Here is a 112780-nt window from a genome sequence, read left to right as displayed (position 1 = left end):
CCTCGGGCGCGGCATCCAGTACCGATTCCGCCTCGACGATGGCAGTCAGCCCCGGCAGCGCGCCGAAGACGTTGTCGCCAGCGCACAGGCGCAGCCCCTGCCCGAGGAAGTGGCGGTCCGTGACCGTGTAGTAGGGCCGCGCCGACAGCTGCAGGAACACCCTGATCCTGGCGGCATGCGAGGCGCGGCTGGCGAGCGCATCGAGTCGCGCCTGGAAGGCGCCGGCCGCGGCATCCGCGACCGCCTGCGTGCCGGCCAGCGCGCCGACGGTGGCCAGCTGCCGACCGATGTCGGCGAGATCGGTGGGCTCCAGCGCCACGACGCGAAAGCCGAGCTCGCGCAGCCTGGCCAGCGTCTCGGGTGGATTGCCCGAGGTCCAGCCGAGGATCAGGTCGGGATCCAGCGCCGCGACGGCCTCGTAGTCGACGCGGAACGCATCGCCAACCCGCGGAACCTGGCGGGCCGCCGGCGGATAGTCGCTGAACGCCACCGCGCCGACCACGCGATCGCCAGCCCCGGCCGCGAAGGCCAGCTCGGTGAGATGGGGTGACAGGGTGATGATGCGCCGTGCAGCCGCGGGCGCCACGGCGCGGGCGGCGGGGGGATCGGCCGGGCTGCAGGCACAGAGCAGTGTCACGCAGCCGAGCCAGGCCAGGAAGAACCTGCGCAGCATGGCCAGCGGATCAGGCCCGGCCGGGCCCGCGCTCGAGCAGGCCGGCCAGCCGGCCCCAGTCGAAGGCAGGCCCCGGGTCGGTCTTGCGCCCCGGGGCGATGTCGCTGTGGCCGACCACCGCGGCCCGCCGCAGCGAGGGCCAGGCCCGGCGCAGCGCCCGCACGATGCGTGCCAGCGCCTCGTATTGCGCCGCCTCGTAGGGCAGCTCATCGGTGCCTTCCAGCTCGATGCCGATGGAGAAATCGTTGCAGCGCTCGCGACCGCAGTAGCGCGACTCGCCGGCATGCCAGGCGCGGCGGTTCAGCGGCACGTACTGCACCAGTGTGCCGTCGCGCCGCACCAGCAGGTGCGAGGAGACCCGCAGGCCGGCGATGGCCTCGAACGAAGGATGGGCCGCGGGGTCGAGGCGGTTGGTGAACAGTGCATCGATCCAGGGGCCACCGAACTCGCCCGCCGGCAGCGATATGCCATGCACCACGATGAGTTCGGGCAGGCAGTCCGGTGGACGCTCGTCGTGGTTGGGCGACGGCACCTGGCGCGCACCGTCCACCAGCCCCGTGTCCGCATCGACCACGATATCCGCCGCCATGCGCGGGATTCTACACATCGCACCGCTGCCGGGCTGCGCCGCGCCTGGCGTCGCGGCCCTGCGCGGCGGTTGAGTACACTGTCCGCGGATTGTGCCGTGGAGCCACCGATGAGCCTGCGCCGGATCTACTCCGACCAACGCCTGACCCCCGGTGCCACGGCGAGTCTCCGTGGCGACGCCGCCAACCACGTGCTGCGGGTACTGCGGCTGCGCCGGGGCGACCGGCTGCTGGTGTTCGATGGCTCGGGCACGGATTTCGAGGCCGAGGTCACCGAGCTGCGCCGCGACCAGGTGCAGTTGCAGCTCGGCAGCGGCCACGCGGTCGATGTCGAATCGCCGCTGGCTGTCACGTTGTTCCAGGGCGTCTCCCGCGGTCCGCGCATGGACACCGTGATCCAGAAGGCCACGGAACTCGGCGTCGCGCGCATCCAGCCGGTGCTGGCGGCCCGCAGCGTCGTGCGCCTCGACGAGGCCGGCGCCGGCCGCAAGCGCGAGCACTGGCAGCGCGTCGCCGTCGCCGCGGCCGAGCAGAGCGGCCGCAGCCGCGTTCCCATGGTCGCCGAACCCGGCCCACTGGAGATCCTGGTCCCGGCCAGCGTCGACCATGCCACACGATTGCAACTGGACCCCACCGGGGAGTCCATCAACGCACTCGGGCCCGTCACCGGGCCGGTGGCGCTGCTGATCGGCCCGGAGGGCGGCCTCACCGAGGCCGAGGTGCGTCTCGCTGCCGACTTCGGCTATCGCCGTCTGCGCCTGGGGCCACGCATCCTGCGCACCGAAACCGCGCCACTCGCGGCGCTGGCGGTGCTGCAGTTCGTGGCGGGCGACCTCGGCTGAGCGAGGGGTAGCCAGCCATCAGGGACGGCGTTGCGCCTGGACCCGTACCGTCACGGGGATCGCGGCTGAAACGTAGGCGGCTTCCGGATCGGATTCCATGCCGAGGTCCGCATCGCGCCGCCGGATGGTGACGTGCCCGTCGATGGTCAGTCGCGGGCCGTCCACGGTGAGTGTCAGCGGCTCAAGCACCAGCTCCCGCCCCTTGATGGTGAGCGTGCCGGCGACATCGAACTGCCCGTCACCGCGTGCCTGGATGGCGGTGCTGCGAAACGTCGCCAGCGGATGCCGGGCGGTGTCGAACCACTCTGGCTGTGGCAGCGTTTCCTCGTGCAGGGCATTGCCATCGCGTGCCGACGCGGTGTCGATCTCGGCCGTCACGCTGGCGTTGCCCGGGTCCGCGGGATCGAAGCGGATGCCGGCACGCCAGCGCGTGAAGCGGCCCTCGAACGGCAGGCCGGCATGGGCTCCCGAGAACAGGATCCCGCTGCCCGGGTCGACGGACCAGTTGCCACCCGGCAGGTCGCCGATGGCGCTCTCCGCCACCGGCACAGCCGCCGGTGGCTTCACCACCGCCCAGGCGGCCGCGACAGCCGCCATGACGATGGCCGCGCTGCCGCACCAGAGCACGAGGCTTCGCGGCCACTCGCGCGGCGTCGGCTGGCCGCCCGGGACACCGGCCAGCGGCAGCATGCGCGAGAGCACGACATCGCGGTCGCCGAACTGGTGCTTGAGCGCGGCGCCCACGTGCAGCGCCAGCAGCGCCATGGTGCCCCAGGCGAGCCAGGCATGCACATCCAGCGTCGCAGCCGCCACCGCGGCGCGTGTCGCCTGCGACGCCTGGTCGAGCCCGAACAGATGCGGCACCGCGAACAGGCCGAACCAGAGGGTCGGCACGTTGAGCGGTGCCGCCCCGCGCCATTGCGCCGAGGCATACAGCCAGCCGCTGAACGGCAGCACCAGCATGAGGACATAGAACGCCCCATGCGTCAGGCGTGCCGCAGTCCGCTCCCAGGCCGGTGCGGCCGCCGGCAGGGGTGGCGGCGCGTGCAGCAGGCGCCAGGCCAGCCGCAGCAGGCTCAGTGCCAGCACCGCCAGGCCCAGCGACTTGTGGACCTGGAACACGGCGATGGCGCGGGCCGCCGCTTCGGGGACATCGATGGCGGAGTGCATCCACCAGCCGAGCGCGACGTTGCCGACGATGGCGCCGGCGATCGCCCAGTGCAGCAGGATCGCGATGGCGGAATAGCGCGCCCCGCGGGCGTTCATTGGCCTTGCGCTGCGTCCTGGTGGAACTCGCCATCGAAGCGGATCGCCACCGCATCGCTGACCAGCGCCGGCTTCAGCAGCTCGGTCATGCCGAAGGCCGAGCGATCGAACGTCCCGGTCGCCGAGAAACCGATCGCCCCGCGCCCGAGGAACGGATGTGCGGCAACGGATCCGACCACCGCCACATCAAGCGTGACCGGCAGCGTCTTGCCGAGCAGGCTGAGATCACCGGTCACGCGCAACTGGCCCGGTGCCGTCTCCTCCACCCTGGACGAGCGGAAGCCGATCTGCGGGTGCTGGCCGGCGTCGAAGAACTTGGGGCTCTGCGCGAGGGCTTCATCGAAGCTCGCGTAGGGCGTGCCGGGTACCGCGGCCTTGTAGTCGCCGGCGTAGTCGGTGCGAATCGAGGTCGGGTCGACCGTCACCTCGATGGACGAGGCCGCCAGGCTGGCTGGATCGAGCTGCAGGCTGGCCTTGAAGCGGGTGAAACGGGCCACGTAGTTGGCGAGGCCCATATGGCCGACGCGGAACTCCAGCGTGGCGTGATCGGGATCGAGCGTATAGCGGCCCGCTGGGGCGGCAATCGGCGCTGCGGCCGCCGGGGCCGGGGCGGCGGCACCGGTCGTCTGCTGCGGCGCGGGTGGCGCGCAGGCCCCGAGCGCGACCGCCGCGAGGGCGGCCATCATCAGGCCCTGACGGCGCCGGTTCAGGAAGCCAGGCAATACCGTGGACGGGTTCATGGAAGGCTCCTTGTTGTACAGCAAGCTCAGATGATGAAACGTCCCAGCCACCAGGCCAGGGCTGCCACCAGCGCCGAGGCCGGGATCGTCAGTACCCAGGCGACGACGATGTTGCCGGCCACGCCCCAGCGCACGGCGGAGAAACCGCGCTGCGCCGAACCGACACCGATGATGGCCCCGGTGATGGTGTGCGTGGTGGATACCGGGATGCCGAAGGCGGAGGCGAGGAACAGCGCCATGGCGCCACCGGTCTCGGCGGAGAAGCCGCCCACCGGCTTGATCTTGGTGATGCGCTGACCCATGGTCTTGACGATGCGCCAGCCGCCGAAGAGCGTGCCGGTACCGATGGTCAGGTAGCAGCTGACGATCACCCACAACGGCAGGTGGTCGCGGGTGGCATCGCCCGAGGCGATGAGCAGCAGCCAGATGATGCCCATGGTCTTCTGGGCATCGTTGCTGCCATGACCGAGGCTGTAGAGGGCCGAGGACACCAGCTGCAGGCGGCGGAAGATGCGGTCCACGCGGTGCGGCGCCGAGCGGAAGCACAGCCAGGAGACCGCGGTGATCAGCAGTGCGCTCCATGCAAAGCCGATGAGTGGCGCGGCGAGGATGAAGATGCCGATCTTGAGGATGCCTGGCAGCAGCAGCGCCTCGACGCCGGCCTTGCTGACCACCGCGCCGATCATGCCGCCGATCAGCGCGTGGGAGGAGCTGGAGGGGATGCCGTAGTACCAGGTGATGACGCTCCAGCTGATCGCGCCCACCAGCGCGCCGAAGATCACGTGGTAGTCGACGAAGTCCGGCTCGACGATGCCCTTGCCAACCATGGCCGCCACCTTCAGCTCGAAGATGGCGATGGCGAGGAAGTTGAACAGCGCTGCCCAGGCGACTGCCTGGTGCGGCTTCAGCACGCCGGTGGAAACCACCGTGGCGATGGAGTTGGCGGCATCGTGGAAGCCGTTCATGAAGTCGAATACCAAAGCGATGACGACCAGCACCGCCAGGGTATTGAACGTGATCTGGACCTCCACGGTCAGCCGTTCTCCAGCACCACGCCCTCGATGATGTCGGCGACATCCTGACAGCGGTCCGTCGCGGTCTCCAGCAGTTCGTAGACCGCCTGCAGCTTGATGACCTGGCGCACGTCGGGCTCCTCGCGGAACAGCCTGGAGATGGCGCCGCGCATGACCCGGTCGGCATCGGACTCCAGCCCGTCGATCTCCTGGCAGAGCATGAGGATCGACGGTGCATTCTCCATGGACGACATCAGGCCCACCGCGGCCTGGACGCGCTCGCAGCAGATCTTCACCAGGTCCGCCAGGTGCGCGGCCTCGGGTGGCAACTGCTTGACGTCGTAGAGCATGAGCGACTCGGACGCGTCCTGGATCAGGTCGAGAATGTCATCCATGCGCGAGATCAGCCGGTGGATGTCGTCGCGGTCGAAAGGCGTGACGAAGGTCTTGTGCAGCAGGGCGGTGGTCTCGCGGGTCACGCGGTCGGCCGCGTGTTCGATCTCGCCGATGCGCGTGATGCGCCCGTTGCAGCCCTGCGCGTCGCTGAAGCCCTGGAGCAGCTCGGATACCGCCGCCCCACCCTCGGCCACGAGGGCGGCATGCTGGTTGAACAGGTCGAAGAAGCGGCCCTCACGGGGCATGAGGCGCGAGAAGATCTGCATGGGTCGCCCGGGACTGTGGCCGTCTGGTTAGCGCGCAGCCTACCAGAAAGCACCGCGCCAGCGGGCGCGGAATCAGGACAGGCGGCGGGCCGAACGGTCCAGGCAGGCGTGCAGCATCTCCTCGACGCGCTCCAGGTCGGGGATCAGCGGGTACTCGTTGATCATGCGGATCTGGCAGACCACGGGCCCCTCGGCGGGCCAGGCCTGGCGGTCGTCGGGCTGCATGACTTCGCGATTGACGCGCACCAGCTGCGGAAAGCCCTCGGTGAGGATGCCGTAGTAGCCGGTGTCGAGGCGGCCCGACATGGCATTGACGATGGCGATGCGGGTGCGGCCACCCGGCTCGCCGGCCTCGCGCCCGCAGAGTTCCTCGAACGAGACCACCGGCACCCGCAGCGTCGTCCAGGGGACCAGTCCGCGGAACCAGCCGGGCGCGGGACCCTGGCGCATCGGCGGTGCGTAGCGGATGACCTCGGCGATGCAGCTGCGGGGCACGATGAGGCGCAGCTGACGCAGCGGGATCAGCTGGCAATAGATCTCGTCGATGGCGCTGCGGGCTGCCGTCTGGCTGTTCATGTCAGGACCGCTGCAACTGGTGGCGCACCGCTTCCAGCAGCGCGCGCTCCTGGTAAGGCTTGCCGAGGTAGTCGTTGACGCCCACCTCGATGGCACGCGCCTTGTGCTTGTCGCTCACCCGCGAGGTGATCATGACGATGGGCACGGTAGCAGTGTCGGCATTGTTGCGCACGTGCTTGGCGAACTCGTAGCCGTCCATGCGCGGCATCTCCACGTCGAGCAGGATGATGTCGGGCCGGTGGTCCTGCAGCACGCCGATGGCCTCGAGGCCATCCTTGGCGGTAACCACGCGGAAGCCGTTGCGCTCCAGCAGCCGCTGGGTCACGCGGCGCATGGTGATGGAGTCGTCCACCACCAGTGCCAGCGGCCCCCTGGCGGGAGGCTCGACCACCGGCGCGCGTACCGTGGCCCCCGCGCGCAGCGTGCGCACCAGGATACCCATGTCGAGGATCACGGCGATGCGGCCGTCGCCGAGGATGGTGGCACCGGCGATGCCGCGGATGGTGGCCAGCTGCGGCCCGACCGGCTTGACGACGATCTCGCGGCTGTCGAGCATCTCGTCGGCGATGAGCGCGGTGGAATGTTCCGCCGCCCGCACCAGGATCACGGACACCCGGCTCTGCTCCTCCGGGACGCGCGCCGGGCCGAGGCCCAGGTACTCCCCGAGGTGGCGGAACTGGTAGGACTGGTCGCCGTAGTCGATGACCGGCTGCGGCGTGGCCAGGCGTGCCAGCAACTCGCTGCGCGACAGGCGGATGACGCCCTCGACGGTGGGCAAGGGCATCGCATAGAGCTCGGCGCCACAGCGCACGATCAGCGCCTGCGTGACGGCGAGCGTGAACGGCAGGCGGATGGTGAAGGTGGTGCCACGGCCCGCCACCGAGCCGATGCGCAGCGAGCCGCCGAGTTTCGCCACCTCGCTGGTGACCACGTCCATGCCGATGCCGCGGCCGGCGGCCTGGGTCAGCCGGTCCGCCGTGCTGAAGCCGGGCCGCAGGATGAACTGCATGGCCTCCTCGTCGCTGACCGCGGTGCCCTGCTCGATGAATCCCAGGTCCGCGGCCTTGCGGCGCACGGCGGCAACGTCGATGCCGCGGCCATCGTCGGCGATCTCCACCACCGCCTCGGAACCATCGCGGCGCAGGTTGATGAAGATGCTGCCGGTGGCCGGCTTGCCCGCGGCCTCGCGTTCCGCGGGCAGCTCGATGCCGTGCACGACCGCATTGCGCAGCATGTGCTCGAAGGGCCCGAGCATGCGCTCCAGGACCTGGCGGTCCAGCTCGCCTCCGCCCTGCATCTGCAGCTCGGCGCGCTTGCCGGCCTCCAGGGCGGTCTGGCGCACCAGCCGCGCCAGGCGCGGGCCGTGCTGGTGGAAGGGCACCATGCGGGTGCGCATCAGGCCGTCCTGCAGCTCGGTGGCCGTGCGCGCCTGCTGGACCAGCAGCGCCTCGGTATCCCGCGCCATGTTCTGCAGCAGGTCCTTGAGGCTGTTCACGTCGGTGGTGGATTCCGCCAGGCTGCGCGAGAGCTGCTGGATGGTCGAGTAGCGGTCCAGTTCCAGCGGATCGAAATCGCCGCGGCCGCCGCCATCGTCCTGGTGGCGGAAGAGGATCTGCGCCTCGGTCTCCAGCTCCAGCTTGCGCAGCTGCTCGCGCAGCCGCACCACGGTCGCACCGAGTTCCTCGAGGTTGAACTGGATCAGGTTGACCTGCTGGCTGAGCCGCGACTGGAAGATGCTGATCTCGCCGGCATTGTTGAGCAGCTGGTCGAGCAGCAGCGAGTCCACGCGCGCGGTCTCGCGGCGCTCCGCGGCGGGCTGGCGCGCCGCGGTGGCCGCCGGTTCCGCAGCTCCGGCGGCAGCGACGGCCGCGACGCCGGACGTGGCCGCCGGCTGCTCGAGCTCCCGGGCCAGCTCGCCGATGCGATCGAGGGCGGGAAGACTGATCTCCGGCAACGCGGGTTCGAATTCCACCACCACCGGTGCCGCGGGCTCGGCGGGCTCGGCCGGCTCGATGGGGCCGATGGGCTCGACCGGCTCGAGGTGCAACGGCCCCGGCGCGGCGGGCAGGGACTCCTCGTGCGCAGGGGCCTCGGCCACGACCGGCACGGGCGGGGCCTCCTGTGCTGCGACCACCGTGGCCGCGGGGACCTCCGCTGGCGGCAGCGGCGCGGGCGGCGCGGAAACCGGCAGTGCGGGCTGGGGTTCCTCGGCAGACAGGGCCGCACGCACCCGGGCGGCGAGCTGCGGTGCCAGCCGCTGCTGCTCGCCGGTCATGACGTCCTCGCGCAGGCGGTGCAGCTCGTCGAGGCTGGCCTGCAACAGCTCGCCAAAGGCCGGACTGCGCGGGATCAGCCCCTCGCTGACCCGGATGAGCAGCGTTTCCAGGTCATGGCTGAATGCACCCATGACGCCGAGGCCGGCCATGCGGGCACCACCCTTGAGCGTATGCAGGTAGCGTTGCAGGTCGGCCATGGCCTGCTCGTCGCTGGCGCCTCCATGGCCGTCGGCGAGGCGGGCCACAGCGGCGTCGGCCGACTCCAGCAGCTCGGCGGCTTCCTCCGCGAAGATTGCCGCGATCTCGGGGTCGTAGGGCAGCGCGGCCGTGGCGGTTGCCGGCGTCGGCGGCGGAGCGGCCGCACGGGAGATGGCCGATTCGACTGGTTGCGCCGGTTGCGCCGGTTGCGCCGGCTCCACCGGCCCGGCCGGTTCAGCCAGGCCAGCAAGCTCTGCCAGCTCGCTGGCCGCGGGCAGATCGGCCGTGAGTTCGATGACCTCAGGCAGCGGCAGCTCCTCGACGATGATGGAATCATCGGCCGGCGGTGCCTCGGGCTCGGGAACTGGCTCAGGCTCAGGCTCAGGCTCAGGCTCTGACTCTGGCACTGGGTCTGGCTCGGCGAGCAGCCCGGTCAGTTCGCCGGTGCGCTCCAGCGGTTGCACGGGCGGATGTTCGAGCGCCTCGGTGTGGTCCCGCAGCCGCTGTTCGAGGTCCGCGGTTTCCGGAGCCGGTCGCCAGGGCTCCGCGAGGTAGGCCAGCAGCGCTTCGATGCGTGAAGCGGTATCGCGCAGCGTCGCCACGGCCCCCGCCGGCAGGCGCGCCGGACGGCCGTAAGCGAGGCTCACCAGCGCATTCAGCGCCTCGGTGAGCGGCAGTCCCAGCTCCACGCGCGCCATGGCAAAGCTGCCATCCAGCGTATGGCAGGCGCGGTGCAGTTCCTCGGTCACTGCGTACGGTGGCGCGGCCTCGTCGCAGTGGGCGACGAACCTGCGCAGGTTTGCCAGGTGGCCGCTCACCTCCCGGGTGAAGATGTCCAGCAGCACGGGGTCCATGGTGGCTGCCGCGGGCGCCGGTTCCGGAGCGGCTGCCGGTGCAGGCTCCGGCCGCGTGATCGCAGGCGGCTCGGGCTTCGCGCCACCGGTCCCTGCCACCGCGACCAGGCGTGGCGCCTGCCCGGGCGGCGGGGCAGCCGGGGCGGTAGTCACGCCCTCCTCCGGCTCGCTGGTGGTCGCCGCCTGCGGCTCGGCCAGGGCATGGAGACGGGCCAGCAGGGACTTGAGTTCCCCGGCCGGTGCAGCCCCGACTTCCAGCTGCTCTAGCAGGGAAGGCAGCACGGTGACGCAGTCCTGCAGGGTGGCCATCAATCGCGGGCTGCGCAGAACCGTGCCATTGATGACGCGGTTGAGGAGCACCTCGACCTTCCAGCAGAACTCGCCGATGGCGTCGGCGCCGACCATGCGGCCGCTGCCCTTCAGGGTATGGAAAGCCCGGCGCAGGGCCGCCAGCGAATTGCCGTCGGCATCATCGCGCTCCCAGGCAGCGAACGCGCGGCCGATGCCGGTGATCTCCTCGCGCGCCTCCTCGATGAACAGTTCCAGCAGCTCCGGGTCGAGCCGCTCCGGGCCACCGCTGTATACCCGCGTCGGCGACACCGTGACCGGCACCAGCGGCGGCACGGATGGCGCCGTGATCACCTGCGTGGCCTCGTGCTCCGCCGGCAGGGCCGCCACCGTCTCGGCTGCATCCAGGCCCGCCGCGTGCTCCAGCGCCGCTTCGGCACCGTCGACGGGTGCGGTCTGCGCCAGGCCCGCCAGGCAGCGCTCGGCATTGTCGAGCATGTAAACGGGCTCGCTGCGCCCGGCCTGCAGCGTCTCCAGGTAGTACTCCAGCGCCACCGTCGCATCGGCCAGCCGGTCGAGGCGTCCGCGCTCGGCGCCCCCCCGGCCCTGGCCGAGCAGGCTGCGGATGGCACGCTGCAGGTCGCCCACGATGCCGGCAGCACGCTCCTTGCCGAGCATCAGCAACCCGGCGGTGATGCCCTGCAACTGCTCGGGCACGGCATCCATCGCGGCACCGTCACCGCCCCGGTCGGTGATCTGGGTCACCGCCTCCTTCACGCGAGCGAGGTTCACCAGGCACTCGCGCATGACAGCCGGTGTCACCTGCCCCAGGCCCGAAGCGCCTTCCTGCGAGGCCTCGCCACTGGCTGGCTCGTCGGCCCGCGGGGCGATCATGCCGATGAGATCGCCCTCCAGCCGGTCCTCGACGCCGAGCAGCGCGGCGGCGATGCCCACCAGGGCGGATTCCGCGGGGCGGCGCCCATGGCCGATCAGTTCCTGCAGCTCCTCGCGCCGGGTCTGCACCGCTTCGCGCAGATCACCGAGGCCGAGCACACCCAGGGTGTCGCCGATCTTCTTCAGCAACTCCAGTTGCGGCGCCAGCTCCTCGACACGCTCCATGCCGGTGCGAACGAAGATGTCCAGCACATCCTTCACGCGGCCAAGGTCCTCGCGGATCGCCTGCGCAACGGTCTGCATCAGCTTGACGCTGGGCGCCGAGAGGCTCTGGCGCGCCTGCTCGACCTGGGCATCGCCGGGCACCAGCTCGGAGAGGTTGAAGGCCGCGCGGATCGCCGTGGCTCGCGGACCGCCGGTGCGGGCCCGCGCCACGTAATAGAGCAGGTTGTTGACGAGCTCCGTCGGCGGCACCTTGGCAAACTGGGCTTCGCCCAGCGTGCGCAGGCGCTTCATCTCGCGGTCCACCTGGCCCATCAGGCGCTTGAGCGAGACGCTGGTTTCCAGGCCATGGTCCAGCAGGGCCTCGATGATGCCGGCCGCCACCCACCAGAGGTGATGGACCTGTTCGGCGGCAGCCGCTTTCTCCAGCCGCTCCACCACGCCGGCCATCTGCCGCAGGTTGGCCTCCGGCTCGTCACCACGGATCCAGCCAAGCAATGCCAGCTGGAAGCGCGGGCGCAGTTCGCCCGCGAGGCGCATGAGATCCTCACCGCTGGGATTCGCCCGGGGCAGCTGGCCGACCGCGCGCGGGTCGCCACCGACATTGAGGAGCAGCAGCGTGCTCTCCGACAACAGCGGCCGGCCCCGGGCCGCACGCAGGTCGTTGAGCAGGGGCAGCAGAACCAGCGGGATATCGCGCCCGCCATTGAGTACCCGCTCCACGTAGGCCGGCAACTGCACGGCGGAACGCATCAGCGCCTCGAGCGGTTCCTCGGCACCACCGTCGCGCCGCTTCAGCCTGGCCAGATGGGCGCAGGTCTGCTCCATTTCCTCGGCCAGCAGGCTGGCGCCGTGGGTCTCCGTCATGCGCAGCACGCCGCGCGCGGTGTGCAGCAGTGCAGCCACGCGTTCCAGTGCCTGCGAGCCGCCATCGCCCTCGGCGAACTGCTCCAGCACCACGCGCGCATCGTTGAGCGTGACCGCCAGCTCGTCGCTGACGATCTGCAGCGATGCCTGTGGAATCGCGGTGTTCATGTCTGGACGGGCCGCAGGGGATCCGCCGTCAGGCCGTCCGCTTGCCGATCACGCGCAACCCCCGTTCGCCGTAGCCGCCGGCCTCGGTGCCGGGGGACTGCGCCTGCCGCGGCTCCGGCCCGCGTCCGGGGCGCACATCCACCACCCCGGGCGGCAGGCGGAAGCCCGCCACCGAGCGGCGCAGCTGTGCGGCCAGCTCGGCCAGCTTGCTGATGGATTCGCGGGTGTTGCTGGTGCCGGATGCGGTCTGCGAATTGATCTGCTGCAGGAGCTCGACGATGCGGATCACGGCTGCCGCCGCACCCGCCTGCTCGCGCGCCGAGTTGGAGATGTTCTGCACCAGGCTGGCGATCTGGCTGGACACCTGCTCGATCTCCTCGAGTGCGGCGCCGGCATTCTCCGCCAGCAGTGCGCCTCCCACCACGTCGGTGGTGCTGCGTTCCATGGAGACGATCGCCTCGTTGGTGTCGGCCTGGATGGTGCGCACCAGCACCTCGATCTGCTTGGTGGCATTGGCCGAGCGTTCCGCCAGGCGCTGCACCTCGTCGGCCACCACCGCGAAGCCGCGGCCAGCCTCGCCGGCCATCGAAGCCTGGATGGAGGCATTCAGCGCCAGGATGTTGGTCTGGTCGGCGATGTCGTTGATGAGCTCGACGATGTTGCCGATCTCCTGCGAGCTCTCGCCGAGTCGCTTGATGCGCTTGGAGGTGTCCTGGATGGTCTCACGGATGGCATTCATGCCCTCGATGGTGCGGCGCACCGCCTCGCCACCCTTGTGTGCCACATCCACCGAATGGCGCGCCACATCGGAAGAACGCTCGGCATCGCCGGAGACCTCCTCGATAGAGCCGACCATCCGGCCGATCGCCTGCGAAGCGGACTCCACCTGCTTGGACTGCGCCTCGCTGGCCTGGCCTAGCTGCGCGGCGGTGGTTTCCGCGCTGCGTGCCGCGCCATCGAGCAGAATGGCACTCTCGTTGATGGTGGTCACCAGCTCGCGCAGCGCCTCCACCGCATAGTTGATCGAGTCGGCGATGGCCCCGGTGATGTCCTCGGTCACCGTGGCCTGCACGGTCAGGTCGCCATCGGCGAGGCTCGACAGCTCGTCGAGCAGGCGCAGGATCGCCTGCTGGTTGCGGTCCGCCTGGTCCGTCGCCGGCTGCACCGGCCCGGCCGGCGGTGCCTGGAAGTAGACCCAGGTCATGGCCGCAAGGATCACCGCGGCAAGCACCAGCAGGCCGATCACCAGGACCTCGCGGGCCGGGGCTCCGCTGGAACCCGTGGCGGCGGCCGGTGCGCTCACCACGCGCAGGGCCACCTGGTCGAGCTGGCGAGAGGCCTGGGAGATGAGATCAAGCCGGTCACCCAGCGCACGGGCATCGCGCACCCGGGTGAATACCTTGTCGCGCGCGGCAGCGAGCCGGCCCAGCGTTTCGGTGGCCCGCGCCCCGCTCACCGCCTTGAGGTTGAGATCCGGGTCACCGCTCTGCAGGCCGAGGATGATCTGCGCCACGTCGATCTCGGTCTGGCCGAGCGCATTGGCAACATCCGTGGGCTTGGCGGGCCCGCTGACCAGCGCCCGGACCTGCGGCACGATGCCCTGCATGATGGTGCCTAGCCGCTGCAGCTGGGCGCCGGTGGCCGCCTGGCCGCCCGCGGCGAACTGCAGTTCCTCGGCTTCGCGGCGCACCGGCGGGATGAGCTTCTCCAGGTCCGCGACCACGGCATACGCCCCGAGTATTTCCGGCCGCCCCTTGCTGATGATGGCGGCACTGGCTCGCACCTGCCCCGCCAGCGGATCGGCATCGCCGCTGCCCGGGGCATCCATCCGTGCCACGGTACGCGCCAGCGCGTCGAAAGCCTGCGGCGAACCCCGCAAGGCCTCGCGCGCCTGCACCAGCGCTGCCTGGATGTCGGCATCGGCCCTTGCCCCGGCGCCCGAAGCGCCCGGTCCCTTGAACACCAGCGCCATGGTGCCCACCAGCGACAGGAACATGCACAGGGCGAGGATGACCAGATTCCGCGACCGGTTGCTGCTGTTGAACATGAGTTCTGCGTCCTCCAAACGGGGCGCGGCCAGCGCGCCACTCCTGTCGTCTTGTTATGCGTCGCCGGGCGCGACTGCCGCCCCGGCTAGTCCTCTGCAGCCCGCTGGAACTCGCGGCTTGCCAGCAGCTTCTCCACCCTCAGCACCGGCCAGACCTCGAGCCCGCGGCGAAAGGCGCCGTCCAGGTAACGGTCCGCCCGGATCGTCGTCTGCGGGAACTCGCCGACGCGCTCACGCTGCAGGAACCTGCGGAAACCGTACACCTCGTCCACCACCAGGCCCACCGGGAACTCGTTGCTGTTGGCCACCAGCACCCGCGCCGCACGCTCGCCCGTCACCGCGCCGGAACCGAGAAAGCCGCGCAGGTCGGCGATCGGCAGCAGGTGGCCGCGGACGTTCGCCAGGCCGCGAATCCAGGGCCGGGCCCCGGGCACACGGGTGAGCGCCGGCGGCAGCATCAGCACCTCGCGTACTTCCTCCCGCGCCACGACGAAGCGCTCGTTGCCGAGCCGCAGACCGATCCCCACCCACTCCTCGCCGCTGACATCATCGCCGGGACCGCCGGTGAGGGCCACCCGCGAACGCCGCTCGATCTCGCGCAGCAGCTCGAACGGATGTTCCCTCAGGGTCCGCAGCCCGGTGCCCGCCGACGTCGTCACGATGGCCGGATCACGACTTGATGTTGGCCCTTACCGCCGCCACCAGTTCGTCGTCCCCCACGGGTTTGGTGATGTAACTGACCGCGCCCTGGCGCAGTCCCCAGATCCGGTCCGTCTCCTGGTGCTTGGAGGTCACGATCACCACCGGGATGGAGGCCGTGGCCGGGTTCTTCGTCAGGTGCCGCGTGGCCTGGAAGCCGTTCATGCCGGGCATGACGATGTCCATCAGGATCACGTCCGGGTGCTCGCGCTCGGCCAGCGAGATCGCCTCCTCGCCTTCGCTGGCCACCAGCGTGTCGAAGCCATGGCGCTGCAGCGCCTGGGAGATCACGTGCTGATCGGTCGGCGAGTCATCAACGATGAGTACCAGCGTCATGGCTACGTCCTCCGGTGGGGCGCCTCAGCGCGACACATGGCCCCTGATGGCCCCCAGCAGCTCGTCCTTGGTGAATGGCTTCGTCAGGTAGTGCTCCGAGCCGACGATCCGGCCACGGGCCCGGTCGAACAGGCCATCCTTCGAGGACAGCATGATCACCGGCGTGTCCTTGAAGGTACGGTTGTGCTTGATCAGTGCGCAGGTCTGGTAGCCGTCGAGCCGGGGCATCATGATGTCCACGAAGATGATGTCGGGGCGGTGGTCGGCGATCTTGGCCAGCGCATCGAAGCCGTCCACCGCCGTGTATACCTGGCAGCCTTCCTTGGAGAGCAAGGTCTCGGCCGTGCGGCGGATGGTCTTGCTGTCGTCGATGACCAGGATCTTCAGCCCGTTGAGGTCGCCGGAACCTTCTGCAGCCACCGAGCCCTCCACGCGGGGAATCTGCTTTTGCCCTTTTAACATAACGGTTTAGGCTCATCCACGCTTGAAGCCGGCGCGATTCACGATCGCAGGCCGGCAGGCAGATACGACACATCCGGACGGGCATCCTGGACCTGTGCAACAGCGGCCCGATCCATGGCCGCAGGAACCCCGCGCACGCACCGTCCGGATCATAACGCCGCGCTGGTGATATTTCAGCAACCGTAGGGGAGAATTGCGTTTTTGCCGCCTGCGTCACAATTCGGGGCGAGGAGCTACTGCATTGGCCAGCACCGTTCGACTCGGGATCGTGATGGATCCCATCAGCGCCATCCATCCGGCCAAGGACAGCAGTCTCGCCATGCTGCTGGAGGCCCAGGCGCGCGGCATGGACCTGTTCTACTTTGAACAGAATGACCTGCGCATCCGCAACGGCAGCGCCCACGGCCGCGCCCGCCGCCTGCGGGTCCACGACCACAGGGAGCACTGGTTCGATTTCACGGGCCAGGAGGACGTCGCGCTGGGCAGCCTGGACGTCATCCTGATGCGCAAGGATCCGCCCTTCGACACCGAATACATCTACACCACCTACGTCCTGGAGCGCGCCGCGCAGCAGGGCGCCCTGGTGCTCAACCGTCCGGCGGCCCTGCGCGACATCAACGAGAAGGCCTTCACCGCCTGGTTTCCGCAGTGCTGCCCCGACACGCTGATCACCCGCTCCATGACCGAGATGCGCGCCTTCATGGCCGAGCACGAGGCGATCGTCGTCAAGCCGCTCCACGGCATGGGCGGACGCTCCATCTTCGTGGTGCGCCGGGGCGACCTCAACGCCAACGTCATCTTCGAGACCCTGACCGCGTACGAAACCCGCCACGCCATGGCCCAGCGCTACATCCCCGAGATCCGCCAGGGCGACAAGCGCATCCTGCTGGTCGACGGCGAGGCGCCGGCGCAGGTCCTGGCACGGGTGCCGGCCGCGGACGACAACCGCGGCAACCTGGTCATGGGCGCAGCCCCCGAGGTGCGGCCGCTGACCGAGAGGGACCGCTGGATCGTCGGTCAGGTGGGCCCGGTGCTGCGCGAGCGCGGCGTGCTCTTCGCCGGCATCGATGTCATCGGCGACTTCCTCACGGAGGTCAACGTCACGAGTCCCACGGGCATCCGTGAGCTGAAGAAGTACGGCCACGAGGATCTGGCCGCCAGGTTCCTCGATGTGGTGGAGGGACGGCTCGCTGCGCGCTGAAACCGCCGCCGCGGCCATCGCCCTGTTCTGCCTCGGCGGCTGCGGGGGCGAACCCCCGGTCGTGGAGCGGGTCATGCCCGTCTTCGGTACGGTGGTGAGGGTGGAGGTCGCGGACGCGGATGCGGCCACCAGCGACGCCGCCCTCGACCAGCTGCAGGCGCTGTACCGGCGCATCGACGTGGACTGGCGCGCCTTCGGCCCGGGCGAACTCGGCCGCGCCAACACGCGGCTGGCGGCCGGCGAAACGGTGTCGCTGTCGCCGGAACTGGCCCGCCTCGTCGCCCGCGGCCTCGACATCCGCGTGCGCTCCGGCGGCCTGTTCGACCCGCGGGTCGGCCCGCTGGTGCGGCTCTGGGGTTTCGACGATCTCGCGCACCGGACGCCCACCGCCGTGCCGGATGACGCCGCCATCGACACCACACGAGCCGTCGCACTTGGCGCGGCAGCATTGCACCTCGATGGCCTGCGGCTGAGCACCGCGGCACCGGTGACGCTCGATCTCGCCGGGGTCGCCAAGGGCAGCGCACTGGCGGCAGGCGCAGCGGTCCTGCGCGCGGCCGGCGTGGACCATGCGCTGATCGTCGCCGGCGGCGACGTGCTGGCGCTCGGCAGCCGCGGCCGCCGGCCGTGGCGCGTCGGGGTACGCGATCCGCTCGGCCCGGGAATCCTCGGCTACCTCGACCTGTCGGACGGCGAGGCGGCGGTGTCCTCGGGGACCTACGAGCGCTACCTCGAAGTCGATGGCCAGCGCTACCACCACATCATCGACCCGCGCACCGGGCGGCCGGCCCGGGGCGCCGCGGGCAGCACCGTCGTCGGCCGCGATCCGGAGCTGGCGAATGCTGCGGCGACCACGCTGCTGGTGGGCGGGCCCGACGCCTTCGATGACCTGACCCGGCGCCTGGACCTGGACTGTGCGCTGCTGGTCGCCGCGGACGGCCGCCGCCTGATGACACCCTGCATGCGGCGCCGCCTGCGGCCCTGAACCGGCAGCCACGCCCGAATCCGTGACGTAATGCCAACCGCCGCGGGCGACCCACGTATAATCAGGCCGTGCGCCGCGCGGGGCGCCCTGCCCCCTGCGGGAATCCCCTGGCTGTCGATCCACGGGTGCAACGGACGGTGATGCGAAGGCCCTCGAGCAGACCGCATGCGATCGCGCTGGACCCGGTCGGCGGGCCGTGGTCGCCCGCTGCCACCCGCGACCGCCTCTCCTCGACGCTGTTCCTGGCCGCCCTGCTGCACGGCGTGATCATCCTCGGCGTGACCTTCACCGCCGCCACGCCGGAGCGCAATCCCGCCGCGACCTCCCTCGACGTCGTCATCGTCACCCGCGACTACGCCAGGGCCGCGGCGCCGCGCAACCCATCCGCGCTGCTGGCCCAGCAGAACCTCGCAGGCCGGGGCAACGCGCCTCTCGATGCGCGCCTGCGGACCGCGGTCATGACCGATACCGGCGCGGCAGCGCCAGGACCTGACCAGGACGGCGAGATCGACGGCTCGCAGCGCAGCGGCAGCGAAGTCCCTGCCGAGCCGCGCATCGCGGCCACCCCGCGCGACCGGCCGTCGGTGCGCCCGGGCGAGACCGGCAGCTCGCGCCCGGCCCTGCAGCGCCAGTTGCAGTCGCCGGCCAGCGATGCCACCGACATCCTCGCCGAGCCGGACAGCGTGACGCGGATTCCCGACGCCAATCCCCGCGAGCTGCTGGTCAGCGCCAGCACCCGCGAAGCGCGCATCGCCAGCTACCTGAACAGCTGGAAGAACAAGGTGGAGCGCATCGGCACACTGAACTTCCCCGGCGCCTCCGAGCTCGCCCTGATCCGCAGCTACCCGGTGCTCGAGGTGGCCATCTCGGCCAACGGCGATCTCAAGGAGATCGTGGTGCGCAATTCCTCGGGCTATCCCAACCTCGACCAGGCAGCCATGCAGATCCTGCGCATCGCCGCGCCCTTCGAACCGTTCCCCAAGGTGCTGCGCGACGACTACGACGTGCTGCGCTTCGCCTACGAGTGGCATTTCGGCACGGATGCCGGCACCGGGCGCATCCGCGCCGTCCACGGAGGCTGAATGCCAGCCCCCGCAGGCAACGGACCCATGGGCGGGATCAGCTGGCTCACCGGCCACCTGCTCATCGCCATGCCGGCGATGGCCGACCCGAACTTCGTGCGCAGCGTCACCTACATCTGCGAGCACAACGACCAGGGTGCGCTCGGCATCGTCATCAACCGGCCGCTCGAGCTGGAGCTGGGGGAAGTCTTCCAGCAGCTCGCCCTGGACGGTGCGCCGGCGGCCGTGGCCGGCCAGCCGGTGCTGCGCGGTGGCCCGATGCAGGGCGAGCGCGGTTTCGTCCTGCACGAGCCGGCCGGGAAGTGGGACGCCACAGTGCAGGTGAGCGGGTTTGCCCACCTGACGACATCACAGGACATCCTCGCGGCCCTGGCCCGTGGCACCGGCCCGAAGCGGGCCATGATGGCGCTCGGCTACGCCGGCTGGGGAGCCGGGCAGCTCGAGATGGAGCTCGGCGCCAATGCCTGGCTGAGCGTGCCTGCCACCGCCACGCTGCTCTACGACACGCCCTTCGAGGCGCGCTGGGCGGCTGCTGCCGCCCTGCTCGGCATCAACCTCGCGACCATGAGCCCCGAGGCCGGCCACGCCTGATGCCGCCGCGCTCGCTTGCGCGCCGCCGGCAGGCTAGGCTCGCGCGATGGCAGACCGCGCGCTCGTCTTCGACTTCGGCACCCGCAGGATCGGCATCGCCTCGGCCAGCCGCCTGTCCGGGACGGTGACCGCGCTGGCCACCCTGCCTGCCCACGACGGCGTGCCGGAGTGGCAGGCGGTAGCTGCCCTGATCCGCGACTGGCAGCCGGAAATCCTCGTGGTGGGACTGCCCCGCAACACGGACGGCACGGATTCGGCCATGACGCAACGCTCGCGCGCCTTCGGCCAATGGCTTGCCGGGCGCAGCGGGCTGCAGGTCGAGGAGATCGACGAGCGCTACACCTCGACCGAAGCGGAAGCGGTGCTGCGCGAACAGCGCCGTGACGGCAGCCGCAAGCGCCGGGTACAGCCCGGCGACATCGACCTCATGGCCGCAAGGCTGATGGCCGAAACCTGGCTGCGCTCCTGAGGCCAGCAAACGGGGCGACAGGGCTGGCCCGCTCTGCGAAAATGCCGCCCGCATCCCGCCGCGCCGGACCCGCAGGAGCCATGGACCGCCCGCACCGCAACACGATCTTCCTGGAGGAAGCGCGCGTCCTCGCGCTGCAGGCCTTCCCGGCGCAGCAGTTCGTCCTGCGGCTGGAGGCCCCGCAGTGCGCGGCACGCGCCATGCCCGGCGCCTTCGTCCACCTGCAATGTGCCGCCGACATCCCCATGCGCCGGCCGCTGTCGATCCGGCGCAGCGATCCGCAGGCGGGCTGGATCGAGATCCTGTTCAAGGTCGTCGGCCCGGGCCTGCAGGCGCTCGCCGCCGCCGAACCCGGGGATCGCATCAGCACGCTCGGCCCCATCGGCCAGGGCTTTGCCCCGGATCGCCAGCGGCCGCTGGCGCTGCTGGTGGGTGGCGGCGTCGGCATACCGCCCCTGGAATTCCTGGCGATACGCCTCGCGGCCGGCTCCGGGCCGGCCTGGCGGCCGGTGGCCTTCTTCGGCTCCGAGGTGCCGTTCCCGTTCAAGGCCGGGCATGCGACCACGCCACTGCATGGCCTCGACCATCGTATCGACGCCTGCCAGCCCGATCTCGAAGCCCTCGGCGTGCCGTCACGCCTGGCCTCGCTGGCGGGATTCGCTGGCTGCTACCCGGGCTACGTCACGGCGCTGGCGGGTGAATGGCTTGCCAGCCTGCACGACGATGACCACGATCGCGTGGCGCTGTACGCCTGCGGGCCACAGCCGATGCTGCGGGCGGTGGCTGGCCTCGCCCGCGACTTCGGCCTGCCGGCCCAGCTCTGCCTGGAGGAGTACATGGCCTGCGGCGTCGGCGGCTGCGCCGGCTGCGCCGTGCCGGTGCAGACCGACACCGGGCCCGCGATGAAGCGGGTGTGCGTCGATGGTCCGGTTTTCGAGGCCTGCGCCGTCTACCCGGAACTGTTCCGCGGCGGTTGAACGGGCGCCGGCACGCAACACGCAACGTCTGGCCCGCGTTGCGCGGACCGTGCCGCCGGCTTCCTGCTTCAGCCGAAGTGGATCTTCGCCTCGAGGTTGGTGCGTGAATCGGCGCTGGCCAGCGCCTCCTCCATCGGCACCTTGCCTTCCTTGTAGAGCTTCAGCAGGGCGTCGTCGAAGGTCTGCATGCCCTGCTCGGACGAGCTCTGGAACGCCTCCTTCACCTTGGCGATATCGCCCACCTGGATCAGCTCGGCGATCCGCGGCGTGTTGAGCATCACTTCCACGGCGGCAACCCGCTCGCCCTTCGTGCCCCGCACCAGGCGCTGGGAGATGATGCCGCGCAGGTACTGCGAGAGGTCCATGAACACCTGGCCGTGCTGGTCCTCGGGGAACAGGTTGATGACGCGGTCGAGCGTCTCCGGGGCGTTGTTCGAGTGCAGCGTGGCAATGGCCAGGTGGCCGGTGCCGGCCAGGTCGATGGCGGCCTGCATGGTCTCGCGGTCGCGGATCTCGCCGATCAGCACCACGTCCGGTGCCTCGCGCATGGCGCTCTTCAGCGCCCTGCCATAGGACCTGGTGTCGGTGCCGATCTCGCGCTGGTTGACGATGGACTTCTTGTTCGCATGCAGGAACTCGATGGGGTCCTCGATGGTGATGATGTGCGAGGAGGTCTTCTCGTTGCGGTGGTCGATCATTGCCGCCAGCGTCGTCGACTTGCCGCAGCCGGTGGCTCCCACCATGAGCAGCAGGCCACGGCGGAACATCACCAGATCCTTGAGGATCGACGGCATGCAGAGCTGGTCCAGGTTGGGTATCGTCGAGGTGATGTAGCGCATCACCATGGCGACGTTGCCGCGCTGGTGGAAGACGTTGACGCGGAACCGGCCAAGCCCGGGCTTCGAGACTGCGAAGTCGATCTCCAGCTCGCGGGTGAACTCCTCGAGCTGCTGCTCGCTCATCAGCTCGATGGCCGCCTGACGGATCATCTTCGGCGTCAGCTCGAGCTTGTTCACCGGCATGATCTTGCCGTCGATCTTGATCTTCACCGGCGCATGGGGCGTGAGGAACAGGTCGGAGGCACGCTTCTCAACCATCAGGTTGAAAAGCGGCTGCACGTTCATGGTCGCCAGTTCGGTGATGTTGTCCGCCAAGATTGCTCTCCCGCCACGCGCCTACATGCGGACGATGCCGCGGTCGCTGCCCTCGTCCTCGGCCAGCGCCAGTCCTTCCGTATCGATGCCCTTGCGCTCGCGCTTGCTCTCCAGCTTGACGCGGAGGCGCAGCTCGTTCTTCGAGTCGGCGTTGCGCATGGCCTCCTCGTAGGAAATGACCCCGCGCTCGTAGAGGGCAAACAGATCCTGGTCGAAGGTCTGCATGCCCAGCCGGGTGGACTTGGCCATGATTTCCTTGATGCGTGCCACCTCGCCCTTGAAGATCAGGTCGGCGATCAGCGGCGAGTGCAGCATGATCTCCATGGCAGCGATGCGTCCCTTGCCGCTTTCCCGCGGGATCAGCCGCTGGGAAACCATGGCGCGGATGTTCAGCGACAGGTCCATGAGCAGCTGACCGCGCTTGTCCTCGGGGAAGAAGTTGATGATGCGGTCCAGCGCCTGGTTGGCGCTGTTGGCATGCAGGGTCGCCAGGCAGAGGTGGCCTGTCTCGGCGAACTGGATGGCGTACTCCATGGTATCCCGGTCGCGGATCTCGCCGATGAGGATCACGTCCGGGGCCTGCCGCAGCGTGTTCTTCAGTGCGGCGCCCCAGCTCTCGGTGTCGACGCCCACCTCGCGCTGAGTGACCACGCAGCGGCGATGCGGGTGCACGAATTCCACCGGATCCTCGATGGTGATGATGTGGCCGCGGGAGTTCTCGTTGCGGTGCCCGACCATGGCCGCCAGCGAAGTCGACTTGCCCGAGCCGGTTGCGCCGACGACGATGACCAGCCCGCGCTTGGTCATGACGATGTCCTTGAGCACCGGCGGCAGCTCCAGCTCCTCCAGCGTCGGGATCTTGCTGATGATGGTGCGCAGCACCGCGCCCACCTGGCCCTGCTGCACGAAGGCACTGACGCGGAAACGGCCGATGCCCTGCGGGCTGATGGCGAAATTGCACTCGCGGGTGGCGTCGAACTCCTTCGCCTGGCGGTCGTTCATGATGGAGCGCACGATGATGGCGCTGTCGTCGGCGGACAGCAGCTGGTCGCCGGCGCGGTGCACCTCGCCGTTGACCTTGATGGCCGGCGGAAATCCCGCGGTGATGAACAGGTCGGAGCCCTTGGCATCCACCAGCTTTCGCAGCAGCCCCTGCATCAGCTTCGTTGCCTGATCGCGTTCCATGTCGTTCTCCCGAGACGGCGCCCAGGGCGTCGCCTAGAACTGGTCCTTGTTCGCGGCCTTGAAGCGGGCCTCTTCCTTGCTGACGACGCCCTTCGCCAGCAGCTCCTGCAGGTTCTGGTCCAGCGTCTGCATGCCGGAGGCCTGGCCGGTCTGGATGGCGGAGTACATCTGGGCGATCTTGCCTTCGCGGATCAGGTTCCTGATCGCAGGCGTGCCGATCATGATCTCGTGGGCGGCGATGCGGCCGCCGCCGATCTTCTTCAGCAGCGACTGCGAGATGACCGCCCGCAGGGACTCGGACAGCATGGTGCGGATCATCTCCTTCTCGGTCGCGGGAAAGACGTCGACGATGCGGTCCACGGTCTTGGCCGCGGAGCTGGTATGCAGCGTGCCGAACACCAGGTGGCCGGTCTCCGAGGCGGTCATCGCCAGGCGGATGGTTTCCAGGTCGCGCATCTCGCCCACCAGGATCACGTCCGGGTCCTCGCGCAGCGCCGAGCGCAGCGCCTCGGAGAAGCCCAGCGTGTCCTTGTGCACCTCGCGCTGGTTGATCAGCGACTTCTTGCTCTCGTGCACGAACTCGATGGGGTCCTCGATGGTGATGATGTGATCGGGCTTGTTGGTGTTGACGTAGTCGATCATCGCCGCCAGCGTCGTCGACTTGCCGGAGCCTGTCGGTCCGGTGACCAGCACCAGGCCGCGGGGATACATGGCGATGTCGCGGAAGATCGCCGGCGCCTTCAGGTCCTCCAGCGTGCGGATCTGCGACGGGATGGTGCGGAACACCGCGCCCGCGCCACGGGTCTGGTTGAAGGCGTTGACACGGAAGCGGGCGAGCTTGGGCACTTCGAAGGAGAAGTCGGTCTCGAGGAACTCCTCGTAGTCCTTGCGCTGCTTGTCGCTCATGATGTCGTATATCATGCTGTGCACTTCCTTGTGCGACAGCGGCGGCATGTTGATCCGCTTGACGTCGCCATCGACGCGGATCATCGGTGGCACGCCTGCCGACAGGTGCAGGTCGGACGCGTTGTTTTTTACAGAGAAAGCGAGCAACTGCGCGATGTCGACAGCCATTTTCGTCCCCAGCTCAATCCCTTGCCCCGATCCGCGTCGGAATCCGGACTTGCCATAAGTCCGGCGCGCCAGTGTCGCAGAGTATAGGCAGCGACCCAATGGCGGCCGTGACGGCAATCACGGAAAGACTCGTGGCCCTGCGCGCCCGCGTGACGCAGTCCTGCCTGCGTGCCGGACGTGACCCGGCAGGCATCCGCATCGTCGCGGTCTGCAAGACGCACCCGCCCGCCGCCATCCGCGCCGCCCAGGCTGCAGGTCTGACGGATTTTGGCGAGAACTACGTGCAGGAAGCCATGGCCAAGATCACGCAATTGCCAACTGGCCTGCGCTGGCACTTCATCGGCGCGTTGCAGGCCAACAAGACACGGGCCGTGGCCGGGCACTTCGACTGGGTACAGACGCTGGCGAGTGCCCAGGTGGCACAGCGACTCTCCGACCAGCGCCCGCTCCATGGCGGGGCGCTGCAGGTCTGCCTGCAGGTCCAGCCGGTGCCGGCCGGCACCCGGGGCGGGGTGCCAGCCGGCCAGCTGCAGGCCCTTGCCGCACAGGTCGCCGGCCTGCCCCGCCTGAAGCTGCGCGGCCTCATGTTCATGCCGCAGGCCGGGCTGGACGAGCCGGGGCTGCGCGCCGAGTTCCGGCGCGTGCGCGGGCTGTTCGAGGCGCTGCGTGCCGCCGGCCACGACCTCGACACGCTGTCGATGGGGATGTCGGATGACCTCGAAATGGCCATCGCCGAAGGCAGTACGATGTTGCGGGTGGGGACGGCGCTGTTCGGCGCCCGTCCGGCCGCCGCGCCCCGCGCGCGGTGTTCCGACGATTCCGGCAGGGGTGGCAGCAGTGACGATCCGGGACCTTGATATCGGCTTCATCGGCGGCGGCAACATGGCGCAGGCCATCATCGGCGGCCTGCTGCGCGCCGGGCAGCCGGCCACGGCACTCGCGGTGGCCGAGCCCGACGCTGCGCGGCGCAGCCAGCTGGCGCGGCTGACCACGGGCATGAAGGTGGGCACGGCAAACGCCGCGGTGGCAGCCACGGCCAGTGTGCTGGTGCTGGCGGTCAAGCCGCAGGTCATGCCGGCCGTGCTGGCGGACCTCGCCGGCCAGCGGCGGGCGCCAGGCCAGCTGGTGCTGTCGGTGGCCGCGGGCGTGCCGATCGCCACCCTCGCCGGCGCCCTGGGCGCGGACACGCCGATCGTGCGGATCATGCCCAACCAACCGGCGCTGGTCGGTGCGGGCATGTCGGTGCTGGTGGCCGGGGCAGCGGCCACGGCCAGCCATCGGGCGCTGGCGCTGGAACTGGCACAGACCACGGGACGCGCGCTGTGGCTGGAGGACGAATCGCTGATGGATGCGGTCACGGCCGTGTCCGGCAGTGGCCCGGCCTACTTCTATCTGCTCATGGAACTGATGGAGGACGGAGCCATCCGCCTCGGCCTGCCACCGGACATCGCACGGACCCTGGTGCGCCAGACCGCCCTGGGCGCCGCGCGCAGCGCCGCCGACGAGTCGCAGCACCTGGCCGGCCTGCGCGCGGCCGTCACCTCGCCCGGCGGCACCACGGCAGCGGCCCTGGCCGTCATGGAACAGGCCGGTCTTGGCGATACGGTGCGCCGGGCGCTGGCCGCGGCCCGCGACCGCGGCGCCGAACTCGGACGTGGCGCCCGCTGAGGGCTGGCGGCAGCAACGGAGAATCCCTCATGCAGGATGCCTTCACCTTCGTCATCTCGGCCCTCCTCGACCTGTACGTGATCGCACTGGTGCTGCGGCTGGTCCTCGGGCTGCAGCGTGCGGATGCGCGCAACCCGCTGGCGCAGGCGATCCTCCGGGTCACCGACCCGCTGGTCCTGCCCGCGCGCCGCTTCATCCCCGCGGCCGGCCGGCTCGACACCGCGACACTGGTGGCCGTGCTGCTGGTGCAAGTGCTGGGGACCGGGCTGCTCGCATCCATCGCCTGCGTCGGCCACAACAGCCCCGGGCAGATCATGGCACTCGGGCTGCTGCGGCTGGTGCACCTGGTGCTGCGCACCTACAGCCTGCTCACCCTGGTGTACGTGATCACCAGCTGGATCAGCCAGGGCGGCTACAACCCGGCCATGGCCATGCTCGCGGCCATAGTCGAGCCGGTGCTGGCGCCCTTCCGCCGCTTCATTCCGTCGCTGGGCGGACTCGACCTGTCGCCGATATTCGCGCTGCTTGCCATCGAATTCGTCAACCGCCTGGTGCCAAGCGGCTTCGGTGCGGCAGGCATGGTGTGCATGCCGTTCTGAAGGGCATGCCGTGGGCGAAAATTTTGCTGTCCGGCCGTTTTGCCGGTGGTTTATGATCGTTGCAGGCCAGCTGCAGGTACCGCCATGTCCACGAGCATCCGCACCGTCTGCATGACCCTTGCTGTCCTGGGCCTGATGTCCGGCTGCGGCGGGCCCGGTCCCGGCAGTGCACCACCGGCGGGTTCTCCGCCAACCGCGGCAGAGCCGGCCGGCGCGGCATCGAAGGACTTCGGTGACTACGTCGTGCACTTCTCGGCGCTGTCCACCGACCAGCTCACCCCGGAGGTCGCCAGAACCTACGGCATCACCCGCAGCAGGAATCGCGCACTGCTGAACGTCTCGGTGCTGAAGAAGGCCGAGGGCACGCTCGGCAAGCCGGTCGCAGCCAGGGTCACGGCACTGGTTGCCAACGACACTGGCCAGGTGAAGGACTCGGCGGTACGCGAGATCCGCGAAGGCGAGGCGGTGTACTACATCGCCGACTATGCGGTGAGCAACGGCGAGACCCTGGTGTTCAACGTCGAGGTGGTCCCCGAGGGCGCGACCGCCGCGCTGCCACTGCGCTTCACGCAGACCTTCTACGGCGAGTGAGGCCCCGGGCCCGCGCTCAGTCGCCGCCGCCAGCGGCCGGCTGCAGCTGCTGCGCCTCGTGCTTCAGCCGCAGCACATCGCCTCGCGACACATAGAGCAGTTCCGCCAGCTTGCCGATGAGGTAGTCCTCGTACTTGTCCAGGCGCTGGTCCGCCAGCGCCACCAGCCAGAGCATGCGGATCACGTCGCACTTGGCGCGGTAGTCCAGCGCCTCATGCAGCGGTCGCGTGAACTCGTAGAGCGAGACTGACGCCTCGACGGCGCTGCGTGCCCGCTGCACCAGGGCATGGGCGGCGTCAGGATCCAGATCCAGATGCTTCGCCAGCAGTGCGCCGAGCCGCTCGAGTTCGGCGGGCTTCACCTCGTTGTCGGCCCGCGCCGCCTCCACCAGCAATGCCGCCATGGCGAGCGGTACCTGGTCCGGGTCGGCTGCGGGGCCAGGTGTCTGTGACAGTTGGCGCAGCAGCGCTTTCAGGCTGGCGATCACGCCGGCTGCACCTGCAGGTGGTCGGTGAGCACCCGGCGCAGCTCCGTCAGGTGGCCATGAAAGAAGTGGTCCACACCCGGGAGCACGACCAGCGCCGGCGCCGGCACCAGCGAGTCGACCCAGGCGACCACCTCGCCACAGGGCACCACACCGTCGGCCTCTCCCTGCACCACCAGCCAGGGGACCGAGGGATGCCGGCCAGCCAGCAGCCGGCGCGTGCGCTCCACGGGTGGCGCGATGGTCACCAGCCGTGCGGGCCGCGCCTGCACGGCGGCGGCGCAGGCCACCATGGCGCCGAAGGAAAAGCCCGCCAGCAGCAACTCGCTGCCGGCGAAGCGCTCGCGCATCCAGGCGCAGGCGGCGAGCGCATCGTCCACCTCTCCGCTGCCGTCAGCATGGCGGCCCTCGCTGGCACCCACACCACGGAAGTTGAAGCGCAGCGCCGGCACGCCCAGATCGAGCATCGCCCGCGAGACGGTGTGGACCACCTTGTTCAGCATCGTCCCCTGGTGCAACGGGTGCGGATGGCAGATGACGGCCACGCGCCCTGCCGGCGCGATGTCCGGCTGTTCCAGCAACGCCTCGAGGCTGCCGGCGGGGCCGGGGATCGTCAGCGCATCCCGGGACGGCGCGTGGTGGTGAACCATCCGCGGATTATAGGGGCCGCCGCCGGCGATCAGCGCACGCTGGCGACCGCATCCAGCTGCACCTGCGGTGTGATGTAGCCGTCCTGGGGCGGCTCGGCCGCAGCAAGGGCCGTGGACAAATACTTCTTGTTGGAGTCCGGCAGGATCGTCACCACGACGGCATCGGGCCCCATCTCCTCCACCAGCTTGATGGCGCCGATGAGGTTGGCGCCCGAGGAAATGCCGAGGCCGAGGCCGAGCCGGTGGCAGGTGGCCTGCGACATGAGGATGGCATCGCCATCCCAGACGTCCACCACGGGGTCGAGCTCCGCGAGGTTGACGATCGAGGGGATGAACTCGTCACTGATGCCCTGGATGCGGTGCGAGCCGACCTTCTTGCCCGTGCGCAGCGTCGGCGAATTGGCGGGTTCCAGGGCATGCACGCGCACCGGACGCCCCTTGCGGCGCAGGTAGCGGCCCACCCCCATGACGGTGCCTCCGGTGCCGACGCCCGCGACGAAGGCGTCGGCCTGCACGCCGAACCGGGCGAGCTGCGCCTCGATCTCGGGGCCGGTCATGACCTCGTGGGCCTCCACGTTGTCGGGGTTGTCGAACTGGCGCGGCAGGAAGGAATTCGGGTTCTCTGCGGCGAACTCGCGCGTCAGCTGCACGGAGCCGAGGAAGCCACCCTGCGCCTTCGATACCGGCACCACCTCGGCGCCGAGGTTATGCATCAGCAGCACGCGCTCGTGGCTCATCCAGTCAGGCATGTAGATGCGCACGCGATGGCCCAGGGCACGGCCGATGGCCGAGAACGAGATGCCGGTGTTGCCGCTGGTGGCCTCGACGATGACGTCACCCGGCTTGAGCTCGCCGCGCTCGGCGGCACGGCCGAGGATGTGCAGCGCCATGCGGTCCTTGACGCTGCCGGTCATGTTCATGCTCTCGTATTTCGCGAACACGCGGCGTCGCTGGCCATTGAAGCGATAGCTGATCTGCAGCAGCGGCGTCTGGCCCACCAGCGCCGCGAGTGATTCGACGTAATGCATGCGTCCTGGAACCGGTTGTCGTTGCGGGTAAACGCCGGGCAGTTTAACCGCGTCCGGCCGGGCCGGCATTGCGGGATTCCCGGACGGCACCGCCGTCCGGGGCTGCAGCGGCATCAGGCAACCCGCTCCGCGGCAGGTGTCGCCGACGCCAGGGCGGCGAGCGCCTCGCGGCGGGCAGACTCGCCGAGGCGCGCCAGGACCCTGTCGAGGCCGGCTACCAGGGCGCGAACCGAGGCGGTGACGATGTTCGCATCGATGCCCGCGCCGAAGGTGCTGCCGGCAACGCCCTGCAGCGCCAGCTCGACGATCGCCAGGGCCCGGGAATCGGCACCCTGGTTCAGCGAGCGTTCCTCGTAGGCCTGCACCTTGACCGGCACGCCGAGCGCGGCGATGACGGCGTCGATCGGGCCATTGCCCGTCCCCTCCAGCACCCGCTGCACGCCGTCCACGGCCACCGTGAGGCGTACGCCCTGGCGGTTGCCGCGCTCGAACAGGTGATGCTCGACGTAGCGTACCGACTGCATGCACTCGAGGTACTCGGCGGAGAACAGGCGCCAGATCTCCTCCGCGGAAACCTCGGAGCCGGTCTTCTCGGCGAGCTTCTGCACGGCACCGCTGAACTCCACCTGCATCCGCCGCGGCATGACCACCCCGCGCGAGGCCTCGAGCAGGTAGGCAACGCCGCCCTTGCCCGACTGGCTGTTGACCCGCACCAGCGAGTCATAGGTGCGCCCGAGATCCGCCGGGTCGATGGGCAGGTAGGGCACGTCCCAGGCGGCATCGGCGCGCTGCGCGGCCATGCCCTTGCGGATGGCGTCCTGGTGGGAACCGGAGAAGGCGGTGAATACCAGGTCACCCACGTAGGGATGGCGCGGATGCACCGGCAGCTGCGTGCAGGCCTCGTAGGTGCGCGCGATGCCGTTGATGTCGGACAGGTCCAGGCCCGGATCGACGCCCTGCGTCAGCAGGTTGAGCGCCAGCGTCACGAGGTCCACGTTGCCGGTGCGCTCGCCATTGCCGAAGAGGCAGCCCTCCACCCGCTCGGCTCCCGCCATGACGGCGAGTTCCGCGGCCGCCACCGCGCAGCCGCGGTCGTTGTGCGGATGCACGCTGATGACCACGGCCTCGCGCCGCGCGACGTTGCGGTGCATCCATTCCACCTGGTCGGCGTAGACATTGGGCGTGGCCACCTCCACGGTGGCCGGCAGGTTGAGGATCACCTTGCGCTGCGCCGTCGCGCCCCAGGCGTCGACCACGGCATCGCAGATGTCGCGCGAGAATTCCAGCTCGGTGGCCGAGAAGGTCTCGGGACTGTACTCGAGGACCCATTCCGTCCCGGGCTGCTCCGCGCAAAGCTCGCGGATGAGCCGCACGCTGGACACGGCCATATCCACCACCTCCGCCCGGCTCATGCCGAAGACGGTCTCGCGGAACAGCGGCGAGGTCGCGGTGTAGACGTGGACGATGGCGCGGCGCGCACCGCGCAGCGATTCGATGCTGCGGCGGATGAGCGGCTCACGGGCCTGGGTCAGCACGCCGATGCTGACGTCGGCGGGTATGTGGCCGCCCTCGATCAGGGTGCGGACGAAATCGAACTCGGTCTGCGAGGCCGACGGGAAGCCGACCTCGATTTCCCTGAAGCCGATGTCGCAGAGCATGCGGAACATGCGCAGCTTGCGCTCCGCGCCCATGGGCTCGAACAGCGCCTGGTTGCCGTCGCGCAGGTCGGTGCTGAGCCAGGCCGGCGCATGCCGGATGACCTGGCCCGGCCAGCGGCGGTCCGGGAGGTCGACGGGAGGGAACGGGCGGTAGCGGCTGGCGGCAGGCATGGCTGGTACTCCCCGGGCATCCCCGGATGACGGATGCCGATACCTTAGCCGCGCACCAGGGGCGCCGGATTGCAAAATCAGGGCCTGGAACCGGGTGTTTTGGCAGTGAATTGCGCTATTATCGCCATGGACGGCATATTCCACCAATCTGCCCGAAACCGGAGGCTGCCCCATGCAACTCGACCGCTACGACCGGCAGATCCTGGAGGCGCTCCAGCAGAATTCCGCCCTGAGCAACCAGGAACTGGCAGACCGCATCGGCCTGTCGCCATCGCCCTGCCTGCGCCGGGTACGTGCCCTGGAGGCCAGCGGCATCATCACCGGCTACCGCGCGCTGCTCGACGCCCGCAGCCTCGGGCTCGCCCTGACCGCCCTGGTGCACATCGCCATGGACCGCCACACCCCGGACCGCTTCACGCACTTCGAGAAGCAGGTGTCGCGACTCCCCGAAGTCCTCGAGTGCCTGCTGATCACCGGCCAGGACGCCGACTACCAGCTCAAGGTGCTGGTCACCGACATGGATGCCTACCAGTCCCTGCTGCTCGACAAGATCACCCGGATCGAAGGCGTCACCGGCGTGCATTCGAGCTTCGTGCTGCGCACGGTCCTGGACCGGACTGCCCTGCCCTTGCCGGCCGCGCGGCCGTGATACCCTCGCCGGCATGAGGACGCAAGCGCCATGAGCGATCACGCGCATCACCCGGCCGCCGATGTGCGGCACGGCCACGGACATGACCATGACCATGACCATGACCATGACCATGCTCATGCTCATGATCATGAGCATGAGCATGAGCACGGGCACGGCCATCACCACCACCCGCCTCCGGAGCAGATGACCCGCGCCTTCGCCATCGGCATCGCGCTCAACATCCTTTTCGTGGTGGTGGAGTTTGTCTTCGGTCTGGTGGCCGACTCCCTGGCCCTGATCGCCGATGCCGGCCACAACCTGAGCGATGTCCTCAGCCTGGTGCTGGCCTGGGGTGCGATGCGGCTGGCCAGGCGCGATGCAACCCCGCGTCACACCTATGGCTTCCGCCGCGGCACCATCCTTTCCTCGCTGGTGAGTTCGATCCTGCTGCTGGTGGCCATGGGGGCGATCGGCTGGGAGGCCTTGCTGCGACTGCAGGCGCCGGCGCCAGTGGCAGGCAACATCATGATCGCGGTGGCCGCGGCGGGCGTGGTCATCAATGGCGTGACCGCCTGGCTGTTCGCCGCCGGACGCCATCACGACATCAACATCCGCGCGGCCTTCCTGCACATGGCGGGCGATGCCGGGGTATCGCTGGGCGTGGCGCTGGGCGGTGTCGGCGTGCTGCTGGCCGGCTGGCAGTGGCTCGACCCGGTCATCAGCCTGCTCATCGTCGGCATCATCGTCTGGAGCACCTGGGGGGTGCTCACCGAGGCATTGGAAATGGCCTTCGATGCCGTGCCGCGCAGTGTCGACCCCCACGAGGTCCGCAGCTACCTCGAGGGCCTGCCGGGCGTCACCAGCATCCACGACCTGCACATCTGGGCCATGAGCACCACGGAGACGGCGCTGACGGCGCACCTGGTGATGCCCCGCGGCCCGGAGGACGACCACTTCCTCCGTGATATCGCCGGCACCCTCGCGCAGCGCTTCCACATCGCCCACACCACGCTGCAGGTGGAGCACGGCAGCGGGCCAGCCTGCGACCAGAGTTGCTAGCCGCGCTCCGGCTCAGGCCGTGAGCAGGCGGTTGAGCCGCCGCAGGAAGTCACCCGGATCAGCCAGCGCCCGGCCCTCGGCCAGCGTGGCCTGGTCGAGCAGCACGCGGGCGATATCGGCGAACCGCCCGGCATCCTGCTCGGCGGCCAGGCGCAACACCAGCGGATGGCCGGGATTGACCTCCAGCACCGGCCGGGACTGCGGCACGCTCTGGCCCGATGCCTCGAGGATGCGCCGCATCTGCGGGCTCATGTCCCGGTCGCCCATGGCGAGACAGGCCGGGGAATCGGTGAGCCGGTCGCTGACGCGCACGCCAGCCAGCTCGTCGCCGAACAACTCCTTCAGACGTTCGACCAGGGCGGCGTGCTCACCGACGGCCTGCGCCTGCTTGTCGCCGCCGCCGACGTCCTCGAGGTCGAGTTCGCCGCGGCGCACGTCGCGGAACTCCATGCCTTCGAACTCGCCGAGGTGCCCGGTCACCCACTCGTCGATGGGATCGGCCAGCAGCAGCACCTCGATGCCCTTCTTGCGGAAGATCTCCAGCTGCGGGCTGCTGCGCGCCGCGGCCAGGCTGTCCGCGGTCACGTACCAGACGTGCTTCTGGCCGTCGAGCTTGCCGGCCACGTAGTCGCCGAGGCTGCGATCGGGTTCGTCGCCGGCGCTGCGCGTGCTGGTGAAGCGCAGCAGCCCGGCGATGCGCCCGGCGTTGCCCGGATCCTCCGCCGGGCCTTCCTTGAGCACCCGGCCGAATTCCTTCCAGAAGCCCCGGTACTTTTCCGGCTCCTCGGTCGCCAGCTTGTCGAGCATGTCCAGCACGCGACGTGTCAGCCCGCTGCGGATCGCCTCGACCTCCGGGTCCTGCTGCAGCATCTCGCGTGACACGTTCAGGGACAGCCCGTCGGCGTCCACCACGCCGCGCATGAAACGCAGGTACACCGGCAGGAACTGCGCGGCATCGTCGAGGATGAACACGCGCCGCACGTAGAGCTTCAGGCCGCGGGGCTTCTCGCGGTTCCACAGGTCGAAGGGCGCCCGGGCCGGAACATAGAGCAGGCTGGTGTAGACCCGCTTGCCTTCCACGCGGTTGTGGCTCCAGGCGAGCGGCGCCGTGAAATCGTGGGCAATATGCCGGTAGAACTCCTGGTACTCGTCGTCGGTGATCCCGCCCTTTGGCCGGGTCCACAGTGCCTTGGCGGCGTTGACAGCCTCCTCCGTGGCCTCCTCGCCCGAAGCGCCGGCCTTGTGCATCAGCACCGGGAAGGCGATATGGTCCGAATACTTGCGGATCAGTGCACGCAGCCGGAACTCGTCGGCGAACTCCCGGGCGTCCTCGCGCAGGTGAAGTGTCACGCGGGTGCCGCGGGGCGCATCGGCCACCGGCTCGATGCTGAACTCGCCATCCCCCGAGGATTCCCAGCGCACGCCCGCATCGGCGGGCAGGCCGGCACGGCGGCTGATTACCTCGACCCGGTCCGCCACGGTGAAGGCGGAGTAGAAGCCGACACCGAACTGGCCGATGAGGTTCATGTCCTGGCGCTCGTCGCCGCTGAGGCGGCCGATGAATTCGGCGGTGCCGGACCTGGCGATGGTGCCGAGCTGCTCGATGACGTCCTCGCGGGACATGCCGATGCCGTTGTCGGTGATGGACAGGGTGCCAGCCTCCGCGTCACAGGCGATGTGGATACCGAGCACCGCATCCTCCGCCAGATACCCGGGATGGGCGATGGCCTCGAACCGCAGCTTGTCGGCCGCATCGGAGGCATTGGAGATCAGCTCGCGGAGGAAGATCTCGCGATTGCTGTAGAGGGAGTGGATCATCAGGTGAAGCAGCTGCTTCACCTCGGCCTGGAAGCCATGGGTCTCGCGTGCGGTCATCGGTTGTCCTTCGTGGCGGCAGGCTGCGGCGTTCGCCGCGACGCTGGCCCTGCCTAGGTGAGGGTCACGGTGCCGGATTTCAAGGCGCTGCCGGCAGCCTAGACGTAGTCGAGCGGCAGTTCGGTGGTGGACTTGATGCACTCCAGGGCAAAGCTCGCACTGACGTCGCTCAGGCCACCGACGCCGATCAGCTGCTTGTAAACGCGGTCGTAGGCACCGATGTCCGGTATCGCCAGCCGCAGCAGGTAGTCCACGTCACCGCTCATGCGGTGGAACTCCACCACTTCCGGGATGGCGCGCACCCGCGTGGCGAACAGCTCGAACCACTCGGCATCGTGGCGGCTGGTCTTCAGGGTCACGAACACCGTGGTGCCGACGTTGAGCTTCGCGGGGTCGAGGATGGCCACCCGGCGGCGGATGAAACCCGCCACCTCCAGGGCGCGGATCCGGCGCCAGCAGGGACCGGGGGAGAGGTGCACCTGCTCGGCGATGGCGGCCACGGCGAGCCCGGCGTCACGCTGCAGGAGGGCAAGGATTTCCCGGTCTTTCTTGTCCATAAATTCTTTTCCCCAGTTTGGGCAAGATTGCGCAATATCATTTCTCTGAGTGGGGATTGCAATCGAAATTTTGAGCGGAAAATGCCCGATAGCTCGGGATACCGTTCCCCTCCATGAGAACACTGCGCGCCCTGTTCACCGACCACCCGGCCTCCGTGGGCGAGACCTACCTCCAGCATCTGCTCCAGGCGCTGGGCTTCGCGCTGCGCATGCTCGCCGGCGGCCTGGCCTGTCTGATCCACGCCTTCCTGCCCTTCCTGTTCGTCCGGACCGGCAGCCAGACCATCACCGGGCTGCACCAGCGCATGGTCCTCAACCGCGACCGCCGCCTGGCCGTCCCGGCGGCCCATGGCCCGGAACGCCCGCTCGGCAGCCTCTCGCCGCCGGTCAACCCCGCCAGCTGAACATGCCTGGCATCGTCACCCGGGGCTCGCGTGCCGCGGCCGTGCCCGGCCTTGCCGGTGCCTTTGCCCTGGCGATCCTCGCCCACTACGCCTCGGGATGGCTCGGCACGGCGCTGTTCCAGCTCGGCAAGAGTCCGGTCAGCCCGGTAATGCTTGCCGTCCTCACCGGCGTCTGCGTGCGCTCGTTCATCGGCGTGGCGCCGCGCATGGAACACGGCGTGGCGGTGGCATCCAGCGCCATCCTGCGCATCGGCCTGGCCCTGGTGGGCCTGCGCCTGACGCTGGCCGGCATCGGTGAACTCGGCCTGCGCGCCCTGCCGGTCGTGGCCGGCTGCCTGGCCACGGCCTGGCTGCTGATTCCCCGCCTCGCCAGGGCCTGGGGGCTGCGGGGACCGCTGGTGACCCTGCTGACCGTGGGCACCAGCATCTGCGGCTGCACGGCGGTGATGGCCGTCGCACCGTCCATCCGCGCCCGCGCGGAAGACACCGGCTACGCGGTCACGATCATCGTCATCGTCGGGCTGGTCGGCATGCTGGCCTACCCGGCGCTCGGCCACTGGCTGTTCGGCGCCAACCCGGAGGTGGCCGGCATCTTCCTCGGCTCCTCCATCCATGACACCTCGCAGGTCATCGGCGCGGCCCTGCTCTACAGCGGCCAGTACTCCGCACCGGTTGCCCTCGATGCCGCGACGGTCACCAAGCTGCTGCGCAACCTGACGCTGGTGGTCGTGGTGCCGGCGCTGGCGACGATGGCCGCCACGGCGGACGGGAGCCGACCCGCGGGCGGGCTGGCCGGCATCCGCCGCCTGGTGCCCGGTTTCGTGCTGGCCTTCGTGGCTTTCGCCGCCTTGCGTACCCTGGGCGACGCCTTCGCCGGCCTGCGGCCGGGATTCGCCGCGGGCATCTGGACCCCCGCGCTGGCGCTGGCCAACCAGGCCTCCGAGCTGCTGCTGACGGTGGGCATGGCCGCCGTCGGGCTGACCGTGGACGTGGGCCAGTTGCGCAGCGTCGGCTGGCGACCGCTGGCGGCCGGAGTGACCGCAGCCGTGATGATGGTCGCCGTCAGTGCCGGCCTGACGGCAGCGCTGCTGACGTAAAAGCAGGCGCCAGTTCGCCTGCTGCCGGGAACCCCCGTCCGTTCAGAACGGCACGAGGCGCCAGGCGATGGCACCGAGCACGAGGCAGGATGCCAGCGAGGCAGCCCGCAACCAGGTGCCCCAGTGGCCCGCCCAGGCCAGGCGCAGCACGCCGCCCAGGCAATCCAGCTGGTCAAGCAGGCGCAGCGCCCGCTCCGGGTGCCATGCCATCGTGGCCAGCTTCAGCGCTTGCGGGCCGAAGGCACGACCGACAGCCGCGGCTTCGGCGGCGTCCCGGGCGAATCGCCGGGCCCGGGCTGCAGCTCACCGCTGGCCAGCCGCTCGCGCACGCCCTGCAGGGCGCGCTCCACCCAGGCCCGGCGGCTGCGGGTCTCGGGGTTCCTGATGCTGAAGTCCCTGGTCTGTTCCCTGTCCGACATGTACTTGGTCTGTGATCAGCAGGCTGCCTGGCCGGCTTCTTGTTTCGTTGGGCGACGGGGCTGGCGCGGCCTCGCTGCTGTCGAGGAGACGGCTGCCTACTCGTCCTGCTTCCAGTCCCGGCGGACCTTCTCCGACCAGTTCCGATAGCCCTTCCACGTGTACAGCGCCGGGTCCACCACGGAACGGCGCTTGTCCGGCGCCTGCACGCGGTTGAGCCAGCGGCGATAGGAATCCCAGCCACCCATGTCCTTGCCCTCCTGGCTGACGAGGCTGCGGACGCGGCCGCTGCGCAGGGTCGATTCGTAGCCGGGCTTGCTGGCACCGCTGTCGGCGATCTCAGGGTCGGCGCCGGGGGAGAGACTGTTGTTCTTGTAATGACTCATGGCGGTTGTCCCCGTTCCTCCACAGTGCAGCCAGCTTATGGAGCGGCCCCGTCGCTCACGAGGAACTGAGTCACAGGCATCCTGATTTAACAGCGCCGTTATGCGAGGCGCTGCCGCCCTGGCGGAAAAATGACCAGCGCCGCGGACGCGGCGTCAGACCACGAGGCGATAGCAGGGCTGGTAGGCGCGACCCGGCAGTTTCATGCGGTTCTGGGCAACGAAGGCGCCGAGAAGCCGATCGAGCCGCGCCATGAGCTCGCGATCTCCGGAGAGCTCGAACGGGCCACGGCTCTCGATTGCACGGATGCCTTCGTCCTTGACGTTGCCCGCCACCATGCCGGAGAAGGCCTTGCGCAGGCTGGCCGCGAGCCGTGCCGGCTCCTGGCCACGATGCAGGACCAGCCCGGCCATGGTCTCATGGGTCGCGTGGAACGGCTGCTGGAAGTCCATGTCGAGGTGCAGCCGCCAGTTGAAGTAGTAGGCATCGTTCTTCGAGTGGCGGAAATCACGCACCTGGCGCATGCCTTCGCGCAGCGTCGCCGCCACCGTGGCCGGGTTGCCGATGCAGATGCGATAGCGCTGCTGCGCCTCGCGGCCGAGCGTGGCGCCGATGAACTCGTGGATCTGCGAGAAGTACGGCTCGCTCGACGCCGGGCCGGTCAGCACCACCGGGAGCGGCACCTCGCGGTTGCGCTCGTGCAGCAGTATCCCCAGCAGGAACAGGAACTCCTCGGCCGTGCCCACCCCGCCCGGGAAGATGACGATGGCGTGCGCAATGCGCACGAACGCCTCCAGCCGCTTCTCCATGTCGGGCATGATGACCAGCTGGTTGACGATGGGATTGGGCGATTCGGCGGCGATGATGCCGGGTTCGGTGACACCGATGTAGCGGCCGTCATCGACGCGCTGCTTGGCATGACCCACCGCCGCGCCCTTCATCGGGCCCTTCATGGCGCCACCGCCGCAACCGGTGCAGACGTTCATCTCCCGCAGGCCGATCTCGTAGCCGACTTTCTTGGAGTAGTCGTACTCCTCGCGGCTGATGGCGTGCCCGCCCCAGCAGACCACCAGGTCGGGCTCGCCGGCACGCAGCGTCCCCGAGTTGCGCAGGATGTGGAACACCGCGTTGGTGATGCCATCACTGCGCGTGAGGTCGAACTGGCTGCCGCCCGCCACTTCGTTGTTGATGAACACCACGTCGCGCAGCACCGCGAACAGCAGCTCGCGGATGCCGCGGATCATCTTGCCGTCGACGAAGGCCTCGGGCGGCGCGTTGCGCAGCGCCAGTTTCACGCCGCGGTCCTGCTGCACGATGAACACCTCGAAGTCGTGGTACTTCTCCAGCACTTCGCGCGTGTCATCGGTCTGGCCGCCGACGTTGAGCACCGCCAGCGCGCAGCGTCTGAGCACTTCGTGCTGGCCGCCCTCGCCGGTGCTGCGCAGGCGGTTGACCTCGTGCTGGGAGAGCAGCTCCAGGCTGCCCTCCGGCATGACCTCGACGAGCGTCTCGCCGCCGTGGCGGGCAGGGCTGGCAGGGTTCATGGCAGGATGTCGATGGGCGTGTTGCGAGCCGTCATCAGCCAGATGTCGATCATGTCGGCATTGGACACGGCGATGCAGCCGTTGGTCCAGTCCATGGTCCGGTAGTACTCGGCCGAGTAGCGCGGCTGGTTGGGCATGCCGTGGATCATGATCAGCCCGCCCGGGGCATGGCCCCTGGCACGCGCCGCACGCTGGTGGCGCTCGTCCGGGTAGGAAATGCGGATGGAGAGGAAGTAATCGCTGTCCGGGTTGCGGTCCAGCAGCAGGTAGCGTCCCTCGGGCGTGCGGAAATCACCCTCGCGCAGCTTGTCCCCATCGGGCGCCAGCCCGAGCGCGACGCGGAAGCTGCGCAGCACCCGGCCGTTCTTCAGCAGGTCGAGGCGGCGCTCGGCCTTGCGCACCACCACCTTGTCGGCCTGCTCGAAGCCGGTCGCCTGGACCGCGGGCGCCAGCCCCAGCAGGGCGAGCGCCACGATGCAGGCCGCGGTTGCGGCAGCCGGCGCGGACCTCATGCGACCCTCGCCGTGGCCGGCTGCGCGGGAACCAGCGCGACACGCTCCAGCTTCGGGAACACCACGCGGGTGCCGGGGCGCACGTGATCGAGGTCGAGTGTGGGGTTGTACTGGCGCAGCAGCCACACCGGTACCTTGTACTTCTGCGACGCCAGGATCCACACCGACTCGCCGCGGCGCAGCCGGTGTTCGGTGGTGTCGGTGATCCTGTAGCGGTTGAAGAAATCCTCCTGCAGGTCGTGGTGATAAGCCACGCGCCGTGCCAGGAAGATCTCCCTGCTGACATGACTGAAGTCCAGGCGTACCGACTCGCCGATCACCAGCGCCCGCTTGCTCTGCCAGCCGTTGGCCTTGCGCAGGTCCTCGGGAGTCACCTCGAGCCAGCCGGCGTAGTGGCTGAGGGTTTCCGCGGCCTGCACCTCCACCTTGTCGTTGTCCGTCACCAGGTAGTTGCTCGGATCGGCGAGCGAGGCGGAGATGCCGCCGGCATCACCCGTGGGCTGCTTCGCCTGGGCGGGGGACTCCAGCGCCGGCAGGTCCGGGGCCACGGTCGCCGGCCTGCCGGCTGCCACGGCCGGGGGGCGCGAGGATGCGACCGTGGCGGTGGCCGCAGGCTCCGGGGCAGCGCCCGCTGGCGGCACCAGACGCAGGCGGCTGCCGCTGCGCACGTGGTTGGCGTCGGCCAGGCCGTTGAAGGCCAGCAGGTCGCGCTGGCTCACGCCGGTGCGCCGGGCAATGACCGCGAGCGAGTCACCGGGCTGCACCAGGTAGCTGTCGGCCGCGGGCGCCGGCTGCCGCGTATCGGGCAACGCCGGTGGCGCACGGGTGCTCGCCACCGCCACAGCGCGGCCCGGCAGCTTCAGCGACTGCCCGACACGGATCCGCGCCCCCGGCGTCAGGCCGTTGGCCTGCGCGAGCTTGCCGACCGTGGTGCCGTAATGCGCGGCGATGCGGCTCAGCGTGTCGCCGCGCTTCACCTTGTGCATCTTGTCCGGCACCTGGTTGTCGAAACGCTGGCCGGAGGGAATCGAAGCCAGCAGCTGCTGTGGCGATGCGTCGATCACCTGGCCGGCAGGCAGCCGCAGGCGGAAGCCCCGTGGCACGTACTTGGCGCCGTCCCAGACCGGGGGCAAGAGCGCCGGGTTGTAGGCCTGCAACGTCGAGCGCGGCACGCCGAATGCCTTCTCCAGCGCATCGATGCGCATGAAGTCCGGCACTTCGACCACCAGTTCCTGGCGCGGCGGCTGGCGCTGCACCGGCCCGAAGAAGCGCTCCGGGTCCTGCTCGATCGCCAGCGCCGCCAGGAACGACACATAGAAATTGCGCGACGCGAAGCCGAAGGCGGGGCCATCGTAGCGGCGGATGATCGCCTCGATGTCGGTGGTGCCGACGCTGTCCACCGCCCGGCGCATCCCGGCGGCACCGTGGTTGTACGCGGTGATGGCCAGCGGCCAGGTGCCCAGCAGGTCGTGGTTGTAGCGCAGCAGGCGGGCCGCGGCCTCGCTGGACTCATAGGGGTCGCGACGCTCGTCGACCGCCTGGTCGATGCGCATGAAGCGCTTGCCGGTGTCGCCGGTGAACTGCCAGAGGCCGGCGGCGCCGACGAAGGAGCGTGCGTTGGGATCGAACGAGGACTCCACGTGGGGCAGCGCGGCCACGCCCTCCGGCACGCCATGCTCGCGCAGGCTCTCGCGGATATGGTCACGCCACTGGCCGGAGCGCACCAGCCCGGCATGGAAGCGCTCGGCCAGCCCCTGCTGGAAGCGCACGCGGTCGGCCGCGGCACGCAACTCGGCATTGCTGACATTGGCCGGCCACAGGGCCAGCACGCGAGCCGACTCGGCATCGAGACCGCTCCGCTCGCCGCTGGCCAGCGTGCGCAGGATGCGTTCGTACCGGGCGCGGGCCGTGTCCGCGAGGCGCTGCAGCCGCGCCTGGCTGCCCTCGCCCGTGGCATCGATCTTCTCGTAGACCACGCCCAGGTGGCGGTTGTCGTGGATCAGGCCCTGCTGCGAGGTGCACTCGGCGAAGATGCGTTGCCAGAAGGCGACTTCCGCTGCCAGGCCCGGCGGGCGCGGCAAGGCCTCGTCGGCCGCCGGCGCCGCAGCGGAAAACAGCAACAGCGCGGCCGCGAGAGCCGGCAGCACCCTGGTCACGACGGACATTGACAACCCAAACCGTGTTACGGGGCGATACTTAGCCAACCAGCCCCTGAAAGCAAGCCGCCCGCCCGCGGCCACGATGCGCCCGCGCGGGAACCAGCGCCACGTCCGGGAGGGTAGCCCCGGCCTGCGGAGACCGGGGACGAACCCATTCACATAATTGGCAGCCGCTGTCCGCCGGCGCCGTGCTCAGCCGAATTTCGGCTGGCCGGCGCCGCGCAGTGCGGCGATGCGCTCGTCGAGCGGCGGATGCGACATGAACAGCCGCGAGATGCCGCCACCGCCGGAGATGCCGAAGGCCTTCATGGAATCCGGCAACGCAGCCGGCCCATGCGCCGTCTTCAGGCGCTCCAGCGCCGCGATCATGCCCTCGCGCCCGGCCAGGCCGGCACCACCGGCGTCGGCGCGGAATTCGCGCTGGCGGGAGAACCAGGCGACGATCATGCTGGCGAGGATGCCGAGCAGCACCTGGGCAACCAGGCTGGTGAGGAAGAAGCCCGGGCCATTGTCCCGCTCGGAGCGGAACACCACCTTGTCGACGGCATAGCCGATCACCCGCGACAGGAACAGGACGAAGGTGTTCACGACACCCTGGATCAGGGTCAGGGTCACCATGTCGCCATTGGCCACGTGGGTGATCTCGTGGCCCAGCACCGCCTCGACCTCGGTGCGGTTCATGCGCTGGAGCAGGCCGGTACTGACTGCCACCAGGGCGCTGTCACGCCGGGCACCGGTGGCGAAGGCGTTCATGTCGGGCGAGTCGTAGACCGCCACCTCCGGCATGCCGATGCCGGCCTGGCGCGCCTGGCGTTGCACGGTCTCGTACAGCCAGGTTTCGGTGGCATCGCGCGGCTGGGTGATGACCCGCGCCCCGGTGCTGCGCTTGGCCACCCACTTCGACATCGCCAGCGAAATCAGTGCGCCGCCAAAGCCGAACAGCGCGCAGAAGGCCAGCAGGCCGGTGAAATTCATGCCGCCCTGCTGGTCGAAGATGCGGTCCAGCCCCAGGATTCGCGCGACCACCGACAGGACCACCAGCACGGCGACGTTGGTGGCGAGGAACAGGAAGATGCGCTTCATCACGACTTGGACTCTCCGGTGTCCGGGATGGAGCGGTATTTAGTGGTGTCCCGCGGCCACAATTCAAGCCCCCGCCGGGATACCGCCCGGCCCGGCCCGGGGCGGGACTTTCCCGGGCGGGCGCCGGCACCTAGCATGGGCGCCCTGGCCTCATGAAACCCGATCCCGCCATCGCCCCACCCTCGCTGCTGCGCTTCTGGCAACCGCGCCACTGGCCAACCTGGCTCGGCTTCGGCCTGCTGTGGCTGCTGGTGTTGCTGCCCTTCCGCGCGCAGCGGGCGGTCGGTTCCGCCCTGGGATGGCTGGGACTGGCGCTGGCCCGCCGCAGGCGCAGCATCGCCGCCACCAACCTGCGGCTGTGTTTTCCGCATCTCGGGGACGCCGCGCGCCGGGATCTGCTGCGTCGCCATTTCGCCTCGCTGGGACTGCAGGTCATCGAAGTCGGCATGTCGGCCTGGGCCAGCGACGCCCGGATCCGCCGGCTCTGGCGGGTCGAGGGACTGGAGCACCTGCAGGGCGCCCTCGCCGCGGGGCGCGGCGCCATCATCGTCAGCGGGCACTTCGCGGCGGTGGAGTTCTCCGGCAGGCGGCTGTGCATGGACACGCCCGACATGGCTGCCATCTACCGCCCGAACCGCAATCCGCTGGTGGATGCCTTCCTGGCGCGGGTCCGGCGCCGCAGTGCCGGGCACCTCATTCCCAAGGACAGCATCCGCCGCTTCATCCGCCGGCTCGCCGAAGGGGATGCCGTCTGGTACGCCCCGGACCAGAGCTTCCGTCGCAAGGGCAGCGTGCTGGTGCCGTTCCTCGGCGTACCGGCGATGACGAACACCGCCCTGTCCGCATTGGCACGGGTCAGCAAGGCGCCCGTGGTGCCGTACTTCGCCGCCCGACGCGCCGATGGCAAGGGCTACGAACTGCGCATCGAACCGCCACTGGAGAACTTCCCGGGCGATGACCCGGCCGCCGACGCGATGAGGATCAATGCCATCATCGAGCGCCACGTGCACCAGGCTCCGGAGCAGTACTTCTGGGTGCACCGGCGCTTCAAGGGGCGGCCGGCGCCACTTGCCGATCCCTACACCAGGCCCGGCGAGGATCCACGGCCACCGGCGACGGCCGAGTAGCCGGCGAGCAGGTCATCCCAGGCAGCGGTGCTGAAGCCGCCGGTGCCGCCAGCCGTGATCTTGGTGAACGAGCGGTGCAGCCGCTCGAGGTTGCGCCGTTGCCAGGCGCCCGGCCCGGGCATGATGCGCCCGCGATCGAAGTCCAGCAGGAAGATGCCGTCGGCGGTATCGATCTGCAGGTTGTGCGCGGTCAGGTCCGCATGGAAGACACCGGCTGCGTGGAAGCGGCCGATGCACTCGCCGACACGCCGCCACACCGCTGCCGGCAACGGTCCCGCGGCCATGCGCGTCGACAATGGCACCACCCCGGGCAGGCGCACGGTGATGATGTCGGCGCGGTAGCGGATGCCGGAGCGCCGGTAACGAGCGGCCACCGGTCGCGGGGCAGGCAGGCCGGCGTCCTGCAGCCGTGCCAGCAGGCGCCATTCGAGAAAGGAGCGGACGCGCTGCTCGCCGGTCCAGAAAAAGCTGTCACCGGCGATCCGGGCGATGCGGCCACCGCGATGGTAGTGGCGCAGCACCCAGTCCTGCGCCTCGCAGCGGATGAACAGCGTGGCGCCGCGACCTCCCGCGTAGCCCGGCGCACGCGGCGCATCGGGCCAGCTGGCCGGGTCGAACCACGCCTCGCGCATGTGGTTGGCGAGGGAGGCATCGTATAGGATGACGCTCTCGCCGATTCGCTCTACCCGCTCCACCGAAAGCATGCCACCTTCATCCGGTCGACCACCAGGGAATGGGCCGGAATCGCTGTGCCTCGTGCGGCTCTCGGCCATCGGCGACTGCTGCCACACGCTCCCCGTCGTCAGGACCCTCCAGGCTGCCTGGCCACGCACGCAGCTGACCTGGGTGATCGGCAGGACCGAGCACGGGCTCTTGAAAGGCGTAGACGGCGTCGAGTTTATCATCTTCGACAAGACCCGGCCGTGGGCCAGCCTCGCCGACATCCGCCGGCAGCTGCGCGGGCGGCACTTCCCGGTGCTGCTCCACATGCACGCCTCGATGCGCGCCAACCTCGCGAGCCGCATGGTCGATGCAGGCCGCCGCATCGGTTTCGATCGCCGCCGCGCCCGCGACTGGCAATGGCTGTTCACCAACGAACGCATCGCGGCGCGGCCGGAGCAGCACGTGATGGACGGCCTGTTCGGCTTCCTCGAGCACCTCGGCATCGAGCAGCGCGTGCTGCGCTGGGACATCCCGCTTGGCGATGCCGACCGCGCATTCGCCGCCGCCCTTGCGCCCGGCACGGGCCCGATGGTGGTCATCAGCCCCTGCAGCAGCCAGCGTTTCCGCAACTACCGCAACTGGCGCCTGGAGAACTACGTCGAGGTGCTGGCCCACCTGCAAGGCGCCCACGGTGCGCGGATCATCCTCACCGGCGCCGGGACGGCGATCGAGGGCGAGTACGCCGCGGCGCTCGCCGCGGCGGCGACCGCTCCCGTCGAGAACCTGGTCGGCCGCACCAGCCTGAAGCAGCTGCTGGCGGTCATCGACCGCGCCGACCTCGTCATCTGCCCCGATTCGGGTCCGGCGCACATGGCCACGGCCGTGAGCACGCCGGTGATCGGCCTCTACGCCACCTCCAACCGCCTGCGCACCGGCCCGTACTTCAGCCAGGACCTGGTCGTGGACCGCTACCCGGATGCCGTGCAACGCGAATTCGGCGTGCCGCCTGCGCAACTGCGCTGGGGCCAGCGGGTGCGCGATCCGGCAGCCATGGACCTGATCACGCCGGCCGAGGTGATCGCCCGGGTCGACGAGGTTCTGGGAAAATGATCCCAACCCCTCGGTTGAGGACAATGCGGGAGTGACCGCCATGATGGAAACCTTCGATGAACCCCGACTCGCCGCGGCCGGCCCGCGTGACCTGAGCGATATCCTCGAACGCGGTGGCATCGTCTACCTGCCACGGTGCCCGGTACCGCTCCCCGCTGCGGCGGACCTCGATGTCCTGCGCAACGAGTTGCCGGCCCACATGAAGCGCAAGAACGTCAGCTACCATCCCGAGGGCGACCGCGTCAGCGGACTGGCCACCACGGCGCCGGTCTACGCCACCACGCACCGGGTCCTCACGCGGCTGCGCAAGGACATCGCGGCCTGGACGCGGCAGGTCATGCCCGGGCTGATGCAGGGCGCGGACATCGGCACCTGCAGCTTCCGTCCCATGGAGGAGGCAGGGCGGGCCATCGATGCGCACAAGGCCAGCGAGCTCATCCACATCGATGCCGGGGCCTATGGCGCCACCAACGGCAACCGCATCCTGCGCTTCCTCGTCAACGCCAACCCGACGCGGGACCGGGTCTGGGCCAGCAAGGGCGATTTCGCCAGTGTCTTCGCCCGCCACGCCGAGCGCGCCGGCTTCACCGGGCCAGGGGGCCATGTCGGGCGGCTCGAGAAGAACCTCTTCGACCGCCTGTTTTCAGTCCTGGTGCGCAGCCTGGCTGCCGCGGTGCCGATGGCCAAGGTGCTCGACAGCAGCCCCTACGACCGCGCCATGAAGCGCTTCCACGACTACCTCAAGGACAATCCCGGGTTCCAGGCCGAGGTCGAGACCCACGTGGAGATGCGCTTCGCACCGGGTTCGGCATGGCTGGTGTTCGCCGATGGCGTCAGCCACGGATGCCTCTCCGGGCAGTACTGTTTCATCTGGACGGCGCTGACGCCGCTCGCGAACATGCGCCACCCGGAATACGCGCCCATCAACGTGCTGCGCGCCGCCGCCTGAAGAACCGGGCTTTCCCGGCAGCTATCAGGCCGCCCCGGGCCGGACGCCGTGGAGCTTGCAGTCCGCCTCGATCATCAGCGTGGCGAGTTCCGCCAGCGTGGTCCGCGCCTCCCAGCCGAGCACGCGGCGCGCCTTGCTGGCGTCGCCGAGCAGCAGGTCCACTTCGGCCGGCCGGTAGTAGTGGGGATCGACGGCGACCACGGTCTTGCCGCTGCGCCGGTCGACGTAGCGCTCGGCGGCCCCCTCGCCCTCGCGCTCGAAGCGGATGCCGACGCGCTCCAGGCAGAGCTCGAGGAACTCGCGCACCGAGGCGGTGCGGCCGGTGGCGAGGACGTAGTCGTCCGCCTGCGGCTGCTGCAGCATCCGCCACATCCCCTCGACGTACTCCCTGGCATAGCCCCAGTCGCGCCGTGCCTCGAAATTGCCGAGGTAGAGGCAGTCCTGCAGGCCGGCAAGGATGCGCGCCAGGCCGAAGCTGATCTTGCGGGTGACGAAATTCTCGCCCCGCCGCGGTGACTCGTGGTTGAAGAGGATGCCGTTGACCGCGTACATGCCGTAGGCCTCGCGGTAGTTGCGCGTCAGGTAGAAGCTGTAGGCCTTGGCGCAGGCATAGGGACTGCGCGGATGGAACGGTGTGGTCTCCGATTGCGGCGTCTCCACCACCTTGCCGTAGAGTTCGCTGCTGCTCGCCTGGTAGAAGCGCGCCGGCAGGCCACTGGCGCGCAGCGCCTCCAGCAGGCGAGCGGCGCCGATCCCGGTGATGTCGCCGGTGTACTCCGGCAGGTCGAAGCTGACGGCCACGTGGCTCTGTGCCGCGAGGTTGTAGACCTCGTCGGGCCGCACCTTGAGCAGGATGCGCAGCAGCGAACTGGAATCCCCGAGGTCGCCGTAGTGCAGGATCAGCGGCAGCTCGCGCTCGTGGGGGTCCTTCATCAGGTGCTCGATGCGGCTCCAGTTGAAGGTGGAGGCGCGCCGGACGATGCCGTGCACCTCGTAGCCCTTTTCCAGCAGGAGTTCGGCGAGGTAGGAGCCATCCTGGCCGGTGATGCCGGTGATCAGTGCCTTCTTCATGTCTCGATCCGCTGGGGCCGGGCGGGGACTGCCACGGCCGGTGGCTGATTCGGTTCCGCCGGCAGTATAGCGGGCGCCAGCACGGACGCCGCCACGGCCTGCGGGGTGATCTCCCGCAGGCAGCGCAGGTGTCCGAGCGGGCACTCGCGCTGGAAGCAGGGGCTGCAGTCGAGCTCCAGGTAGTGGATGTGGCAGCGCCTGGTCAGCGGCGGCGTGAAGCGCGGCGAGGTCGAGCCGAAGATCGCCACCACGCGGGTGCCGGCGGCTGCGGCCACATGCATCAGGCCCGAGTCGTTGGTCACCGCCGTGTGCGCCGTCGCCAGCAGGTCGACGCTGTCCTCGAGCCGCGTCTGCCCGCAGAGGTCGTGCACCCCGGTCCCCGCCGCAGCGCGGATCTGCTCGCCCAGCGGGCGTTCGCCGGCGGAGCCCAGCACCCAGACCTCGTGGCCCTGCGCCACGAGCAGCCGTGCCAGTTCGGCGAAGTGGCCGACCGGCCACTGCTTCGCGGGCCCGAAGGCCGCACCCGGCATCAGCGCCACCGCCGGCGCCTGCCCCAGCCCGAAGCGCCGCAGGAGGGCGTCGCGGTTCGCCGCATCGATGCGCAGCGACGGCGGGAGCGGTTCGGGGAGCGGTGCCCCGAGAGGCAGGCCGAGCGCAAGAAAACGCTTGACCGTCTGGTCGAGCAGCTGCCGGTCGAGCCGGCGCGGGTCGGTGAGCAGCCAGCTGCGCCCCTCGGCGGCGAACCCGGTGCGCACCGGGATGCGCGCGAACCAGGGCAGCAGCGCCGCCTTCAGCGAGCGCGGCAGCACGATGGCGCGCTCATGGCCCTCGTCACGCAGCGTCACGCCAAGCCGGCGACGGCGCGCCAGCGCCAGCTCGCCATGCGCCACGCCGAGCGCGATGCCCCGGCGGATCTCGGGCATGCGCGCGGCGAGCGGCACCGACCAGGGCGGCCCCACCACGTCGATGACGGCGTCGGGGTCGAGCACGCGCAGCAGGCGGAACAGCGACTGCGCCATGACCATGTCCCCGACCCAGGCGGGGCCGACGACCAGGATGCGCTCGCCGCCCGCCATCAGCCCCGGCCGTTCACGGCGCCGCGGCGGCCAGCGTATCGAGGTAGGCGCGCACGCCGTCCTCCAGGCCGATGAACTCGTGCTGGTAACCGGCCAGGCGCAGGGTCGACAGGTCCGCCTCGGTGAAGCTCTGGTATCCGGCCATGAGGCCCGGGGGAAACGGCACGTAGCGGATGCTGCCGCGGCCGTGCCAGGCAATCACCGCCCGGGCCACGTCGTTGAAGCTGCGTGCCCGGCCGGTGCCGAGGTTGAAGATGCCGCGGGTGCCGCCGTGCTCGAGGAACCAGAGGTTGGCGCGGGCGATATCATCGACATGGATGAAGTCGCGCAACTGCTCGCCCGGGCCGTAGCCATGGCTGCCCTCGAACAGGCGCACTTCCGCGCCCTGCTGCAGCTGGTTGTGGAAGTGCCAGACGACGCTGGCCATGCCGGCCTTGTGGGCCTCTCCCGGCCCGTAGACATTGAAATAGCGCAGGCCCACCACCTGCGAGCGGGCGGCGGCGATGCACCGCCGCGCATGCTGGTCGAACACCAGCTTGGACCAGGCGTAGACGTTGATGGGCCGCTCGCACTCGGGCGCGACGCGGAACTCGCGGCCGGCGCCGTAGACCGAGGCGGACGAGGCGTAGACCAGCGGCACCTTCCCGGCCAGGCACCAGTGCAGCAGCTCGCGCGAGAACTCGTGGTTGCGCCGCATCATCAGGCGGCCATCCCACTCGGTGGTGACGGTGCAGGCTCCCTGGTGCAGCACGCCGAGGACCCTGGCGCCGAATTCCCGGCGCGCCTGCATGCGGGCGAGGAACTCCTCGTGGTCCATGTAATCGGCGATGCGCGCAGCGGACAGGTTCATGGCCTTGTGCCCGTCGCTGAGGTCATCCACCACGAGGATCTCGGTGATGCCGGCCTCGTTCAGCCGCCGCACGATGTTCGAGCCGATGAAGCCGGCGCCGCCGGTGACGATGATCATGCGTGGCTTGCCGCTGCCCCGGGGAGCAGGCTCCGGTAGAGGTCGATGTAACGGTTGGTCATGGTCTCGGGAGAGAAGCCGCGGGCACGCTCGCGGTTGGCCGCCGCCATGCGCTCGCGCAACGCGGGATCGGCATGCAGGGTCAGTACCGCGGCAGTGAGTCCGGCCACGTCGTCCACCTCGCAAAGCAGGCCACCGCTGCCATGGACCACCACTTCCGGTATGCCGCCGACGCGCGTGGCGACCACCGGCAGGCCGAAGGCCATGGCGTCGAGCAGGATGGAGCCGAGGCCCTCGTGCCGCGAAGGATAGAGAAAGACGTCCATGGCGGCCAGATGGTTGCCGACATCGCGGACCTCCCCGGCGAAGTGCAGGTTGGGCAGCCCGGTGGCCTCGGCGCGCAGCGCCGCCTCGTCGCGCCCGGAGCCGACCAGCACGTAGGAAATGCCGGGAGCGCTGCGCGCGGTCTCGCGGGCCATCTCCACGATCTGCCGCTGGCCCTTGTGGGAGTCCACCAGCGCGCCGACATGGCCGACGATGAAATCACCGCCGAAGCGCCGGCGCAGCTCGGCCACCCGGCCTGGCGTGGCACTGAGCCCCGCGCTGGCGCTCGGGATCACCTCGCAGGCGAGCGCGGGCTCCAGCGCCGCCAGCGATGCGGCGATGGCCCGGGACAGCACGGCAACGCGCGCGGCGCGGCGGTACATGGCGCGGTTGAGTGCATGGTGCGAGGGGCCCTGCTGCACGCGCCGCGTCACCAGGTAGGGAGCCCCGCCCGCCAGGCTGCCGAGCCATGCCGCCTGCAGCGCGCGCGCCTCGTGGACGTGGACCAGGTCGGCCCCGCGCAGCGCCAGTGCCGCCGCCAGCACATTGCCCGGCACCTGCCGCAGCTCCGCACCGGGAATGCCGGCCAGCCGCAGTGCCAGGGGCTCACCGCGGCGCACCACCAGCCGCTGCCGCCAGCCGGCCGCGGCCAGGCCATGCACCAGCAACTCGGTCTGCCGCTCGCCGCCGCGGAAGCCCCGCGCCAGGTTGATGTGGGCGATGAGCGGTTCGGCCACGATGGAGCGCGTCAGCGCACCAGCCGGTAGTCGGCACTGCAGTAGGGGCACTTGGCGCTGCCGCTGGCCTCGATGGCCAGGTAGACGCGCGGGTGCGAGTTCCACAGGTACATGCCCGGCATGGGACAGGACAGCGGCAGGTCGGCGCGGGTGACCTGGTAGAGGTTCTCGGCATTGGGCTGGATCAGCTTCTCGCTGCGTGCCTGTGACTTGCGCACGGTGCTCTCCGGTGGATCGATGGCCAGGCAGGATTATAAGCGTTGCGCCGAGCCGGCCTGCGGCAGGGTCAGGGCCCGAGGACCTCGTCCCAGATGGCACGGATGCTCCCGGCGACGGCGGCTGCCTCCTCGCGCGGCATGAAGCCCGGCTGCCCGGCCAGCGCGAGGTGGTGCAGGCGCTCGCGGTAGCCGCGGTAGGCATCGGTCAGGTCGCTGGCGACACTGGCGCTGATCACGCCGCTGGCGGCCAGGCCCTCGAGCTGGCGGATGTTGTCGGACCAGCGCACCAGCTCCGGGTGCTGGCAGGCCTCGCGCAGCACCAGGTACTGGACGATGAACTCGATGTCGGTGATGCCACCGCGGTCATGCTTGATGTGGAAGCTGTCGTCGGTGCCCTGGGCCAGTTCCGCCCGCATGCGCTCGCGCATGTCCAGGACGTCCGCCCGCAGCTTGTCCCGCTGCACCGGGGCCGTGAGGATCCGGCGGCGTATGGCCTCGAAGGCGGCGAGCACGCCCGCGTCCCCGGCAATGCCGCGGCTGCGCAGCAGCGCCTGGTGCTCCCAGGTCCAGGCGCTCTCGCGCTGGTAGGCCTCGAAGGCCGCCAGGCTCGATACCAGCAGGCCCTTGCGGCCTTCCGGCTGCAGCCGCGTGTCCACCTCGTAGAGGTGGCCGGCAGGGGTCAGCATGGTGGCGAAATTGATGATGCGCTTGGCCAGGCGCACGAAGAACACGCCGTTCTCCAGCGGGCGCTCGCCATCGGTCTGCTGGGCGTCGCCGGCCGAATCGTGCAGGAACACCAGGTCGAGGTCCGAGGCGTAGCCGAGCTCCAGCCCGCCGAGCTTGCCGTAGGCGATGATGCCGAAGGACGCGGCCTGGCCCACGCCATCGACCACGCAGCGCGGATGACCGTGGCGGATGGTGAGCTCCCGCCACGCCTGGTCGCAGGATGCCTGCAGCACCAGCTCCGCGGTCTCCGTCAGCCGATCGCTCACCTTCATCAGCGGCAGGACGCCGGAGAGGTCGGCCACCGCCACGCGGAACACGGCGGCGCGCTGGAAGTTGCGCAGCGCCTCCAGCCAGCGCTCCGGATCGTCGCTGCCGGCTGCCTCCAGACGCCGCGCCAGCTCCCCGGCCAGTTCGTCGCGCGTCGGTGGTTGCGCGAACAGCCGCGGGTCGAGCAGTTCGTCGAGCAGGATGGGATGGTCCGCCACCTGGCGCGCGAGGAAGTCGCTCAGGCCGCACATGCCGACCAGCCGGTCACGCGCCGCGGGGTTCTCATTGAGCAGGGCGAAGTAGGCGGAGCGACGGCCGATGGCCTCGATGATGCCGGCTACTCCGTCCACGGCCAGCAGGGAATTGCGCTCGCGGCCCGCCGCCTCGAGCACGGCCGGCATCAGCGCATCGAGACGCTCGCGGCCCGGCGCGTCCAGCCGCTGCAGGCTCGATGCGGCACGCAGCCGCCGCAGCCGCTCGAGCACCGCCGGCGGATCGGCAAAGCCCGCTTCGCCGAGCAGGCCGGCGGCGGCCTCCGGCGAGGCCTCCTCGCGCCACACCTGGCGCAGCTGGCCGCCGCGGGGCGCGGCGCCGGCCGCCTCGCCACGGAATACCACATCGCGGAAATGGCGGCTGACGGTGTCCCGGTGCCTGGCCAGCTGCGCCTCGACCTCATCCCAGCCAGCGGCTCCCAGCGCCAGCGCCAGGCGCGCGCGATCCGTCTCATCAGCGGGGACCCGGTGGGTCTGCTGGTCGCGCAGCGCCTGGATCGCGTTCTCCAGCCGGCGGAGGAACAGGTAGGCGGCGGTGAGGTCCTCGACAGCGGCCGGCTGCAGGCAGCCATGGCGGGCCAGTGCCGGCAGCAGCCGGAGGATTTCCCGGCCACGCAGCCCGGCCACGCTGCCGCCGCGCACCAGCTGGAATGACTGCACGATGAACTCGATTTCGCGGATCCCGCCCGGGCCGAGCTTGATGTCGGCCTGGAACTCCTTGCGCTGCACCTCCGCCTCGATCATCGCCTTCATTTCGCGCAGCGAGGCAAACACGCCGTAGTCGAGGTAGCGGCGATAGACGAAGGGCCGCACCACGTCATCGTAGAAGTAGCCGGCATCGCCCCAGTCGTTGACCACCCGCGCCTTGACGTAGGCGTAGCGCTCCCAGTCCCGCCCGTTCTGCATCAGGTAGGTTTCCAGCGCCGGCAGCGAGACGGCCAGCGGGCCGCTGTTGCCGAACGGACGCAGCCGCACGTCCACGCGATAGACGAAGCCATCGGCGGTGGTCTGGCCGAGCAGGCTGACGAGCCGCTGGCCCAGCAGCCGGAAGTACTCCTCGTTGCCGAGCGGTTTCGCGCCGTCGGTTTCCCCGACATCGGAGAAGACGAAGATCAGGTCGACATCGGAGGAGAAGTTGAGCTCATGGCCGCCGAGCTTGCCCATGCCGAGGATGCCGAGGCCGCAGGTTTCGCCATCGGCGAGGCGCGGGCTGCCATGGCGCGGCCGCAGTGATTCGCGCGCCCAGGCCAGAGCGGCGCCGATGCAGGCATCGGCGAGGTCGGAGAGGTCGCGCAGCGTCTCCGGCACCGTCGACCGGGCCTCGACCTCGCGCCACAGGATCCGCAGCAGCTCGCGGTGCCGCAGCCGCCGCAGCCGTGCCATGAACTCCGGCTCCGCCAGCGCCGGCGTGGCCGTGGCCGCCACGGCGGCCGGCAATTCCCCGGGCCCGCTCGGGCGGCCGACGCGGTCACCCTCGAGCAGTTCCGCGAGCAGCTCCGGATGGCGCTGGACGATGCCGGCGGCGAAGGGGCTGGCCGCGAACACGCGGGTCAGCCGGTCCGCAAGGCCCGTGTCAGCCGGCATTCCCCCGGGCAAGGCAGCCAGCGATTGCCGGGCCTCGGCCAGCAGCGACTCGGGGACGGGAGGCAGGTTGGCACTCATGGGCGCGCATGCTAGCAGCCTGCCGGCAGGGACGATGGGCCGGAGGCCCGGCGGCGCGGTGGCGGCAGGGCACCCGGCACGCCGGGGGCATCGCCGTGCCTTCCAGCTGGCGCCGTCGCCGCGCGCACGAAGGCCTCCACCCACCAGAAGACGTCGTGGCGGCGCACGCCGCGGCGCAGGCGGCGCATGCGCGCGCGCCGCTCGACTGGCGGCATGGCGCAGGCGGCGGCGACGGCGTCGGCCACGGCAACGATGTCGTAGGGGTTCACCAGCAACGCCGCGCCGGCCATCCCGGCGGCGGCCCCGGCGAACTCCGAGAGCACCAGCACACAGTCCTCGTCGGGACTCGCCGCACAGTATTCCTTGGCGACCAGGTTCATGCCGTCCTTCAGCGGCGTGATCAGCGCGATCTGGGCGGCACGATAGTAGGACAGCAACTCGTCCGCCGACAGGCTGCGGAACACGTAGTGGATCGGCACCCAGCCACCCGGTCGGGTGAAACGTCCGTTGATGGCGCCCACCAGGTTTTCGATGCGGGCCTTCAGCTCGCGGTAGCGCGGGATGTCCTCGCGACTCGGCACCACCACCTGGACCAGCGTGACCTTCTCCCGCAGCTCCGCGTGGCGCTCCAGGGCGAGGCCGAAGGCCTCCAGGCGCTCGGGGATGCCCTTGGTGTAGTCCAGCCGGTCGACCCCGAGGATGAGCTGGCGGTCGTGCAGCTGCCGGCGCATGGCAGCCGCCTGCTGCACCACCGCGGGCGAGGCCGCGCGACGGTAGAAGTCGTTGTAGTCGATGCCGATCGGGAAACGCCCTGCCCGCAACTCGCGTCCATCGGTGCGCAGCCGCACATAGGCTTCACCACGGCCGCTGATCCTCACCTGCGGCAGGAGGTCACGGACACAATCGGCGAAGTTGCGCCGGTCACGCGGCGCCTGGAAGCCCAGCAGGTCGTAGGCCAGCAGCGCACCGAGAAGCTCGCGACGCCAGGGCAGCTTCATGAAGATGTCCGGCGGCGGAAACGGGATGTGCAGGAAGAACGCCAGCGGCCCGCTGCTGCCCAGGGCCCGCAACCCGACACCCACCTGCATCAGCTGGTAATCGTGGACCCAGACCAGCTCCCCCGGGCTGGCGGCGCGCGCCGCGGCCTCGGCATAGCGGCGGTTCACCGTGCAATAGGCCTGCCAGTACGCGGGATCGAAACGGCAGAGGGAAGGCAGGTCGTGGAACAGCGGCCACAGCACTTCGTTGGAGAAGCCGTGGTAGAAGCCGCGCCGCTCCTGCTCGTCGAGAAACAGGGGCCGCAGCTCGTAGCCGGCGTGCCGCCCGGCCGCGCACAGGCCGGCGGCCAGCCGCACGTCCGTTGCGGCGAAGTCCGCCCCGCCGATCCAGGTGCCGCCGCGGGCCGCCAGCACCGGCGCCATCGCCGAGACCAGCCCGCCGGATCCCGGCACGAGGCGCAGCCCCCCCGTGCCGTCGCGGTGCGCCGTCCAGGGCAGGCGGTTGGAGACGACGATCATGCGCTGCCCCGGGGTGGGCTCACCAGGTGGACGGTGCGGGTCGGATAGGCAAAGCCGACGCCCGCCTCGCGCAGCGCCGCCATGGTGCCGAGGATCACCCGCTGCTGGATGTCCATGTACCGGTTGAAATCCGGGTCCAGGACGAAGTACACGGCCTCGAACTCGATGGCCGAGGCGCCGAGGGCCGACAGGTGCGCACGTTCGAAACGCACCGGCTCCTCGCGACTGATGACCGCACGCAACATCGCCGGGATCGCCGCCAGTTGCTGCGGCCCGGTCTCGTAGGCGACGCCGAAACCGAACACCACGCGGCGCTCGAACATGCGCTTGTAGTTGCGGATGCGGCTGCCCATCAGGTCGGTGTTGGCCAGCACCACGAGCTCGCCCGAGAGGCTGCGCAGGCGGGTGGTCTTCAGGCCCACCCGCTCCACCGTGCCCATGGTGTCGCCCATGACGATGAAGTCGCCGATGGCGACAGGCTGGTCCAGCGCGATCGCCAGCGAGGCAAACATGTCGCCGAGGATGTTCTGCGCCGCCAGTGCCACGGCCACCCCGCCGATGCCGAGGCTTGCCACCAGCGCCGTCACGTCCACGCCGGCATTGGCGAAGAGCATCAGCACCACCACCGACCAGAGCAGCAGCCGCGCGACGAAGGCCAGCACCGTGGTGGTGGTCGCCTCCCCCGCGCGTGCCGGATCGCGGTGGCGTTTCATGTAGCCCTGCAGCCAGCCACCGATCCCGGCATGGAGCCACAGCCCGGCCTGCAGGAGAACCGCCACCACCAGCAGGCGGCCCGCGACCCGGGCGACACCGGCGGGCAGGGTCAGCGTCAGCGCCCCCACCAGCACACCGCTGGCGAGGACGAACCACCAGCGGGTGGCGCGCAGCGCCGCCGCCAGCCCATCGTCCAGCGCCGCATCGGTTGCCCTTGCCCAGCCCTCGACCCGGGTGCGCACCAGGCGCAGCAGCAGCGCCAGCGCCAGCACCGCCAGCACTGCAACCAGCACGGCCACGACCCAGCGGCCCGGCGGGTTGCCCAGGATGTCGGCTGGCAGCCCGCCGTTCATGCGCTGGCCCGCCGCCAGGCGTGCAGGAAGGTCAGCAGTTCGCCGGGCGGCCTGAGCCAGATGTCGGCGGAAGTCGGGCGGAAGTGCGGACGCACCAGGATCGCGAGGCCACGCCGGCGCAGGGCGATGAACGCATCCTCGTCGGTGATGTCATCGCCAAGATAGGCCACCGGCAGCCCCTCGGGCGCCTCCGCCAGCAGCGCCTCCACCACCGCTGCCTTGCTGGTCCCGGGGGCGCGCAACTCGATGCCGCCGTCGAAGTTGCACCACTCCAGCACATCCTCCAGCGCTTCCTCGTGGAAGCGGTGTGCCAGGAGGCCACGGATGCGCACCACCTGGCTCGGCCCGGCGCCGCGCCAGTGGAAAGCGATGCAGCCAGGCTTGACCTCGCAGCGCCCGCCCGCCGCCTCCACGTCGGCCGCCCACTCATCGGCCAGCGCCAGGGCCCGCGCGGCAAACTCGTCGATGCCGGAGACGAAGTACCGGCCATCGGCAAGCAGCCGCTCACGCCCGTGGGAGCCCCAGGCTTCCGGCTGGCGCCGCGTACCCAGCCAGGGCGGCGCACCGCGCAGCGCACGGCCGGTCACGATCACCACGCGCGTGCCCTCGGCCGCCATCAAGGAGTCGAGCGCTTCGCTCACGCCCGGATAGGGCCGCACCGCCTGCGGATCCGGGGTGAACGGTGCCAGGGTGCCGTCGTAATCGAGCAGGAGCATGCCCTGTCGGCACTGGCCCAGCCTGGCCATGAACAGGCCGAGTCGCAGGCTGGGCTGGAGCTTTTCCACGTCGCCTGCCATCCAGCTCAGGCAAGCTCGATGTGGTCCGGGGCACCACGCACCAGCGCATGGATCACCGTCAGGTACTCCCGCAGCTGGCGCGTGATGAGGAAATTCTGCTGCACGTGGCGATGGCCCGTCTCACCCATGCGCTGGCGCTCGTCCCCGTAGTGCAGCAGGTAGCGCAGGCGCAGCGCTGCGCCCTCGGGGCTGCTCACCAGGAAGCCGGTCTGGTGGTCCACCACCTGCAGGCGGATCCCGCCGGTATCACCGCCGATCACCGGCCGGCCTTTCCACAGCGATTCGGTCACGGTGAGGCCGAAGCCCTCGCGGATCGACTTCTGCAGCACCACGTCGGCGGCCCGCTGCAGCGCGTTCACGGTGCGGTGCGCCTCGTCGGGCAGCAGCAGCACGTGCACGTCCTCGAGCTTGCGTGCCGCGGCCTGCACCGCCGACAGCACCAGCTCGCCCTCGGGATCATCGGCCGCTCCGCCACCCGCGAGAACCAGCTGCAAGCCCGGCACGAAGGCGCGCGCCATGGTGAAGGCGCGGATGACGCCCAGCGGGTCCTTGAAACGGTCGAAGCGCGACACCTGCAGCGCCAGTGGCCGCCCGCGGTCGATGCCGTAACGCTCGCAGCAGGCGGCAACCTCTTCCGGCGGCAAGTCGATGTTTTTCTCCGCCAGCGGGTCGATGCTCGGTGGTATCAGGAACATCGGGTGCGGCAGCTGCTGGGCGAAATCGGCCAGCGAGAAGATGCTGGCGTCGAAGCCCGCCACCAGCGGCCGCAGGTAGCGCCATACCGGCCGGAACGGGCGGCTGACATCGATATGGCAGCGCCAGATCCACTTGCCCCGCCGGCGCCGCATGTGGCCGAGCAGCGCAGCCGGCTGCGGGTCGTGCACAAAGACGACATCGGCGGCCTCCAGCTCGCGGCGCAGGCGCGCGGCGTTGTCGGCATTCACCTGCTCGTAGGCGGCTACCTCCTCGCCCAGCGTGACCGCCTGACCCTGGAGCGCGTTGTGGAACTGCTTGGTGCAGCGGTAGAAGAGCGGCGTACCCTCCATGACCTCCCAGCTGGCCTCGAGGCCGAGCTCGCCCATCAGCGGCACCAGCTGCTCGAGGATCTCGGCGACGCCGCCGCCGCGGCGCGTGGAATTGACATGGACCACCTTCAGGCCGCGCAATGGCGCAGCCAGCAGCTCGAGCTGCCGGGCGACATCGGCACCGGCGAGCACAGCGTGATCGGCGAGGCGCGGGCTCACGCCGGCGACTCCGCGAAGTAGCCGCCGACGACGCGCCCCAGCGCGTCGCGCAGCTCGGCGAGGGAGCTGAAGTAGGGGTCGATCGCTGACAGCTGCCGGCACAGGCCGTCGTAGCGATCGCCATGCTGTGCCAGCCAGTGGCGGAAGTCGTCGACGCGCACCGGCTCCCGGCGCCGGGACTCGATGCCATGGAAATAGATGCTGCCCAGCGACATCGCGGGAATCGCCGCCGCGAGATCCTCCGGCCTGGCGACGCGCACGCCGGTGTCGAACACCACGGTCTGGCACAGGCGAAACGTGAACTGGCGGTCACGCGGCGCAAGCAGCGCCTCGGTTTCCTCGATGCGCTCCTCGACCACGTCCACCAGCTCCTGGCGCAGCTGCTCCAGGTCGGCGAAATCGGCCGGATCCAGCACCGCCAGCCGCTCCGCGAGCAGCTTGTCGTGCAGCGCATGGCGGGCCCAGACGGCAAAGTCGTTGTGGAACTCGGTGTCGTCCAGGCGCGGGCGCAGCAGGCGTCCCCAGAAATGGAAGTAGATGCTGCCGTGCGCGACGGACTGCAAGCCGTCGCGCAGCTCACGCAGGCTCTGCGCGCGCTTGCCGGTGGCCATGGCCACCAGTACGCAGTCGCGCACGACAAAGGGACCGGGCGTGCCGGCTTCTGCGACAGGTATCGCTGGCATGCCTCGAGTGTAGGTGCGCGGCGAGGCCGCACCTAGGCCATCGCGGTGAAGGCTGCTGTCGAAAAAATCAAAGCCGCCTGCCGGCGAGCGGCTCTGCGACAATGGCACTTCGAGCCGGATCGCACAGGAGGATCGGCCCAGCGATGCCAGCCGGACTGAACTACCGCCACCTGCATCACTTCTGGATCGTCGCACAGGAAGGCAGCCTCGCCGGGGCCAGCCGTCGCCTCGGCGTGCAGCATTCGACGCTGAGCTCGCAGCTGCGCTCGCTGGAAGCCGCGCTGGGAGGCCGGCTGCTGCTGCGACGCCCGCGCGGCGTGCGTCTCACACCGCGCGGCGAGGTGGTGCGCGGCTACTGCGACCAGATCTTCCGGCTCGGCGGCGAGTTGCTCGAGGCCGCGCAGGCGCAGGCCCCGGCACCGGGCCGCCTCTGCCTGGGCATGCTGCCTTCGGTATCGCGTTCCCTGCTCCACGAAACGCTGCGGCCCCCGCTGTCCGCGGAGGCTGCCACGCGCCTGGAAGTCGCCGTGGGCGATGCCGGCACGTTGTGCGGCGAACTGATAGCCGGGCGGCTGCACGCGGTCATCACGGATCGCCTGCCGCTGCGCGCGGCCCACGGTGACATCCACGCGCACCTCATCGGCCAGTCCCGCATCGGGCTGTACGGCACGAGACGGCTCGCCGAGCGCTACCGGCCCGGTTATCCGGATTCACTGGACGGCGCCCCGCTGCTGCTACCGGCGGCGGGCAGCCTGCGCGAAGCACTGGCGTCCTGGTTCGCAGAGGAAGGTATCCGGCCACGGATCGCCGCGGAGATCGACGACGTGCCGCTGCTCAAGGGGCTGGCCGCCCGCGGCCAGGGTCTCGCGCCGATCGGCCGCTGGCTGGGCGAGGATGCGCGCCGGCGCTTCGGGCTGATGCAGGTGGGCCTGGTCCCCGGCGTCTTCGCCCGGCTGTATGTGCTGACGCTGGGACGCCGGGTGCGGCATCCGGCGGTGCAGCAGCTGATCGATCGCGGACGCGACCGGCTGGGCGGCCGCTAGCCACGCAGGGGCTCCCTGCGCCTCAGGGTCGATACCAGCCGTTGCGCAGGGCGAGGACCGGCCATTGCGTCATGGCCAAGGCCTCGCGCTGCAGTTCCGCATCGGCTGGTGCCGGTTGCAGCACCCGGCCTCGGAGCACGAAGTGATGCGCGGAGCCGTCGGCTTCGAGGATCTCGACATCATCGCCTTCGCGATAGGCCGCGGTGTCGTGGAACTGCATGATGGCGCGACCGGGCCCGGCGAGGTCGCTGCGGCTCTGGTCGATGCCCGGCGCAGGGATCGCCACGCGCAGGCCCATGAGCGACAGCGCCGTCGGCAGCAGGTCCACCTGGCTGGCGAGACGGGTCACCACCCGCGGGGTCACCGGCCCCCCGGCAATGAAGGCCGGGATGTGGAACGAGAGCACCGGCACCAGGCCCTCGCCGATCGTTCGGCTCTCGTGGTCGGCGACCACCATGAACAGCGTGTGGGCCCAGTACGGGGCCGTGCTCGCCGACTCGAGGAAGCGGCCCACGGCGTGATCCGCGTAGCGCGCGGCGTTGTTGGCGGTCTGTCGTGGCTGCTCGTAGAGGTCGATGCGCCCTTCCGGGAAATCGTAGGGCGGGTGGTTGGAGGTGCTGAACACCAGGGTGAAATGGGGCTGGCCGCTGGCATCATCGCGCGCCAGCTTGCGGGCCACCCAGGCGTAGAGGTCGTCGTCGGACACGCCCCAGGTGGTGCTGAACTTCGCCTCCGGCAGCAGCTCGGCCCAGTCCACCACCCGGTCGAAGCCGTTGCCGAGGAAGAAGCCACGCATATTGTCGAAGCTGCTGTCGCCGCCATAGACGAACTCGGTGCTGTAGCCCTGCGCCTTGAGCGCCTGCGCCAGCGTGAAGAAATCCCGCTGGGCGGAATCCAGGCGCAGCACGCTTGGCGTGCGGGTCGGCAGGAAGCCCGTCGCCACGGCCTCGATGCCCCGGGCGGAGCGCGTGCCGCTGGCGTAGAGGTTGTCGAACCAGAAGCTGCGATCGCGCCAGGTCTCCAGCGCCTGCGCCACGGGCAGGCCGCCGAGGCTCTGGAAATAGTGCGCGCCGAGGCTCTCCTGCAGCAGGATCACCAGGTTCGGCTTGCCGCCCGGGTGGGCCGTGGGCACGAGCTCATGCAGGGTCGGCCGCTGCGGGTCGGTGAAGGCGCTGTCGGGCAACTGCATCGACCTGCGCAGGCGGGCGAGGACCTCGGCCTGCGGCAGCCTGCCGTAGCCCCGCAGGGCCTGGGCCTCACGGGTCTCCTCCCAGAGCGCGTGCAGCGCCGAATAAGTGGAGTTCAGTGCCAGGTCATTGACCAGTACATCCGAGGAGGACGCCGCGAAGCTGATGTTGAGGGGGCGGTGCCCGGTGCTGCCGCGCGCGCCAACCGCCAGCGCCAGCACCAGCGGTGCCAGCATCACCAGGCGCAGGCGCCAGGGTGGCACGGCAGGCCAGGGCTGGCGGCGCAGCGTGCGCCAGGCGAGCCCGCCAGCCAGCGCGGTGAGGCCGATGCCCGCAAGGAGCGCGCCGCGATGCGCCTCCCAGATGGTCATGAATACCTCGCGGGGCGAACCGAGGTAGGCCACGTAGAGCAGGTTCGGCCGCACGCCGAACTCGGTCATGAAATCCGGCGTCGCGGCTTCGTTCCAGACGATGAGCATGAACCAGCCGGTCAGCCATGCCGCCATCGCGCAGCGCCACACCCTGCCCTGCAGCACGCGGCCCGGTGCGATCCACTGCACCAGCACCACCACGAGGCAGACGGCACAGATCACCACGAGATCGAAGCGCCAGGCGCGTACCAGCACCTCGCCGAGGCCGGCGGTGGCGCCGAGGTGCCCCGCGAAGTGCCAGGCGAGCAGCAGGCGGCTGCCGCTGAACACGGCTCCCGCAGCCAGCGCGAACAGCAGCAGCGGACGCAGCATCGCCGCGCACGCGCCCAGCCATGACGCCATGGCCCGGCGATCGCGGACAGCAGCCCAGGCAAGGGTGAGAGCGATGGCGAGGCCCTGTCAGGGGACCGCAACGCCCCCCGTCAGCACCGTTTGACGCTCCGGCCGGCGGCGAGCAATCGCCGGATGGCGGACCGCGGCAAGCCGCGGTTCAGGCGCCGGGAATCGGGGTCTTGCGGCCTTCGGCATCCACGCTGACGAAGGTGATGGTGGTTTCGAACAGCACCTCGGCCGGGTCCGCCGCCATGACCAGCCCATGGGCCCGCACCCGGTAGCGTACCGAGGTCACCCCCAGCTGCTCGCGTGCCACGGCAAACCTCAGCACCTCGCCGGAGGCGATCCGGCGCTTGAACTGCACGTCCGCCATGGCGATGGTCACGAACCGCAGCCCGGGAAACTCCACGGTCGCCGTGATGTAGGCGAACTCGTCGATCCACTGCAGCAGCCAGCCGCCGAAGAGGAAGCCGTAGTGGTTGATGTGCTCCGGGAGCACGAGCTTGTGGTGGTCCATTCAGTCCGTTCCCCGCGCCGCCCGCCAGGCCAGCGCGCAGTGTGGCGCCAAGGCGCGGGTCGCGCCAGCCGGCCTGCCGGGCCAGCGCCGGATACGTACAACTACCTAGGCATTGTGGCCGGAATGGGGTGACCGGCACCCGCCCGGGGTGACGCAGGTCTTGGAGCCAGGGAGCCGCCGGATGCCAGAATCAGCCGGCAGCGGCCCCTGCGTACATCAAGACGAACTCCCAGGATCCATGTTCATCGACGGCCGAGAGATTCCGCGCGGCTCGACCCAGCAGGCCGACCTGTGCATCATCGGCGCCGGCCCCGCCGGGATCACGCTCGCGCGCCAGCTGGCCAGCGAGCGCCTCTCGGTCCTGTGCATCGAAAGCGGTGGCCTGGCGCCGGATGCGGCCACGCAGGACCTGACGCGGGGCGAGATCCGCGGCCTGCCCTACTTTCCGCTGCACACCACGCGGCTGCGCTACTTCGGCGGCGCGAGCGGGCACTGGGGCGGCTACTGCCGGCCGTTCTATCCGCTGGACTTCGAAACCCGCGAGTGGGTGCCCCACAGCGGCTGGCCGATCCCCTACTCCGCGGTGGCCCGCTACTACCCGGCCGCGCAGGACATCTGCGATCTCGGGCCCTTCGACTACTCGACCGCGGGCTGGGAACTCGGCGCGCTGCGGCCCTTCGGCTTCCACGACGATGCCGTGCAGACGCGCCTCATCCAGTTCAGCCCGCCCACGCGCTTCGGCACCAAGTACCAGGCGGAGTTCGCCGGCGCACGGCATGTCCGCGTACTGCTCCATTCCAATGTCGTCAGCATCGACACCGGCGAGCATGCCCGCAAGGTCACCGGGCTCGCCATCCGCACCCTGGACGGCAACGCCTTCCGCGCCCGCGCGCGCATCTACGTGCTGGCTGCCGGCGGCATCGAAAACGCGCGCCTCCTGCTCAGCTCCACCGGGGCCGCGCCCGCCGGGCTCGGCAACGACCATGACCTGGTCGGCCGCTACTTCGCCGACCACATGCAGCTCGACTGCGCGGCGGTGCTGCCGCTGGATGACACCGCGGCATTCCAGCTCTACCAGACAGGCAACCGCTCCACCCTGTTCACGCCGCAGGCGGGCGGCCGCGGTGCGGGGCTGATGGGCTACCTGACGCTGTCGCGCACGGCGCAGCAGGCGGGGCGGACGCTGAACTACAGCGGCGCCGTCGTCGAGAGTTACTGGTCCGACTATTTCATGCACATCGAACGGCATGGCAACCAGAATGTTCCCGCCTGGCAGGCGATCGGCGAGGTCGTCGGCAATGTCTGGCGCAACATCGCCGACGCCAGCGCCATGGCGCTGCAGCGGCTGCCGGGGCGGATCGCCCCGCGCTTCTACAAGATCGTCGCTTCACAGGAGCAGGCGCCGAACCCTTCGAGCCGGGTGCTGCTCGGCAGGGAACGCGACGCACTGGGCATGCGCCGCGCCGTGCTCGACTGGCAGCTGGGCGAGCTCGATCGGCATACGGTGGCAGTCGCGCTGCAGGAACTCGGCCGCGCCTTCGGCGGCGCGGGTATCGGGCGCCTGCACATTCCCATGGACTTCGCGACCGATCCCTGGCCGAGCTGCCTGCAGGGAAGCTGGCATCACTGCGGCGTGACGCGCATGAGCGCGTCGCCCCGCAACGGTGTCGTGAACCCGGACTGCAGGGTGCACGGCGTGGGCAACCTCTACGTGGCCGGATCCTCGGTATTCCCCACCAACGGCCACGGCAACCCGACGCTGACGCTGGTGGCGCTGGCCCTGCGCCTCGCCGATCACCTGCGCCCGGCACTGGCCTGACGGACCATGGCCAGGCCGACCTTCAGCCAACCGAGCCGCCGCAGCCTGCTGCTGGCGATCGCAGGCGTCGCGGTCGCGCTGGCCGGACGCCGGCTGGGATCCCCACGGAACGCCGACCCGCTGGCGCTGCTCGCGGCGCGCGTCGCCCAGCTCGCGGGGCCGCTTCCCGCGGTGACCGCGCGCGGCGCGGAGGCGGCGGCCGGGCTGCCGGAACTGCTGCGCGACATCCTCGGCGGCACCCGGGTCGTGCAGCTCGCCGCCACGAACCACTGGAGCGACGACGAATTGCGGCAGCGGATCCAGCGAACCATACGCGGCGACTTCGCCCGGCGCGCCATCGGGCTGCACGGCGGCTGGCTGCTGTCACGGGCGGAGCTGGCGCTCCTCGCCTTGCTGGCACGCGCGGGCTGAGGCCGCCGCCCGGCCCGCCTAGGACTGCGCCAGCAGGCGGGCGACGATGAGTTCCGCCGCCTGCTCCGCCGAGAGCCGCGTGGTGTCGATGCGGATCTCGGCCGCCTCGGGCGCCTCGTACGGGCTGTCGATGCCGGTGAAGTTGCGCAGCAATCCGGCGCGCGCCTTGCGGTACAGGCCCTTGGCGTCGCGGGCCTCGGCTTCGGCCAGCGGCGTGTCGACGAAGATCTCCAGGAACTCGCCGGGCGGCATCATCTGCCGGACCATCTGCCGCTCGGCGCGGAACGGGCTGATGAAGGCGGTGATCACGATCAGCCCGGCATCGGTCATCAGCCGGGCGACCTCGCCGACGCGGCGGATGTTCTCGACCCGGTCGGCATCGGTGAATCCCAGGTCCCGGTTCAGCCCGTGCCGGACGTTGTCGCCGTCGAGCAGGAAGGTGTGCCGGCCCAGGGCGACCAGCTTCTTCTCCACCAGGTTGGCGATGGTCGACTTGCCAGCGCCGGACAGACCCGTGAACCACAGCACCGCGGGCTTCTGCCGCTTGATCTCGGCATGCTTCTCGCGGGTGACGTCCAGCGCCTGCCAGTGGACGTTCTGGCTGCGGCGCAGGGCGAAGTGCAGCACGCCGGCACCGACGGTGGCATTGCTGAGCTTGTCCACGAGGATGAAGCCGCCCAGCGTGCGGTCCACCCCGTAGGGCTCGAATACCAGCGGCCGGTCGGTGGCCAGCGTGGCCACGCCGATGGCATTGAGCTCGAGGGTGCGTGCCGCCAGCCGCTCCAGCGTATTGACGTTGACCTTGTACTTGGGCGCATGCACGGTTGCCGTCACCGTCTGCGTGGCGAGCTTCAGCCAGTAGGGGCGGCCCGGAAGCAGATCTTCCTCCGCCATCCAGACGATGGTCGCCTCGAACTGGTCGGCAACCTCCGGCGACTCGTCCGCCCGGGCGACCACGTCGCCACGGCTGCAGTCGATCTCGTCGGCGAAGCACAGGGTGACGGACTGGCCGGCCACCGCGACATCGAGGTCGCCATCGAAGCCGACGATGCGCGACACCGTCGTCGTCCGCCCCGAGGGCAGCACCCGCACGGCATCGCCCGGCCGCACGCCGCCCGCCGCAATCAGGCCGGCGAAGCCGCGGAAATCCGCATTGGGCCGGTTGACCCACTGCACCGGCAGGCGCAGGGCGCGGCGTTGCGCCGCCGCGATGTCGATCTCCACCGCCTCCAGGTGCGCGAGCAGGCTCGGCCCGGCATGCCAGGGCATGCTGGCGGAGCGGCTGGTGATGTTGTCGCCGAGCAGGCCCGAGACCGGCACCGCGGTGAACGCCTCGATGCCGATGGCGCGGGCGAAGGCGCCGTAATCCGCGACGATGGCCTCGAAGCGCGCCTGGTCGAAGCCGACCAGGTCCATCTTGTTGACCGCCAGCACGACGTGGCGGATGCCGAGCAGGTGGACCAGGTAGCTGTGCCGGCGCGTCTGCGTGAGGATGCCCTTGCGGGCATCCACGAGAATGACCGCGAGGTCAGCAGTCGAGGCGCCGGTGACCATGTTGCGCGTGTACTGCTCGTGGCCCGGCGTGTCGGCGACGATGAACTGGCGTGCAGGCGTGGCAAAGAAGCGGTAGGCCACGTCGATGGTGATCCCCTGCTCCCGCTCGGCGGCCAGACCGTCGACCAGCAGGGCGAAATCCAGGCCCTGGCCCTGGGTGCCGAACTGGCGGCTGTCGGCCTCGAGGGCGCTGAGCTGGTCGGCGAACACCCGCTTCGTGTCGTAGAGCAGGCGGCCGATCAGGGTGGACTTGCCATCATCGACGCTGCCGCAGGTGATGAAGCGCAGCAGGTCCTTGCGCGGCTGCGCGGCCATCAGAAGTAACCCTCCTGCTTCTTCTTCTCCATGCTGGCGGCCTGGTCCTGGTCGATCGCCCGTCCCTGGCGCTCGGACAGCATGGTGGCGCGCATCTCGGCGATGATCTCCGCCAGGGTGGATGCCCCGCTCTCGATGGCGCCGGTGAGCGGATAGCAGCCCAGCGTGCGGAAGCGCACCCGGCGCATCACCGGCTGCTCGCCCGCGGCCAGCGGGAAGCGTGCATCGTCGACCACCAGCAGCAGGCCGTCTCGCTCCACCGTGGGACGCAGGTCGGCGAAGTACAACGGCACGATCGGCAGCTGCTCGGCCTCGATGTACTGCCAGACGTCCAGCTCGGTCCAGTTCGACAGCGGGAACACGCGGATGCTTTCGCCAGGGGCCTTCCTGGCGTTGTACAGGTTCCACAGCTCCGGCCGCTGCTGCTTCGGGTCCCAGCGCTGGCTCGCCGAGCGGAAGGAGAAGATGCGCTCCTTGGCGCGGCTCTTCTCCTCGTCACGACGGGCACCGCCGAAGGCGGCGTCGAAGCCGTGCGCGGCCAGCGCCTGCTTCAGCCCCTCGGTCTTCCACAGGGCGGTGTGCAGCGCCGAGCCATGCTCGAACGGGTTGATGTTGCGCGCCAGTGCTTCCGGATTGCGATGGACGATGAGCGACATGCCGCTGTCACGCGCCATGCGCTCGCGCAGTTCGTACATGGCGCGGAACTTCCAGGTGGTATCCACATGCAGCAGCGGAAACGGCGGCGGAGCCGGGAAGAAGGCCTTGCGGGCCAGGTGCAGCATCACTGCCGAATCCTTGCCCACCGAGTACAGCATCACCGGGCGCGCGGCCTCGGCCACCACCTCCCGCATGATGTGGATCGCCTCGGCCTCCAGCCGCTGCAGGTGGGTGAGATTCACGGTGCTCATGCGGGAAGGGATTCTAAGGCGGCGGGGATGTGGCTTGTACCGCTGCCGCGGCATATGCAAACAGCCGCCGGTAACCGCGCGCGGCGGCAGGTCCTGCCGTGTCCTTGCCGATCAGGCAGGGCTGCGCCCGAACAGGCGCGTCCCGGCGAAGGCGGCGCCGGAACCCAGTCGCTCCTCGATGCGCAGCGCCTCGTTCCACTTCGCCATGCGCTCGCTGCGCGCGAAGGACCCCACCTTGAGCTGTCCCGTCCCCCAGCCGATCGCCAGGTGCACGATGGTGGTGTCCTCGCTCTCGCCGGAACGCGCGGAGACGATTCCCGCGTAGCCGACAGACTGCGCCGCCTCCCAGGCCTGCAGCGTCTCGCTGAGCGTGCCGCGCTGGTTCGGCTTCAGCAGCACGGCGTTGGCCGCGCCCAGCGATGCCGCCTCGCGCACCCGCGGTGCGTGCGAAACCAGGAAGTCGTCGCCGACCACCTGCAGGCGCTGGCCCACCGCGCGCGTGAAGCGCGTGAAACCCTGCGGATCGTCCTCGGCGAGCGGATCCTCGATCGAGATGATCGGGTAGCGCTCGATCCAGCGCAGCAGCATCTCGATCATGCCGTCGGAGTCCAGCTCGCGCGACTCCAGGCCCAGCGCATAGCGCCCGTTGCGGCCGAACTCCGAGGCCGCGACATCGAGCACGATCGCCACCTGCTCGCCGGGAACGAAGCCGGCCCTGTCGATGGCCGCCACCAGCGTCTCCAGCGCCTGCTCGTTGGTGGTGAAATCCGGCCACCAGCCTCCCTCGTCGGCGACACCACAGCGCGAACCGCGCGACTCCATCAGTTCGCCGGCGCTGCGATATACCTCCGCTGTCCATTCGAGCGCCTCGCGGAAGCTCCCTGCGCCGGGGCAGGCAATGAGGAAATCCTGGATGTCGACGCGGCGGCCCGCATGCGCGCCGCCACCGAAGATCTGGATCTGCGGCATCGGCAGCAGGGCGGCAGCGGGGCCGCCAAGGCTGGCGTAGAGCGGCAGCCGGCGTGAAGCGGCGACGGCATGAGCCACGGCCATCGACACCGACAGCGTCGCGTTGGCGCCGAGGCGCGACTTCGCCGGCGTGCCGTCGAGGGCGATGAGTCGCGCGTCGACCGCGGCCTGGTCGTCGGCACGGCTGCCAGCCAGCGCGTGCGCGATCTCGCCGTTGACGTTGGCGACCGCCCGCAGCACATCGAAGCCGCCGAAGCGGTTGCCGCCATCGCGCAGCTCCAGCGCCTCGCGGCTGCCCCGCGAGGCGCCGGCCGGGACGATGGCGAGGCCGACCGCCCCGTCGTCGAGCGTCACCTCGGCCTCGACCGTCGGACGGCCGCGGCTGTCCCAGACCCGACGTGCATGAACCGAGCGGATGGCGGGGGATTTCATGATGCAAGTTCCTCGTGCCAGGCGGCGTTGACCAATGACAGGCGATCGACCGGATGTTGCAGCAGCGCACGGGCGACACGCCGGACCCGCTGGCGCTGCGTCTCCTCGACCAGGTACTCGACGGGCGACTTGCCGTCCACCCGGGCCAGCAGCAGGCCGGGCAGCAGCGCCGCCGCGCGCGCCTCCAGCGCGGCGCGCGGTTCCCAGTCCACGGCCTGGAGATAGGCGCCGGCGAGCGCCTCGAAGGCGCTGCGGTAGGCCTCGGCGGCAGACGGGTTCCACAGGCACTTGAGCAGCAGGTGATTCAGGCAGAAGGCGATGTCGAAGGCCGGATCACCCCACCATGCGCACTCGGCATCGAGGAACACCGGCCCCTGCGGCCCGATGAGGATGTTCTTCGGGCTGACGTCGCCGTGCACCATGGCCAGGGCCTGCGAGCGGGTCACCTCCACCAGCCGCTCCAGCGCCGGTGCGACATCGGGGTGGCGCCGTGCCGTGGCGAGCAGGTACGGCTCCAGCCGGATGTCGAAGAAGATCGTGTCGGTGGCGAATTCGGCCGCCAGCCCGGGCCGCGCCGCGGAGTAGGCATGGATCCGTCCAAGTACCGAGCCGACCCTGCGCGCCGTGGGCGTGTCCGCCCGCCCGTCGCGCAGCATCTGCTTCCACAGGCTGTAGCCCGATGGCTCCAGGTAGCTCATGACGAGCACCCCGAGTCCGGCGTGCTGGCCGAGCACGCGCGGCGCGCAGCCCGGGGATGCCTCGTTGGCCACGTTCATCCAGCGCGCCTCGTATAGGTTGCGCTCGATGGGCGCATGCCAGTCAGCGGCAACGCGCAGCTTGGCCAGCGCGCGCTTGGCGCACACCAGTCCCTGCCCGGTATCGATGCGCCAGATGTCGGAGGACACGCCGCCCGTCAGCGGTGCGCCCAGCAGCGTCCCGCTGCCGGCCAGGCCCATCTCGCGCAGGGCCTGGGCGAACTCGGCGGGAACGGCGACATCACCGGCTGCGATCATGGCCTGCCTCGCGCAGCCGGCCGTGCCGTCGTCCGCAGCGGATGGCGGTGCCGGCATGAGATCCCGGGCGAGTGCGGCGGGTTGCACACGCGCGGGTACCAGCTTAGATTGCAGGCAGCCAGGCGCCAATACCGGACTGGCAGCAGCGGCACTGCATGCCGGAAGGCGCGATGAGTGCAGGACAGGCTGGAGACCAGGCACCCCTGACCATGCGACAGTGGCTGGTCGTAGGCGTCTTCCTCGTCGCCTACGTGTTCTCGTTCATCGACCGCATGATCCTCAGCCTGATGGTCGAACCGCTGCGGCGCGACCTCGGCCTGACCGACACGCAGATCAGCCTGCTGCAGGGCCTGGCATTCGCGGTGTTCTACACCCTCGTCGGCCTGCCCATCGGCCGCGCCATCGACCGCCACAGCCGCGTGAGGATCGCCGCCATCGGCGTCGCGCTCTGGAGCGCCATGACGGCGATCTCGGGCCTGGCGCAGACCTACTGGCAGCTGTTCGCGGCACGCATGGGAGTGGGCATCGGCGAGGCCACCCTCTCGCCCGCGGCGTACTCGCTGTTCGCGGACATTTTCGACGGCCGCCGGCTCGGGTTTGCGCTCGGCGTCTACAACCTCGGTTCGGCACTGGGCGCCGGAATCGCCATGGTGCTGGGCGGGGCCATCGTGCACTTCGCGAGCGGCCAGCAGGCGGTCCTGCTGCCCCTCCTCGGCGAGGTCCGCCCCTGGCAGCTGACCTTTTTCTATGTGGGCCTGCCCGGTCTGCTGGTGGCGCTCGCGGTCGGCGCACTGACCGAGCCCGCGAGGCGTGACGGCGGGGCAGCCGCTGGACCGCCGGCGGTGCCGATCCGGGCGGTGCTGCGGTTGGCCGCCAGCCGCTGGCGCTCCCTCGCGGGCCATCACCTGGGCGTGGCGTTCTCGAACCTCTCCGCGTTTGCCATGGTGTCGTGGATGCCGGCGATGCTGGTGCGCACTTACCACTGGTCCATCGCCGAGGCCGGACTCGCCGTGGGCATCGCCCTGCTGGCGGGTGGCCTGCTGGGGCTCACGGGCGGCGGCTGGCTCGCCGACCGCTTCTACGCGCGGGGCCGGACCGCCGGCCGCATGCACCTGTGCCTGATCGCGACGCTGTGTGGCATTCCCGCCGGCGCCCTGCTGGGATTCCAGTCCAGCCCGGTGCTTGCAGTGGTCCTGTTCGGCATCGCCTACGCGTTCTCGATCCTGCCGATCCCGGGCGCGGCGGCAGCGCTGCAGGAACTCGTGCCCGGCCCGCTTCGCGGGCAGATGTCGGCGTTCTACCTGTTCGTCATCAACCTCGTCGGCATTGGCCTGGGGTCGACGGCCGTGGCGCTGTTGTCCGATCACGTGTTCACCCAGGCTGACGGCCTGCGCTATTCGCTGGCCGTGATCTCTCCGCTCGCACTGCTGCTCGCCGCTGCCTTCTACCTGTTTTCCCTGGGACCCGTGGCGCGCGATTCCGCCTCGCCGGCGGCAACGTAGGTCTGTCGCAGTTCGCGCTTGAGGATCTTGCCATTGGGATTGCGCGGCAGGGTCTCGACGATGCGCACCTCGCGCAGGCGCTGCCGCCTGCCGACCTGCTGGTTGGTCCACTCGAGGATGGCGGGGGCAACGTTTCCGGCAGCGCTGCCCGGGCGCAGCACGACGATGGCGACCGGCGTCTCGCCCCAGGTGGCATCGGGCACGCCGATGACCCCGACCTCGGCAACCAGCGGGTGCCCGACCATCACCGCCTCGATGTCGGCCGGATAGATGTTCTGGCCGCCCGAGAGGATCATGTCCTTCTTGCGGTCGACGATGTAGAGGAAGCCGTCCTCGTCGGTGCGGCCTATGTCACCCGTGCGCAGCCACTGCACGCCGCGGCCGTCGATGAACATGGCCTCCCGGGTGGCGTCCGGCCGATTGTGGTACTCGATCATCCAGTGCACGCTGCGCACGCAGATCTCGCCGGTCCCGCCCCAGGCGACCGGCTGGTCGTCGTCATCGAGCAGGATGTAGTCGTTGCCGCGCACCGGCTTGCCGACGGAGGCCAGCCTGCCCTCGGTCTCCTCGGGCTGCAACGTGGTCATGAAACCCTCGGTCAGCCCGTAGAGCTCGATCACCGCGCAGGAGAAGTTCTCCATCACGCGGCGCTTGAGCCCTTCGAACAGGGGCGAGCCGCCCGAAAGCACGGCCTGCACGGATTTCACGGCCGCCGGGCGGAAATTGGGCGCATCGAGGATGCGCTGGAACATGATCGGCACCATCATCGCGTGGGTGACCTGGTGGCGCTCGACGTCCTCGATCCAGGCCTCGGGATCGAACCTGCGGCGGATGAGACAGGTACCGCCGACGATCAGCGAGCACATCAGCGAACCCCAGGCCGTGTTCGAATACAGGCCGATGGGACAGATCGACACGGCCCCGTAGTGGTAGCGATGGGCCATGGCCAGCTCGTAGATCGACTGCACCCGGCGCCGATGCACGTGCTTGATGCCCTTGGGAAGCGCGGTGGTGCCCGAGCTGTAGATGATGTTGCAGGGTTCGTCGTCGCCGATGGTGACTGCCGGCTGGCCGGTGTCCTGGCTGTCACGCCAGCGGACATAGGCACCCGAGGCGCCGTCGTGGACGATGACGCCATCGGCCAGCAGCGAGGCGGCTTCGCCCAGGCGGCCCGCCAGGCGCTGCTGCTGCACCAGGCTGCAGACCAGCACCCGCACCGCGGCGTCCTGCAGCATCATCATCAGGCCGCTCTCGTTCACCGCCAGGTTGAGGGGCACGACGACCGCACCGGCTTTCCAGGCGCCGTAGAGAATCTCGACGTACTCGACGCAGTTCTCCAGCAGGATCGCCACGGAATCGCCGTTGCGCACGCCGAGCGAGCGCAGGCCGTTGGCGACCGCATTCGAGCGACGGTCGAGTTCTCCCCAGGTCAGCGTCACCTCCTCGTCGGCGACCGCGGGCTTGTCCGGGTACCAGCGGGCATGCAGTCGCACGAAATCCGGCAGCAGCGGGCCGGAGAATTCGAAGCGTGGAGGCAACGTCGTCGATGTGCTATCCGGATTGCTCATGGCATTCCACCACCTGGCCTGCTCACGGAAACTGCGGCTGGCGCTTCTCGCGAAATGCGCGCACGGCCTCGGCGCCCTCTGCCGAGCCGAGCCCGAGGAAAACGCCGCGCTCTTCCTCGCGGATGCGCTGCATCAGCGCGGTCGTGTCGCCCTTCATCAGCCGCTTGGACCGGCGCATGGCCTGCGGCGGCCTGGCGGCAAACTCGGTGGCGATCGCCAGCGCCGCTGGCCCGACGGCGTCGGGCTCCACCAGCCGCGAGACGATGCCCAGGCGATGCGCCTCGGCGCCATCGATCGTGGCGGCACGCAGCACCAGTTCCGCCGCCCGCGTATAGCCCAGCAAGCGCACCAGCAGCAGGGAGGAACCCGCCTCCGGCACCAGCGCCAGGTTGAGGAACGGAAAGACGATGCGCGAGCCGGCGCTGGCCACCACCGCGTCGAGATGCAGCAGCATGGTGGCGCCGATGCCGGCCGCCACGCCCTCCACCGCCGCGACGATCGGCACGCTGGCGTTGACCAGGGCCTCGACGAAGCGCATGACCGGATTCGGGCCCTGCTGATCCGAACCGGCGGCCGGAAAGGCGCTGACGTCGTTGCCGGAACAGAAATTGCCGCCTGCGCCGCTGAAAACCACGGCGCGCACGGTGGTGTCCGCCTCGGCCCGCTCGAGCGCCTCGCTCATGGCATCGTACATCTCCATGGTCAGCGCATTCTTCTTCGCCGGGTTGTCGATGCGGATCTGCAGCACGTGCTGGTCGAATCGGGTGGTCACCGCACTCATGTGGCTTCTCCTGGCCGGGCACCGCCCGCCGCGTAGCGCCTTCGCAGCGCCACGCGGTCGAGCTTGCCGGTGGCACCCACCGGCAGCTGCTCGTGGAACACATAGGTCTTCGGTTGCTTGAAGGACGCGAGGTGTACGCGGCAGTGATCCCGCAGCTCGGCCTCCGTCGTCCCGCCCCGCACGGCGACATGCGCCTCGATACGGTGGCCCCACTTCGGGTCCTTGACGCCGATCACCGCGACCTGCGCCACGCCCGGATGCGCGATGAGGCAGATCTCCACCTCCTCGCCCTGGACCTTGATCCCGCCGCTGTTGATGGTGTTGTCGGTACGTCCCGAGACATGCAGGAAGCCGTCCGCATCCACGTGCCCGAGGTCGCCGGAGCGCCACCACCCGCCGACGAAACGCCGCGCCGTCAGCTCGGCGTTGTTCAGGTAGCCCATGGCGATCGTCGGTCCGCGCAGCAGGATCTCGCCACTCTCCCCGACCGGCAGCTCGTCTTCGATGCCACCCTCGGGATCGACGATGCGCAGGTCGGTGCCAGGCACGGGCTTGCCGGCGCAGACCGCCTTGCCGAGGAGCGTCTGGTCGCGCAGCTCCCAGTAGGTCGCCGCACCGGGCGCCGACTCGGAGGCAAGGTACAGGCAGCGGATGTCCGTGTCCGCCCAGGAGCGCATGCGCTCGATGTCGGTCGACGACGGGGGCTCGCCGGCGCACAGCATCATGCGCAGCGAGCTGAGGTCGTAGCGGCTGGTGATCGAGGGGTCGAGCATGCGGATCATGGTTGGCACCGGACCTGCCACGGTCGCCTTCTCACGTTCGATCGCAGCACAGAAGGACTCCGGCGTGAAACCATCCACCAGCACCAGGCTGCCGCCACCATGGAGGATCGAAATCGTCGAGAACGGCCAGGCGGCGAACGAGGTGCCGACGATGACCAGCAGGCGCGTGCTGCGCGAGACATGCCCGAACAGGGCCGGCGCCGCCCGCATCCAGCGTACGAAGTTGGCGTTGCTGTGCACGATGCCCTTGGGCGTGCCGGTCGAACCCGAGGACAGGATGATGATGGCCGGATCGTCGGGCGAGACCTGCGCCTGCGGTTCGTCGGCCGGATACCGGGCGAGCATCTCGCCATAGGCGAGATCGACTCCCGGCACCCGCCCGTCGCCCAGCGAGAACACCGGGATTCTCCGCGGCAGGCGACCGACGGCTTCCGCCACCGTCGCGCAGATGCCTTCGGCGCAGATGACGGCGCGGGCGTCGATGCCGCGCAAGGTGTCGTGGATGAAGGTGCCGGTCTCGCGCATGTTGATGTTGCAGGTGACGCAGCCGAGTTTCTGCGCCGCGAAGAAAGCGGCATAGAAGCGGCAAGTCGACGTGCCGATGAAAGCGACGACGTCGCCACGGCCGATGCCGGCCTGCTGCAGGGCGTGCGCGACCTGGCGCGCCTCGCGGTTCAGGCGCTCGCCGGTATAGCGGGCGCCATCCTCGATGATCAGCTCGCGGGTGGCATTCCACCGGAACACCAGGTCGATGGCATGGCGGACCGTCCAGAAATCGCCGCTGCTCATGCGATCAGCCCCCGAGGGCAACGACGACCTTGCCCACCACCGACCGGTCCGCGACGGCAGCCAGAGCCGCGACTGCCTCGTCCAGGGTGAAGACTCGATCGATGCGCGGACTGATCCTGCCCTGCGCATGGAGCGCCATGAGTTCGGCGAAGTTGCGCTCCACCTCGGCGCGCTCCTGCGCAAAGAACTGCTGGTAGTTGACGCCGATGACGGCATTCTCCTTGAGCAGGGCGAGATTGGTGGCGTACTGGCCGATCTGGCCGCTGGCGAAACCGACGATGAGGATGCGCCCGTTGCGCCGCGCGACGCGGCAGGCCTGGCCGAACAGCTCGCCACCCACCGGATCGAACACCACGTCGACGCCCGCGCCGCCGGTCAGGGAGCGCACCGCCTCGCGCAGGTCCTCGCGACCGTAGTCGATCAGCTCTTCGAAGCCCTCGGCCTTCAGGGCCTCCGCCTTGCGGGCCGAACCGACGGCACCGATGACCCGTGCGCCCATGGCCCGGCCGATCTGCATCGCGGCCATGCCGACCCCGCCACCGGCACCGAGTACGAGCAGGATCTCGCCGGGCTTCAGGGCACCACGCTGCCGCAGCGCGTGATAGGACGTGGTGTGCCCGCCCTGGAAGACGGCGGCGCAGAGCATGTCCATCTCGTCTGGAACCGGCACGATGGCCTTGGCCGGAGCCACGACCTCCTCCGCAAGTCCACCCCAGAAAATGGTTGCCATGACCCGCTGGCCTGCCTTCAGGCCCGTCACCGCGGTACCGACCTCACTGATCGTCCCTGCCACTTCACCACCCGGGAAGAAGGGCAGCGGCGGGCGCACCTGGTACTTGCCCTGCACCAGCAGGATATCCGGGAAGTTGATGCCGCAGGCTTCGACCCGGATGCGGACCCCATCCTCGCCGAGGGCGGGTGGCGCCACGTCCTGCACGCGCAGGTCCTCGATGGGTCCGAATGCGGCGCAGACGAGGGCCTTCATGGCGGTTCTCCTCAGCTTCTCGTCCGGGGAAAAGGAAGGGCGGGCCGGAGCCCGCCCTTCAAATCGCGGACGATGAAAGGACCTGTGTGTCTCAGTGGAACTTCATCGTGCCCTGCAGCGTCACGTACCGCGGCGTCGACACCGACGCGGCATGGAACACCGACACCTGGAACGCATGCTGCAGCGTCAGCTCGTCGGAGAGATTGCGTCCGATAAGCGCCACTTCCCAGCTGTCGTCGACGTCGGCGACGGCCACCCGCAGGTCGTACTTGGTGAACGCATCCTGCTCATACAGCGGCGACATGTTGGCCTGGATGAAGTAGTCGTCCGAGTAGGTCATGGCGCCATTGACCCGCAGCAACGTGCCGGCGGTCAGCGGGCTCTCCCAGTCGATGGTGAGGGAGCCGGAGTACTCCGGTGCCCGGTCGATCCGCTCGCCAGACAGGTCGCCCTGGCCATTGACGCAGCCCGGAACCGCCAGCGTGCCCTGGATGTCGATGACCTTGCAGAACGTGTTCTTGTACGTATCGTACTTGGCGTCGTTGTAGGCGGCATTCAGGCCCAGCGTGAGATTGTCGTTCACCAGCCACTGGACGTCCGTCTCGACACCCTGGCTGGTCGCTTCCGCCGCGTTGCGCGTGATGAAGCGCACGCCGTCGTACTGCGAGGTCTGCAGGTTTTCGAACTCCGTGCGGAACAGCGCCACGTTCCAGCTCAGCCCACCGCCCAGGAAATTCATCTTGGCGCCGATCTCGTAGCTGTCTGCCTTCTCCGGCTTGTAATCGTAGACGCCGTTGTTCTCCTTCAGCGTGATGCCATCGTGGAGCTGGACTTCGTTGATGGTCGACATGCCGGCATATTCCAGGGCCCAGGCCGGATCCGCTGCGGCCTTCGCAAGGACGTTGTTGCCCGTGGTACTGTCGTTGGCAATGAAGCCGCCGCCCTTGAAGCCCTTGGCGTACGAGGCGTAGAGCATCACCTCGTCCGTCATGTCGTACTGCAGGGTGACGGACGGCAGCGTGTATCTCTCATCGCGGGAGCTCGAGATGTCGAACTCCTTGTTCAGCGCACCGATCGGCAAGTAGGTGTAGTCGGGCAGCCAGATCCAGGTGTTGGTCGCGCGGTCGTACCTGCCGTTGGTGTTGGTCGAGTTGCCGTCCAGTGTATCTTCGCCGACGCGAATGCCGAGGATGGTCCTCAGCCGGTCGTCGAAGAAGTGGAACGTGCCGGAAGCGTAGGCAGAAAGCGTGTCACCCTCGCCGTGATAGGCACGGTCGCTGCCGGTGTAGGTCTTGGTATTCGGATCGTTGGGCGTTCCGGACCCGGGCGGATCCGGCACGAAGGGCGGCGCCACGAACGGCGACAACTGGCTTATCCGGGAATCGTCTTCCGAGTAGTACAGGCCGACGACGTAATCGAAGAACCCGCCCGTCGGTGACAGGAACCGCAGTTCCTGGCTGTACTGCTCGTAGTCCTCCGTGATCTGGGTGTCGACGAAGAGCTGCTTGTAGCCCACGGCCGTGGTGCGGCGCTTGAAGTCGAAACCGATGGCACCGGTGATCGATGTCAGCGTATACCCGCCACCGAGCTGCCAGTCGACCTGCAGCGCGTAGTTCGCGCTGTCGGTCCGGTCGAACTGGCCATCCGGATAGATCACGTTGTTCGAGGTCTTGTGGTCGAAGGCCTCGGGCATGGAGAAAGGCAGTGGCGTGCCATAGCCGCCAAGGGCCAGGAGCTGCGTCGTGTAGCCGTCGTAGTCACGGTCGGCCACTTCGGCCTTCAGCCGCACCTTCAGATTCTCCGTCGGATTCCAGTCGAGGATGCCACGCACCAGGTTGGCATCCACGGCATTCTCGTCCTTGCCGGTGGAGGTGTTCTTGATGTAGCCGTCCAGGTTCTCGTGCTTGGCGGCCACGCGGAAACCCAGCGTGTCGGAGATCGGGCCCGAGACGATGCCGCTGAGGTTGTAGCCACCCTCGGCCAGCTCGACGCCGGTGCTGACCTCGGCATACAGGTCATCCGTGGGACCTTTGGATATGGTGCTCACGGCGCCGGCGATGGTGTTCTTGCCGAACAACGCGCCCTGCGGTCCGCGCACGACCTCGATGCGTTCGATGTCGAAGAGCGGGTTCTGGAAGCAGCGTGGCCGGCCGCAATAGACGCCGTCCACGAACGTGCCGACGGCGCTGACGAACGACAGCTGGGAGGCGCCTGACCCGAGGCCACGGATGCGGATCTGGTAGCTGCCGAGAGTCTCCTGGATGACCAGGTTCGGCACATGATTCTGGACTTCCTCGAAGCCCTGCATGCCGAACTCTTCCACGGCCTTGCCGGTGACGACACCGACCGAGATCGGCACGTCCTGGAGCGTTTCCTCGCGCTTGGTCGTGGTGACGATGATCTCGTCGAGCGCGCCCCTGGCTTTCGCTGTCTGGGCAATCGCCTGGTTGCCCAAGCCCGTGCCTGCCCCCAGCACCAGCGCGGTACAAGCAACCGCCAGCAGACTGTGCCCCTGCATCACGAATCCTGCGGCCATTTCCGCCCCCCCCTGAAATGGTTGTTGTGACTCCCCTGGCGCCCCCGTCACGGCGACTGGCACCCTCGTTGCCAGCGTCCCGAATGTAACGCACCATCGCCAGTTGTGCAACGTGATTGACGATTATCCCGATAATGGCTTTTGCCGTGCCAGCCCGGCACGCCGGCGCATTGCTGCCATGGCGGGCTGACACTAGAATCGATTGGCTCCATCAGCACCGATCGTGCCCGGACATCGCCGGGCGACACCGCTCAATCACGGGGAGACACCATGGCCGAGGCCCAACAGGAAAGAGAATTCGACTACGACCGGATTCCGTACCTGATCCGGTTCCAGGAGAAGGCGGGATTCAAGGACACCTACGCCGGCGAGATCGGCCGTGTCGTGCTGGAAGCGCACCTCCTCAAGGCAAAGGGCCGGTCCTCGAAGACCGTGGTGATCTTCATGCATCCAATCGGCGGCGGGCAGTATCTGCCCCTGCCCATGGCGATCGCCAGAACCGGAGTGGATGTCATCGTCTGCAGCAGCCGCTATCGCGGCGTCGACTACGCGCTCATCATGGAGAAGGTGGCGATCGACCTCGCCGCCTGCGTGCGCGACGCCCGCGAGCGGCTCGGCTACCAGAAGGTGCTGCTCGGCGGCTGGAGCGGTGGCGGCTCGCTGTCGCTGTTCTACCAGGCGGAGGCAGAGGATCCGCGTGTACGCTGCACGCCCGCGCAGGAGCCGCCCGACCTCACGGCAGCAGGGCTCATTGCGGCGGATGGCGTCATGCTGCTGGCGGCGCACCTGGCGCGCAACCTCACGCTCACCGAGTGGCTCGACGCCTCGATCATCGACGAGCACGACCCTTCCCGCCGTGATCGCTCGCTCGACCTCTACGACCCCAAGGGCCCGCAGGCGCCGTACGATCCGCAGTTCGTCGCCCGCTACCGCGCAGCGCAGATCGAGCGTAACCGGCGCATCACCGCATGGGTCCGCGGTGTGCTCGACGACTACCGGTCGAAAGGCCTGACCAACCAGGAGCTGTCCTTCGTCGTTCAGGGCACGATGGCCGATCCGCGCTGGCTGGATCCGGCACTCGACGCCAACGACCGCAAGCCGCGCTGGTGCTTCCTCGGCGAGCCCCGCATCGTCAACAGCAGCCCCATCGGGCTGGCACGGTTCTGTTCGCTGCGCAGCTGGCTGTCGCAGTGGAGCTACGATGATTCCAACGCCAATGGTCCCCGCTGCGCGGCCCGCATCGGCGTGCCGGTGCTGATCGTCGCCAACTCCGCGGATGACGGCTGCCCGCCCAGCCACAACCAGATCCTCTTCGACTCGATCCGGCACGACAACAAGCAGCTGGTGACCATCAAGGACGCCAACCACTACTACTTCAACCAGCCGGAGAAGGCGCGCGAGTCGGCACTGGTGTGCATCGACTGGATGAGGCGCAACCACTTTGCGGACTGAGTGACAGCGGGATGGAACTCACCCAGAGCCTGCATCGCGCGAGCCAGATCAACCCGGACGGACTCGCCATCGTCTTCGGCCCGGTGCGCCGCAGCTGGCGCCAGTTCCACGACGCCGTCGCCCGCAGCGCCGGCATGCTCAGGCAGCTCGGCGTGCGCGCCGATACCAAGGTCGCCATCGTGTCGATGAACAGCGACCACTTCGTCGAGTGCCTGTACGCCGTGCCCTGGGCGGGTGGCGTGCTCGTCCCGGTGAACTTCCGCCTGCAGTTCGAGGAACTTGCCTACGTCGTCGAGCACTCGGAAGCCGAGCTGGTCCTCTTCGAGGAGCAGTTCTGCGGGTTGGTCGGCGAACTGCTGAAGCGCATCCCCCGCCTGCGCCATGCCGTGGTCATGGATGCGGAGAAGTCGGTGCTGCCCGGCGCGCTCTCCTATTCCCGGGCGGTCGCCGATGCGGCGCCACTGCCCGACGAGCGCCGCGGCGGCAGCGACCTGGCCGCCCTCTTCTACACCGGCGGCACCACCGGCGTACCGAAGGGCGTCATGCACACGCACGACAGCCTGTTCCAGTTCCTGCTCACCTTCCTGGTCTGCGAACGCATCGACTCGTCGCTGGTGCACCTGCATGTCACGCCGATGTTCCACATGTCGTGCATCGGCGTGCTGGTGACGACCGCCGTGGCCGGCACCCATGTCATCCTGCCGAAATTCGAGCCCGAGGATGCACTGCGCGCCATCGACGAGCATGGCGTCACCTACTGCCTGTCGGTCCCGGTGATGTTCGAGCGCATGCTGTTCCACCCGAACATCGACGCCTACCGGCTGTCGAGCTTGCGCATGCTCGGCTATGGCGCCTCGCCCATGCCGCCGCGCATCCTCGAGGAGGCGCGGCGCCGGTTTCCGCAGCTGCAGTTCGCGCAGGGCTACGGCATGACGGAGGCGCCCGGCCCGGTGTACCTCGCCCCCGAATACCACAGCCAAGAGGCGGTCGATGCGGGACTCACCCGCGCCGCCGGCCGCTCGGTGCCCACCTGCGAGGTCCGGGTCGTGGACGGCGAGGACCGCGAGGTCGAGCGCGGCAAGGTGGGCGAGATCGTCATCCGCGGGCCCACCGTCATGCGGGGCTACTGGAAGAACCCGGAGCTGACGCGTGAGGTGATCCGCGACGGCTGGCTGCACACCGGCGATGGCGGCTACATGGACAATGCCGGCTTCATCTATATCACCGACCGCATCAAGGACATGATCATCTCCGGCGGGGAAAACGTCTATTCCACCGAGGTGGAGGGCGTCGTCTCGCGCCATCCGGCCGTGGCGCAGTGCGCCGTGATCGGCATCCCGAGCGAGCAATGGGGCGAGAGCGTGCATGCCATCGTCACGCTGCGTGACGGCACGAGCGCCACGGCCAGCGAGATCACCGCCTTCTGCCGGGAACGCATCGCGGCCTACAAGTGCCCGCGATCGGTGGAGATCCGCACCCAGCCCCTGCCGATGACGGCCGCGGGCAAGGTACTCAAAACCAGGCTGCGCGAGCCCTACTGGGCAGACCGCAGTCGCAAGATCTGAGGGGCGGCTTCACGCGCCGCTTCGCGGGTTGCGGGAAGCCGGCCTTCGTTGTCCAATTGGCAAGCTCCCCCTTGCCTTCAGCCGCCACGTTTCGCGCAGGAGTACCCAGGTGAAGAAGAATCCCGCCGGACTCGAACGCCCCCACGGCATCAACCACGTTGCCTATCGCTGCCGCGATGCCGAGCAGACCCGCTGGTTCTACGAGGACGTGCTCGGCCTGCCGCTGGTCACGGCCCCGGTCTTCGAGGAGGTGCCGGGGATCGAGGCGCGGATACCCTACATGCACCTGTTCTTCCAGCTGGGGAATGGCGAGACGGTCGCTTTCTTCGACCAGCCGGAAACAGCCGACGAGAGCAAGTTCGCCAAGGCGGACAGCTTCGACCGCCACCTCGCCCTCGAGGTGCGCGACGAGGCCGCACTGCTGGCCTGGCAGAAGCACATCAACGACGCTGGCGTCAGCTGCCTCGGCCCCATCGACCACGGCTTCGTGAAATCAGTCTACATGTACGACCCCAACGGCCTGCAGGTCGAGCTGACCTGCCGCACCAGTGCCTACGAGGAGGAGATGTCGGATCCCGCCAGGGCACATGCCAGTCTGGCCGGCTGGGGACGGCGCATGCGGGCCCTCAAGGAACAGAAGTTCGGCGCGGCGGCCATAGACCGCCGCAGCCGGCGCACGTCGCGCCCCTGACAGCCGCGGGCCGCAGAAAGCAGCCCCGGTCGCCGGCCGGCGACCGGGGCTGATGTCAGGGATGACCCGGCGCCAGTCGACGCCGGATCCCGGGCGGGGCCCGCCTAGGCGGCGTGCGCCTTGCGGTACGCGTCCTTTCTCGCCTTGGTCTTCTCGTTCCAGGCCTTCATGCTCCTGTCGACGTCGCCCTTGGCACCAGCAAGGATTTCCCCGTATTTCGGCTCCTTCCACAGGATCTCGACCTGGATGCCGTTGGGGTCGAAGGTGTAGACGGAGCGAACGAAGCTGTGATCGAGATCGCTGGTGACCTGCAGGCCGGCATCGCGCCAGCGCTTGGCGAAGGTCTCCAGTTCCGCCTCGGTCGCCACCTCGAAGGCGATGTGGCGCACGAAGCCGCTGCGGATCTTGAAGAGCTCGGGACGCATGTGGTCGGGCAGATCGAAGAAGGCAACGAAGTTGCCATCCCCCATCTTGAAGAACAGATGCATGTAGTCCAGCTTCTCATCCGTTCCCGAAATGTGGTCGAAGGACAGCGCCGCGGCCAGCTCCATGCCCATGATGCCTTCCCAGAAACGACGGGTTTCCTCGGCATCGAAGCAGCGGTAGGCGCTGTGGTGCGTGTGGAGGATCTTCGGTGCTTGCTGTTTGCTCGTGGCCTGTGGACTCATGTGGGCTTACTCCTGTTGGTGACCCGCGGGTACTTCGAGATTGTCAACACAGTTGTCAATTATGCCGATGCCCGCCTGGTCCCGCAACTGTGCAACAAGACCATGGACCCGACTTGATCCCGGTCAAGTACGGGCGCCGGCGGCCACCCTCAGGCCACACGATGGGCCAGCGGTATCCCGTCGCGGATGGCCCGCACGTTGTGCAGCGCGACAGCGATACTGCGCTGCCAGGTCTCCAGAGTCAGCCAGGCCAGGTGCGGGGAGACCGCCACGTTGGGCAGTTGCAGCAGAGGATTGCCGGCACTGGTGGGTTCCTCGGCGAACACATCCAGGCCGGCACCGCCGAGCCGGCCGCTGGCCAGCGCTTCGTGCAGCGCAGTCTCGTCGACCAGTGCACCGCGCGCGGTATTGATCAGGATCGCCCCGGGCTTCATGGTCGCCAGCCGCTGGCGGTCGATCAGCCGGGCGGTCGCCTCGACCAGCGGCACATGCAGGGTGACGATGTCGGCCTCGGCGAGCAGTCGCGCCAGCGGCAGGAATTCCCAGCGCACCGCCTTCGGCGCGGTGGCGGTGTAGACCACCCGCGCCCCCATGGCCTCCAGCACGGGCGCCAGCAAATTCGGCACGGCGCCGAAGCCGACCATGCCGACCGTGCGGCCGGCCAGTTCGCCGAAGGATTCGCGCATCGTCTCGTCCACTGTCCAGTGTCCGGCGCGCAGCGCGCGCTCGACGCCAAACTGGCGGCGCAGCACATTGAGCATGAGCAGCAGGGTCATCTCCGCCACCGCCCGGCTGTTCGTGCCGGGCATGTTGCAGACCGCGATGCCTCGCTGCTTCGCCGCGGCGAGATCGATCGTGTTGACCCCGACCCCGATCTTCTGGATTAGCCGCAGCCGGGGTGCCCGGGCGATCACGGCCGCGGTGATCGGCCACAGGACATGCCAGATGACTTCCGCCTCGGCGACTTCCGAAAAGAAGGGCTCGTCGGGACCTTCCGGGCAGTACACCAGGCGGGTGTCCGGGTCCCGCTGCGCCTCGACCTCCGCCCGCAGCCTCGGGCCGGCCGCGTAGTGAAAAAGGACTTTCATGTCTTCCTCCATGGGGGGTGCCCGGCCAAGTCTGGTGCCGGGCTCCAGACCGGGAAGCGTACCAGCGTGCGGCGGATGGCCCCGACCCGCCAGTCCGGCCCGGAGGCCAAATATTATGTCCAGTTCAAGGGGATAGCCGCGTCCCCGCCTCACCCAGATGGGGTATGGACGACATCCGCTGAAATCCATAGAGTAGGCGCGAGGCTGCCAGTCGGCCTCGGGGAACACGTCAACGAACAAGCGGCGTCAGCCGCGGGCGGGGGAATCCAGTCATGCGAGCTATCCGGAACAGCGCCATCCTGGCTGCATCCACATCGCTGATCCTGTTTGCCAGCGGCCTGTCGCAGGCAACGCCGATCTACACCAGCTGGGGCAGCCTGCCCGGCGCAACCTTCGGCGGCACCGGCATCCCGAACACCTCGGTGGCCAAGACCGACGTGTTCATCAACGGTTCGACCACCGTCACGCTGGCGCTGACGGCGCACCAGCGCTATTCCAATCCCGTGGTGACCGACAACGGCGCGGGCGACTATTACGCCGGCACCGGCAGCAACTGTGGCATCGCCACCGATCCGGTTGGCTGCCCGAGCGCCACCCAGGGCGCGCTGTGGAACGTGGGCTACTACATCAGCGTGTCCGGCACCGATCCGAACTTCAATGACTTCGGTGACTTCAGCTTCACCGTCTACTACGACTTCGATCCCGGCACCGGCACGGCCTTCGGCAGCCTGGGTACCATCAATATCAACAACGCGCTGATCGCCAACAGCATCAGCCCGTCGGGGGTCACGCTGTGGCAGGGTTCGGAGAACATGATGTTCTCCTACCTGGCGACGCCCGTGCCGTCCGTCATCTCGCCTCCCGCCTATGGCGCCTTCAACCCGAATGCCACCGGCGAATACAACTACTACATCGGCTTCACCGCCAACAACCTGCCGGCCTTCAGCGGTGCCGTGGGCATCGACGTCAATGTGGTGCCGGTACCGGCAGCCGTCTGGCTGTTTGGCTCGGGCATCGGTCTGCTCGGCTGGTTGCGCCGCCGCTCCCTGCACGTCGCCTGAATCTGTCTGCACGAACCGGCCATCCCTTTCCGGGATGGCCGGTTTTTTTGTGCCTGCCTCGCGCGGCCTGGCCACCTCCGCCGCAACCCCGGCGGCAGCCTATAATCCCGGCTCCTCATACTTCGCCCGGGAACCCCTGCCATGAACCAGAAGGAACGCACCGGAGCCCCGGTCAGCGTGGTCGTGATCGGTGTCGAGAATCTCGACGCTTCGCTGCAGTTCCATGCCGGAACCCTTGGCCTCTCGGTCATCGAACGCCGCGACTGGCAGGGAGCGGATTTCGAGCGCTACTGGCGGGTCGCTCCCGGTACCACGGCGCGCTGTGCATTCCTCGGCCACGGCGCGGACCCGGTGGGCCGTATCCAGCTGATGGAGTTCAGCGGCACCGGGCGCCGCCAGGCCCGCCCGGCCGGCGTCCGCCGCGCCGTCGGTCTCTTCAATGTAAACATCTATGCCAGCGACATCCGCCGCGACCATGAACGGCTGGTTGCGCAGGGCTACCGGTTCTGGAGCGAGCCGGCCCGCAACAACTTCGGCCCAGCCATCGGCGAGACCCTGGAGGCCGCATTCGACGGGCCGGATGGCGTCGTCATCAACCTGATCGAGCTGCTGACAGACGACCCGAAGACGGTGATCGGCCACATCACCCGGTTCATCGCCCGGTATGGCCGCACACCGACCGGATTCACTTCCGTCGTGACCACGGCGCACACGGTGGCGGACATGGAGAAGGCGCTGGCCTTCTACTACGGGCCGTTGCAGATGACGCTGTTCGTGGAATCGGTGCTGCAGGGCGCCGTCACCAACCGGGCCCTGAGCCTGCCGGAGGAAGCGCGTACCCGCAGCGTGATCGTCCAGGGCAACCACGAATACGGCAAGATCGCGCTGGCGGCGGCACTCAACTACGAAGTCCCCTCCCTGGTTGCCGATGCCGTCCCACCCAATATCGGCTACCTGGCGCAGTCGTTCGAAGTGGCGGATCTGGCGGCGACCGCAAGAGCCTGTGCCGCCATCGGCACGGAGATCTTCACCGACCCGGTGAAGATCGACCTTCCGGGGCGCGGCCGCTGCCTGGCGATGGTGGTGCGCAACCCGGGCAGCGGCGCGCTGCAGGAGCTGTTCCAGCGCCTCTAGGCGCGATGCCGCACCGCCACCCCGGGCGTTGATATTTGCCGACGCCCGCCGGGCCCGAAACCGTAGAATCCGACTCACCAGTCCCAGGAGAGTGTCATGAAGCTGTCAGTGCTGCTGTGGGGCATTCCGCAGGCCATGCGCGCCGCCGCGAAGCTGTACCCCGAGTACGCCGCACGGCTGAAGGAACGCAACCTGGTCGCCCAGTTCCGGCTGCGGGACAAGCCGGTGGGCCGCTGGATCCAGCTCGAGAACGGCCGCATCCGCACCCGCTCCGGCATCCACCCGAAGCCGGACCTCGACATCCACTTCAAGAACCAGGCAATCGCGGAAAGCTTCCTGACTCCACCGGTGGACCTGCTCGAGCGCATCGACGCAGCGAAGAATTTCAAGATCGGGCTCGAGGGGCCCGACGACCTGGCGGTCTGGTTCATGGCGACCCTCGCCCGCCTGGAATCGGTGACCTGGACGGCCGGCACCGACATGGGCGACGGCGTCACGCGCTACACCAACGGCACCAACGGCGGGCCGCTGTTCGTCTACGTCAAGGACGGCAAGATCCTGCGCACCACGCCCATGGACTTCGAGGACAGCGACGCGCCATCCTGGTCCATCCATGCCCGGGGCCGGAGCTTCACCCCGCCGCGCAAGGCGACCATTGCCTCGCACGCCCAGTGCCAGAAGTCGATGGTCTACTCGAAGAATCGCATTCTGCATCCCATGAAACGGGTGGACTTCGACCCGGATGGCAACCGCAACATCCAGAACCGCGGCAAGTCGAAGTTCGTGCGCATCAGCTGGGACGAGGCGCTCGACATCGTCAGCAAGGAGATCAAGCGCGCCAAGGCGGTGGGCCCCGGTGCCATCTGCGTCTCCAACGGCTCGCACCACCAGTGGGGCAACCTCGGCCACTACCTTTCGGCGTTCAACCGCTTCTGGAACCTGATCGGCGTCACCAAGCTCGTGCACAACCCCGACAGCTGGGAAGGCTGGTACTGGGGCGCCATGCACCACTGGGGCAACAGCCTGCGCCTGGGCTGCCCGGAGTTCTACGGCACCGTCGAGGACTGCCTCAAGGAAGCCGAGATGATGGTGTTCTGGTCCAGTGACCCGGACGCCAACTACGGCTTCGAAGGCATGCAGCGCCGCGCCTGGGCCAAGGAACTCGGCATCAAGATGGTGCACGTGGATCCCTTCTACAACCACACGGCGGCCCACCTCGGCGGCAAGTGGATCTCGCTGAAGCCGGGCACCGATGCCGCCCTCGCCCAGTCACTGTGCCATGTGTGGATCACGGAAGGCCTGTACGACAGGGATTTCGTCGAGAAGCGCACCACGGGCTTCGACGAGTGGAAGGCCTATATCCTCGGCGAAACCGACGGCATCCCGAAGACGCCGGAGTGGCAGGAAAAGGAGACCGGCGTGCCGGCACGCGAGGCGCGCGCCCTGGCCCGCGAATGGGGCACGAAGAAAACCTACCTCGGTGTCGGCGCCTGGGGCGTGGGCGTGGGCGGCGCCTGCCGCGGCCCGATGGGCATGCAGTGGGCACGGATGATGGCCATCCTCGGTGCCATGCAGGGTTTCGGCCGGCCCGGTTCCAATTTCGGCAACCTGCAGTATGGCACCCCGCTCGACTACAACTTCTACTTCCCCGGCTACGCCGAGGGCAGCTTCTCCGGCGACCTGCAGTACAGCGCCAATGCCGCCAACAATTACCAGCGCATGCCGCACATCGTCACCATGAGCTCGGTACGCCAGGCCATTCCGCGCATGTGGCTGCCCGAGGCGATCACCGAGGGCAAGGTCATGGGCTATCTGACCGATGTCGCCTCGGTGCAGGGCCAGTTCTTCCCCTTCGGCTATCCCTCTCCGGGACACGTCCGCGTGGAGATGCTCTACAAGTACGGCAGCGCCTCCTTCGGCACCATGGTCAATGCCAACCGCTGGGTACGGATGTACCAGCACGAGAGCCTGAAGTTCGTCGTCAACCAGTCGGTGTGGTGGGAGGGCGAGACGCCCTATGCAGACGTGATCCTCCCCGCCTGCACGGTCTTCGAGAAGTGGGACATCGGCGAGTGGTACAACGTCGGTGCCGGCTACGTGCACCACATGTACACGATGAACAACCACCGGGTGATATCGCTGCAGCACAAGTGCATCGAGCCGCTGGGCGAATCGAAGTCGGACTACGATATCTTCCTGGCCATCTCAGAACGCCTGAACCTCGGCGCGGTGTATTCGGAGGGTGGCACCACGGAGCTCGACTGGTGCAAGCGCGCCTTCGATTCCTCGGACATGGCCAAACACATCAGCTGGCGGCAGTTCCTGAAGAAGGGCTACTACGTGGTACCGGCCGACCCCGAGACGGCACGGGCCCCGGTTGCCAACCGCTGGTTCTACGAGGGCCGCAAGAAGGATGTACCGGAACCCTATCCGCTGCCGTCCGACTATCGCGGCAATTTCCTCGAGGGACTGCAGACACCGTCCGGCAAGTTCGAATTTGTTGCCTCGACGCTCAAGCGCATCGACGACCCGGACCGTCCGCCACTCAACCAGTACATGCCCGTGTACGAGGACCCGAAGCGGGACAAGGACCTGGCAGACTTCCCGCTGCAGCTGCTGACCCCTCACTCACGCTATCCCTTCCACGTCATGGGCGACGATGAGGGCAGCAGCCTGCGCGACATCCGCGAGCACCGCGTGCTGGTGGATGGCCACTACTACCTGGTGGCTCGCATGAACCGCCAGGATGCCGAGGCGCGGGGCATCGCGGACGATGACCTGATCCGGCTGTGGAACCACCGTGGCTCGGTGGTGTGCGCGGCCCAGCTGACCGACCGGCTGCATCCGGGCGTGGTCAGTGCCGCGACGGCATCGGCCGAGTACCGGCCGATGGGCGAGCCCGGCAGGTCCACCGACCTCGGTGGCTGCGTCAACCTGCTCAACCCCAGCAAGTCCATCAGCCGGAAGGCGCACGGCATCAAGCCCAATACGACCCTGATCCAGATCGAGAAATGGACCGGCGTGGATACCTGGAAGCCCGCGGAGGCCGCCAATGGCTAGGAAGTGGAACATGATCGTCGACGTGGCGAAGTGCGACAACTGCCGCGTCTGTTTCCTGGCGGTCAAGGACGAGCATGCCGGCAATGATTTCCCCGGTTATGCCGCCGCCCAGCCGGCGCAGGGCCACAACTGGCTGGAGATCAAGCGCCACGAGCGGGGCAGCGCCCCCATGGTCGATGCCCACTTCATGCCGGTGATGTGCAACCACTGCGACGATGCGCCCTGCATGAAGGCCGCGAGGGATGGCGCCGTCACCAGGCGCCCCGACGGTATCCTGATCATCGACCCGGTGAAGTCGCAGGGCCAGAAGCAGATCGTCGATGCCTGCCCGTACGGCATGATCTCCTGGAACGAGGACAAGCAGATTCCGCAGGCCTGGATATTCGATGCGCACCTGCTCGATGCCGGCTGGACACAGACCCGCGCCGAGCAGGGCTGTCCGTCGGGGGTCTTCCGCTCGGTCAAGGTCGAGGACGAGGAGATGCAGCGCATCAGGGCCGAGGAAGGCCTCGAGGTGCTCAGGCCCGAGCTCGGCACGAAACCGCGCGTCTACTACAAGAACCTGCACCTCTTCACCAAGTGCTTCGTTGGCGGCTCCGTGGTGAAGGAAGCCGCCGGCGTCGAGGACTGTGTCGCGGGTGCCGAGGTAGTGCTCCGCCAGGGTGGCCGCGAGATCGGCCGTGCGGTCACCGATGCCTTCGGTGAATGGAAGATCGACCGCCTCGAGCCTGGCAGCACCGGCTACCAGGTCGATGTCACCGCAGCCGCCGGCCGGTTCTCCCTGCAGTTCGACCTTGGCGGGGAGAGCCGCTACCTGGGGGTGATGAAGCTCGCGGCATGAGGGCTCCGGTTTATCGCACCCTCGGCGTCGTGGCCCTTGCCATCGGCCTGGTCGGCACCGTGCTGCCGCTGCTGCCGACCACGCCGTTCCTGATCGGCGCGGCGATTTTCTTCGCGCGCTCCAATCCAGAGTGGGAGCGCCGCCTGCTGGCACATCCCACCGCGGGACCGGCGATTCGCGCCTGGATCGATCACCAGGCGATCCCGCGCTTCGCCAAGCAGGCAGCCACCCTGCCGCTGGCCGCCAGCGCGATCGGTGGCTGGTTCATGCTCGACGGCCCGTGGCGTTACCTGCCGGCCGCCTGCGTGACCATCGCGCTCGCCTGGATGTGGAGCCGCCCCTCGAACTGAGATCGGCGAGACTGCATACTGGTGCGGCGCGGGGAGCTGTCCCGCGACGGACTGGATCAATCGGACGGGGGATCGCCATGAATGACTGGGGCAAGCTCATCCTGCGCCTGGCGCTGGGAATCCTCATCCTGCTGCATGGCCTGCACAAGCTGCGCACCGGCATCGGCCCGATCACGGGCATGGTGACCGGCGCGGGACTGCCGGCCGTGCTGGCCTACGGCGTGTACGTCGGCGAGGTGGTGGCACCACTGCTGGTCATCGCGGGATGGTACGCATCGATCGGCGCGGCACTTATCGCCGTCAACATGCTGTTCGCGTTCGGGCTGGTGCACCGCGCCGACCTGCTGGTGCTGGGCCCCGCCGGTGGCTGGGCCCTGGAACTGCAGGGCATGTTCCTGTTCGCGGCACTTGCGCTGGCCCTGCTCGGCCCGGGCCGCCACAGCCTCAACGGCCGCTAGCTAGCCCGGGCGCGGCCGGGTCAGCCGCCGCCGAAGCGCGGGATGACGTGGCGGCCGATGATGCGGATCGAATCCGCGGGATCGTCGTGCAGCCGCAGGCAGATCTCGTCGAGCCCGGCATCGGCGAAATCCTGCAGACGCTGCAACGGCTCCTCCATGCGATCGGCGGTGCTGGTGATGGTCAGCCCGCCGATCAGCTTGCGCAGGATCTCGTCGGGCACGCCCTCGATCGTACCCTTGCGCTCGCGGTATGCCTTGACGAAGGCCGGCTTGCTGCGCTGGACCAGGTCGTTCTCCTCCGGCGTGAGGAAGGGCTCCAGCCACTCGCGCACCAGCCAGGCGCGGATCACCAGCTCACGCCGCGCCTCGTAGGCCACCGCCTGCGGATCTTCCTTGACGTGCCAGCCGACGAAGTCGCTGATGCGCAGCTCCGATGCCGGGCGGCCCGTGGCGGCCAGCGCCTCGCGCACCACGCGCACGCGATCGGCCACCACCCGCGGCAGGCCCAGGTCGGCGAGCATGACACCGTCGGCGGTCTGGGCGCCCATGGCCAGCATGCGGTCGCGCGTGACGCCCGCGTAGACCAGTGCCGGCTGGTCCTGGGTCACCCAGGGGGTGCGGAAATACTGCGCACGAAAGTGCTTGCCCGGCACGCTGAAGCCGGCCCATGTCCGGCCCTTGCCGCGGGCGGCGTGCCGCACGATGGTGATCGCCTCCTGCAGGGCCGCCACCTTGGGACTGAACTGGCCACCGATCACGCCCAGCCATTCGCCGCCGCGCCCCAGCGTCACCATGGCCCGGCCAGCCGACAACTCGTTCAGCGTCAGCAGGGATGTGGCGATCTTCAGCGGATGCATCTCCTGCGGGCTGACGATCACCACCCCGAGGCGGATACGGCTCGAGGCCTGTGCCAGCGGCACCAGGTTCATGAACGGATCGGCACCTGTCGCGTAGTTCTGCAACCACAGGCCGGCGATCCCCTGCGCTTCCGCAAGCAGGCCGATCTCGCGCAACTGGTTTGCCGTGACGTCCGGCTCGAGGATGATGTGGATCTGCATGAATCGGCCTGTCCTTGCTCGGGTGACGCCGTGAATCCGGCTTCGCCACCCTAGCAGCGGCACCTGCCGTGGACAAGCCGGCCCTGCTGTGGTCCGCCACCGTTCCAGTAGACTGGGCGCATCATGGACCGAGCGGAATCAGCGGACATCGTCGGCACCCTGGCGGCATGCGTGGGGCACGCGCGTGTGATCACCGACCCGACGGAGCGGGCGTTGCTCAGCAGTGACCTCTATGCCGAGGGCACGACCTGTGCCGTGGCCATCCGCCCGGCCGATGCCGCCTCGCTGGCGGCCGCGGTGACAGCGGCGACCCGTGCCGGCTACGCCATCTGTCCTCGCGGCGGCGGCCTCTCCTACACCGGCGGCCATGTCCCCGGCACTGCACGCTCGGTAGTCGTCGACACGAGCGACCTGGCCGGCATCGTCGAACTCGATGCCGGCGGTATGGTCCTCACCGTGCGCAGCGGTACCACCTGGGAAAGCATCGACCAGGCGCTGGCTCCCCACGGGCTGCGGCTGCCCTATTTCGGCACCTTTTCCGGGCGCCGGGCCACGGTGGGTGGCGGACTGTCCGGCGGCGCGCTGTTCTTTGGCACGGCCCGCTACGGCGCGGCCGCGGACAACGTCCTCGACCTCGAGGTCGTCTGTGCCGACGGCCGGATCCTGCGGACCGGCCAGGCCGCGTTCCATCATGGCAAACCGTTCTATCGCACCCACGGGCCGGACTACACCGGGTTGTTCCTCCACGATGGGGGCGCGTTCGGCATCAAGACGGAAGCCACGTTCCGGCTGATCGAACGGCCGGCGCACACCGGTTTCCTCTCCTGGGCCTTCCCTGACGTGTGGAGCGCTGCCGCCGCGCTCTCCGACATCGGCCGCAGCGGGGCCAGCGAAGAGGCCTACGTGTTCGACCCGGCGACCACGGCCCGAGGCATGGCGGCCAGCAACCTCGGCAGCGACCTGCGCCGGCTGCGCGGCATCGTCACCGGCCAGGGCAGCATCATCGCCGGGTTGCGGGCCGGGGCGAAGGTGGTCATGGCCGGCAAGCAGCTGGTACCCGAGGGCTGGTATTCGCTGCACCTCGTCGCTGCCGGCCGGTCGGCGGCCGCGCTGGCGGCGGACCTGGAACAGTGCGCCAGCCTGCTTGCCCGGCATGGGGGACAGGAGATCCCCTGCTCCATCCCCATGGGCATCCGGGCCGCGCCCTTCGACAACCTCAACGGCGTGCTCGGCCCGCGGGGCGAGCGCTGGCTGGCCCTCAACGCCAAGCTGCGGCATGGCGATGCGCGGCAGATCATCGAGCGGTTCGACGCGCTCGTCGCCGGCCACCGCGAGCGCATGGCGGCGGCCCGGGTGACGCATTCGATCCTGCTGTCCGCCATGAACACCCATGCCTTCAGCTTCGAGGCGGTCTTCCACTGGCCCGACCGCTGGCTGCCGCTGCACAGGGCGGTTGCCGACCCGGCATTCCTCTCCGGGCTGCCGCCGGATACACCCAATCCCGCCGGCGCGGCACTGGTGGCCGAGTTGCGCGAACGCACGCTGGACCTGTTCGATGAGCTCGGCGTCGCTTCCAACCAGATCGGGCGCACCTACCGCTACTACGACAACCTGGCGCCGGAGACGCGGGCACTGCTCGATTCGCTGAAGGCTGCACTCGATCCCCGGGGCCTGATGAACCCGGGCGTGCTGGCCTCGCAACGCCACCGCTGACCCATACCATCGTGCGCCGGGCGCCGGGGATGCCGGACGCGGAGTTTCGGGTTACAGTTCATCGGGCTCGTGACCTGGACGGGGACGACCATGCACATCGTGAAGCGGTTGCTGAAGATCATCGGCGGCCTCGTGCTGCTGCTGGTGCTGGCGGTCGGCGGCCTGGCGCTGACCGTGCGCGCGCGCCAGCCAGCCACGGTGCTGGAGCTGGCGCCCGCCGCCGCGCAGGCGCGGGATCCGCGGCCGGTGCTGGTCTTTGGCGCCTCCGGCGGGCTCGGCGTGGAACTGGCGAAAGCGCTGCGTGCCCGCGGGCAGCCGGTGACCGCGGCGGTGCGCGCCAGCTCCGATCGCAGCGCGCTCGTCCCGCTTGGCGTCAGCTTCGTCGTGGCCGACGCCCTCGACGCCAGCTCGGTGGCGGCCGCGTTGCGCAGCGCGGACTACCAGGCCGTGATCAGCACCATCGGCTGCCTGCGCTGCGAGCCATCCCCCGATTTCCTCGGCAACCGCAACATCATCGATGCCACCCGGGCGGCCGGCGTGCGCCGCATGATCCTGGTCACGACCATCGGCGCCGGCGACAGCTATCCCGCGGTCAATCTCATCACGCGCTTCGTGCTGCGGCGGAGCCTGCCCCTCAGGACCCAGGCCGAAGACCACCTGCGGGCCAGCGGCCTCGACTACACGATCATCCGTCCGGGCGGCCTGCGCGGTCCCGGCAAGGCCCCGACCGGGCAGGGCCTGCTGAGCGAGGACCGCAACGCCTTCGGCTTCATCCACCGCGCCGATCTTGCCCGGCTCATCCTCGCCACACTCGATGATCCGCGTACGATCGGACTGACGCTGGCCGCCATGGACCCTGGCATCCGCACTCCATGGCAGTAGACCGCCTCGGGCCGATCCAGCTCGCCCCCGGCATCACCCCGGGCAATGTGCTCACCCTGGTGGCGACGATGTTTTTCCTCGGCATCATGGTGCCCTACATCAATTTCGCGCAGCCGTTCATCCTCACGGAGCACCTGGGCATCGCCCGCGATCGCCAGGGCGTGGCGAGCGGGGACCTGGCCTTCTGGACCGAGGTCGTGCTGATCGCGCTGTCGGGTCTCATGGGCGCCTGGTCCGACCGCGCCGGGCGACGGCTGGTGCTGACACTGGGCCTGGCACTGGTGGCCGCGAGCTACATGCTCTACCCGCTCGCGGAAAGCTTCGGCGAACTGCTCGCCTACCGTGTCGTCTACGCGGTGGGCATGGCGTCCATCGGCGTGATGACGGTGGCCCTGCAAGCGGAGTACCCGGCCGAGCACAGCCGCGGAAAACTGGTTGGCATCATCGCGATGCTGAGCATCATCGGCATCCTGCTGATCGTGGTGGCGCTGGCGCCGCTGCCGGCACGGTTCATCGCCGGCGGCGCCACGCCGGTCGAAGCCGGCCGCTACGCCTACTGGATCACCGCCGTGATCTCCGTGCTGGCAACGGCTGTCGCCTGGCTTGGCCTGGCGCGGCACAACCAGGCTCGCCCCAGCGAGCTGCCTTTCGCGCAGCGGCTGCAACTCGGCCTGACCGCGGTCCGCGACAACCCGCGCATCGCGCTGGCCTGCGGGGCGGCATTCGTGGCCCGCACCGACCTGGTGGTCGTGGTGGTCTTCCTCTCGCTGTGGATCACCCAAGTGGGACAGGACCGCGGCCTGGCCACGGGCACCGCGCTGGTGCAGGCGGCGGCCGTGTTCGGGGCGGTGCAAGGCGCGGCACTGCTGTTCGCCCCGGTCATGGGCCTGATCACCGACCGGATCAACCGTGTCCTGGCGCTCGTGGGCGCCACGGCACTGGCCATGCTGGGCTACGTCTGGATCGGCCTGCTGGAAACCCCGCTCGGCCCGGCAGCCTATCCGGCCGCGGTCGTGCTGGGCATGGGACAGCTGGCAGCCATCCTCGCCGCCACCGCCCTGCTGGGACAGGAGGCCCGCGGCCAGTCGGTCGGCGTGGTGAGTGGCATGTTCACACTCGCCGGGGCGATCGGCATCCTGCTTGCCACCAAGATCGGCGGCTGGGTCTTCGACGCCTGGATGCCCGGCGGCCCGTTCGTCATCACCGGCCTCCTCAACGGCCTGGTGATGCTGGCCGCGCTGGCCGTCATGGCGGCGGGACGGCATCGGCCCGCCACGGCTGCGGCCGGTTCCTGAGCTGGACGAGGCCTGTCAGTCCCCGGCTGGCCCGGCATCGCCAGCCGCGTCGGCCTCGCGCTCGAGGATGGCGTAGACCCGCCGCAGGAAACCGGCCTGCCAGCGCATCCGCTCGGCCATGTCGCGCGGATCCGGGTCGAACTGCTCGATGGCCTCCGGGCCAGGCCCGCCCTGGCGCGCGAGCAGTTGCTCGAGGGTGCGCTGGCGATCACGCAGCACCGCCACCTCGGCGCCCAGCGCCGAGACCATCGCCAGCAGCCGGTTCAGGTTGGCATCCACGTCACCGGTGACGAATACCGGGTTCTTGCCCTTGACCGTGCGACGCAGGCTCATGGCGCCACGCTCGCGAACACGGCGGACAATGCGAACGGCCCATCGACCCAGCGCCCCTGTGGGTGCTCCGCCGTGGGCGGTACCAGCACCTGCACCGGGGTCAGGGCCAGCTGCGTGCGCCCGGGCTCGAAGCCGGCGGCCTGCAGCATCGCGGGCCAGTCCAGATCATGCATGCGCATCCAGAAGGGTTCGTTGTTGTAGTAGGCATCGCCATCGAATATGACGCGGGTATAGACGTCGGGAAGGCGATCGGGCGGTGGCAGGTCGATGTGAAGCATCACGCCGCCGGGCGCCAGCAGTCGCCGGCACTCGGCCAGGATGGCGGGCGCGGCCGAGGCCGAGGTCTCGTGGAACATGATATGCGACACCACGAGGTCGAAACTGCCGGCCTCGAAACGGGTATGCGCCGCATCCTGCTGGCTGAAATGGATGGCGTGGCCATAGGACTCCGCCCGGAGATGGCCATAGCGAAGCATGCCGGCACCGATGTCGACGGCGTGGATCTCCGCGTCCGGGAACGCCTCGCTGTAGACGAGGGTGGGCCCGCCGATGCCGCAGCCGAGGTCGACGATCCGCCTCGGGCGGAAATCCGGCAGCACCCGCCGCAGGAAGGCCAGGCTCGAGTAGCCGAGGCCACCGCGCTGCGGCCCGCTGCCGGGGCTGTAGAGATAGCCGCCCCGGTCGTACAGCGCCCCGGCGACGAGGTCTTCATCGCCGTCGGACCGCGGATAGCCTCCCGGCATGCAGTGGATATCCACCGCGCTGAGGTAACGCGGGATCTCCAGCTGCGGGTCGAGCCGCAGCGTGCCCCGTGTGCGCCCGCGCAGGGCACGGAAACTCCCGCGCAGCTGGTCATCGGTACGCTCCAGCGTGTCCAGCACGCTGTTCCAGATCATCTCCTGGCTGATGCGGTGCAGGTCGGAGAAGTACTGGTAGGCCGGCAGTCCCAGGATCTCTCGGCGCGCATCACGGCGGTCCGCCAGCGGCCGCCCCTCGCGTGCCTCGAAGGCGGGGGCGACGGCACCGTAGAAGGCACGGCCGACGGCCTCGCGCAGCGGCCCGAACAGGTACTGGCGCAGGCCCATGGCGTAGCGCTGGCGTGCCGCCTCATCGTGACTGGGCCGGGGGAAGCTGCCGTATTCCGGGTGGATGGCTGTCGTCATGCTCGTCTCCTCTGGTGGCGCCTAGCGCTGCAGGCCGCCGGTCAGCACGATGCGCATCGCCGCCTCCACGCTCAGGTCGATCGGCTCGATGCGGCTCCTCGGCAGGTACAGGGTATAGCCGCCGATCTGGTAGCTCATCGGCAGGTAAACGGCAACCAGGTCCTCGCCCGAACAGGCACCGGGCAGGGATGCATGCTCCTGGGTGACGAATCCCATGACGCGTCCCGGCCCGATATCCACCATCACCACGCGCTCGAGGTCGCCCTTGCGGCCATCCGTATTGACGAGCCGGGTGACATCGCGCAACGCGCCGTACACGGTCTTCACCACCGGAACGCGCAACACCAGGGCCTCGACCACATTCATGCTGCGCCGGACGATGTAGGCATTGACGAGCAGCCCGGCGATGAACAGCACCACGAAGCCCGCGGCCAGGCCCATGCCCGGGATGTAGCTCTCCTGCGGGATGAACCAGCGGATCGGGCCGGAGAGCACGGTCTCCGTAGTGATGCCCAGCCAGTAGATCAGGTAGATGGTCAGGCCGATCGGCAGGATGGCGACCAGGCCCTTCAGCAGGATGTGGCCGATCTGGCTCAACCGCAGCACTCCATGGGAAACCAGCCCCGGATTCTAGTCGGTCGGCGTGCCGGGCGCGAAGGCGGATCGCACTGCTGCGCGCCGACGGTACCGGCAGCGGCGAGCGCGGGGGCCGCCACCAGACAGGGTCGCTCCCCCCGCAGCGTGGCGGGGAACCGGCCGTCCGCAACATGACCACCCGGCTTGCCCGACCCGCGGTCATGGTGGATTATCCCTTCAGGCAGGACATTCATGCGTACAAGGGGGCAATGCCATGCAGACCGTCGCTGACATCCTGGGCAGCAAGGGCCGCGAGCTCTGGTCCGTCAAGCCGACCGATACCGTGCTCGAGGCGCTGGGCGTGATGGCGAAGCACGACATCGGCGCCGTGGCGGTGCTCGAAGGCGAGAAACTCGTCGGTATCTTCACCGAGCGCGACTATGCGCGAAAGGTCGTGCTCATCGGCCGTGCCTCGCGGGACTCCGCCGTGCGGGATATCATGACCAGCAAGGTGATGTGCGTGTCACCCGACCGCTCCGTGGCCGAGTGCATGGCACTGATGACCGAACACCGGCTGCGCCACCTGCCGGTGCTGCACCAGAAGCGTGTCGTCGGCATCGTGTCGATCGGCGACCTGGTCAAGGCGACGATCGAGGAACAGGAATTCACCATCACCCAGCTGCAGAGCTACGTCACCGGCTGACAGTCATCACGAGCCCCACCATGTCCAACCTGATCCTGCTCTCCGTCGTCCTCATTACCCTGGCACTCATCCTGTACAGCACCGCTGTATGGCTCAGCTGGCGCGCGAAGCTGCTGATGCCGGCCACCATCCTGGTGTTCTGGTGTGCGCTGGCCGCCGATGCGCTGGCCACCAAACTCATGGGGGCGCGGGTAGAGACGATCCGCTGGGACCTGCACACCATCAGCGGCTACGCGGCGCTGGGCCTGATGGGGCTGCTGACCCTCTTCGGCACGCTGGCGCTGATCCAGCACCGCCAGGCCTGGCTGGCAGGATTCCACAGGCTGGCGCTGCCGGTCTGGGTCATCTGGGTCGCTTCCTACATCACCGGGGTGGTTCTCGGCGTGCAGCGCGTGTCCGGCGGCGGTTGACCGTCAGCGGATGCCTGCCGCGACCCGGTAGCCACCCGGCAGCCCGTCGCGGGAAAACACCACCTGCCACAGCTGTGCCTGGCGCGCACGGAAGTACCCGGCGCAACTGAGCAGGTAGAAGTTCCACATGCGGCGGAAGGTTTCATCGTAGTGCCGCCGCAGCGTGGGCCAGGCGGCAGTGAACCGCCGCTGCCAGGCCATCAGCGTCCTGTCGTAGTCGGCGCCGAAGTTGTGCCAGTCCTCCATGACCAGCAGGCGCTCGCTGGCTGCGCCGATCTGCCGGATCGAGGGCAGCATGGAATTCGGGAAGATGTACTTCCCGAGCCATGGATTGCAGCGCACCGCGGAGTCATTCGAGCCGATGGCGTGCAGCAGGAACAGCCCGTTGCCACGCAGGCAGCGACGCACCACCTCGAAGTAGTTCCGGTAGTTGCGCGCGCCGACGTGCTCGAACATGCCGACGGAATAGACGCGGTCGAAGGGCTCGTCGACACTCCGGTAATCCTGCAGGCGGATCTCGACCGGCAGCTTGCGACAGGCTGCCCGGGCCCACCGCTCCTGCTCGGCTGAAATCGTCACGCCGACTCCGCTGACGCCGTAGCGCTCGGCGAAGTACGCCAGCGCGCCACCCCAGCCGCAACCAATATCGAGTACATGCATACCCGGTTCGAGGCCGAGCTTGCGTGCAATCAGGTCGAGCTTGGCCTCCTGCGCCTCGTCGAGCGTCGTGGCGTCCTTCCAGTAGCCGCAGCTGTAGATCATGCGCCGGTCGAGCATCGCCCTGAAGAGGTCATTGCCGGCATCGTAGTGCACGCGGCCCACCAGCCCCGCGCGCGCGGTGCTCTGCAGGTTGACCAGCCTGGCGTGCCAGTCGGCGGCCCATGATGACAGCCCGTTGCCGTGGATGGCGCCACCGGCAGCCCAGAAGCGCGCTGCCAGCTCGTCGAGGCGCTCGCAGTCCCACCAGCCGGCCATGTAGGCCTCGCCGATGCCCAGCGAGCCCCGTGACAGCGCCGTCGTGAAGATCCGCGAATCGTTGACGACCAGGTCCCAGGGACGCCCGCCATCGATGGCGATACCAGCCTTTGCAAGCAGGGCCTGCAGCTGGTCACGGCCGAACCGTTCGAGCAGGCCGGGGTGCGGGTGACGCGGATGATGCGCCGGTGCCAGGTGTGCCGGATCGAACGCTGTTCTCGTCGCCATGAGCAGGTCTCCTCTCCAGCACGGCCGATAGTACCCCCGTCCACATGCCGTGGAGCGGCAGCAGGACGGTCACGACGCCTGGCGGCTGTGCGGATATGATGGTCCGCGGGGATCGGTCGAACCGACGGGACGGGAGGACGGTCAAATGCCTGCGTTCCCACATGTCCGGCAGCGGATGTTGCTGGCAGGGCTGCTGTCCTGCGCGGTGGGCGCCGCACTTGCACAGGATCTGTCGCCACGCCCGGGCTCCCCGCAAACGGAACAGCTCGCCGCGGACACCTTTGCCTTCAGGCAGGGCGCGCAGCGCAGCCTGTTCCTCGTGGGCAGCGAGGGTGTCATCGTCACCGACCCCGTCAGCCCGGATCATGCGGCCGCGATGCGCAGGGCCATCGCCGAGGTCACCGACCAGCCGGTCCGCTACGTCGTCTACTCGAATTCGCACTGGAACCGCATCGCCGGCGGCAGGATCTTCAGGGACGAGGGCGCGAAGTTCGTCACGCAGCAAGGCTGCGCGGAGAACCTCCGGGAGACGCCGAACCCGCTGGTCATCACACCGGATATCACCTACCGGGACAGCTACCGGGTGGAGGTGGGCGACCGGGCGCTCGAGCTGCATTACCTCGGCCCCAGCCTCGACACCTGCCTGTCGGTGATCATCGCGCAGCCGGCGAAGCTGATGATGGTCGTGGGCCTGGTCAACCCGCCGCAGGCGAGCCTGCCGTGGAACCCGACGGTGCCGGACTATCAGCTCTGGAACATCCTGCCGTTCTTCCAGGCCGCGGAGGATCTCGCGCGGCGCGAGGGCATCACCCGGCTCGTCGGCGGCTTCGCCTCCACCGGCGCCGGCGTCGACGGCAAGCCCGTCGTCCAGCCCGCAACCGGGCCGGTCACCGTACTGGCCGCACAGCATCAGCTCTGGGCGCGGGTCCTCGGCGACGTGAAGGCACAGCTCGACGCCGGCACGCCGGCGCGCGCCATCACCGGCAGGCTCGACCTCCAGTCGTACCAGCAGTACCCGCGCTACAGCGAGCGGAACATGGCGATCCTGGTACGCCGCGTCGTGTCCCTGCACACCACCGGACGCTGATCATGAAGAAACTGCTCATGCTGGCGATGCTCCTGGCCCCGGGCCTGGTGTCGGCGCAGGGCGCCGTGGGCCCCAGGTTCCAGACCGACAGCCTCGGCAACGGGCTCTACGCATTCCGCTACGGCCCCTACCGCAACATCTTCGTCGTCGGCGACCGGGGCGTCATCGCCACCGACCCGCTGAGCGTCGAGGCCGCGGCTGCCCTGAAGGCGGAGATTGCCAGGGTCACGGACAAGCCGGTGACCTATCTCGCCTACTCGCATTCGCACTGGGACCATGCCGTCGGCGGCACGATCTTCAAGCAGGGCGGCGCGAAGATCGTTGCCCAGGAGAACTGCCGCGCCAACATCCGCGACACGCCGCATGCGGACCTCGTGCCGCCGGACATCGTGTTCCGGGATCGCTACCGGATCGACGTCGGCTCGGCTTCCCTCGAGCTGTTCTGGTTCGGACCGAGCCACAGCAACTGCCTGTCGGTGATGCTGGCTCGCCCGGCCAACGTGATTTTCATCGTCGATATCGCCAACCCGCCGTCGGGGTGGATGAAGGAGTACAACCCCACCGTGCCGGACACCTACCTCCACAACATGGTTCCCTACCTGCGCTCGGTGGAGAAGCTCGCCGCCGACAACGGCGTGACGACGGTCGTCGGCGGCCACATCTCGCTCGGCCGGGGCACCGATGGCAAGCCGTTCCTGCAGCCCGCCGCCGGCCCGATCAGCGCTGTCACCGAGCGGCGCGAGTTCTGGGAGACCGTGATTGCCGCGGTGCGTGACCAGCTCGCCCAGGGCACACCCGGCGATCTCATGGCCGAGAAGCTCGCGGGCTCTCCCATCGAGAGCCGGATAGCCGACTACGACCGCGACGAGATGGCCATCCTCTATCGCGTGGTCGCATCCTATCTGCAGGCAGGGAGACCGTGATGAACCGAATCCATGCGATGTTCGCCGCCCTTGCGGCGCTGTTCCTGGCAGCGCCGGGCACGATCGCCCAGACCGCCCCGCAACCGGCCCAGCCGCCAGGTCTGCAGGGGAAGCCTGCGGAGTTCGACCCGTATGCGCACCGCTCGAACTTCGTCGTCGCCGATCTCGAGCGGGCGTTCGGCCTCTACCGTGACATCCTCGGCTTCGAGGTCGCGGTGGCGATGCCGGTGAAGCCCGAGAGCTTCCTCTACGATTTCTTCGGTATCCCGCACGAAGCCAGGCTGCGCATCGCCTTCCTGCGCAGTCCCGGCGGACGCTTCGGCGCCATCGGCATGACGGAGGTCAAGGGCGTGGCGCTGGCCCCGGTGCGCAGCCGCCCCTACCCGAGCGTGCTGATCGTCGAGGTGCAGAAGCGTATCGAATCGGTGCGCTCGAAGATCCTCGCCGCAGAGCCGAAGTATCCCGACGTCGGGCCGATCCTCGAGCTGACCAACCCCTCGCGCCGCGAGTTCCCGATCACGGACCACGACGGCAACCGCATCATCGTCATGCAGCTGCACGCGGCCGATTGACGCCCGACCGGGATGGGCTCTGGTCAGCGCGGCTGATTGCGCAGCGCTGCCAATTCCGCCTGCAGCTCGACCACCTGCGCCTCGAGGCGCTCGACGCGTTCCGCCAGGCCGGCGCGTGATGCTCCGGCGGCCGGGCCAGCTGTGACCGCCACCGGTTCGACCCTGACCTCGCCACTCAACAGATGCGCCCAGCGCGGGTCCCGCTGGCCCGCCTGCCTCGGCAGCAGCACGACGAATGGCCCCTGCTCATGAACGGCCAGGGCCTGGAGTGCCGCCTCGACATCAGCCACCTCTGCACGCGGTGCCATCCGCTGGCTGCGGGTGCGCAGCTCTCCCGCGCTCTGCGGGCCCCGCAGCAGCAGTTCGCAGAGAATGGCCCGCTCCAGCTCGGTGAACTGCAGGGGCCCGAACTCCGTGTTGCAGAACACCTGCTTGTACTTCGGCACACGGCCGCCATAGGGTGAGCGGTCGCTCACGATCCGTTCCCTCAGCAGGCCATCGATCACCTGTTGCACCGTTGCCTCGTCCAGCTCCAGAACCGGATCGCGGTTGCTCTTCTGGTTGCAGGCATTGGTCAAGGCATTGATGGACAGCGGGTACTGCTCGGGTGTCGTCACCTCCTTCTCGAGGAAGCAGCCGAGGACGCGGGCTTCGAGGTCGCTGAGTGCGGCTTTCATGGTTGCGGATTATGCCAGTACACTCCAGTCTCGGTGCGTGAGCCTGGCCCCGCAGCACCGCCCGGAAGCACATCAATCGCCGGAATGGACGCCCTCCTCCTCTTTTCCACGCGCATCATCCGCCTGTTCTGCTACGGCTTGCTGTCGGTCGTGCTCGCCATCTATCTTGCCGCTGCAGGCCTGACTGGCCCCCAGATCGGGCTGCTGTTCACCTGCACGCTCATCGGCGACGCCGCCATCTCGCTCTGGCTGACCACATCCGCCGACCGCGTGGGTCGAAAGCGGGTCCTGCTCTGCGGCGCCATGCTGATGACGGCGGCGGGAATCAGCTTTGCACTGACCCGGGACTATACCCTGCTGGTTATCGCGGCCATCGTGGGTGTCATCAGCCCGAGCGGGAACGAGATTGGTCCGTTCCTCTCTGTCGAGCAGGCCAGCCTCAGCCAGCTGGTCGCAGATGAACGGCGCACGCGGCTGTTCGCCTGGTACAACCTCGCCGGTTCGTTCGCTACCGCGCTCGGCGCGCTGGCCGGGGGATGGCTTGCGCGACTGCTGCAAGCCCACGGCTGGGCGGCACTCGAGTCGTACCGCATGGTCCTCGCTGCCTATGCATTGGGTGGTCTGGCACTGCTGGTCCTGTTCGCCCGCCTGTCGCCTGCCATAGAGGCCAGCACGGCGCTGCCCTCACGCGACAGGCCGCGCATCCTGGGCCTGCATCGTTCGCGGCATGTGGTTTTCAGGCTCAGCGGTCTGTTCGCCCTGGATGCATTTGCCGGCGGGCTGATCGTCCAGAGCATGCTGGCCTACTGGTTTCACCTGCGCTTCGGCGCGGATATCGCCGTGCTCGGGTCGGTATTCTTCCTTGCCAACCTGCTGGCCGGCATCTCCGCCCTGCTGGCGGTCAGGCTCGCGAGCCGCATTGGCCTGGTCAACACGATGGTCTTCACGCACATCCCGTCGAATGTCCTGCTGATCTGCATTCCGTTGATGCCGACGCTGCCCCTGGCCATCGGCCTGCTTCTGCTCCGCTTCGCCATCTCGCAGATGGACGTGCCGACACGGCAGTCGTATACGATGGCGGTCGTCGCGCCGGACGAACGGTCGGCCGCCTCGGGCGTGACCTCCATTGCGCGGTCCCTGGGCGCTTCCCTCTCACCCGCCCTGGCGGGCCTCCTGTTCGGGGCACCCGCCCTGCTGAGCGTGCCCTTTTTCATCAGCGGGACATTGAAGATCGTCTATGACCTGCTGCTGTATCGCGATTTCCGCGCCGTCATGCCACCCGAGGAAGAGCAGAAGCGATCCTGATCCGCAGCCGGTCGGCGTGGCACCTTCACTTCCAGGGCGACCTCGAGGCGCCCTATGCTGTCATGGCCAGGTTTCGGCGAAGGAGCAGGTAATGAACGACCGGGTAAGGGAGTTGGCGCAGCGGCTGCTCAGCAAGGGCTTCGACGACCTGCCACCGCGCGAGCAGCGGGTATTGCGGCGCATCGCGGAGCGGACGGCCATCTCGCGCAACGTCAACGATGCCTTTCGCGACGAGCTGACCTTCGGCGACCGGGTGGCGGATCGCGTCGCCGCATTCGGCGGATCGTGGGCCTTCATCTTCCTGTTTGCCGCCTCGATCGTCATCTGGGTCCTGACGAATGCCTGGCTGCTGAGCCGGCCACCCGATCCCTACCCATTCGTCTTCCTGAACCTGATCCTGTCGATGGTGGCCGCCGTCCAGGCCCCCGTCATCATGATGTCGCAGAACAGGCAGGCGGCGAAGGATCGCATCGGGGCCGCCCACGACTACGAGGTCAACCTCAAGGCGGAACTCGAGATCATGAGCCTGCACGAGAAGGTCGACGACATCCGCATGCGGCAGCTGGAGGCCCTGTTCAGCCGCCTTGAGAGCAAGATCGACCACCTCGCCGGCCGTTGAGCCAGACACCACGTCGGCGAGGAGGGCCTGGTGCCCGCAAACACCCTATGCAAGCGGATCGCCTGCGGGCAGGATGCCCGGGTGGGGGTGCCATATGGTTCGCATGAAGTGGCAGACATGGATTCTCCTCGGGGCCGCGATGGCAAGTCTCGCGGCCTGCGGCGGCAGTGGGGGCGGCGGCCCGCCCGGAGACACGCCCGATCCATCGCCAGCCGATGCGACACCACCCTCGGTCCCGGCAAATCTCCAGGCAACCGCACCACAGCCGACACAGGTTCAGCTCAGCTGGAGCGCCTCGACGGATACCGGCGGCGCAGGGCTTGCCGGCTACCGCGTCTACCGAAATGGCAGCGCGAGCCCGCTCGCCTCGCCCACGACCAACCGCTACACCGACAACTCGGTTACCGCAGGCACCCCGTACACCTACCGGGTCAGCGCGATCGATGCGGCAACGCCCGCCAACGAGTCGGCGCAATCGGCCGCAATCAGTGTCACCACGCCGGCGGTGCCGCTGTCCGGCCTCGACACCCGGCCGGGGAACAGCAGCTGCCTCGCCGGCGCGGAGCCCACCGCAAGCCTGGCGGTGAGCCGCGTGTTCCCGGCACTGACCTTCAGCTCGCCCGTCGCGATGCTGCAGGCGCCGGCCGACCCATCCCGCTGGTACGTCGTGGAACAGGCCGGGCGCGTGCGGATGTTCGACAATGCGCCGAATGCGGGTTCGACATCGACCTTCGTCGATATCAGCGGCCGCGTGACCTCGGGGGGTGAGCGCGGCCTCCTCGGCATGGCCTTCCATCCGGATTTCCCGACCGACCCGCGGGTCTTCCTCTCGTACACGACCACCGACCCAGGGCCACTGACCTCGCGCATCTCCTCGTTCCGGCTCGCGGGCGACAACACGACGCTCGACCCGGGCAGCGAAACCATCCTGCTGACCGTCGAGCAACCGGAATCGAACCACAATGGCGGCCATATCGCCTTCGGCCCGGACGGCTACCTGTACATCGGCTTCGGTGACGGCGGCAGCGGCGGTGACCCGCACGGCGCGATCGGCAACGGCCAGAACCTGCAGACCGTGCTCGGCAAGATGCTGCGCATCGATGTCGGCGGCCCTGCGGCGACCGCGTACAGCATCCCGGCGGGCAACCCGTTCGCCGGCACCGGTGGAGCCTGCACGACGGGCACGACCACCGCGGCCCAGTGTCGGGAGATCCATGCCTACGGCTTTCGCAACCCCTGGCGCTGGAGCTTCGATCGCGGCGGCAGCCATGCGCTCTGGGTGGGCGATGTCGGCCAGTCGGCATGGGAGGAAGTCGACCGCGTCGTCTCCGGCGGCAACTACGGCTGGCGCTGCCGCGAAGGTGCGCACGACTACAACCTCAGCTGCGGCAGCCTGCAGCCACGGCTGGATCCGGTCGCCGAGTACGGCCGCAGCGCGGGATTCTCCATCACCGGCGGCTACGTGTACCGCGGCACGGCGATCCCGGCGCTGGTCGGCCGCTACGTGTTCGGCGATTACGGCAGCGGGCGGATCTGGCACATTCCCTCGGCTTCGCAGCCAACCGTGACGGTCACGGGCTCGCAGGGCATTTCGACCGGACTCGGGATCTCCTCTTTCGGCGAGGCGCTGGATGGCGAGCTGTACGTCGTCGACATCAACGGCGGCGGTCTCCACCGGATCGTGCAGGGTACGGGCGGCGGCAGCGTCCCGACGCAGTTCTCGGCCACCGGCTGTGGCGCCAGCGGCAACCCGTCGCAGCCTGCACCCGGCCTCATCCCCTACGCGCCGAATGCCGGCTTCTGGTCGGACGGAGCCGCGAAGGCGCGCTGGCTGGCGCTGCCGGATGGCCAGAACATCGACACCAGCGCCGCGGACCATGACTGGGATTTCCCCAACGGCACCGTGCTGCGCAAGGACTTCCGCATCGGCACGCGGCTGGTGGAAACGCGCCTGTTCATGCGCCACACGAACGGCAACTGGGCCGGCTACACCTACGAGTGGAATGCCGCCGGTACCGACGCGACCCGCGTCGTCGGCGGCAAGACGGTGGCGATCAGCGGCCAGAACTGGATCTTCCCGAGCGAGGCGCAGTGCCTCGGCTGCCACACCGCGGCTGCGGGCCGCAGCCTGGGTCTGGAAACGGCCCAGCTCAATGGCAACCTGCTGTTTCCCGCGACCGGACGTACCGCGAACCAGGTGGTGACGCTGAATGCCATCCAGATGCTCTCGCCGCCGATCACCGCGGCGCCATCGGCGCTGCCGGTGATTCCGGATCCAGAGGGTACCGCCGGCACCCTCACCGAGCGCGCCCGCGCCTGGCTGCACACCAACTGCGCCTTCTGTCATCAGCCCGGCGGGCCCACTCCAAGCAGCATGGACCTGCGCTATACCACCTCGCTCACCGCCACGAACACCTGCAACGCCCTGCCGCAGGCCGGTGACCTCGGCCTGCCCAATGCACGCATCGTTGCGCCCGGGGCACCCGGCAGCTCGGTGCTGCTCGAGCGCATGGATCAGCGTGGCAGCGCCGACATGATGCCGCCCTTCGGTTCGAATCGCGTCGATACCCAGGGCGTGCAGCTGATCACCGACTGGATCGACAGCCTCGCTTCGTGCAGCTGAGTGGGTCTAGTGGTCGCCCGCGCCGGTCAGATCGCACAGGAGCCGGGAACCAATACGCAACTGATCCATTCCCGGCACACGACAACGTGATCGGCCCGGCATCGTCAGCCCCCCATCTTTCAGTATGATCAGACCGTGGCGACCTTCCTCTCCAGCCCCGGTGCCGGCAATCCCGCTACGCCCGGCGAACGCCGGTTCGCCGAACGCCTGAGGGGCCTGCTGGAAGATGACTACCTCTGCTGGTTCAACGTTCCGGTCGGTGCCCAGCACCGGCACCCGGATTTCCTGGTGCTGCATCCGGGCAGGGGCCTGCTGGTCCTGGAGGTGAAGGACTGGCGCCTCGAGACAATCCGCGATGCGGACCCCGTGCGCTTCACGATCGACACCGGCAGTGGGCACAAGGTCGTCCCCAGCCCGCTGGAACAGGCGCGACAGTACGCCCATGCGGTAGTGGACCTGTTGAGGCGGGATCCACAACTCGTCGAACCACCCGGCTCGGCTTTCGAGGGGAGGCTCAATTTTCCCTACGGATATGGAGTCGTGCTGACGAACATTACACGCCATCAGTTCGAAAGCTCCGGACTCGAGGACATCCTGCAGTCACATCTGGTCATCTGCAAGGACGAGATGACCGAAGCCGCTGATCCCGAAGCATTCCAATCACGTCTGTGGGCGATGTTCAACGTCCACTTCGAGAGCCGGCTCACCATGCCGCAGGTGGAGCGCGTCCGCTGGCACCTGTTTCCGGAGCTGCGCATCCATCAACCCGCTCTCGACCTGACAGGTACGCGGCCGGACAGCGGTTCAACCCGCGCTGCCGACCTGCTTCAGGTCATGGACCTTGCGCAGGAGGAAATCGCCAGAAGCATCGGCGAGGGACATCGCGTGATCCACGGTGTCGCAGGCTCGGGAAAGACACTGATCCTTGCCTATCGCTGCCTGCACCTGGCGCGCACGCTCCACAAGCCCATCCTCGTCCTGGTATTCAATCGCTCGCTCGCCTCATGGCTGCGCCATCATCTCGCCCTGCAAGGCGTGGGCGAGCAGGTCACCGTGCACACCTTTCATGCCTGGTGTGCCGAACAGCTTCGTCTCTATCACGTGTCAGGCGCGTCGGATGGTAGCTACGATGAACTGGTGCGCACCGTAATCAGGGCGGTCGACAGAGGGCAGATTCCGCGGGCGCAGTACGGCGCGCTGATGATCGATGAGGGCCACGATTTCGCGCCGGAGTGGTTGCAGCTCGCCGTACAGATGCTGGACCCGGAAAGCAACTCACTATTGCTCCTGTACGACGATGCACAGTCAATCTACGGGGCGAACCGGCCCCGGTCGTTTTCCTTCCGTAGCGTAGGCATCGCCGCGACCGGCCGCACGAAGATCCTCAGGCGAAACTACCGCAACACTGACGAGATACTCGCGTGCGCGCGCAGCTTCGCGGCACAACTTCTCTCCCCGGTAGATGCCGATGACGATGGCGTGCCGCTGATCAGCCCCGAGTCGGGTGGGCGAACGGGAGTCCCGCCGCGATTCGCACAACTGGCATCTCTGAAAGCAGAGGCGGACTACATCGGCAAGCAGTTGCTGGCGTTCCACACACGCGGGATCTCATGGAGTGAGATTGGGGTTCTCTACACGGCGCCATTTGTCGCCGACGAGCTGGCCTCGGCGATGTCACGCATATCGGTGCCATTCGATTGGCTCAGGGATGCGAAGACGAAGTCGTTCGACCCAACCAGAGTCAGCGTAAAGCTCATGACTCCGCATAGCAGCAAGGGCTTGCAGTTCCGTGTCGTGCTCATCGCCGGCCTCGGGTTCTGGCCATTCCGTGCGGAAGCCGATGAGGCACGGCTTCTCTATGTGGGAATGACACGGGCCACTCATGAGCTCGTCATGACCAGCTGCAAGGCCAGCGCGTTCAGCGAACGGGTCAGAACGTGGTGTGAGCGCGCGGCGGCCTGAAGTCGGGCAGGCCCTCAGAACGGCTTCGTCAGCCCCAGCCAGGCCACGGAGATGATCAGCGTCCAGTACAGCCAGGCCGTGCGCCGGGCGCGCCGGTAGGCATCGGTGAACAGCGCATCGACCTGCGCGCCATGCTCGCCGGCCCGCAGGCGCCGGAATCCATCCCGCCAGCCGCGGATACTGATGCGCAGGTACAGGCCGATGACCAGCAGCAAGGCGTAGCCGAGGATCTTCGCCGCGAGCCAGTTGCCATGGACCGGCTCACCGCTTCGCAGCGACTGCACGCCGATCACCAGCAGGCCGGCGATGAGCACCACCCGCCAGCCGACGTCGATCTGCTGCCAGGGTATGGCTGACGGCCGACGCAGTGTGCGATACGCCATCCAGACCACGGCCAGCCAGGCGAGGCCGATCACCACGCCGAGTAGCCGCCCGGCAGCACCCATGTCGATCGCGCCACGCATCACCGCCATCTGCAGGCCGACGACGGGCAGCAGCACGATCGCCGTCCGCGGCAGGATGTCGATCGCCATCAGCGCCTCGAGGAATCGCTCCCGCGTCGCCAGCGGCAGGTCGGCACGCACGATATAGCGCGAACAGACATAGACGCCGAAGTCACCGCCCAGCCAGTAGGCGAACAGCACCACATGCAGGGTGACCAGCCAGAAATAGGGGTCGAATGACATGCCTGTGGCCTCGGCCTCGCACCTGACCAGACCGCTTGACAGCCTTCTGGCCCGGGTCCAGCGTTGGGACAAACGATAACATCGGGCGATGCGAGCCGGGCGGGGTTGCCGCCGCCTGGCCTCTTCGGGCCAGCGGCCCGCGCGACGCCCGGGGGAGGTACGTCATGCACGTCGATCCCGGATTCCTGGCGTACAGACGACTGGTTCGCAAGCTGCTGCTGGCGGTCGGCACGGTCCTGTTCCTGACGGCGCCGGTGGAGGCCGCAACACTCCGGGCAGCGACATTCACCGAGAGCATATCCGGTGGCACCAGCGGCGACTGCCCGGCCGGTGTCGGTGGCAGCTCGATATTCGCGCCGGATACGATCGACAGGAACTGCCCGGCAGCCGACGGATTCTCCTCCGGCCACGCACGCACCACCGGCGGGGCCACGCCGTCTATCGTCCTCGACCTGGCCGCCTCGGCCAGGACGGGTGCGGAAGGCCGGGTCGAGATCGTCTACGAATTCGCCGTGGTTCCGCTGCCGGGAGCACCCGTCGTCGAATTCGTGCCGGTAAACATCCATGCGTTTGGCAATGTGTGGGTGAGCAAGAGCGGGGAGTATTCGGCGCAAATGCTCGCCGGGGTCTCCGTCGGTGGCACCCTGGGCGAATCGGCCAACGCCGTGGTCCCGTTCTCCCTGTCATCCCTCGATGACGAGGACGGTTTTGCCATTGATGCCGTAATCGACGCGGCGCCGGACAGCGCCATCACCGTGACGATGCTCGCCTACGGGGAGATCAATCCGCGCGCATTCCTGCCGATAACCGGGGGTGCCGAGGCGCACGCCTTCATCGATCCGACGTTCCGCATCGCCAGCGACTTCGCGTTGCGTGACGCCTTCGGGCTGCAGTTCAGCCCGGGCATCCTGCCGGCCGCCGAAGTGCCGTTGCCGGCGTCCCTATGGCTGGCGCTGGCCTGTCTCGGTGCCTGCCTGCCGCGCCTGCGTGTGCAAAGTGCCGGTGTTACGGTTTCGGCAAGTTCGCCGGGTGCCTGCCGGTCATCTCGATCGTAACCGAAACCGTAACACCGGCACCCCGGACTGCCTCAGTCCTCGGCGACCACGCGAAAGCCGGTGTAGTAGAGCCGCCGGTCCGGCGCGTAGCGGTCGCGGGTGGCGATGAAGCAGACATCGGGCTGGTTGTACCAGGAGCAGCCGCGCAACACCTTTTCCGCGCCAGTCGCTGGCCCCTGCGGATCCTTCGGGGGCGAGACCCGGTAGTAGTCTTCCTGGTACCAGTCCTGCGTCCATTCCCAGACGTTGCCGACCA

Annotated in this window: 105 protein-coding genes (2 of these 105 running past the window's edge); 44 read left to right on the top strand and 61 right to left on the bottom strand. The window is 69.0% G+C overall.

The window, feature by feature from the left end:
* Together HRU81_14210 and ampD are read right to left on the bottom strand one after the other, a co-directional pair.
* Positions 1 to 673, bottom strand: partial view of a cobalamin-binding protein gene (locus HRU81_14210; GenBank protein ID QOJ33186.1) — the 5' portion only. It extends 203 nt beyond the left edge of the window; only the first 673 of its 876 coding nucleotides appear in the window; its start codon is at positions 671 to 673; its stop codon lies beyond the left edge, outside the window.
* 10 nt (positions 674 to 683) lie between these two features.
* Positions 684 to 1280 carry a 1,6-anhydro-N-acetylmuramyl-L-alanine amidase AmpD gene (gene ampD / locus HRU81_14205; protein ID QOJ33185.1) on the bottom strand — a complete coding sequence of 199 codons (597 nt, stop codon included), beginning with the start codon at positions 1278 to 1280 and terminating at the stop codon, positions 684 to 686.
* Between the two features lie 90 nt (positions 1281 to 1370).
* On the opposite strand from ampD, the gene HRU81_14200 reads away from it, so the two are divergent.
* Positions 1371 to 2102 (top strand): 16S rRNA (uracil(1498)-N(3))-methyltransferase, encoded by a 732-nt coding sequence (locus HRU81_14200; GenBank protein ID QOJ33184.1) that lies wholly within the window; start codon positions 1371 to 1373, stop codon positions 2100 to 2102.
* Positions 2103 to 2120: 18 nt separating this feature from the next.
* On the opposite strand, the gene HRU81_14195 is transcribed toward HRU81_14200, so the two are convergent.
* The 10 genes from HRU81_14195 to HRU81_14150 all read right to left on the bottom strand — a co-directional run bounded on the left by HRU81_14195 (position 2121) and on the right by HRU81_14150 (position 15670).
* The gene (locus HRU81_14195; GenBank protein QOJ33183.1) at positions 2121 to 3368 is read right to left on the bottom strand and encodes a cytochrome b/b6 domain-containing protein; all 1248 of its coding nucleotides are present in this window, start codon (positions 3366 to 3368) and stop codon (positions 2121 to 2123) included.
* Positions 3365 to 4108, bottom strand: a complete 744-nt coding sequence (locus HRU81_14190; GenBank protein ID QOJ33182.1) for a YceI family protein — start codon at positions 4106 to 4108, stop codon at positions 3365 to 3367. Before HRU81_14190 ends, HRU81_14195 begins: the two co-directional genes overlap by 4 nt.
* 26 nt (positions 4109 to 4134) lie before the next feature.
* Positions 4135 to 5073 (bottom strand): inorganic phosphate transporter, encoded by a 939-nt coding sequence (locus HRU81_14185; GenBank protein ID QOJ33421.1) that lies wholly within the window; start codon positions 5071 to 5073, stop codon positions 4135 to 4137.
* Positions 5074 to 5141: 68 nt separating this feature from the next.
* A complete protein-coding gene (locus tag HRU81_14180) occupies positions 5142 to 5777 on the bottom strand; it encodes a DUF47 domain-containing protein (GenBank protein ID QOJ33420.1) in 636 nt (211 codons plus the stop codon).
* A 78-nt stretch (positions 5778 to 5855) separates the two neighbouring features.
* A complete protein-coding gene (locus tag HRU81_14175; protein QOJ33181.1) occupies positions 5856 to 6359 on the bottom strand; it encodes a chemotaxis protein CheW in 504 nt (167 codons plus the stop codon).
* 1 nt (position 6360) lies between these two features.
* Complete coding sequence (locus tag HRU81_14170) at positions 6361 to 12126, bottom strand: Hpt domain-containing protein (GenBank protein QOJ33180.1); 5766 nt, start codon at positions 12124 to 12126, stop codon at positions 6361 to 6363.
* Positions 12127 to 12154: 28 nt separating this feature from the next.
* Entirely contained in the window at positions 12155 to 14173 is a 2019-nt protein-coding gene (locus HRU81_14165) for a methyl-accepting chemotaxis protein (protein ID QOJ33179.1), read from the bottom strand.
* 86 nt (positions 14174 to 14259) lie between these two features.
* Positions 14260 to 14832 (bottom strand): purine-binding chemotaxis protein CheW, encoded by a 573-nt coding sequence (locus HRU81_14160; GenBank protein ID QOJ33178.1) that lies wholly within the window; start codon positions 14830 to 14832, stop codon positions 14260 to 14262.
* Between the two features lie 10 nt (positions 14833 to 14842).
* The gene (locus tag HRU81_14155; GenBank protein ID QOJ33177.1) at positions 14843 to 15208 is read right to left on the bottom strand and encodes a response regulator; all 366 of its coding nucleotides are present in this window, start codon (positions 15206 to 15208) and stop codon (positions 14843 to 14845) included.
* Between the two features lie 24 nt (positions 15209 to 15232).
* Entirely contained in the window at positions 15233 to 15670 is a 438-nt protein-coding gene (locus HRU81_14150) for a response regulator (protein QOJ33176.1), read from the bottom strand.
* 271 nt (positions 15671 to 15941) lie between these two features.
* On the opposite strand from HRU81_14150, the gene gshB reads away from it, so the two are divergent.
* The 6 genes from gshB to HRU81_14120 all read left to right on the top strand — a co-directional run bounded on the left by gshB (position 15942) and on the right by HRU81_14120 (position 20975).
* Positions 15942 to 16871, top strand: coding sequence for a glutathione synthase (gene gshB / locus HRU81_14145; protein QOJ33175.1), 930 nt, complete (start codon positions 15942 to 15944; stop codon positions 16869 to 16871).
* The gene (locus tag HRU81_14140) at positions 16840 to 17856 is read left to right on the top strand and encodes an FAD:protein FMN transferase (GenBank protein QOJ33174.1); all 1017 of its coding nucleotides are present in this window, start codon (positions 16840 to 16842) and stop codon (positions 17854 to 17856) included. The genes gshB and HRU81_14140 overlap by 32 nt, the downstream gene beginning before the upstream one ends.
* A 140-nt stretch (positions 17857 to 17996) precedes the next feature.
* The gene (locus HRU81_14135) at positions 17997 to 18938 is read left to right on the top strand and encodes a TonB family protein (GenBank protein QOJ33173.1); all 942 of its coding nucleotides are present in this window, start codon (positions 17997 to 17999) and stop codon (positions 18936 to 18938) included.
* 27 nt (positions 18939 to 18965) lie between these two features.
* Positions 18966 to 19529 carry a YqgE/AlgH family protein gene (locus HRU81_14130; protein ID QOJ33419.1) on the top strand — a complete coding sequence of 188 codons (564 nt, stop codon included), beginning with the start codon at positions 18966 to 18968 and terminating at the stop codon, positions 19527 to 19529.
* 46 nt (positions 19530 to 19575) lie between these two features.
* On the top strand, positions 19576 to 19998 hold the full coding sequence (gene ruvX, locus HRU81_14125; protein QOJ33172.1) for a Holliday junction resolvase RuvX: 423 nt from the start codon (positions 19576 to 19578) through the stop codon (positions 19996 to 19998).
* Between the two features lie 80 nt (positions 19999 to 20078).
* Positions 20079 to 20975: a dihydroorotate dehydrogenase electron transfer subunit gene (locus HRU81_14120; GenBank protein QOJ33171.1), complete on the top strand. Its 897-nt coding sequence runs from the start codon at positions 20079 to 20081 to the stop codon at positions 20973 to 20975.
* Between the two features lie 68 nt (positions 20976 to 21043).
* Here the strand turns inward: HRU81_14120 and HRU81_14115 are convergent, their stop codons facing one another.
* From HRU81_14115 to HRU81_14105, 3 genes are read right to left on the bottom strand one after another with little or no spacing between them, the layout of a single operon-like run.
* Entirely contained in the window at positions 21044 to 22099 is a 1056-nt protein-coding gene (locus HRU81_14115; protein ID QOJ33418.1) for a PilT/PilU family type 4a pilus ATPase, read from the bottom strand.
* A 51-nt stretch (positions 22100 to 22150) separates the two neighbouring features.
* Positions 22151 to 23314 (bottom strand): PilT/PilU family type 4a pilus ATPase, encoded by a 1164-nt coding sequence (locus HRU81_14110; GenBank protein ID QOJ33170.1) that lies wholly within the window; start codon positions 23312 to 23314, stop codon positions 22151 to 22153.
* Between the two features lie 33 nt (positions 23315 to 23347).
* Complete coding sequence (locus HRU81_14105; GenBank protein QOJ33169.1) at positions 23348 to 24388, bottom strand: type IV pilus twitching motility protein PilT; 1041 nt, start codon at positions 24386 to 24388, stop codon at positions 23348 to 23350.
* Positions 24389 to 24486: 98 nt separating this feature from the next.
* Here HRU81_14105 and HRU81_14100 point away from each other — a divergent pair, with 98 nt between their 5' ends.
* From HRU81_14100 to HRU81_14085, 4 genes are all read left to right on the top strand, one after another.
* Positions 24487 to 25245, top strand: a complete 759-nt coding sequence (locus HRU81_14100) for a YggS family pyridoxal phosphate-dependent enzyme (protein ID QOJ33168.1) — start codon at positions 24487 to 24489, stop codon at positions 25243 to 25245.
* Complete coding sequence (locus HRU81_14095; GenBank protein QOJ30620.1) at positions 25226 to 26056, top strand: pyrroline-5-carboxylate reductase; 831 nt, start codon at positions 25226 to 25228, stop codon at positions 26054 to 26056. The genes HRU81_14100 and HRU81_14095 overlap by 20 nt, the downstream gene beginning before the upstream one ends.
* A gap of 29 nt (positions 26057 to 26085) precedes the next feature.
* A complete protein-coding gene (locus HRU81_14090) occupies positions 26086 to 26655 on the top strand; it encodes a YggT family protein (GenBank protein QOJ33167.1) in 570 nt (189 codons plus the stop codon).
* Positions 26656 to 26739: 84 nt separating this feature from the next.
* Positions 26740 to 27246 (top strand): DUF4426 domain-containing protein, encoded by a 507-nt coding sequence (locus tag HRU81_14085; protein ID QOJ33166.1) that lies wholly within the window; start codon positions 26740 to 26742, stop codon positions 27244 to 27246.
* A gap of 16 nt (positions 27247 to 27262) precedes the next feature.
* Here HRU81_14085 and HRU81_14080 read toward each other — a convergent pair whose 3' ends face one another.
* The 4 genes from HRU81_14080 to leuA all read right to left on the bottom strand — a co-directional run bounded on the left by HRU81_14080 (position 27263) and on the right by leuA (position 31411).
* A complete protein-coding gene (locus HRU81_14080; GenBank protein QOJ33165.1) occupies positions 27263 to 27733 on the bottom strand; it encodes a TerB family tellurite resistance protein in 471 nt (156 codons plus the stop codon).
* The gene (locus tag HRU81_14075; GenBank protein QOJ33164.1) at positions 27730 to 28380 is read right to left on the bottom strand and encodes an alpha/beta hydrolase; all 651 of its coding nucleotides are present in this window, start codon (positions 28378 to 28380) and stop codon (positions 27730 to 27732) included. Before HRU81_14075 ends, HRU81_14080 begins: the two co-directional genes overlap by 4 nt.
* 29 nt (positions 28381 to 28409) lie before the next feature.
* A complete protein-coding gene (locus HRU81_14070) occupies positions 28410 to 29408 on the bottom strand; it encodes a cysteine synthase family protein (protein ID QOJ33163.1) in 999 nt (332 codons plus the stop codon).
* 113 nt (positions 29409 to 29521) lie between these two features.
* Entirely contained in the window at positions 29522 to 31411 is a 1890-nt protein-coding gene (gene leuA, locus HRU81_14065) for a 2-isopropylmalate synthase (protein ID QOJ33162.1), read from the bottom strand.
* Here leuA and HRU81_14060 point away from each other — a divergent pair.
* Together HRU81_14060 and HRU81_14055 are read left to right on the top strand one after the other, a co-directional pair.
* The gene (locus tag HRU81_14060; protein QOJ33161.1) at positions 31410 to 31886 is read left to right on the top strand and encodes an Lrp/AsnC family transcriptional regulator; all 477 of its coding nucleotides are present in this window, start codon (positions 31410 to 31412) and stop codon (positions 31884 to 31886) included. The genes leuA and HRU81_14060 overlap by 2 nt on opposite strands.
* A gap of 30 nt (positions 31887 to 31916) precedes the next feature.
* Positions 31917 to 32927, top strand: coding sequence for a cation transporter (locus tag HRU81_14055; protein ID QOJ33160.1), 1011 nt, complete (start codon positions 31917 to 31919; stop codon positions 32925 to 32927).
* Positions 32928 to 32939: 12 nt separating this feature from the next.
* Here HRU81_14055 and htpG read toward each other — a convergent pair whose 3' ends face one another.
* Entirely contained in the window at positions 32940 to 34802 is a 1863-nt protein-coding gene (gene htpG / locus HRU81_14050) for a molecular chaperone HtpG (protein QOJ33159.1), read from the bottom strand.
* 98 nt (positions 34803 to 34900) lie between these two features.
* The gene (locus HRU81_14045) at positions 34901 to 35359 is read right to left on the bottom strand and encodes an Lrp/AsnC family transcriptional regulator (protein ID QOJ33158.1); all 459 of its coding nucleotides are present in this window, start codon (positions 35357 to 35359) and stop codon (positions 34901 to 34903) included.
* A gap of 113 nt (positions 35360 to 35472) precedes the next feature.
* Between HRU81_14045 and HRU81_14040 the strand changes: the two genes are divergently transcribed.
* On the top strand, positions 35473 to 35763 hold the full coding sequence (locus tag HRU81_14040; GenBank protein ID QOJ33157.1) for a hypothetical protein: 291 nt from the start codon (positions 35473 to 35475) through the stop codon (positions 35761 to 35763).
* Between the two features lie 2 nt (positions 35764 to 35765).
* Complete coding sequence (locus tag HRU81_14035; protein ID QOJ33156.1) at positions 35766 to 36860, top strand: putative sulfate exporter family transporter; 1095 nt, start codon at positions 35766 to 35768, stop codon at positions 36858 to 36860.
* 42 nt (positions 36861 to 36902) lie between these two features.
* On the opposite strand, the gene HRU81_14030 is transcribed toward HRU81_14035, so the two are convergent.
* The 7 genes from HRU81_14030 to htpX form a co-directional block, all read right to left on the bottom strand.
* Entirely contained in the window at positions 36903 to 37070 is a 168-nt protein-coding gene (locus HRU81_14030; GenBank protein QOJ33155.1) for a hypothetical protein, read from the bottom strand.
* Positions 37071 to 37081: 11 nt separating this feature from the next.
* Positions 37082 to 37279, bottom strand: a complete 198-nt coding sequence (locus HRU81_14025; protein QOJ33154.1) for a hypothetical protein — start codon at positions 37277 to 37279, stop codon at positions 37082 to 37084.
* A 96-nt stretch (positions 37280 to 37375) separates the two neighbouring features.
* Complete coding sequence (locus HRU81_14020) at positions 37376 to 37663, bottom strand: hypothetical protein (GenBank protein QOJ33153.1); 288 nt, start codon at positions 37661 to 37663, stop codon at positions 37376 to 37378.
* 153 nt (positions 37664 to 37816) lie between these two features.
* Entirely contained in the window at positions 37817 to 39205 is a 1389-nt protein-coding gene (locus HRU81_14015) for an LOG family protein (GenBank protein QOJ33152.1), read from the bottom strand.
* A complete protein-coding gene (locus tag HRU81_14010; GenBank protein ID QOJ33151.1) occupies positions 39202 to 39717 on the bottom strand; it encodes a L,D-transpeptidase family protein in 516 nt (171 codons plus the stop codon). Before HRU81_14010 ends, HRU81_14015 begins: the two co-directional genes overlap by 4 nt.
* Positions 39714 to 41882 (bottom strand): LysM peptidoglycan-binding domain-containing protein, encoded by a 2169-nt coding sequence (locus HRU81_14005; GenBank protein QOJ33150.1) that lies wholly within the window; start codon positions 41880 to 41882, stop codon positions 39714 to 39716. Before HRU81_14005 ends, HRU81_14010 begins: the two co-directional genes overlap by 4 nt.
* A gap of 186 nt (positions 41883 to 42068) precedes the next feature.
* Entirely contained in the window at positions 42069 to 42959 is an 891-nt protein-coding gene (gene htpX / locus HRU81_14000) for a protease HtpX (GenBank protein QOJ33417.1), read from the bottom strand.
* A gap of 152 nt (positions 42960 to 43111) precedes the next feature.
* Here htpX and lpxL point away from each other — a divergent pair, with 152 nt between their 5' ends.
* On the top strand, positions 43112 to 44086 hold the full coding sequence (gene lpxL, locus HRU81_13995; GenBank protein QOJ33149.1) for an LpxL/LpxP family Kdo(2)-lipid IV(A) lauroyl/palmitoleoyl acyltransferase: 975 nt from the start codon (positions 43112 to 43114) through the stop codon (positions 44084 to 44086).
* Here the strand turns inward: lpxL and HRU81_13990 are convergent.
* On the bottom strand, positions 44038 to 44790 hold the full coding sequence (locus HRU81_13990) for a 3-deoxy-D-manno-octulosonic acid kinase (protein QOJ33148.1): 753 nt from the start codon (positions 44788 to 44790) through the stop codon (positions 44038 to 44040). The two genes, lpxL and HRU81_13990, sit on opposite strands and share 49 nt — an antisense overlap.
* On the opposite strand from HRU81_13990, the gene HRU81_13985 reads away from it, so the two are divergent.
* Positions 44789 to 45859 (top strand): glycosyltransferase family 9 protein, encoded by a 1071-nt coding sequence (locus tag HRU81_13985; protein ID QOJ33147.1) that lies wholly within the window; start codon positions 44789 to 44791, stop codon positions 45857 to 45859. The genes HRU81_13990 and HRU81_13985 overlap by 2 nt on opposite strands.
* Positions 45860 to 45899: 40 nt before the next feature.
* Positions 45900 to 46808: a Kdo hydroxylase family protein gene (locus tag HRU81_13980; GenBank protein QOJ33146.1), complete on the top strand. Its 909-nt coding sequence runs from the start codon at positions 45900 to 45902 to the stop codon at positions 46806 to 46808.
* A gap of 24 nt (positions 46809 to 46832) precedes the next feature.
* On the opposite strand, the gene gmd is transcribed toward HRU81_13980, so the two are convergent.
* The 11 genes from gmd to HRU81_13925 all read right to left on the bottom strand — a co-directional run bounded on the left by gmd (position 46833) and on the right by HRU81_13925 (position 59436).
* Complete coding sequence (gmd, locus tag HRU81_13975) at positions 46833 to 47879, bottom strand: GDP-mannose 4,6-dehydratase (protein ID QOJ33145.1); 1047 nt, start codon at positions 47877 to 47879, stop codon at positions 46833 to 46835.
* Positions 47876 to 48955, bottom strand: a complete 1080-nt coding sequence (waaF, locus tag HRU81_13970) for a lipopolysaccharide heptosyltransferase II (protein QOJ33144.1) — start codon at positions 48953 to 48955, stop codon at positions 47876 to 47878. The genes gmd and waaF overlap by 4 nt, the downstream gene beginning before the upstream one ends.
* A 13-nt stretch (positions 48956 to 48968) precedes the next feature.
* The gene (gene rfaD, locus HRU81_13965) at positions 48969 to 49922 is read right to left on the bottom strand and encodes an ADP-glyceromanno-heptose 6-epimerase (protein QOJ33143.1); all 954 of its coding nucleotides are present in this window, start codon (positions 49920 to 49922) and stop codon (positions 48969 to 48971) included.
* On the bottom strand, positions 49919 to 50983 hold the full coding sequence (locus HRU81_13960) for a glycosyltransferase family 4 protein (GenBank protein QOJ33142.1): 1065 nt from the start codon (positions 50981 to 50983) through the stop codon (positions 49919 to 49921). Before HRU81_13960 ends, rfaD begins: the two co-directional genes overlap by 4 nt.
* 11 nt (positions 50984 to 50994) lie before the next feature.
* Positions 50995 to 51201, bottom strand: a complete 207-nt coding sequence (locus HRU81_13955) for a zinc-finger domain-containing protein (protein QOJ33141.1) — start codon at positions 51199 to 51201, stop codon at positions 50995 to 50997.
* A 68-nt stretch (positions 51202 to 51269) separates the two neighbouring features.
* A complete protein-coding gene (gene glnE / locus HRU81_13950) occupies positions 51270 to 54128 on the bottom strand; it encodes a bifunctional [glutamate--ammonia ligase]-adenylyl-L-tyrosine phosphorylase/[glutamate--ammonia-ligase] adenylyltransferase (GenBank protein QOJ33140.1) in 2859 nt (952 codons plus the stop codon).
* 11 nt (positions 54129 to 54139) lie between these two features.
* Positions 54140 to 55645 carry a trehalose-6-phosphate synthase gene (locus HRU81_13945; protein ID QOJ33139.1) on the bottom strand — a complete coding sequence of 502 codons (1506 nt, stop codon included), beginning with the start codon at positions 55643 to 55645 and terminating at the stop codon, positions 54140 to 54142.
* Positions 55642 to 56712, bottom strand: coding sequence for a mechanosensitive ion channel family protein (locus tag HRU81_13940; GenBank protein ID QOJ33138.1), 1071 nt, complete (start codon positions 56710 to 56712; stop codon positions 55642 to 55644). The genes HRU81_13945 and HRU81_13940 overlap by 4 nt, the downstream gene beginning before the upstream one ends.
* Positions 56709 to 57497: a trehalose-phosphatase gene (gene otsB / locus HRU81_13935; protein ID QOJ33137.1), complete on the bottom strand. Its 789-nt coding sequence runs from the start codon at positions 57495 to 57497 to the stop codon at positions 56709 to 56711. Before otsB ends, HRU81_13940 begins: the two co-directional genes overlap by 4 nt.
* Positions 57498 to 57514: 17 nt before the next feature.
* On the bottom strand, positions 57515 to 58753 hold the full coding sequence (locus tag HRU81_13930; protein ID QOJ33136.1) for a glycosyltransferase: 1239 nt from the start codon (positions 58751 to 58753) through the stop codon (positions 57515 to 57517).
* Entirely contained in the window at positions 58750 to 59436 is a 687-nt protein-coding gene (locus HRU81_13925) for a hypothetical protein (protein QOJ33135.1), read from the bottom strand. Before HRU81_13925 ends, HRU81_13930 begins: the two co-directional genes overlap by 4 nt.
* A 143-nt stretch (positions 59437 to 59579) precedes the next feature.
* On the opposite strand from HRU81_13925, the gene HRU81_13920 reads away from it, so the two are divergent.
* Positions 59580 to 60479 carry a LysR family transcriptional regulator gene (locus tag HRU81_13920; GenBank protein QOJ33134.1) on the top strand — a complete coding sequence of 300 codons (900 nt, stop codon included), beginning with the start codon at positions 59580 to 59582 and terminating at the stop codon, positions 60477 to 60479.
* Positions 60480 to 60501: 22 nt separating this feature from the next.
* On the opposite strand, the gene HRU81_13915 is transcribed toward HRU81_13920, so the two are convergent.
* Both HRU81_13915 and HRU81_13910 read right to left on the bottom strand, forming a co-directional pair.
* Complete coding sequence (locus HRU81_13915) at positions 60502 to 62439, bottom strand: LTA synthase family protein (GenBank protein QOJ33133.1); 1938 nt, start codon at positions 62437 to 62439, stop codon at positions 60502 to 60504.
* Positions 62440 to 62587: 148 nt separating this feature from the next.
* On the bottom strand, positions 62588 to 62947 hold the full coding sequence (locus tag HRU81_13910; protein ID QOJ33132.1) for an acyl-CoA thioesterase: 360 nt from the start codon (positions 62945 to 62947) through the stop codon (positions 62588 to 62590).
* A 238-nt stretch (positions 62948 to 63185) separates the two neighbouring features.
* Here HRU81_13910 and HRU81_13905 point away from each other — a divergent pair, with 238 nt between their 5' ends.
* Entirely contained in the window at positions 63186 to 64766 is a 1581-nt protein-coding gene (locus HRU81_13905; GenBank protein QOJ33131.1) for a GMC family oxidoreductase, read from the top strand.
* Positions 64767 to 64772: 6 nt separating this feature from the next.
* Positions 64773 to 65177: a hypothetical protein gene (locus tag HRU81_13900; protein QOJ33130.1), complete on the top strand. Its 405-nt coding sequence runs from the start codon at positions 64773 to 64775 to the stop codon at positions 65175 to 65177.
* Positions 65178 to 65195: 18 nt separating this feature from the next.
* Here HRU81_13900 and cysN read toward each other — a convergent pair whose 3' ends face one another.
* The 4 genes from cysN to HRU81_13880 all read right to left on the bottom strand — a co-directional run bounded on the left by cysN (position 65196) and on the right by HRU81_13880 (position 70368).
* A complete protein-coding gene (gene cysN, locus HRU81_13895) occupies positions 65196 to 67046 on the bottom strand; it encodes a sulfate adenylyltransferase subunit CysN (GenBank protein QOJ33129.1) in 1851 nt (616 codons plus the stop codon).
* Positions 67046 to 67954, bottom strand: coding sequence for a sulfate adenylyltransferase subunit CysD (cysD, locus tag HRU81_13890; protein ID QOJ33128.1), 909 nt, complete (start codon positions 67952 to 67954; stop codon positions 67046 to 67048). The genes cysN and cysD overlap by 1 nt, the downstream gene beginning before the upstream one ends.
* A gap of 111 nt (positions 67955 to 68065) precedes the next feature.
* Entirely contained in the window at positions 68066 to 69355 is a 1290-nt protein-coding gene (eno, locus tag HRU81_13885; GenBank protein QOJ33127.1) for a phosphopyruvate hydratase, read from the bottom strand.
* Positions 69352 to 70368: an aminoglycoside phosphotransferase family protein gene (locus HRU81_13880; protein ID QOJ33126.1), complete on the bottom strand. Its 1017-nt coding sequence runs from the start codon at positions 70366 to 70368 to the stop codon at positions 69352 to 69354. Before HRU81_13880 ends, eno begins: the two co-directional genes overlap by 4 nt.
* 170 nt (positions 70369 to 70538) lie before the next feature.
* On the opposite strand from HRU81_13880, the gene HRU81_13875 reads away from it, so the two are divergent.
* Positions 70539 to 71870 carry an MFS transporter gene (locus HRU81_13875; protein ID QOJ33125.1) on the top strand — a complete coding sequence of 444 codons (1332 nt, stop codon included), beginning with the start codon at positions 70539 to 70541 and terminating at the stop codon, positions 71868 to 71870.
* Here the strand turns inward: HRU81_13875 and HRU81_13870 are convergent.
* The 5 genes from HRU81_13870 to HRU81_13850 all read right to left on the bottom strand — a co-directional run bounded on the left by HRU81_13870 (position 71813) and on the right by HRU81_13850 (position 79311).
* Positions 71813 to 73438 (bottom strand): acyl--CoA ligase, encoded by a 1626-nt coding sequence (locus tag HRU81_13870; GenBank protein ID QOJ33124.1) that lies wholly within the window; start codon positions 73436 to 73438, stop codon positions 71813 to 71815. The genes HRU81_13875 and HRU81_13870 overlap by 58 nt on opposite strands.
* A gap of 22 nt (positions 73439 to 73460) precedes the next feature.
* A complete protein-coding gene (locus tag HRU81_13865) occupies positions 73461 to 74219 on the bottom strand; it encodes an enoyl-CoA hydratase/isomerase family protein (protein QOJ33123.1) in 759 nt (252 codons plus the stop codon).
* On the bottom strand, positions 74216 to 75790 hold the full coding sequence (locus HRU81_13860) for an AMP-binding protein (protein QOJ33122.1): 1575 nt from the start codon (positions 75788 to 75790) through the stop codon (positions 74216 to 74218). The genes HRU81_13865 and HRU81_13860 overlap by 4 nt, the downstream gene beginning before the upstream one ends.
* Positions 75791 to 75794: 4 nt before the next feature.
* Positions 75795 to 76775 carry an NADPH:quinone oxidoreductase family protein gene (locus tag HRU81_13855; protein QOJ33121.1) on the bottom strand — a complete coding sequence of 327 codons (981 nt, stop codon included), beginning with the start codon at positions 76773 to 76775 and terminating at the stop codon, positions 75795 to 75797.
* 91 nt (positions 76776 to 76866) lie between these two features.
* The gene (locus HRU81_13850; GenBank protein QOJ33120.1) at positions 76867 to 79311 is read right to left on the bottom strand and encodes a TonB-dependent receptor; all 2445 of its coding nucleotides are present in this window, start codon (positions 79309 to 79311) and stop codon (positions 76867 to 76869) included.
* Positions 79312 to 79581: 270 nt separating this feature from the next.
* On the opposite strand from HRU81_13850, the gene HRU81_13845 reads away from it, so the two are divergent.
* The 3 genes from HRU81_13845 (at position 79582) to HRU81_13835 (ending at position 83019) form a co-directional block, all read left to right on the top strand.
* Positions 79582 to 80763, top strand: a complete 1182-nt coding sequence (locus tag HRU81_13845; GenBank protein ID QOJ33119.1) for an alpha/beta fold hydrolase — start codon at positions 79582 to 79584, stop codon at positions 80761 to 80763.
* 11 nt (positions 80764 to 80774) lie between these two features.
* Positions 80775 to 82328, top strand: a complete 1554-nt coding sequence (locus HRU81_13840; GenBank protein QOJ33118.1) for a long-chain-fatty-acid--CoA ligase — start codon at positions 80775 to 80777, stop codon at positions 82326 to 82328.
* Positions 82329 to 82437: 109 nt separating this feature from the next.
* Positions 82438 to 83019: a VOC family protein gene (locus tag HRU81_13835; protein ID QOJ33117.1), complete on the top strand. Its 582-nt coding sequence runs from the start codon at positions 82438 to 82440 to the stop codon at positions 83017 to 83019.
* Between the two features lie 104 nt (positions 83020 to 83123).
* Here HRU81_13835 and HRU81_13830 read toward each other — a convergent pair whose 3' ends face one another.
* Together HRU81_13830 and HRU81_13825 are read right to left on the bottom strand one after the other, a co-directional pair.
* Complete coding sequence (locus HRU81_13830) at positions 83124 to 83687, bottom strand: VOC family protein (GenBank protein ID QOJ33116.1); 564 nt, start codon at positions 83685 to 83687, stop codon at positions 83124 to 83126.
* A 149-nt stretch (positions 83688 to 83836) separates the two neighbouring features.
* The gene (locus tag HRU81_13825) at positions 83837 to 84775 is read right to left on the bottom strand and encodes a hydroxyacid dehydrogenase (GenBank protein ID QOJ33115.1); all 939 of its coding nucleotides are present in this window, start codon (positions 84773 to 84775) and stop codon (positions 83837 to 83839) included.
* A 272-nt stretch (positions 84776 to 85047) separates the two neighbouring features.
* On the opposite strand from HRU81_13825, the gene HRU81_13820 reads away from it, so the two are divergent.
* From HRU81_13820 to HRU81_13795, 6 genes are all read left to right on the top strand, one after another.
* Entirely contained in the window at positions 85048 to 85836 is a 789-nt protein-coding gene (locus tag HRU81_13820; protein QOJ33114.1) for a hypothetical protein, read from the top strand.
* Positions 85837 to 85977: 141 nt separating this feature from the next.
* On the top strand, positions 85978 to 86970 hold the full coding sequence (locus HRU81_13815) for a VOC family protein (protein QOJ33113.1): 993 nt from the start codon (positions 85978 to 85980) through the stop codon (positions 86968 to 86970).
* 96 nt (positions 86971 to 87066) lie between these two features.
* Complete coding sequence (locus HRU81_13810; GenBank protein ID QOJ33112.1) at positions 87067 to 90030, top strand: molybdopterin-dependent oxidoreductase; 2964 nt, start codon at positions 87067 to 87069, stop codon at positions 90028 to 90030.
* A complete protein-coding gene (locus tag HRU81_13805; protein ID QOJ33111.1) occupies positions 90023 to 90871 on the top strand; it encodes an oxidoreductase in 849 nt (282 codons plus the stop codon). Before HRU81_13810 ends, HRU81_13805 begins: the two co-directional genes overlap by 8 nt.
* A complete protein-coding gene (locus tag HRU81_13800) occupies positions 90868 to 91221 on the top strand; it encodes a YbaN family protein (GenBank protein QOJ33110.1) in 354 nt (117 codons plus the stop codon). The genes HRU81_13805 and HRU81_13800 overlap by 4 nt, the downstream gene beginning before the upstream one ends.
* Before the next feature lie 77 nt (positions 91222 to 91298).
* Entirely contained in the window at positions 91299 to 91679 is a 381-nt protein-coding gene (locus tag HRU81_13795) for a DoxX family protein (GenBank protein QOJ33109.1), read from the top strand.
* Between the two features lie 20 nt (positions 91680 to 91699).
* Here the strand turns inward: HRU81_13795 and HRU81_13790 are convergent, their stop codons facing one another.
* Positions 91700 to 92737 (bottom strand): LLM class flavin-dependent oxidoreductase, encoded by a 1038-nt coding sequence (locus tag HRU81_13790; protein ID QOJ33108.1) that lies wholly within the window; start codon positions 92735 to 92737, stop codon positions 91700 to 91702.
* A gap of 123 nt (positions 92738 to 92860) precedes the next feature.
* Between HRU81_13790 and HRU81_13785 the strand changes: the two genes are divergently transcribed.
* The 3 genes from HRU81_13785 to HRU81_13775 all read left to right on the top strand — a co-directional run bounded on the left by HRU81_13785 (position 92861) and on the right by HRU81_13775 (position 96627).
* A complete protein-coding gene (locus HRU81_13785) occupies positions 92861 to 94450 on the top strand; it encodes an FAD-binding oxidoreductase (GenBank protein QOJ33107.1) in 1590 nt (529 codons plus the stop codon).
* Between the two features lie 90 nt (positions 94451 to 94540).
* The gene (locus HRU81_13780) at positions 94541 to 95332 is read left to right on the top strand and encodes an SDR family oxidoreductase (protein ID QOJ33106.1); all 792 of its coding nucleotides are present in this window, start codon (positions 94541 to 94543) and stop codon (positions 95330 to 95332) included.
* Positions 95323 to 96627 (top strand): MFS transporter, encoded by a 1305-nt coding sequence (locus HRU81_13775; protein QOJ33105.1) that lies wholly within the window; start codon positions 95323 to 95325, stop codon positions 96625 to 96627. The genes HRU81_13780 and HRU81_13775 overlap by 10 nt, the downstream gene beginning before the upstream one ends.
* Before the next feature lie 15 nt (positions 96628 to 96642).
* On the opposite strand, the gene HRU81_13770 is transcribed toward HRU81_13775, so the two are convergent.
* From HRU81_13770 to HRU81_13760, 3 genes are read right to left on the bottom strand one after another with little or no spacing between them, the layout of a single operon-like run.
* On the bottom strand, positions 96643 to 96960 hold the full coding sequence (locus HRU81_13770; GenBank protein QOJ33104.1) for a hypothetical protein: 318 nt from the start codon (positions 96958 to 96960) through the stop codon (positions 96643 to 96645).
* Positions 96957 to 98123 (bottom strand): class I SAM-dependent methyltransferase, encoded by a 1167-nt coding sequence (locus HRU81_13765; GenBank protein QOJ33103.1) that lies wholly within the window; start codon positions 98121 to 98123, stop codon positions 96957 to 96959. Before HRU81_13765 ends, HRU81_13770 begins: the two co-directional genes overlap by 4 nt.
* Before the next feature lie 21 nt (positions 98124 to 98144).
* Positions 98145 to 98720, bottom strand: a complete 576-nt coding sequence (locus tag HRU81_13760) for a DUF502 domain-containing protein (GenBank protein QOJ33102.1) — start codon at positions 98718 to 98720, stop codon at positions 98145 to 98147.
* Between the two features lie 253 nt (positions 98721 to 98973).
* On the opposite strand from HRU81_13760, the gene HRU81_13755 reads away from it, so the two are divergent.
* Together HRU81_13755 and HRU81_13750 are read left to right on the top strand one after the other, a co-directional pair.
* A complete protein-coding gene (locus tag HRU81_13755) occupies positions 98974 to 99402 on the top strand; it encodes a CBS domain-containing protein (GenBank protein QOJ33101.1) in 429 nt (142 codons plus the stop codon).
* Between the two features lie 20 nt (positions 99403 to 99422).
* Positions 99423 to 99812 (top strand): hypothetical protein, encoded by a 390-nt coding sequence (locus HRU81_13750; GenBank protein QOJ33100.1) that lies wholly within the window; start codon positions 99423 to 99425, stop codon positions 99810 to 99812.
* A gap of 3 nt (positions 99813 to 99815) precedes the next feature.
* Here the strand turns inward: HRU81_13750 and cfa are convergent, their stop codons facing one another.
* The gene (gene cfa, locus HRU81_13745; protein ID QOJ33099.1) at positions 99816 to 101015 is read right to left on the bottom strand and encodes a cyclopropane fatty acyl phospholipid synthase; all 1200 of its coding nucleotides are present in this window, start codon (positions 101013 to 101015) and stop codon (positions 99816 to 99818) included.
* 145 nt (positions 101016 to 101160) lie between these two features.
* Between cfa and HRU81_13740 the strand changes: the two genes are divergently transcribed.
* The 3 genes from HRU81_13740 to HRU81_13730 are packed head-to-tail and all read left to right on the top strand — an operon-like array spanning position 101161 to position 103597.
* Positions 101161 to 102102, top strand: a complete 942-nt coding sequence (locus HRU81_13740) for a hypothetical protein (GenBank protein QOJ33098.1) — start codon at positions 101161 to 101163, stop codon at positions 102100 to 102102.
* A gap of 2 nt (positions 102103 to 102104) precedes the next feature.
* The gene (locus HRU81_13735; GenBank protein ID QOJ33097.1) at positions 102105 to 103025 is read left to right on the top strand and encodes an MBL fold metallo-hydrolase; all 921 of its coding nucleotides are present in this window, start codon (positions 102105 to 102107) and stop codon (positions 103023 to 103025) included.
* A complete protein-coding gene (locus HRU81_13730; GenBank protein ID QOJ33096.1) occupies positions 103025 to 103597 on the top strand; it encodes a hypothetical protein in 573 nt (190 codons plus the stop codon). The genes HRU81_13735 and HRU81_13730 overlap by 1 nt, the downstream gene beginning before the upstream one ends.
* A gap of 23 nt (positions 103598 to 103620) precedes the next feature.
* On the opposite strand, the gene HRU81_13725 is transcribed toward HRU81_13730, so the two are convergent.
* Positions 103621 to 104274 carry a DUF480 domain-containing protein gene (locus HRU81_13725; GenBank protein QOJ33095.1) on the bottom strand — a complete coding sequence of 218 codons (654 nt, stop codon included), beginning with the start codon at positions 104272 to 104274 and terminating at the stop codon, positions 103621 to 103623.
* Between the two features lie 84 nt (positions 104275 to 104358).
* Between HRU81_13725 and HRU81_13720 the strand changes: the two genes are divergently transcribed.
* The 4 genes from HRU81_13720 to HRU81_13705 all read left to right on the top strand — a co-directional run bounded on the left by HRU81_13720 (position 104359) and on the right by HRU81_13705 (position 110783).
* The gene (locus HRU81_13720; protein ID QOJ33094.1) at positions 104359 to 105579 is read left to right on the top strand and encodes an MFS transporter; all 1221 of its coding nucleotides are present in this window, start codon (positions 104359 to 104361) and stop codon (positions 105577 to 105579) included.
* Between the two features lie 91 nt (positions 105580 to 105670).
* Entirely contained in the window at positions 105671 to 106198 is a 528-nt protein-coding gene (locus HRU81_13715; protein ID QOJ33093.1) for a DUF1003 domain-containing protein, read from the top strand.
* Between the two features lie 103 nt (positions 106199 to 106301).
* Entirely contained in the window at positions 106302 to 108821 is a 2520-nt protein-coding gene (locus tag HRU81_13710; GenBank protein QOJ33092.1) for a PQQ-dependent sugar dehydrogenase, read from the top strand.
* Positions 108822 to 108956: 135 nt separating this feature from the next.
* Positions 108957 to 110783 carry an NERD domain-containing protein/DEAD/DEAH box helicase gene (locus HRU81_13705; GenBank protein ID QOJ33091.1) on the top strand — a complete coding sequence of 609 codons (1827 nt, stop codon included), beginning with the start codon at positions 108957 to 108959 and terminating at the stop codon, positions 110781 to 110783.
* 14 nt (positions 110784 to 110797) lie between these two features.
* Here the strand turns inward: HRU81_13705 and HRU81_13700 are convergent, their stop codons facing one another.
* Positions 110798 to 111469 (bottom strand): hypothetical protein, encoded by a 672-nt coding sequence (locus tag HRU81_13700; protein ID QOJ33090.1) that lies wholly within the window; start codon positions 111467 to 111469, stop codon positions 110798 to 110800.
* A gap of 164 nt (positions 111470 to 111633) precedes the next feature.
* On the opposite strand from HRU81_13700, the gene HRU81_13695 reads away from it, so the two are divergent.
* Entirely contained in the window at positions 111634 to 112524 is an 891-nt protein-coding gene (locus tag HRU81_13695) for a hypothetical protein (protein ID QOJ33089.1), read from the top strand.
* A gap of 32 nt (positions 112525 to 112556) precedes the next feature.
* Here the strand turns inward: HRU81_13695 and HRU81_13690 are convergent, their stop codons facing one another.
* On the bottom strand, positions 112557 to 112780 hold the 3' end of the coding sequence (locus HRU81_13690; GenBank protein ID QOJ33088.1) for a formylglycine-generating enzyme family protein. The gene runs 1042 nt beyond the window's last position; only the last 224 of its 1266 coding nucleotides appear in the window; the start codon falls outside the window, past its right edge — the gene reads right to left on this strand; the stop codon is at positions 112557 to 112559.

The sequence above is a fragment of the Gammaproteobacteria bacterium genome, from assembly GCA_015709695.1.
In the GTDB taxonomy this organism is placed as follows: domain Bacteria; phylum Pseudomonadota; class Gammaproteobacteria; order Steroidobacterales.
The sequence above is the reverse complement of the archived record's forward strand: the minus strand, read 5'-3'. Positions and strand labels throughout refer to the sequence as shown.

Excerpts from the sequence above, each read along its gene's own strand:
- HRU81_13870 (QOJ33124.1), bottom strand. The coding sequence starts at position 73,438 with ATGAGCAATCCGGATAGCACATCGACGACGTTGCCTCCACGCTTCGAA.
- HRU81_14120 (QOJ33171.1), top strand. The coding sequence starts at position 20,079 with ATGGACCGCCCGCACCGCAACACGATCTTCCTGGAGGAAGCGCGCGTC.
- HRU81_13795 (QOJ33109.1), top strand. The coding sequence starts at position 91,299 with ATGAATGACTGGGGCAAGCTCATCCTGCGCCTGGCGCTGGGAATCCTC.
- cfa (QOJ33099.1), bottom strand. The coding sequence starts at position 101,015 with ATGGCGACGAGAACAGCGTTCGATCCGGCACACCTGGCACCGGCGCAT.
- HRU81_14175 (QOJ33181.1), bottom strand. The coding sequence starts at position 6,359 with ATGAACAGCCAGACGGCAGCCCGCAGCGCCATCGACGAGATCTATTGC.
- HRU81_14075 (QOJ33164.1), bottom strand. The coding sequence starts at position 28,380 with ATGGTTCACCACCACGCGCCGTCCCGGGATGCGCTGACGATCCCCGGC.
- HRU81_13810 (QOJ33112.1), top strand. The coding sequence starts at position 87,067 with ATGAAGCTGTCAGTGCTGCTGTGGGGCATTCCGCAGGCCATGCGCGCC.
- HRU81_13880 (QOJ33126.1), bottom strand. The coding sequence starts at position 70,368 with ATGATCGCAGCCGGTGATGTCGCCGTTCCCGCCGAGTTCGCCCAGGCC.
- lpxL (QOJ33149.1), top strand. The coding sequence starts at position 43,112 with ATGAAACCCGATCCCGCCATCGCCCCACCCTCGCTGCTGCGCTTCTGG.
- HRU81_13920 (QOJ33134.1), top strand. The coding sequence starts at position 59,580 with ATGCCAGCCGGACTGAACTACCGCCACCTGCATCACTTCTGGATCGTC.
- HRU81_14090 (QOJ33167.1), top strand. The coding sequence starts at position 26,086 with ATGCAGGATGCCTTCACCTTCGTCATCTCGGCCCTCCTCGACCTGTAC.
- HRU81_14115 (QOJ33418.1), bottom strand. The coding sequence starts at position 22,099 with ATGAACGTGCAGCCGCTTTTCAACCTGATGGTTGAGAAGCGTGCCTCC.
- HRU81_14170 (QOJ33180.1), bottom strand. The coding sequence starts at position 12,126 with ATGAACACCGCGATTCCACAGGCATCGCTGCAGATCGTCAGCGACGAG.
- HRU81_13770 (QOJ33104.1), bottom strand. The coding sequence starts at position 96,960 with ATGAGCCTGCGTCGCACGGTCAAGGGCAAGAACCCGGTATTCGTCACC.
- HRU81_14200 (QOJ33184.1), top strand. The coding sequence starts at position 1,371 with ATGAGCCTGCGCCGGATCTACTCCGACCAACGCCTGACCCCCGGTGCC.
- HRU81_13700 (QOJ33090.1), bottom strand. The coding sequence starts at position 111,469 with ATGTCATTCGACCCCTATTTCTGGCTGGTCACCCTGCATGTGGTGCTG.
- HRU81_14165 (QOJ33179.1), bottom strand. The coding sequence starts at position 14,173 with ATGTTCAACAGCAGCAACCGGTCGCGGAATCTGGTCATCCTCGCCCTG.
- HRU81_13730 (QOJ33096.1), top strand. The coding sequence starts at position 103,025 with ATGAACCGAATCCATGCGATGTTCGCCGCCCTTGCGGCGCTGTTCCTG.
- gshB (QOJ33175.1), top strand. The coding sequence starts at position 15,942 with ATGGATCCCATCAGCGCCATCCATCCGGCCAAGGACAGCAGTCTCGCC.
- HRU81_13815 (QOJ33113.1), top strand. The coding sequence starts at position 85,978 with ATGAACCAGAAGGAACGCACCGGAGCCCCGGTCAGCGTGGTCGTGATC.
- HRU81_14060 (QOJ33161.1), top strand. The coding sequence starts at position 31,410 with ATGCAACTCGACCGCTACGACCGGCAGATCCTGGAGGCGCTCCAGCAG.
- HRU81_13845 (QOJ33119.1), top strand. The coding sequence starts at position 79,582 with ATGGCCGAGGCCCAACAGGAAAGAGAATTCGACTACGACCGGATTCCG.
- HRU81_14025 (QOJ33154.1), bottom strand. The coding sequence starts at position 37,279 with ATGTCGGACAGGGAACAGACCAGGGACTTCAGCATCAGGAACCCCGAG.
- HRU81_13875 (QOJ33125.1), top strand. The coding sequence starts at position 70,539 with ATGAGTGCAGGACAGGCTGGAGACCAGGCACCCCTGACCATGCGACAG.
- HRU81_14105 (QOJ33169.1), bottom strand. The coding sequence starts at position 24,388 with ATGGCTGTCGACATCGCGCAGTTGCTCGCTTTCTCTGTAAAAAACAAC.
- HRU81_13740 (QOJ33098.1), top strand. The coding sequence starts at position 101,161 with ATGCCTGCGTTCCCACATGTCCGGCAGCGGATGTTGCTGGCAGGGCTG.
- HRU81_14040 (QOJ33157.1), top strand. The coding sequence starts at position 35,473 with ATGAGAACACTGCGCGCCCTGTTCACCGACCACCCGGCCTCCGTGGGC.
- HRU81_13905 (QOJ33131.1), top strand. The coding sequence starts at position 63,186 with ATGTTCATCGACGGCCGAGAGATTCCGCGCGGCTCGACCCAGCAGGCC.
- ampD (QOJ33185.1), bottom strand. The coding sequence starts at position 1,280 with ATGTGTAGAATCCCGCGCATGGCGGCGGATATCGTGGTCGATGCGGAC.
- HRU81_14100 (QOJ33168.1), top strand. The coding sequence starts at position 24,487 with ATGGCGGCCGTGACGGCAATCACGGAAAGACTCGTGGCCCTGCGCGCC.
- HRU81_14195 (QOJ33183.1), bottom strand. The coding sequence starts at position 3,368 with ATGAACGCCCGCGGGGCGCGCTATTCCGCCATCGCGATCCTGCTGCAC.
- HRU81_14070 (QOJ33163.1), bottom strand. The coding sequence starts at position 29,408 with ATGCATTACGTCGAATCACTCGCGGCGCTGGTGGGCCAGACGCCGCTG.
- HRU81_14185 (QOJ33421.1), bottom strand. The coding sequence starts at position 5,073 with ATGAACGGCTTCCACGATGCCGCCAACTCCATCGCCACGGTGGTTTCC.
- HRU81_14055 (QOJ33160.1), top strand. The coding sequence starts at position 31,917 with ATGAGCGATCACGCGCATCACCCGGCCGCCGATGTGCGGCACGGCCAC.
- HRU81_14035 (QOJ33156.1), top strand. The coding sequence starts at position 35,766 with ATGCCTGGCATCGTCACCCGGGGCTCGCGTGCCGCGGCCGTGCCCGGC.
- HRU81_14015 (QOJ33152.1), bottom strand. The coding sequence starts at position 39,205 with ATGAACCCTGCCAGCCCTGCCCGCCACGGCGGCGAGACGCTCGTCGAG.
- HRU81_13755 (QOJ33101.1), top strand. The coding sequence starts at position 98,974 with ATGCAGACCGTCGCTGACATCCTGGGCAGCAAGGGCCGCGAGCTCTGG.
- rfaD (QOJ33143.1), bottom strand. The coding sequence starts at position 49,922 with ATGATCATCGTCACCGGCGGCGCCGGCTTCATCGGCTCGAACATCGTG.
- HRU81_14130 (QOJ33419.1), top strand. The coding sequence starts at position 18,966 with ATGGGCGGGATCAGCTGGCTCACCGGCCACCTGCTCATCGCCATGCCG.
- HRU81_14030 (QOJ33155.1), bottom strand. The coding sequence starts at position 37,070 with ATGGCATGGCACCCGGAGCGGGCGCTGCGCCTGCTTGACCAGCTGGAT.
- HRU81_13775 (QOJ33105.1), top strand. The coding sequence starts at position 95,323 with ATGGCAGTAGACCGCCTCGGGCCGATCCAGCTCGCCCCCGGCATCACC.
- HRU81_13980 (QOJ33146.1), top strand. The coding sequence starts at position 45,900 with ATGATGGAAACCTTCGATGAACCCCGACTCGCCGCGGCCGGCCCGCGT.
- waaF (QOJ33144.1), bottom strand. The coding sequence starts at position 48,955 with ATGGCGGGCGGCGAGCGCATCCTGGTCGTCGGCCCCGCCTGGGTCGGG.
- HRU81_13800 (QOJ33110.1), top strand. The coding sequence starts at position 90,868 with ATGAGGGCTCCGGTTTATCGCACCCTCGGCGTCGTGGCCCTTGCCATC.
- HRU81_13865 (QOJ33123.1), bottom strand. The coding sequence starts at position 74,219 with ATGAGTGCGGTGACCACCCGATTCGACCAGCACGTGCTGCAGATCCGC.
- HRU81_13780 (QOJ33106.1), top strand. The coding sequence starts at position 94,541 with ATGCACATCGTGAAGCGGTTGCTGAAGATCATCGGCGGCCTCGTGCTG.
- HRU81_13985 (QOJ33147.1), top strand. The coding sequence starts at position 44,789 with ATGCCACCTTCATCCGGTCGACCACCAGGGAATGGGCCGGAATCGCTG.
- HRU81_14135 (QOJ33173.1), top strand. The coding sequence starts at position 17,997 with ATGCGAAGGCCCTCGAGCAGACCGCATGCGATCGCGCTGGACCCGGTC.
- cysN (QOJ33129.1), bottom strand. The coding sequence starts at position 67,046 with ATGGCCGCGCAGCCGCGCAAGGACCTGCTGCGCTTCATCACCTGCGGC.
- HRU81_13915 (QOJ33133.1), bottom strand. The coding sequence starts at position 62,439 with ATGGCGTCATGGCTGGGCGCGTGCGCGGCGATGCTGCGTCCGCTGCTG.
- HRU81_13910 (QOJ33132.1), bottom strand. The coding sequence starts at position 62,947 with ATGGACCACCACAAGCTCGTGCTCCCGGAGCACATCAACCACTACGGC.
- eno (QOJ33127.1), bottom strand. The coding sequence starts at position 69,355 with ATGAAATCCCCCGCCATCCGCTCGGTTCATGCACGTCGGGTCTGGGAC.
- HRU81_13855 (QOJ33121.1), bottom strand. The coding sequence starts at position 76,775 with ATGAAGGCCCTCGTCTGCGCCGCATTCGGACCCATCGAGGACCTGCGC.
- HRU81_14085 (QOJ33166.1), top strand. The coding sequence starts at position 26,740 with ATGTCCACGAGCATCCGCACCGTCTGCATGACCCTTGCTGTCCTGGGC.
- HRU81_13990 (QOJ33148.1), bottom strand. The coding sequence starts at position 44,790 with ATGCTTTCGGTGGAGCGGGTAGAGCGAATCGGCGAGAGCGTCATCCTA.
- HRU81_13850 (QOJ33120.1), bottom strand. The coding sequence starts at position 79,311 with ATGGCCGCAGGATTCGTGATGCAGGGGCACAGTCTGCTGGCGGTTGCT.
- HRU81_13900 (QOJ33130.1), top strand. The coding sequence starts at position 64,773 with ATGGCCAGGCCGACCTTCAGCCAACCGAGCCGCCGCAGCCTGCTGCTG.
- HRU81_13715 (QOJ33093.1), top strand. The coding sequence starts at position 105,671 with ATGAACGACCGGGTAAGGGAGTTGGCGCAGCGGCTGCTCAGCAAGGGC.
- HRU81_13860 (QOJ33122.1), bottom strand. The coding sequence starts at position 75,790 with ATGAGCAGCGGCGATTTCTGGACGGTCCGCCATGCCATCGACCTGGTG.
- cysD (QOJ33128.1), bottom strand. The coding sequence starts at position 67,954 with ATGAGCACCGTGAATCTCACCCACCTGCAGCGGCTGGAGGCCGAGGCG.
- htpX (QOJ33417.1), bottom strand. The coding sequence starts at position 42,959 with ATGAAGCGCATCTTCCTGTTCCTCGCCACCAACGTCGCCGTGCTGGTG.
- HRU81_13785 (QOJ33107.1), top strand. The coding sequence starts at position 92,861 with ATGGACCGAGCGGAATCAGCGGACATCGTCGGCACCCTGGCGGCATGC.
- HRU81_14110 (QOJ33170.1), bottom strand. The coding sequence starts at position 23,314 with ATGGAACGCGATCAGGCAACGAAGCTGATGCAGGGGCTGCTGCGAAAG.
- HRU81_13940 (QOJ33138.1), bottom strand. The coding sequence starts at position 56,712 with ATGAACGGCGGGCTGCCAGCCGACATCCTGGGCAACCCGCCGGGCCGC.
- HRU81_13720 (QOJ33094.1), top strand. The coding sequence starts at position 104,359 with ATGGACGCCCTCCTCCTCTTTTCCACGCGCATCATCCGCCTGTTCTGC.
- HRU81_13830 (QOJ33116.1), bottom strand. The coding sequence starts at position 83,687 with ATGAGTCCACAGGCCACGAGCAAACAGCAAGCACCGAAGATCCTCCAC.
- HRU81_13735 (QOJ33097.1), top strand. The coding sequence starts at position 102,105 with ATGAAGAAACTGCTCATGCTGGCGATGCTCCTGGCCCCGGGCCTGGTG.
- HRU81_13840 (QOJ33118.1), top strand. The coding sequence starts at position 80,775 with ATGGAACTCACCCAGAGCCTGCATCGCGCGAGCCAGATCAACCCGGAC.
- HRU81_13765 (QOJ33103.1), bottom strand. The coding sequence starts at position 98,123 with ATGACGACAGCCATCCACCCGGAATACGGCAGCTTCCCCCGGCCCAGT.
- ruvX (QOJ33172.1), top strand. The coding sequence starts at position 19,576 with ATGGCAGACCGCGCGCTCGTCTTCGACTTCGGCACCCGCAGGATCGGC.
- HRU81_13695 (QOJ33089.1), top strand. The coding sequence starts at position 111,634 with ATGCACGTCGATCCCGGATTCCTGGCGTACAGACGACTGGTTCGCAAG.
- HRU81_13750 (QOJ33100.1), top strand. The coding sequence starts at position 99,423 with ATGTCCAACCTGATCCTGCTCTCCGTCGTCCTCATTACCCTGGCACTC.
- HRU81_14155 (QOJ33177.1), bottom strand. The coding sequence starts at position 15,208 with ATGACGCTGGTACTCATCGTTGATGACTCGCCGACCGATCAGCACGTG.
- HRU81_13710 (QOJ33092.1), top strand. The coding sequence starts at position 106,302 with ATGAAGTGGCAGACATGGATTCTCCTCGGGGCCGCGATGGCAAGTCTC.
- HRU81_13925 (QOJ33135.1), bottom strand. The coding sequence starts at position 59,436 with ATGCCAGCGATACCTGTCGCAGAAGCCGGCACGCCCGGTCCCTTTGTC.
- HRU81_14005 (QOJ33150.1), bottom strand. The coding sequence starts at position 41,882 with ATGTCCGTCGTGACCAGGGTGCTGCCGGCTCTCGCGGCCGCGCTGTTG.
- glnE (QOJ33140.1), bottom strand. The coding sequence starts at position 54,128 with ATGAGTGCCAACCTGCCTCCCGTCCCCGAGTCGCTGCTGGCCGAGGCC.
- HRU81_14140 (QOJ33174.1), top strand. The coding sequence starts at position 16,840 with ATGTGGTGGAGGGACGGCTCGCTGCGCGCTGAAACCGCCGCCGCGGCC.
- HRU81_14150 (QOJ33176.1), bottom strand. The coding sequence starts at position 15,670 with ATGTTAAAAGGGCAAAAGCAGATTCCCCGCGTGGAGGGCTCGGTGGCT.
- HRU81_14190 (QOJ33182.1), bottom strand. The coding sequence starts at position 4,108 with ATGAACCCGTCCACGGTATTGCCTGGCTTCCTGAACCGGCGCCGTCAG.
- HRU81_13805 (QOJ33111.1), top strand. The coding sequence starts at position 90,023 with ATGGCTAGGAAGTGGAACATGATCGTCGACGTGGCGAAGTGCGACAAC.
- HRU81_13945 (QOJ33139.1), bottom strand. The coding sequence starts at position 55,645 with ATGATCGTCGTCTCCAACCGCCTGCCCTGGACGGCGCACCGCGACGGC.
- HRU81_13725 (QOJ33095.1), bottom strand. The coding sequence starts at position 104,274 with ATGAAAGCCGCACTCAGCGACCTCGAAGCCCGCGTCCTCGGCTGCTTC.
- HRU81_14010 (QOJ33151.1), bottom strand. The coding sequence starts at position 39,717 with ATGAGGTCCGCGCCGGCTGCCGCAACCGCGGCCTGCATCGTGGCGCTC.
- HRU81_13790 (QOJ33108.1), bottom strand. The coding sequence starts at position 92,737 with ATGCAGATCCACATCATCCTCGAGCCGGACGTCACGGCAAACCAGTTG.
- gmd (QOJ33145.1), bottom strand. The coding sequence starts at position 47,879 with ATGAAGAAGGCACTGATCACCGGCATCACCGGCCAGGATGGCTCCTAC.
- leuA (QOJ33162.1), bottom strand. The coding sequence starts at position 31,411 with ATGGGGCAGCCTCCGGTTTCGGGCAGATTGGTGGAATATGCCGTCCAT.
- HRU81_13825 (QOJ33115.1), bottom strand. The coding sequence starts at position 84,775 with ATGAAAGTCCTTTTTCACTACGCGGCCGGCCCGAGGCTGCGGGCGGAG.
- HRU81_13820 (QOJ33114.1), top strand. The coding sequence starts at position 85,048 with ATGCGAGCTATCCGGAACAGCGCCATCCTGGCTGCATCCACATCGCTG.
- HRU81_14045 (QOJ33158.1), bottom strand. The coding sequence starts at position 35,359 with ATGGACAAGAAAGACCGGGAAATCCTTGCCCTCCTGCAGCGTGACGCC.
- htpG (QOJ33159.1), bottom strand. The coding sequence starts at position 34,802 with ATGACCGCACGCGAGACCCATGGCTTCCAGGCCGAGGTGAAGCAGCTG.
- HRU81_14020 (QOJ33153.1), bottom strand. The coding sequence starts at position 37,663 with ATGAGTCATTACAAGAACAACAGTCTCTCCCCCGGCGCCGACCCTGAG.